The 99197-nt window shown below is 70.6% G+C and carries 80 protein-coding genes (1 of these 80 only partly in view); 41 read left to right on the top strand and 39 right to left on the bottom strand.

The features are described 5' to 3' along the window. Positions 1-240 precede the first annotated feature (240 nt). Together K0H49_RS18275 and K0H49_RS18270 are read right to left on the bottom strand one after the other, a co-directional pair. On the bottom strand, positions 241-1833 hold the full coding sequence (locus K0H49_RS18275) for an esterase-like activity of phytase family protein (RefSeq protein ID WP_219215441.1): 1593 nt from the start codon (positions 1831-1833) through the stop codon (positions 241-243). Positions 1834-1844: 11 nt separating this feature from the next. Then, positions 1845-3866, bottom strand: a complete 2022-nt coding sequence (locus K0H49_RS18270) for a metallophosphoesterase (RefSeq protein ID WP_257624941.1) — start codon at positions 3864-3866, stop codon at positions 1845-1847. Here K0H49_RS18270 and K0H49_RS30680 point away from each other — a divergent pair. Continuing rightward, positions 3865-4161 carry a hypothetical protein gene (locus K0H49_RS30680; protein WP_257624940.1) on the top strand — a complete coding sequence of 99 codons (297 nt, stop codon included), beginning with the start codon at positions 3865-3867 and terminating at the stop codon, positions 4159-4161. The two genes, K0H49_RS18270 and K0H49_RS30680, sit on opposite strands and share 2 nt — an antisense overlap. 68 nt (positions 4162-4229) lie before the next feature. Here K0H49_RS30680 and K0H49_RS18265 read toward each other — a convergent pair whose 3' ends face one another. From K0H49_RS18265 to K0H49_RS18250, 4 genes are all read right to left on the bottom strand, one after another. Further along, the gene (locus K0H49_RS18265) at positions 4230-4553 is read right to left on the bottom strand and encodes a hypothetical protein (protein WP_219215436.1); all 324 of its coding nucleotides are present in this window, start codon (positions 4551-4553) and stop codon (positions 4230-4232) included. Between the two features lie 131 nt (positions 4554-4684). Beyond that, entirely contained in the window at positions 4685-4930 is a 246-nt protein-coding gene (locus K0H49_RS18260; protein WP_219215434.1) for a GlsB/YeaQ/YmgE family stress response membrane protein, read from the bottom strand. 69 nt (positions 4931-4999) lie between these two features. After that, positions 5000-6676 (bottom strand): response regulator, encoded by a 1677-nt coding sequence (locus tag K0H49_RS18255; protein ID WP_219215432.1) that lies wholly within the window; start codon positions 6674-6676, stop codon positions 5000-5002. A 1-nt stretch (position 6677) separates the two neighbouring features. Further along, a complete protein-coding gene (locus K0H49_RS18250) occupies positions 6678-8195 on the bottom strand; it encodes an ATPase domain-containing protein (RefSeq protein ID WP_374122375.1) in 1518 nt (505 codons plus the stop codon). Between the two features lie 125 nt (positions 8196-8320). On the opposite strand from K0H49_RS18250, the gene K0H49_RS18245 reads away from it, so the two are divergent. After that, positions 8321-8959 (top strand): YbhB/YbcL family Raf kinase inhibitor-like protein, encoded by a 639-nt coding sequence (locus K0H49_RS18245; RefSeq protein ID WP_219215428.1) that lies wholly within the window; start codon positions 8321-8323, stop codon positions 8957-8959. Positions 8960-8963: 4 nt separating this feature from the next. Here K0H49_RS18245 and K0H49_RS18240 read toward each other — a convergent pair whose 3' ends face one another. Genes K0H49_RS18240 through K0H49_RS18230 form a run of 3 tightly spaced genes read right to left on the bottom strand, consistent with a single transcriptional unit; the run spans position 8964 to position 11255 of the window. After that, a complete protein-coding gene (locus tag K0H49_RS18240; RefSeq protein WP_219215426.1) occupies positions 8964-9794 on the bottom strand; it encodes a creatininase family protein in 831 nt (276 codons plus the stop codon). Positions 9795-9804: 10 nt separating this feature from the next. After that, complete coding sequence (locus K0H49_RS18235) at positions 9805-10326, bottom strand: SET domain-containing protein (protein ID WP_219215424.1); 522 nt, start codon at positions 10324-10326, stop codon at positions 9805-9807. After that, complete coding sequence (locus K0H49_RS18230; RefSeq protein WP_219215423.1) at positions 10323-11255, bottom strand: LysR family transcriptional regulator; 933 nt, start codon at positions 11253-11255, stop codon at positions 10323-10325. Before K0H49_RS18230 ends, K0H49_RS18235 begins: the two co-directional genes overlap by 4 nt. A gap of 86 nt (positions 11256-11341) precedes the next feature. On the opposite strand from K0H49_RS18230, the gene K0H49_RS18225 reads away from it, so the two are divergent. Continuing rightward, positions 11342-12352 (top strand): zinc-binding alcohol dehydrogenase family protein, encoded by a 1011-nt coding sequence (locus K0H49_RS18225; protein ID WP_219215421.1) that lies wholly within the window; start codon positions 11342-11344, stop codon positions 12350-12352. Here the strand turns inward: K0H49_RS18225 and K0H49_RS18220 are convergent. After that, positions 12349-13686 carry a PQQ-dependent sugar dehydrogenase gene (locus tag K0H49_RS18220; protein ID WP_219215420.1) on the bottom strand — a complete coding sequence of 446 codons (1338 nt, stop codon included), beginning with the start codon at positions 13684-13686 and terminating at the stop codon, positions 12349-12351. The two genes, K0H49_RS18225 and K0H49_RS18220, sit on opposite strands and share 4 nt — an antisense overlap. 213 nt (positions 13687-13899) lie before the next feature. Between K0H49_RS18220 and K0H49_RS18215 the strand changes: the two genes are divergently transcribed. The 5 genes from K0H49_RS18215 (at position 13900) to K0H49_RS18195 (ending at position 21367) form a co-directional block, all read left to right on the top strand. Beyond that, on the top strand, positions 13900-16104 hold the full coding sequence (locus tag K0H49_RS18215) for a protein-disulfide reductase DsbD family protein (RefSeq protein ID WP_219215418.1): 2205 nt from the start codon (positions 13900-13902) through the stop codon (positions 16102-16104). 112 nt (positions 16105-16216) lie between these two features. Continuing rightward, a complete protein-coding gene (locus K0H49_RS18210) occupies positions 16217-16909 on the top strand; it encodes a thioredoxin family protein (RefSeq protein WP_219215415.1) in 693 nt (230 codons plus the stop codon). Positions 16910-16948: 39 nt separating this feature from the next. Continuing rightward, positions 16949-18052: a uroporphyrinogen decarboxylase gene (gene hemE, locus K0H49_RS18205; protein ID WP_219215413.1), complete on the top strand. Its 1104-nt coding sequence runs from the start codon at positions 16949-16951 to the stop codon at positions 18050-18052. A gap of 370 nt (positions 18053-18422) precedes the next feature. Next, the gene (gene priA / locus K0H49_RS18200) at positions 18423-20534 is read left to right on the top strand and encodes a replication restart helicase PriA (protein WP_219215411.1); all 2112 of its coding nucleotides are present in this window, start codon (positions 18423-18425) and stop codon (positions 20532-20534) included. Positions 20535-20704: 170 nt separating this feature from the next. Beyond that, positions 20705-21367 carry a hypothetical protein gene (locus tag K0H49_RS18195; protein ID WP_257624939.1) on the top strand — a complete coding sequence of 221 codons (663 nt, stop codon included), beginning with the start codon at positions 20705-20707 and terminating at the stop codon, positions 21365-21367. 75 nt (positions 21368-21442) lie between these two features. Here the strand turns inward: K0H49_RS18195 and K0H49_RS18190 are convergent, their stop codons facing one another. Next, positions 21443-22411, bottom strand: a complete 969-nt coding sequence (locus tag K0H49_RS18190; protein ID WP_219215409.1) for an AEC family transporter — start codon at positions 22409-22411, stop codon at positions 21443-21445. Between the two features lie 20 nt (positions 22412-22431). Then, the gene (locus K0H49_RS18185) at positions 22432-23733 is read right to left on the bottom strand and encodes a phospholipase D-like domain-containing protein (protein WP_219215407.1); all 1302 of its coding nucleotides are present in this window, start codon (positions 23731-23733) and stop codon (positions 22432-22434) included. Between the two features lie 168 nt (positions 23734-23901). Here K0H49_RS18185 and K0H49_RS18180 point away from each other — a divergent pair, with 168 nt between their 5' ends. From K0H49_RS18180 to K0H49_RS18170, 3 genes are read left to right on the top strand one after another with little or no spacing between them, the layout of a single operon-like run. Then, entirely contained in the window at positions 23902-26004 is a 2103-nt protein-coding gene (locus K0H49_RS18180) for an ATP-dependent helicase (protein WP_219215405.1), read from the top strand. After that, positions 26001-26432 carry a hypothetical protein gene (locus K0H49_RS18175; RefSeq protein ID WP_219215403.1) on the top strand — a complete coding sequence of 144 codons (432 nt, stop codon included), beginning with the start codon at positions 26001-26003 and terminating at the stop codon, positions 26430-26432. Before K0H49_RS18180 ends, K0H49_RS18175 begins: the two co-directional genes overlap by 4 nt. A gap of 44 nt (positions 26433-26476) precedes the next feature. Next, complete coding sequence (locus K0H49_RS18170) at positions 26477-27586, top strand: phospholipase A (RefSeq protein ID WP_257624985.1); 1110 nt, start codon at positions 26477-26479, stop codon at positions 27584-27586. A 66-nt stretch (positions 27587-27652) separates the two neighbouring features. On the opposite strand, the gene K0H49_RS18165 is transcribed toward K0H49_RS18170, so the two are convergent. After that, positions 27653-28570: a protein NO VEIN domain-containing protein gene (locus K0H49_RS18165; RefSeq protein WP_219215399.1), complete on the bottom strand. Its 918-nt coding sequence runs from the start codon at positions 28568-28570 to the stop codon at positions 27653-27655. Between the two features lie 244 nt (positions 28571-28814). Between K0H49_RS18165 and K0H49_RS18160 the strand changes: the two genes are divergently transcribed. The 6 genes from K0H49_RS18160 to K0H49_RS18135 are packed head-to-tail and all read left to right on the top strand — an operon-like array spanning position 28815 to position 35349. Further along, a complete protein-coding gene (locus tag K0H49_RS18160; RefSeq protein WP_219215397.1) occupies positions 28815-29693 on the top strand; it encodes a branched-chain amino acid ABC transporter permease in 879 nt (292 codons plus the stop codon). A gap of 4 nt (positions 29694-29697) precedes the next feature. Further along, positions 29698-30765, top strand: a complete 1068-nt coding sequence (locus tag K0H49_RS18155) for a branched-chain amino acid ABC transporter permease (protein WP_219215395.1) — start codon at positions 29698-29700, stop codon at positions 30763-30765. Beyond that, a complete protein-coding gene (locus K0H49_RS18150; RefSeq protein ID WP_219215393.1) occupies positions 30762-31571 on the top strand; it encodes an ABC transporter ATP-binding protein in 810 nt (269 codons plus the stop codon). The genes K0H49_RS18155 and K0H49_RS18150 overlap by 4 nt, the downstream gene beginning before the upstream one ends. 3 nt (positions 31572-31574) lie before the next feature. After that, on the top strand, positions 31575-32360 hold the full coding sequence (locus tag K0H49_RS18145; RefSeq protein ID WP_219215391.1) for an ABC transporter ATP-binding protein: 786 nt from the start codon (positions 31575-31577) through the stop codon (positions 32358-32360). Between the two features lie 50 nt (positions 32361-32410). Continuing rightward, positions 32411-33601: an ABC transporter substrate-binding protein gene (locus tag K0H49_RS18140; protein ID WP_219215389.1), complete on the top strand. Its 1191-nt coding sequence runs from the start codon at positions 32411-32413 to the stop codon at positions 33599-33601. Between the two features lie 5 nt (positions 33602-33606). After that, the gene (locus K0H49_RS18135) at positions 33607-35349 is read left to right on the top strand and encodes an AMP-dependent synthetase/ligase (RefSeq protein ID WP_257624983.1); all 1743 of its coding nucleotides are present in this window, start codon (positions 33607-33609) and stop codon (positions 35347-35349) included. Between the two features lie 55 nt (positions 35350-35404). Here K0H49_RS18135 and K0H49_RS18130 read toward each other — a convergent pair whose 3' ends face one another. The 4 genes from K0H49_RS18130 to K0H49_RS18115 form a co-directional block, all read right to left on the bottom strand. Beyond that, the gene (locus K0H49_RS18130) at positions 35405-36412 is read right to left on the bottom strand and encodes an NAD(P)H-dependent flavin oxidoreductase (protein WP_219215385.1); all 1008 of its coding nucleotides are present in this window, start codon (positions 36410-36412) and stop codon (positions 35405-35407) included. Between the two features lie 46 nt (positions 36413-36458). Then, a complete protein-coding gene (locus tag K0H49_RS18125; RefSeq protein WP_219215383.1) occupies positions 36459-37643 on the bottom strand; it encodes an acetyl-CoA C-acyltransferase in 1185 nt (394 codons plus the stop codon). A 27-nt stretch (positions 37644-37670) separates the two neighbouring features. After that, positions 37671-38408 carry an SDR family oxidoreductase gene (locus K0H49_RS18120; protein ID WP_219215381.1) on the bottom strand — a complete coding sequence of 246 codons (738 nt, stop codon included), beginning with the start codon at positions 38406-38408 and terminating at the stop codon, positions 37671-37673. 120 nt (positions 38409-38528) lie between these two features. Then, positions 38529-39158 (bottom strand): TetR/AcrR family transcriptional regulator, encoded by a 630-nt coding sequence (locus tag K0H49_RS18115; protein WP_219215379.1) that lies wholly within the window; start codon positions 39156-39158, stop codon positions 38529-38531. A gap of 90 nt (positions 39159-39248) precedes the next feature. On the opposite strand from K0H49_RS18115, the gene K0H49_RS18110 reads away from it, so the two are divergent. From K0H49_RS18110 to K0H49_RS18100, 3 genes are read left to right on the top strand one after another with little or no spacing between them, the layout of a single operon-like run. Continuing rightward, positions 39249-39839 (top strand): 2-hydroxychromene-2-carboxylate isomerase, encoded by a 591-nt coding sequence (locus K0H49_RS18110; protein WP_219215377.1) that lies wholly within the window; start codon positions 39249-39251, stop codon positions 39837-39839. Positions 39840-39879: 40 nt separating this feature from the next. Continuing rightward, positions 39880-41544, top strand: a complete 1665-nt coding sequence (locus K0H49_RS18105) for an AMP-binding protein (protein WP_219215375.1) — start codon at positions 39880-39882, stop codon at positions 41542-41544. 29 nt (positions 41545-41573) lie between these two features. Continuing rightward, a complete protein-coding gene (locus K0H49_RS18100; protein WP_219215373.1) occupies positions 41574-43358 on the top strand; it encodes an acyl-CoA dehydrogenase C-terminal domain-containing protein in 1785 nt (594 codons plus the stop codon). Here K0H49_RS18100 and K0H49_RS18095 read toward each other — a convergent pair. The 5 genes from K0H49_RS18095 to K0H49_RS18075 form a co-directional block, all read right to left on the bottom strand. Further along, positions 43262-44275 carry a hypothetical protein gene (locus tag K0H49_RS18095; protein WP_219215371.1) on the bottom strand — a complete coding sequence of 338 codons (1014 nt, stop codon included), beginning with the start codon at positions 44273-44275 and terminating at the stop codon, positions 43262-43264. The genes K0H49_RS18100 and K0H49_RS18095 overlap by 97 nt on opposite strands. Then, complete coding sequence (locus K0H49_RS18090; RefSeq protein WP_219215369.1) at positions 44268-45083, bottom strand: alpha/beta fold hydrolase; 816 nt, start codon at positions 45081-45083, stop codon at positions 44268-44270. Before K0H49_RS18090 ends, K0H49_RS18095 begins: the two co-directional genes overlap by 8 nt. Continuing rightward, positions 45080-50083, bottom strand: a complete 5004-nt coding sequence (locus K0H49_RS18085; protein WP_219215367.1) for a non-ribosomal peptide synthetase — start codon at positions 50081-50083, stop codon at positions 45080-45082. The genes K0H49_RS18090 and K0H49_RS18085 overlap by 4 nt, the downstream gene beginning before the upstream one ends. Further along, complete coding sequence (locus K0H49_RS18080) at positions 50080-57342, bottom strand: amino acid adenylation domain-containing protein (protein WP_374122374.1); 7263 nt, start codon at positions 57340-57342, stop codon at positions 50080-50082. The genes K0H49_RS18085 and K0H49_RS18080 overlap by 4 nt, the downstream gene beginning before the upstream one ends. A gap of 209 nt (positions 57343-57551) precedes the next feature. Next, the gene (locus tag K0H49_RS18075; protein ID WP_257624938.1) at positions 57552-60869 is read right to left on the bottom strand and encodes an autotransporter family protein; all 3318 of its coding nucleotides are present in this window, start codon (positions 60867-60869) and stop codon (positions 57552-57554) included. Between the two features lie 821 nt (positions 60870-61690). Between K0H49_RS18075 and K0H49_RS18070 the strand changes: the two genes are divergently transcribed. The 3 genes from K0H49_RS18070 to K0H49_RS18060 are packed head-to-tail and all read left to right on the top strand — an operon-like array spanning position 61691 to position 63788. Further along, the gene (locus K0H49_RS18070; protein WP_219215364.1) at positions 61691-62602 is read left to right on the top strand and encodes a universal stress protein; all 912 of its coding nucleotides are present in this window, start codon (positions 61691-61693) and stop codon (positions 62600-62602) included. Continuing rightward, complete coding sequence (locus K0H49_RS18065) at positions 62599-63144, top strand: hypothetical protein (RefSeq protein WP_219215362.1); 546 nt, start codon at positions 62599-62601, stop codon at positions 63142-63144. The genes K0H49_RS18070 and K0H49_RS18065 overlap by 4 nt, the downstream gene beginning before the upstream one ends. Continuing rightward, positions 63141-63788 carry an N-acetyltransferase gene (locus tag K0H49_RS18060; RefSeq protein WP_257624937.1) on the top strand — a complete coding sequence of 216 codons (648 nt, stop codon included), beginning with the start codon at positions 63141-63143 and terminating at the stop codon, positions 63786-63788. Before K0H49_RS18065 ends, K0H49_RS18060 begins: the two co-directional genes overlap by 4 nt. Here the strand turns inward: K0H49_RS18060 and rsmI are convergent. Continuing rightward, entirely contained in the window at positions 63785-64729 is a 945-nt protein-coding gene (gene rsmI / locus K0H49_RS18055) for a 16S rRNA (cytidine(1402)-2'-O)-methyltransferase (protein WP_219215360.1), read from the bottom strand. The genes K0H49_RS18060 and rsmI overlap by 4 nt on opposite strands. Between rsmI and K0H49_RS18050 the strand changes: the two genes are divergently transcribed. The 5 genes from K0H49_RS18050 (at position 64729) to K0H49_RS18030 (ending at position 68106) form a co-directional block, all read left to right on the top strand. Next, a complete protein-coding gene (locus K0H49_RS18050) occupies positions 64729-65145 on the top strand; it encodes a YraN family protein (RefSeq protein WP_219215358.1) in 417 nt (138 codons plus the stop codon). The genes rsmI and K0H49_RS18050 overlap by 1 nt on opposite strands. A gap of 66 nt (positions 65146-65211) precedes the next feature. Then, complete coding sequence (locus K0H49_RS18045; RefSeq protein ID WP_219215357.1) at positions 65212-65811, top strand: SIS domain-containing protein; 600 nt, start codon at positions 65212-65214, stop codon at positions 65809-65811. Then, the gene (locus tag K0H49_RS18040) at positions 65808-66554 is read left to right on the top strand and encodes a BON domain-containing protein (protein WP_219215354.1); all 747 of its coding nucleotides are present in this window, start codon (positions 65808-65810) and stop codon (positions 66552-66554) included. The genes K0H49_RS18045 and K0H49_RS18040 overlap by 4 nt, the downstream gene beginning before the upstream one ends. 107 nt (positions 66555-66661) lie before the next feature. Then, complete coding sequence (locus K0H49_RS18035) at positions 66662-67114, top strand: MarR family winged helix-turn-helix transcriptional regulator (protein ID WP_219215352.1); 453 nt, start codon at positions 66662-66664, stop codon at positions 67112-67114. Continuing rightward, entirely contained in the window at positions 67111-68106 is a 996-nt protein-coding gene (locus tag K0H49_RS18030) for an FUSC family protein (protein WP_219215350.1), read from the top strand. The genes K0H49_RS18035 and K0H49_RS18030 overlap by 4 nt, the downstream gene beginning before the upstream one ends. On the opposite strand, the gene K0H49_RS18025 is transcribed toward K0H49_RS18030, so the two are convergent. From K0H49_RS18025 to K0H49_RS18010, 4 genes are all read right to left on the bottom strand, one after another. Then, complete coding sequence (locus K0H49_RS18025; protein WP_219215348.1) at positions 68096-70165, bottom strand: prolyl oligopeptidase family serine peptidase; 2070 nt, start codon at positions 70163-70165, stop codon at positions 68096-68098. The genes K0H49_RS18030 and K0H49_RS18025 overlap by 11 nt on opposite strands. A 30-nt stretch (positions 70166-70195) precedes the next feature. Further along, positions 70196-71098, bottom strand: a complete 903-nt coding sequence (locus K0H49_RS18020; RefSeq protein WP_219215346.1) for an NAD(P)-dependent oxidoreductase — start codon at positions 71096-71098, stop codon at positions 70196-70198. A 43-nt stretch (positions 71099-71141) separates the two neighbouring features. Further along, complete coding sequence (locus tag K0H49_RS18015; RefSeq protein WP_219215344.1) at positions 71142-71447, bottom strand: NIPSNAP family protein; 306 nt, start codon at positions 71445-71447, stop codon at positions 71142-71144. Positions 71448-71519: 72 nt separating this feature from the next. After that, positions 71520-74150 carry a ligase-associated DNA damage response DEXH box helicase gene (locus K0H49_RS18010; RefSeq protein WP_219215342.1) on the bottom strand — a complete coding sequence of 877 codons (2631 nt, stop codon included), beginning with the start codon at positions 74148-74150 and terminating at the stop codon, positions 71520-71522. 131 nt (positions 74151-74281) lie between these two features. Between K0H49_RS18010 and K0H49_RS18005 the strand changes: the two genes are divergently transcribed. Next, positions 74282-74743: an acyl-CoA thioesterase gene (locus tag K0H49_RS18005; RefSeq protein ID WP_219215340.1), complete on the top strand. Its 462-nt coding sequence runs from the start codon at positions 74282-74284 to the stop codon at positions 74741-74743. A gap of 4 nt (positions 74744-74747) precedes the next feature. On the opposite strand, the gene K0H49_RS18000 is transcribed toward K0H49_RS18005, so the two are convergent. Next, on the bottom strand, positions 74748-75158 hold the full coding sequence (locus K0H49_RS18000) for a nuclear transport factor 2 family protein (RefSeq protein WP_219215338.1): 411 nt from the start codon (positions 75156-75158) through the stop codon (positions 74748-74750). A 101-nt stretch (positions 75159-75259) separates the two neighbouring features. Between K0H49_RS18000 and K0H49_RS17995 the strand changes: the two genes are divergently transcribed. Continuing rightward, on the top strand, positions 75260-75892 hold the full coding sequence (locus K0H49_RS17995; RefSeq protein WP_219215336.1) for a TetR/AcrR family transcriptional regulator: 633 nt from the start codon (positions 75260-75262) through the stop codon (positions 75890-75892). A gap of 12 nt (positions 75893-75904) precedes the next feature. Here the strand turns inward: K0H49_RS17995 and fahA are convergent, their stop codons facing one another. Genes fahA through hmgA form a run of 3 tightly spaced genes read right to left on the bottom strand, consistent with a single transcriptional unit; the run spans position 75905 to position 79554 of the window. After that, a complete protein-coding gene (gene fahA, locus K0H49_RS17990; protein WP_219215334.1) occupies positions 75905-77188 on the bottom strand; it encodes a fumarylacetoacetase in 1284 nt (427 codons plus the stop codon). 8 nt (positions 77189-77196) lie between these two features. Continuing rightward, entirely contained in the window at positions 77197-78180 is a 984-nt protein-coding gene (locus tag K0H49_RS17985; RefSeq protein WP_219215331.1) for a Bug family tripartite tricarboxylate transporter substrate binding protein, read from the bottom strand. A gap of 36 nt (positions 78181-78216) precedes the next feature. Continuing rightward, complete coding sequence (hmgA, locus tag K0H49_RS17980; protein ID WP_219215328.1) at positions 78217-79554, bottom strand: homogentisate 1,2-dioxygenase; 1338 nt, start codon at positions 79552-79554, stop codon at positions 78217-78219. A 135-nt stretch (positions 79555-79689) separates the two neighbouring features. On the opposite strand from hmgA, the gene K0H49_RS17975 reads away from it, so the two are divergent. The 7 genes from K0H49_RS17975 (at position 79690) to K0H49_RS17945 (ending at position 86143) form a co-directional block, all read left to right on the top strand. Beyond that, positions 79690-80523 (top strand): IclR family transcriptional regulator, encoded by an 834-nt coding sequence (locus tag K0H49_RS17975; RefSeq protein WP_219215325.1) that lies wholly within the window; start codon positions 79690-79692, stop codon positions 80521-80523. Between the two features lie 35 nt (positions 80524-80558). Further along, positions 80559-81692 (top strand): GGDEF domain-containing protein, encoded by a 1134-nt coding sequence (locus K0H49_RS17970; RefSeq protein WP_219215321.1) that lies wholly within the window; start codon positions 80559-80561, stop codon positions 81690-81692. A 41-nt stretch (positions 81693-81733) separates the two neighbouring features. Beyond that, positions 81734-82150 carry a hypothetical protein gene (locus K0H49_RS17965; protein WP_219215318.1) on the top strand — a complete coding sequence of 139 codons (417 nt, stop codon included), beginning with the start codon at positions 81734-81736 and terminating at the stop codon, positions 82148-82150. A gap of 39 nt (positions 82151-82189) precedes the next feature. Next, entirely contained in the window at positions 82190-82675 is a 486-nt protein-coding gene (locus K0H49_RS17960) for a DUF6152 family protein (RefSeq protein ID WP_374122376.1), read from the top strand. Positions 82676-82893: 218 nt separating this feature from the next. Then, positions 82894-84006, top strand: coding sequence for a type I restriction endonuclease (locus tag K0H49_RS17955; RefSeq protein WP_219215314.1), 1113 nt, complete (start codon positions 82894-82896; stop codon positions 84004-84006). A gap of 58 nt (positions 84007-84064) precedes the next feature. Then, positions 84065-84283, top strand: a complete 219-nt coding sequence (locus tag K0H49_RS17950; protein ID WP_219215311.1) for a SlyX family protein — start codon at positions 84065-84067, stop codon at positions 84281-84283. Between the two features lie 321 nt (positions 84284-84604). Continuing rightward, positions 84605-86143, top strand: coding sequence for an EAL domain-containing protein (locus K0H49_RS17945; RefSeq protein WP_219215308.1), 1539 nt, complete (start codon positions 84605-84607; stop codon positions 86141-86143). Positions 86144-86156: 13 nt separating this feature from the next. Here the strand turns inward: K0H49_RS17945 and K0H49_RS17940 are convergent, their stop codons facing one another. The 3 genes from K0H49_RS17940 to pyrF all read right to left on the bottom strand — a co-directional run bounded on the left by K0H49_RS17940 (position 86157) and on the right by pyrF (position 88618). After that, positions 86157-86543 (bottom strand): winged helix-turn-helix domain-containing protein, encoded by a 387-nt coding sequence (locus tag K0H49_RS17940; RefSeq protein ID WP_219215304.1) that lies wholly within the window; start codon positions 86541-86543, stop codon positions 86157-86159. A 92-nt stretch (positions 86544-86635) separates the two neighbouring features. Next, positions 86636-87547 (bottom strand): molybdopterin-binding oxidoreductase, encoded by a 912-nt coding sequence (locus tag K0H49_RS17935; protein ID WP_219215301.1) that lies wholly within the window; start codon positions 87545-87547, stop codon positions 86636-86638. Between the two features lie 246 nt (positions 87548-87793). Beyond that, on the bottom strand, positions 87794-88618 hold the full coding sequence (gene pyrF / locus K0H49_RS17930; protein ID WP_219215298.1) for an orotidine-5'-phosphate decarboxylase: 825 nt from the start codon (positions 88616-88618) through the stop codon (positions 87794-87796). 215 nt (positions 88619-88833) lie between these two features. Here pyrF and K0H49_RS17925 point away from each other — a divergent pair, with 215 nt between their 5' ends. After that, on the top strand, positions 88834-90810 hold the full coding sequence (locus K0H49_RS17925; RefSeq protein ID WP_219215295.1) for an autotransporter-associated beta strand repeat-containing protein: 1977 nt from the start codon (positions 88834-88836) through the stop codon (positions 90808-90810). Positions 90811-90815: 5 nt separating this feature from the next. Continuing rightward, a complete protein-coding gene (locus tag K0H49_RS17920) occupies positions 90816-92105 on the top strand; it encodes an autotransporter outer membrane beta-barrel domain-containing protein (protein ID WP_219215293.1) in 1290 nt (429 codons plus the stop codon). Between the two features lie 66 nt (positions 92106-92171). On the opposite strand, the gene K0H49_RS17915 is transcribed toward K0H49_RS17920, so the two are convergent. The 3 genes from K0H49_RS17915 to tsaB are packed head-to-tail and all read right to left on the bottom strand — an operon-like array spanning position 92172 to position 94178. Beyond that, positions 92172-92948: a uracil-DNA glycosylase gene (locus tag K0H49_RS17915; RefSeq protein ID WP_219215290.1), complete on the bottom strand. Its 777-nt coding sequence runs from the start codon at positions 92946-92948 to the stop codon at positions 92172-92174. Between the two features lie 31 nt (positions 92949-92979). Next, complete coding sequence (gene rimI, locus K0H49_RS17910) at positions 92980-93480, bottom strand: ribosomal protein S18-alanine N-acetyltransferase (RefSeq protein ID WP_219215287.1); 501 nt, start codon at positions 93478-93480, stop codon at positions 92980-92982. Further along, positions 93477-94178 carry a tRNA (adenosine(37)-N6)-threonylcarbamoyltransferase complex dimerization subunit type 1 TsaB gene (tsaB, locus tag K0H49_RS17905; protein ID WP_219215285.1) on the bottom strand — a complete coding sequence of 234 codons (702 nt, stop codon included), beginning with the start codon at positions 94176-94178 and terminating at the stop codon, positions 93477-93479. Before tsaB ends, rimI begins: the two co-directional genes overlap by 4 nt. A 136-nt stretch (positions 94179-94314) precedes the next feature. On the opposite strand from tsaB, the gene dacB reads away from it, so the two are divergent. Both dacB and K0H49_RS17895 read left to right on the top strand, forming a co-directional pair. Then, positions 94315-95748, top strand: coding sequence for a D-alanyl-D-alanine carboxypeptidase/D-alanyl-D-alanine endopeptidase (gene dacB / locus K0H49_RS17900; RefSeq protein WP_219215281.1), 1434 nt, complete (start codon positions 94315-94317; stop codon positions 95746-95748). 103 nt (positions 95749-95851) lie between these two features. Continuing rightward, positions 95852-97453, top strand: coding sequence for an alpha/beta hydrolase family protein (locus K0H49_RS17895; RefSeq protein ID WP_219215280.1), 1602 nt, complete (start codon positions 95852-95854; stop codon positions 97451-97453). Between the two features lie 3 nt (positions 97454-97456). Here K0H49_RS17895 and K0H49_RS17890 read toward each other — a convergent pair whose 3' ends face one another. Both K0H49_RS17890 and K0H49_RS17885 read right to left on the bottom strand, forming a co-directional pair. Further along, complete coding sequence (locus K0H49_RS17890; protein WP_219215277.1) at positions 97457-98458, bottom strand: L-threonylcarbamoyladenylate synthase; 1002 nt, start codon at positions 98456-98458, stop codon at positions 97457-97459. Positions 98459-98463: 5 nt separating this feature from the next. Continuing rightward, on the bottom strand, positions 98464-99197 hold the 3' portion of the coding sequence (locus K0H49_RS17885; RefSeq protein WP_219215275.1) for a 5-(carboxyamino)imidazole ribonucleotide synthase. Its footprint extends 454 nt past the window's final position; only the last 734 of its 1188 coding nucleotides appear in the window; its start codon lies off the right edge, out of view; it ends in the stop codon at positions 98464-98466.

The raw sequence follows: 99197 nt of genomic DNA, 5'->3' as shown, positions 1-99197 counted from the left end.
TTCATCCGGTTCGGGGTTTTGAGTGGATTGGGCGTTTGGCGATTTCCAGTCTCTCAAAACTTCTCCGGGTGAACACCCGAAACAACCTATTGGGCCTTCACACCTAGAACATGCGAATGAACCTGCTGCGCATCCCGATCCCGCATCTGCGGTGCTCACCGCACGGGCGTGCGGCTCCGCTCCTCGATACAGGCTCGGGGCGCTCGCGACGGTTCCTTCACATGTTCTGAGCCCCGGCCTTCAGCCGATGGTCAGGGGCTTGGGCAGGCGCACCCGGATGAACTCGTTGGCGTCGGGCTCGGTCGTGATGCGCGACGGCGAGCCGCCGGGGTAGTTGTTGTCGTTGCAGAACAGCAGCGTCTGCGCATCGACGAGGGTCACGACTTCCACGCATTCCATCGGGAAGGTGAACACGCCGTCGATGGTGTCGGCGCCGCCGATGCCCTTCGGGTCCTTGAGCGCCATCAGGTCGACGATCTCTTCCTTGACCAGGAAGCCATCGGTGTCGACCACCGCGATGTCGACCTTGTAGACGCGCTTGAAGCGCGCCGCGTTGCGCCAGGTGCCCGAGGCGGCGAACTTGCCGGTGCGCACGTCGCCCGCGCCGCTGTCCTTCTCCATCACCAGGAACTCGTGGTCGTTGATGGCGACCATGTCGTTGACGCTGCAGGTCTCGGTCTCGAGGTTGCCGTCGCCGTTGATCTTCTGGATCGTGCTCACGCGGTACGAGAAGACCTGCGGATCGAAGTTCTGGGTGCGCAGGTCGAACACGTTGATCACGCGGCGCTGCGGGTTGTCGCCGTAGACCTCCTTCTCGAACATCGCATAGAGCTTGGTCCGGCTCTTGTTGATCGCCATGCTCTCCAGGCCGCCCGAGCCGCCCAGGTTGGCCACGCCGGTGTTGCCCTGGATGTAGGGGTTGTTCGAGGTCTGCACCAGCGGGTTGCTGCCCAGCTTGCGCAAGTTGGGAATCTGCACTTCACGTGCGATCACACGGCCCTGCTTGTCGAACTTCACCAGGAAGGGGCCGAACTCGTCGCCGATCCAGAAGTTGCCGTCGGCGTCGAATTGCAACGACTCGGGGTCGAGGTCGTAGCCGGTCAGCAGGCGGCTGGCCGTGATGCGCGGGTCCACCGGCAGCGTCTGGTTGGCGGGCGAGACCGACGAACCCGGATAGGTCGCGAAGTCGGCCACGATCGGGTAGCCGAGCCGGCGCTGCGGATCGCTCATGCGCACATAGCTGTCGGGCGTGAATGCGTCCAGCGCGGCGCCGGTCTGGAAGTGGGCCGGCAGCACCTTGCCCTGGGTCCAGTCGAAGCGCACCGCGTAGATGTGCAGCAGCGCATCGGGCGACGCGGCCTTGCCGCCGAAGCCGTTGTCCTGCATCACGTAGAACACGCCGGGCACCGGGCCGGGCACCAGGGCCGAGAAGCCCTGCATCGGCTGCTTGTCGGCGAAGGGCAGCGTGAAGCCGTAGACGCTCTTCGCGCGGTCCAGGTCGCCGCCCGAGATGTACTGGCCGGAGGTCGGGCCGGCCACGAAGCTGTTGGCCGGCAGCACGGCGCGGCCGGTCAGCGTGGGCGCGGTGACTTCGGGTTCGGGCACCGGTGCCGGCGGTGGCGGGGGCGCCGGTGCGGGCGCGGGGGGCGCCGGTGGCGCGGGCGCAGCGGCGTCGCTGCCGCCGCCACCGCAGGCGGCCAGCAGGGCGCCGCTCGCGCCCACCAGCGAGAAGGTGGTCATGCCGCTGAGCAGGCTGCGGCGGCGCAGGCCGCCCTTTTCTTCGAAAGAAGTCACGGCGCTGGCGTCGTTGTGGTGGAGATCGTTGTTCATCATCAAAGGCACTCTCAGAACGGCTGGGGCGCCGTGGTCATGTCGGTCAGCGTGTTGTTCTTCAGGTCGATCACGAAATGCTGGGTCGGCGCACCGCGGGCCAGCTTCAGCAGGATCGCCATCAGCGGCTTGAAGCGCGCCTGGAACAGGGCACCGACCTCGTTGTCGTTGCGCACCTGGTCGCCGTTGAACTTGAGCGTGGCGTTGGTGCCTTCCAGCGCTTCGGCGATCACCTTGTATTGCTTGGCGCGTTCGACCGGGATGTCGGTGAACGCGAGGTCGCCGGCATTGGCCAGGCGCACGAAGTCGCCGGCCAGGTCGAGGGCCTTCCACTGGTTGAAGTCTTCCAGTCGCAGGCCGGCCGCATTGGCCAGTGCACGCGCCTTGGTCTCGGCCGCGGCGTAGTCCTTGGCGTACTGCGCGCTGGCCGAACCGTCGCCGCCCGCGTCCGACAGGCAGGAGAAGAAGGCATTGCTGAACAGGCCGTGGTTGCCGGTGTTGGCCAGCTGCTTGAGCGTGACCTGGGTCTTGAGTTGCGACAGCACCAGCAGGTCGGCGCCGTACAGCGGGCTCTTCACCAGTTCGCGCATCTCGCAGCGCCAGTCGTCCTTCAACAGGCGCAGGCGCACCAGTTCCGACATGTAGCGCGTGCTGAAGTCGCCGTAGGTCTTGGCGTCGAGGATCGACTTGCTCCACAGCTCGCCGTTGCTCGGGATCTTGCCCGGGAAGTCGGTGAAGTAGCTGTGCTCGTCCTGGTAGTGCTCGAACAGCTCGTCGAAGCGCGGCACGTTGTCCATGCGCACGGTCTGCACGTCGATGTGCTCGGAGTCCTTGAGCGTCAGGATCTTGTAGGCCGGCACATACGCGGCCATCGAGGGCGCCTGGATGTTGACCAGGCCGTGACCGTCGTCGTACTTGCGGATCGCCGTGTCGTTGAAGTGCATGTGGCCGCCCACGTGCACCTGCAGGCCGGTGTCGGCCAGCGCCTTGGTCGTGTCCTCGGCGGGACGACGCACCATCTGCATCTTGCCCGCACCCAGCAGCGCGACGATGTCGTCGGACGCGCCGTTGAAGAACTCGCTCATCGGGAAGTGGCTGAAGGCGATGACCTGCTTGCCCTGCGCCTTGCCGCGCGCGACCACGTCCTTGAGCCAGGCGATCACGTGCGGCTTGTGCGTGAGCATCTTGTTGTAGCCCGCGTCGCCCGAACCGTTGAAGTCGTTGGCACCGTCGCCGGTCGGCACGTAGACGTTGGCATCGATGCCCACCAGCCAGACGCCGTCGACCGGCTCGACCAGGTAGCTCGTGTCGGGCACGGCGTGGCACTGCGTGTAGCCGTCCTTCTTGTAGGTGCCGCCCGCGCCTTGCGCGCAGATCTCGTATTCGCGCTTGTTCCACACGGCCTGGGCCTTGGCCTGGTCGAGCGTGTAGTTGGCGTACTTGTAGGTGCTGTAGGGCGTCTCGAAGTACTTGTAGTTGGCCTTGGGCATGAAGCCGTGCTGGTCGAGCGCTTCGACGATGCCCTTGTAGCCCAGCTCCTTCACTTCCTCGGTGCAGTAGATCCCGCTGGCGCTGCGCGTCCAGTCGCCGCTGTAGTTGTTGCAGTCCTTCGCACCGCGGCTGTAGATGGCCTGCGGAGCACCGGCGCGGCCGCTGTCGGCGAAGCCCATGTAGTCGTCCTTGCCGCCGGCGCGCTCGAACGGACGGTTCGGGTCATGGTTGCCTGGCGCGGCGAAGAACTGGAGACCGTACTTGGCCGCGTACTCGTCGAGCACCTTCTTGAGGCCGCGCATGTGGACCGGCTGGCCGTCGTCCGAAAAGTCGCCGGGCAGTGCGATCAGCTTGACGCCGCGCGCCACCGCATCGTCGAGCGCCGCGATGAAGGCGAAGTAGTTCTCGTTGAACAGCCGGGTCGAGGTCATCTGCGCCTGCATCAGGCGGATGGTCGCGTTGCGGCCGGACTTCTTGTTCGGGATCCCCTTAAAGGAACCGTCCTGGAAGTTCGCGTAGACATCGTGGAAATGGATGTCGGGCATGAACGCAATCTGCACGCCGGTGCCGGGAACCGGTGGCTGGGGCGGCGGCGTGACTTCCGGCGGGGTGGGCGTGGTGGGCCGCGGCGCCACGGCGACGGGTGTGTTGCTGTTGCTGCTGCCGCCGCAAGCGGCAAGCAGGGACAGCACGGCGGCAGCGACGAGCAGGGACGCTGCGCGCGATGGATTCGGTGGTGTGAAGGTCATGAAAAAAATGGAGACGCCAAGGGAACCATCCGGCGGCCTTTGCAACAAAGGGCAACCGAAACAGGACCGCGATGGTGTCGATCGCGCGTGACGTCCTCATGGCACTTTCATGACGCGCGCGCATGAATGACGCCGCGTGCCCCACGGCCGCCCGGGTTTCTAGGCCTGCCAGACCCCGTAACCCAGCGCCCGCAGGCGAATGCCGAGCTCGACCTCGAGCGCCTGCGCTTCGGCGTAGCGCATCGGGTTGTAGCGTTCGTAGAGCGCGGGCAGCAGGTGCAGGCCGTGGTCCTGCACATAGCGATTGGCCTGGATGCCGGCCTTGTGCTTGTCGAAGCGCAGGTCCGGATCGAGCCCGGTCATGCCCACATAGACAAAGGGTTTGCCCAGCACGTAACCGGGATTCGCGCGCCGGAAGCGCGCGACGTTCCACACCCGGTCATCGAGCGCGACGACATAGACGTGATAGTGCGGGCGCTTCATGGTTCAGATACGCGAGAGCTGCAGCCCACACCGACCGCACGATTCCCTTTCCAGGGATACCGCGGAACCGGCTTCGCCGGGCCGCTGGTATCGCCCCCCTTGGGGGGAGGCGCCGAAGGCGCTTCGGGGGGTTACCTTCTTTTGAGCATGCCCCAGACGAACAGCAGCACGATCGCACCCACCACCGAGGCGATGAAACCCGCGCCCTGGCCGGCCGTGTACCAGCCCATGGCCTGGCCCAGGTAGGTGGCCGCCAGCGAACCGGCGATGCCGATCAGCGTGGTGACGATGAAGCCGGCGGAATCGTCACCCGGCTTGAGCGCGCGCGCCACAAGCCCTGCCACGAAGCCGATCAGAATGGTCCAGACGATGCTCATGGAGTGGTCCTTGAAGTGAAGACGAACGGAGAGACCGGCGTTCGCGAACAGAGAGGCGCCAACGCGAACTCATGATAGCGGTGCCAGCACCGGCAGGGCCTTCGACACCGCGCTCGCGAGCGTCGCGATGTCGAAGGGCTTGATCAGCACCGACTGGGTGCCCAGCACGCGGCCGACCTGCGCCATGTCGGCGTAGCCGGTCACCAGGATCACCGGGATGTCGCCCACCATCTCGCGCGCCTTGGCGATGACCTCGGCGCCATTGAGCCCCGGCATCGCGTAGTCGACCACCAGCAGGTCGTGCGGTGCCGAAGCCAGCGCGGCCAGGCCGCTGCCGCCCTCGGCCGCCTCGCTCACCACGTAGCCCAGCATCGACAGGCTCTCGACCAGCACGCGCCGGACCTCGGCGTCGTCCTCGACCACCAGCACCTTCTGGCGCCGCGTCGCACCCTGCTGGGGCGACGGACCGGCCACCGCTGGCACATCGGCGCCTTCGCGCGAGGCCGGGAAACTCATCTCGACCACCGTGCCCCGGCCTTCCTCGCTGCGCAGCACCGCGAGGCCGCCGGACTGGCGCGCGAAGCCGTAGACCTGGCTCAGCCCGAGGCCGGTGCCGCTGCCGACCGGCTTGGTCGTGAAGAAGGGATCGAACACCTTGGTCAGCAGGTGCGGCGCGATGCCCACGCCGGTGTCGCGCACCGCCACCGTCACGTACGAACCGATGGGCAACTCATCGCCCGTGCCCTCGGCGAGCTGCGTGCTGATCGACAGCGTGCCGCCCGCGGGCATGGCGTCGCGCGCGTTCACCGCCAGGTTGAGCACGGCCATCTCGAGCTGGTTGGCGTCGAGCATGGCCCAGGCCGGCTGTTCGCACACGGCCATCTCCACCTGGATCGCCGGCCCGACCGACACCACCACCAGTTCACGCATGCCCTCGAGCAGCGCGTTGACGTCGGTGAGCCGTGGCAGCAGCGACTGGTTGCGCGCGAAGGACAGCAGTTGCCCGGTCAGCTTGGCGCCGCGCCCGACCGCGCCCTTGGCGCGCGCCGCGATGCCCAGCACCTTCTCGTCCTTGGCCACGCGCGCCACCAGGTCGAGGTTCATGTTGACCACGTGCAGCAGGTTGTTGAAGTCGTGCGCGATGCCGCCCGTCAGCCGGCCGATGGCCTCCATCTTCTGGACCTGGATCAGCGCCGCCTGGGCCCGCTCGCGCTCGGCAATCTCCGCCATCAGGCGGTCGTTGGCACCGGCCAGCTCGCGCGTGCGTGCCGCGATGCGGGCTTCGAGTTCGGCGTTGAGGCGCTCGACCTCGGCGCGCGTGTCCTCGAGCTGACGCAGGTGCAGCCGGGTCGCGTACTGGCGCCGGCGCGCCCGCACGGCCGCGTCGGCGGCGCGCGCCAGCGTCTCGGTGTGGACCGGCCGCTCGAGCACGAAGGCATTGCCCAAGGTCTGCAGCAGTGCCAGCGCCTGGCGCGAACGGCCACCGGCGTCGCGCGAGGCCAGCACGATGAAGGGGAAGTCGGACCAGCTCGGCTGGCCCATCAGCCAGGCACGCAGCGGCGCCTCGGGCAGCTGCACCAGCGATTCCTCGGTGAGGATGGCTGCCGCCGCGCCCACGTCGAGGTCGGCCACCATCGCCTCGGCCGAATCGCAGACCACCGCCACCAGGTTGATGTCCTGCAGCACCCTTTGCACCACCGCCGCGTCGCGGCCACGCGGCGCGTGGATCAGCACCCGTCGTTCCATGTCAAGACCTGGCAACCAGCGGCAGATCCCCCAGCAGGGGGATCGCACCACGGTAGGCCGGCACACCGCCCAGCACGCCCTCGAAGTCGGTCAGCGCCGGGCCGACCTCGACGCCGCCTTCGCCCAGGCGGAACTCGCGGATGCTGAGTTCGTGCCGGTTGGTCCGGCTCTTGACCACCGACACCGCCTTGAGCAACTGGCCGCGGGCCTCGAAGAAACGGAACAGCACGATCGCGTCCGACAGGTAGCTCAGGTCCAGGTCGCTGCGCACGTCGCCGATGATGCCGTGCTGGCCCAGCACCAGCATCGTGACGATGCCCTGCTGGTTGAGGAAGCTCAGCAGTTCGTGCATCTGCAGCAGCAGGAACTTGGCGCCCGGCATGGCCTGCAGGTAGGCGTTGAGGCTGTCGATGACGATCACGCCGGCGCCGCGCACCTGCACGGCCGTGCGCACCATGTTCGAGAACTGGCCCGGCGACATGTCGGCCGGGTCGAGCGGCTGCAGCTCGAGCTGGCCGCTCTCGATGAAGGATTCGAGCGGCAGGCCCAGCGCGGCGCAGCGGCGCATCAGCGTGCCCTTACCCTCGTCGAACAGGTAGTACGACGCCTTCTCGCCGCGCCGCAGCGCCGCGACCACGGCCGACATCGCGGTGGTGGTCTTGCCCACGCCCGAAGGCCCCATGAACAGCGTGTTGCTGCCACGCGCCAGGCCGTTGCCCAGCAGCGCATCGAGCGCGGGTGTGCCGGTCGAGGCATTGGCCACCTCGAAGTCGGCCGAGTGCTCCGACGCGATCAGCCGCGGGTAGACCTGCAGGCCGCCGGTGTCGAGGTTCACGTCGTGCTCGCCGCCACGGTAGCGCACGCCGCGCATCTTCACGATGCGCAGATGGCGCCGCACCGGGCCGTAGTCGCCGGTGGCCTGGTCGAGTGCCAGCACGCCGTGCGCGATGCTGTGCAGCTGCAGGTCGCCGCCCTGCGAGCTCATGTCGTCGAGCAGCAGCACGGTGCAGGCGCGCGAGGCGAAGAAATGCTTGAGCGCCAGGATCTGCCGGCGGTAGCGCAGCGGGTCCTGCGCCAGCAGCCGCATCTCCGACAGGCTGTCGAAGATCAGCCGCGTGGGCGACAGCCGCTCGACTGCGGCCATCACGTCGCGCGTGGTCTCGCCCAGTTCGACTTCCGAGGGGTACAGGATCGACTGCTCGGCCGAGGGGCTCAGCCCCTCTTCGTTGACCAGCTCGAACAGCTCGATGCCTTCGAGCGACCAGCCGTGCGAGTCGGCCACGGTGTGCAGCTCCGAGGCGGTCTCCGACAGCGTGACGTAAAGCCCGCGCTCGCCGTTGCGCCGGCCCTCGAGCAGGAACTGCAGGCCCAGCGTGGTCTTGCCGGCGCCGGGCGTGCCCTCGACCAGGTAGAGGTGGCCGCGCGGCAGGCCGCCCCCGAGCACGTTGTCGAGGCCGGCGATGCCGGTGGAAGCACGGTTCTGGGGGACAGACGCGGAAGAAGCGGAAGTGGTGGGCACGTGAGCTTGCGAGAGGTGGAAAGGCGCAGGGCGCGGGGTTGGATGCATTCTGCCGACAGCATCCCTTCTTGGCTGTCCTGCTGCGTCCTACACGGACGACCGGCCGGGCGCGATATACCGCACGAATGCTCGAAAAACTCCCCGATGTGATCGGCCATGCGCTGCACGGCGTGCGCGCCGGGCTGGACGCGATCGTGTTCAACACCCTGGGTCTGCGCGAGGGCATGTCGACGATCGCGTTGACCAGCCTGGCCTTCGCCGACCATGCGCCGCTGCCCGCGCGCTACACGGCCGATGCGCCGGAGGGCGAAGGCCTGTCGCCGCCGCTGCAATGGACCGGCGTGCCGGCCGGCGCGGCCTGCACCGTGCTGCTGGTGGAAGACGCCGACTCGCCCACGCCGCAGCCGTTGGTGCATGCCATCGTGGTGGGGCTGCCGGCCGGCGACGGCGCGCTGGCCGAGGCCGCGCTGCCGAGTGCCGACCATCCCGGCACCGGCCTGCACGTGGGCCGCAACTCCTACCTGCAGGCCGCCTGGCTGCCGCCCGATCCGCCGCCGGGGCACGGCGTGCACCGCTATGCCTTCCAGCTCTATGCGCTCGCTGCGCTGCCCGAATTCTCGGAGACGCCGGGACGCGACGAACTGATCGATGCGCTGCGTGCGCATGCGATCGCGAGCGGCTTGCTGATCGGCACCTGCGAACGGCCCGACGGTTCGATCCGCATCGGGCAGGACGCGCCGGCCGGCCCGGCCATCGCCGGCTGAAGGTTCAGGGCGCGGGCGTGCCGATCGTCGAGAGCGGCAGCCGCGAGACCTCGGCCAACAGCTGCGCCAGCGCGCGCGCGGCCGCATCGACCACCGCCTGGCCGCGCGGCGCGGTGGCCGCGGCCGCATTGCCCGCAGCGCCCTGCGCGTTGTAGTCCTCCATGGCCCAGCCCAGCTTGGCGCTGCGGCCGTTGCCCAGGATCGGATAGCCGTCGGCGCGCTGGCGCGAGCTCGAGTCGAAGTCCTGTGCCGCGCCCATCGCGACCTGCTCGGGCGCCAGCGCCAGCATCATCGAGGTCTCGATCTCGCCCGCATGCACGCCGAAGCGATGCTCGTCGGCGCTGAACTGCGCGCCGGCCTCGCCCAGCGGCAGGTTGAACCAGCTCACGCTGTAGACGATCAGGCCGTGGGCGGCGCGCAGCTCGCGCGCGGCGATGTCCATCGCGCCCACGTGGCCGCCGTGCGCGTTGAACAGCACCAGCTTGCGCACGCCCGCGCGCGCCACGCCGGCGCCGATCTCGCGCCACAGGCGGATCAGCGTCTCGGAAGACAAGGTCAGCGTGCCCGGGAAGTTCGCATGCTCGGGGCTCAGGCCGATGTGCTGCGTGGGCAGGAACAGCGCGGGCAGCGTGGCCGGCAGCAGCGGCAGCGCGGCGGCCACGATGCCGTCGGCCAGCACCGAGTCCACGCCCAGCGGCAGGTGCGGGCCATGCTGCTCGGTCGCGCCCAGGGGCAGCACCGCGACCGTGGCGGCCGGGTCGAGCGTGGCGAAGTCGCGCGTCGTGAGTTGCGACCAGAAGCGGCGCGGTGCGGCGGAGGGAGCGGGAGCGGTCATGCGCGCGATCTTAGGCGGCGCGCGGTTCCAGCGAGAAGCCGAAGGTGTCGAGGCTCTCTTCTTCGGTGGCCGTCGCCGCGAGCATGGTGCCGCGGCAGTGGGCGGCGCCGCAGTGGCAGCGGTAGTCGCTGGCGGGCGAGCCCTCCTCGGCGGTGAGGCCGTAGTCGATGAACAGCTCGTCGCCGGCCTCGACGGCCACCAGCGTCTGGAACTGCAGCACCAGTTCGCCGGCCTCGTCGTATAGCTCGACGGCCTCGCAGTTCGGGTCGCACGAATGGTTGAGGTGGCGGGTCGCGTTGCCGCCCTTGGCGCCGTCGATGGTCTCGTCGTTGGACAGCCGGAACAGGTAGGTCAGCTGGTCGTTCCAGGCCTTGGTGGCGATCTGCGCCAGCGTGTAGCGCCGGCCTTCGTAGAGACCGAGCACCGCCTGGGCCGGCAGGGCGCGCGTCGCGAAGGCGCCGAGGCCATGGACGCCGCTGTCGGAAACGCGGATGAACGGCGTGGACGAGGTGAGGGGTTTGCGCGTTTTCATGAGGGGCTCTTGTGGCCCTGATTTTCACGCACGCCGAGCGCATCGAAGCGGGCCGCGAGAAAGTCCACCAGCGCGCGCACCCGCGCCGGCACGAAGCGGCCGCTGGGCATCAGCGCATGCAGCGGGTAGGGCTCGGTGTCCCAGTCGGGCAGCAGCCGCACCAGGGTGCCGGCCGCCGCGTCCTGCATCACGTCGAGTTCGGACTTGAAGGTGACGCCCCGGCCGGCCAGCGCCCACTGGCGCGAGAGCGAGGCATCGTCGACCACGCGGTCGCCGTCGACCCGCACTTGCGTCCACTGGCCCTGCCTGGCGAAACGCCAGAGGCGATGGTGCCGGCCGTTGCGGTGGAAGGTCAGGCAGTTGTGCTGGAGCAGGTCCTGCGGCACCTGTGGCGCAGGATGGCGGCGCAGGTAGTCGGGCGAGGCCCAGAGCAGCGGCCGGCTCATGGCGAGCAGGCGCGCCACCAGCCGCGAGTCGGCCAGCGGGCCGTAGCGCAGCGCGACGTCGACCTCGTCGCGCATCACGTCGAGCGGCCGGTCGCCCACCGACAAATTGAGCTGCACGCCGGGATGCGCATCGAGGAATTCGTCGAACCAGGGCAGCAGCGTGCTGCGCGTGAGATCCGAGGGCGCGGCCACGCGCAGCAGGCCGACCAGTGCGCCGCCCTCGGCGGCCACCAGCGATTCCCCCTCGGCCAGCAGGTCGAGCGCACGGCCCGCGTAGTCGAGCAGGGTCTGGCCCTGGGGCGTGAGGCGCAGCGCCCGGGTCGAGCGCTCGAACAGGCGCGCGCCCAGCTGCGATTCGAGCCGCTTGAGCGTGGCGCTGGCCGCGGCCGGCGTGATGCCCAGCGCGCGCGCCGCACCGCTCAGGCTGCCGGCCTGGGCGGTCTGGACCAGCACCCGCAGGTCGGAGAGATTTTCAATTTTCATTTGAAACTCATAGTTTCCGAAGCCAGCTTATCAAACGAATCGATGGCTTCTACAGTGCAGGCATCTTCCCTGAAAGGTCTCCCGTCATGAAAGCCATCGGCTACTACCAGCCCCTCCCCATCGACGATGCCGCCGCGCTGCAGGACATCGAGCTGCCCGCCCCCGTCGCCGGTCCGCGCGACCTGCTGGTGCGCGTGAACGCGATCTCGGTCAACCCGGTCGACACGAAGGTGCGCAAGAACATGGCGCCCGAAGCCGGCCAGGCCCGGGTGCTGGGCTGGGACGCGGCCGGCGTGGTCGAGGCCGTGGGCGCCAGCGTGTCGGACTTCCGGGTCGGCGACCGCGTCTACTACGCCGGCTCGATCACCCGGCCCGGTGCCAACTCGGAACTGCACGTGGTCGACGAGCGCATCGCGGCCAAGTCGCCGCGCAGCCTCGACGACGCGCAGGCCGCGGCGCTGCCGCTGACCGCCATCACCGCCTGGGAACTGCTGTTCGACCGGCTCGGCGTGCCGCAGGGCGGCGGCGCGGGCCAGACGCTGCTGATCGTGGGCGGCGCGGGCGGCGTGGGCTCGATCCTGATCCAGCTCGCGCGCCAGCTCACGCAGCTGCGCGTGATCGCGACGGCCTCACGCGCCGAGACGCGCGCCTGGTGCCTGAGCCTGGGCGCGCACGCGGTGATCGACCATGCGAAGCCGCTGGCCGCCGAGCTCAAGGCGGCCGGCATCGGCGAGGTCGACCTGGTGGCCAGCCTCACGCAGACCGCACAGCACTACGCGCAGATCATCGAGAGCTTGAAGCCGCAGGGCAAGATCGGCGTGATCGACGACATGCCAGTGCTCGATGCGATGCCGCTCAAGACCAAGTCGCTGTCGCTGCACTGGGAAATGATGTTCGCCCGCGCGCGCTTCGAGACGCCCGACATGGCCGAGCAGGGCAGGATCCTGGCCGAGATCGCGACGCTGGTCGACGCCGGGCGCATCCGCACCACGGCCAACGCGAGCTTCGGCACCATCAACGCGGCCAATCTGCGCCGCGCCCATGCGCTCATCGAGAGCGGCACGGCGCAGGGCAAGGTGGTGCTGCAGGGCTTCTAGCGCGACTTCGCGACGCGCCAGACCACGTTGCCCACGTCGTCGGCCACCAGCAGCGCACCGCCCTTGTCGAGCGCCACGCCGACCGGGCGGCCCTGCGCCTTGCCCTCGGCCGACAGGAAGCCGGTCAGGAAGTCCACCGGCTGCCCGGTGGGCTTGCCGCCGATGAAGGGCACGAAGACCACCTTGTAGCCCGACGGCGGGTTGCGGTTCCACGAGCCGTGCTCGCCGATGAACACGCCGGTCGCGAACTCGGCCGGCATGCCGCGCGCATGGGAGAAGGTCAGGCCCAGCGGCGCCACGTGGGTGCCCAGCGCGTAGTCGGGCGCGATGGCCTTGGCCACGCGATCGGGCTGCTGCGGCTGCACGCGGATGTCGACGTTGCCGCCGTAGTAGCTCCAGGGCCAGCCGTAGAAGGCGCCGTCCTTGACCGAGGTCAGGTAGTCGGGCACCAGGTCGCTGCCGATCTCGTCGCGCTCGTTGACCACGGTGAACAGCACGTTCGTGTCCGGCTCCCAGGCCAGGCCGTTGGGGTTGCGCAGGCCGCTGGCGAACAGGCGCTTCTCGCCGCTCTTCGTGTCGACCTCCCACACCGCCGCTCGGCCCTCCTCGGCTTCCAGCCCGTTCTCGCCGATGTTGCTGTTGGAGCCGACGGTCACGTAGAGCTTGCTGCCGTCGGGGCTGGCGATCACGTTCTTGGTCCAGTGGTGGTTGATGCCGGCCGGCAGGTCGGTCACCTTGACGGGCGCGCCGGTCGCAGCGGTCTGGCCTTCGGTGTAGGGCACCTTCACCAGCGCGTTGGCGTTGGCGATGAACAGCTCGTTGCCGACCAGCGCCATGCCGTAGGGCGACTGCAGCCCCTGGATGAACACGCTGCGCGTCTCGGCCACGCCGTCGCCATCGGTGTCGCGCAGCAGCGTGATGCGGTTGGCGCTGGGCACCTCGGCGCCGGCGCGCTTCATCACCTTGCCCTGCACGAAGTCCTTGATCATGCCGATCGGCCCCTTCTTGGCCTCGGGCGCGCCCGGCTCCTTGGGCGGCTTGTTGCTCTCGGCCACCAGCACGTCGCCGTTGGGCAGCGTGTAGACCCAGCGCGGATGGTCGAGCTGGCGCGCCAGCGCGGTCACGGTGAAGCCGGCCGGCGCGGTCGGCCCGGCGGCGTCGGTCCAGCCGACCGCCTCGGCGATCTTGAGCGTGGGAATGAAGGTCTTGTTGGGCGCCGGCAGCTGGGGCGTCGGGCCGACGCCGGCCTCGAAGGGCAGGCGGGCGGTTTCGCCGCAGGCCACCATCAGCGCCGCGGCGAGGGGGATCATGCAGAGGCGGGTGCTTCGGTTCATTGGAGGGCTCCTGGTTGGACGAGGCCGCAACACGGGCCCGAGACGGGCGCGAGCATGACCGCAGCCGCCATTCCCGCCTGTCGGCTGTGGGCGCTTTCTGGCGTGGGCCGGCCTGAAAACGGTCCCACCGCTACCATCGGCCCATGACGCCACGCTGCCGCTGAACCGGCCTTGCCAGGAACCATCTCCCCGACTTCCGCTCCGACTGCCGGCATGCTCCGATCTCTTCTCTCGTCCCTGTCCCGACTCCCCCTGGCCGCGCTCGCGCTGGCCGCCGCGCTTCCTGTCGCCGCGCAGCTCACGCCTCGCGTCTCGTCGGTGGTCACCACGCCCCATGTGCGGGCCGAACTGGTGGCCCTTGCGCCCGACGGCGTCGACCCGGGCGCCACGGTCTGGCTGGGCCTGCAGATCGCGCACCAGCCTGAGTGGCACACCTATTGGAAGAACGCGGGCGACTCGGGGCTGCCGACCGAACTCCAGTGGACGCTGCCGGCCGGCCTGACGGCGGGCGACGTCGCCTGGCCGGTGCCCAAGAAGATCCCGATCGGCAACCTGGCCAATTACGGCTACGAGCACACGGTGCTGCTGCCGGTGCCGGTCACGGTCGCGCCCGGCTTCACGGCCGCGGCGGGCCTGACCGGCGCCGCCGGTGTCGATGTCAAGCTCAAGGCCTCGTGGCTGGTCTGCCGCAAGGAGTGCATCCCCGAGGAAGGCGAGTTCGCCTTGCGGCTGCCGGCCCAGGGCTCCACCGCGCTGCACAAGGCGGACTTCGACGCCGCCTTCGCGGCCCAGCCGGCGCCGCTGGCGCCAGCGGGTGCGATCGAGGTCGCCGGCCAGACGATCAAGGTCCGCCTCGACGGCCTGCCGCCCGCGGCGCGCGGCAAGACGCTGGAGTTCTTCCCCGAGACCGGCGAGGTGATCCACACCGCCGCGGTGGCCGGCCGCGACTGGACCCAGGCCTGGCAGGGCGACAGCTGGACCGCGACGCTGCCGCTGGCCGAGCAGCGCAGCGCCAGCCCGACGGTGATGCCGGTGGTGGTCGCGCTGGCCGAGGCCGACCGCGTGGCCGGCGCACCGGTCGCCTGGCGTGCCGAGGCGCCGGTCACGGGCACCTGGGCGGCGGTCGCGCCGCCTGCACAGGTGTCGCCCGCGCTGCAGGCCGCGCTGGCGGCCAATGCCGCGGCACCCGTGCCGTCGCCCGTGCAAACCTCGAACACCGGCTTCTTCGCCGCCCTGCTCGGCGCATTGCTGGGCGGCCTGCTGCTCAACCTGATGCCCTGCGTGTTCCCGGTGCTGGCGATCAAGGTGCTGGCCTTCGCCAACCAGGCGGGCGACCGCCGCGGCCACCGCACTGCGGGCCTGGCCTACACGGCCGGCGTGATGCTCACCTTCCTGGCGCTGGGCGCCGCCATGCTCGCGTTGCGCGCGGCGGGCGAGCAACTGGGCTGGGGCTTCCAGCTGCAGTCGCCGGCCGTGATCGCGGCGCTGGCGGCGCTGTTCACGCTGATCGGGCTCAACCTCGCGGGCGTGTTCGAGTTCGGCCTGCTGGCCCCGCGCTCGCTGTGCGCGGCCCAGGTCAAGCATCCGATCGCCAACGATTTCCTCTCCGGCATCCTGGCGGTGGTGATCGCCTCGCCCTGCACCGCCCCCTTCATGGGCGCCTCGCTGGGCATCGCGATCGCGCTGCCCGCGCCGCAGGCGCTGATGCTGTTCGCGGCGCTGGGCCTGGGCCTGGCGCTGCCCTACCTGCTGGCCGGTTTCGTGCCCGCGGTCGCGCGCCTGCTGCCGCGGCCCGGCGCCTGGATGGACACGCTGCGCCGCGTGATGGCCTTCCCGATGTTCGCCACCGTGGCCTGGCTGGTCTGGGTGCTGGGACAGCAGAGCGGCATCGACGGCGCGGGCGCGCTGCTCGGGCTGCTGGTGTGCCTGGCGGCCGTGGTGTGGTCGCTCACGCTGCGCGGCCGCACGCGCTGGGTGGTGGGCGGCGTGCTGCTGGCCTGCAGCGCCGCGATGGCGGTGGCGATCGGCGGCAACGTCGTGCGCCCGATCGAGCCGGCCACGGTGGCCGCGGCCGCCGGCGCGCGCTGGCAGCCCTGGTCGGCCGCCCGCGTGGCCGAGCTGCATGCGGCCGGCCGGCCGGTGTTCATCGACTTCACGGCCGCCTGGTGCGTGACCTGCCAGTACAACAAGAAGACCACGCTCAACGATGCCGCGCTGCTGGCCGAGTTCGACCGCCGCCAGGTGGCGATGCTGCGCGCCGACTGGACCCGCCAGGACCCGGCCATCACGGCCGCGCTCAACGCGCTGGGCCGCAGCGGCGTGCCGGTCTATGTGCTGCAGGCACCGGGCAAGCCGCCGGTGGTGCTGACCGAGATCCTGAGCAAGGACGACGTCCGGGCGGCACTGACCCGGCTCTGAAGCCGCGATCCCCGGGCAGTTCCTGAGGGGACTACGGCTTGTCACAGCGAGGTGAGAAAAGCGTTCTAAGCTGTGGCCGTTGTTTGAATTTTTGACTGGAGACACGCCGACCATGCCTTCCTTGACATCGTCCGCATCGCGATCCGCCCACGCCGCCCGCCAGGCCGGTGCCGCGCTGAGCCGCGCATCCCGCCGCGCCGTGATGGCCGCCGCCGTCGCCCTGGGCAGCACGCTGCTGATCGGCGCCCCGGCCCATGCCGCGCCCGCCGTGGGCCAGCCCGCCCCCGATTTCGTCGCCGTCGACACCCGCGGCGCGCAGCACAAGCTCTCGGATTTCGCTGGCAAGTACGTGGTGCTCGAATGGACCAACCCCGGCTGCCCCTTCGTGCGCAAGCACTACGGCAGCGGCAACATGCCGGCCACGCAGAAGGCCGCCACCGCCCGGGGCGTGGTCTGGCTGGCCATCAATTCCACCGAACGCGCCGCCAGCGACTACCTGCAGCCGGCCGCATTGGACAGCTGGATGAAGACCCAGTCGGCCGCGCCCACCGCCGTGCTGATGGACGAGGACGGCAGCATCGGCCAGGCCTACGGCGCGCGCACCACGCCTCACCTGTTCATCATCGACCCCAAGGGCACGCTGGTGTACGCAGGCGGCATCGACAGCATCCCGTCGGCCCGGCCCGACGACATCAAGACCGCCACCAACTACGTGAACCAGGCGCTGCGTGAGGCCTTCGGCGGCCAGCCGATCTCGGCCGCGGTGACCAAGCCTTACGGCTGTTCGATCAAGTACAAGACCTGAGTCAAAAGTCCGGGGACGCACTTCCTCGACAATCGGGGGATGGCCTTCGCTCCCCTGACCAACGACACCTTCCTGCGCGCCTGCTGGCGCCAGGCCACCGACCACACCCCCGTCTGGCTGATGCGCCAGGCCGGCCGCTACCTGCCGGAGTACGTCGCGACGCGCGCCCGCGCCGGCAGCTTCATGGGGCTGGCCACCAACGTCGACTACGCGACCGAGGTCACGCTGCAGCCGCTGGAGCGCTTCCCGCTCGACGCCTCGATCCTGTTCTCCGACATCCTGACCGTGCCCGACGCGATGGGCCTGGGCCTGTCCTTCGAGGCCGGTGAAGGCCCGCGCTTCGCCCGCCCGGTGCGCGACGAGGCGGCCGTCGCGGCGCTCGAGGTGCCCGACATGGAGAAGCTGCGCTACGTGTTCGACGCCGTCGCCTCGATCCGCCGTGCCCTCAACGGCCGGGTGCCGCTGATCGGCTTCTCGGGCAGCCCCTGGACGCTGGCCTGCTACATGGTCGAGGGCGCGGGCTCGAGCGACTACCGACTGGTCAAGTCGATGCTCTACAGCCGCCCCGACCTGATGCACCGGCTGCTGAGCGTGAATGCCGACGCGGTCGCCGCCTACCTCAACGCCCAGATCGACGCCGGCGCGCAGGCCGTGATGCTGTTCGACAGCTGGGGCGGCGTGCTGGCCGACGGCGCGTTCCAGGAGTTCAGCCTGGCCTACACGGCCCGTGTGCTGTCGCAGCTGAAGCGCGACGGCGCCGACGGCAAGCCGGTGCCGCGCCTGGTCTTCACCAAGGGCGGCGGCCTGTGGCTCGAAGCCATGCGCGCGCTCGACTGCGAGGTGCTGGGCGTCGACTGGACGGTGAACCTGGCCAAGGCGCGGGCCCTGGTCGGCGAGGGCCCTCAGGCCAAGGCGCTGCAGGGCAACATCGACCCGAACGTGCTGTTCGCGCCGCCGGCGCGCATCGAGGCCGAGGTGGCCAAGGTGCTGCAGAGCTTCGGCCGACCGCACACCGACCCGGGCAGCAGCGGCCCGACGCACATCTTCAACCTGGGCCATGGCATCAGCCAGTTCACGCCGCCCGACCATGTGGCGGCGCTGGTGCAGGCGGTGCACGCGCAGTCCCGCGCGCTGCGCCACTGACGCGCGGCGGCAGCTACATCCGGTTGCATCCAAAGCGGCGCTTCGCGTTTGTCAAGCCCAAAGTGCGCCGCCGTTTGACTTATGCACAAAACGCGTGTTGCGGTGCGGAAAATTATCCGATGCCAAGGATGCCGCGCTCACAAAGCGATAGCACCGCTAAGTCATTGATTCATATAGGTTTGGCGCGCTGCGTTTTTTCCGGGCATTTCGGCGAGAGCCTTGATTTTCAAGGGCTGCAGGCGCGTCGGGCCTGGATATCAACAAAGTTATCCACAGAAATGCTGGACGAATTGCAAACTGCAAGCAAATCAACGACTTAAGTCACCTTGCTCAACGCCCCATTAACTTTCAGCCACTTCGGAGCCCTCCCATGAATTGGCGAGTCGAGGTTGCCGTCCACACGCCAGCCCATGCTGCATTGGGCGATTTGCTGAGCTATGTCGCCCCGGCGGCGCTGCCGGCGGGCACCCTGGTGCGCGTGCCGCTGGGGCGCCGCGAGGTGCTGGGCGTGGCCTGGCAGAGCCAGCCGATGGGCGAGGCGGAGGCAGCCCTGGAACTCAAGCCCGTGGGCGCGGCGCTCGACGCGCTGGCGCCGCTGAACGAGGCCTGGCGCGACCTGGTCGCGTTCGCGGCGCGCTACTACCAGCGCTCGCTGGGCGAGATCGCGCTGTCGGCCCTGCCGCCGCAGCTGCGCGACCTGAGCAGCGTGCAGCTCACGCGCCGGCTCAAGCGCCAGGGCAGTCCCGTGGCGGACCCGCCCGAAGCCGACGCCGCGGCCGGCGCGCTGCCGGTCAGCGCCGAGCAGGCCGACGCGCTGCAGCGCATCGCCAGCGAGCCGGGTCCCTTCCTGCTGTTCGGCAGCACCGGCAGCGGCAAGACCGAGGTCTACCTGCAGGCCGTGGCCACGCTGCTGGCCCGCGCGCCCGAGGCCCAGGCGCTGGTGATGGTGCCCGAGATCAACCTCACGCCGCAGCTGGAGGCGCGCTTTCGCGAACGCTTCGAGGCCCGCTTCGGCGCGGGCGCGGTGGTCTCGCTGCACAGCGGCATGACGAATCCGCAGCGCCTGGCCAGCTGGCTGGCGGCGCATGCGGGCACGGCGCGCATCGTGCTCGGCACGCGCATGGCGGTGTTCGCCTCGATGCCGGGGCTGGCGCTGATCGTGGTCGACGAGGAGCACGACCCCAGCTACAAGCAACAGGAAGGCGCGCGCTACTCGGCGCGCGACCTGGCCGTATGGCGCGGCCGGCGCGAGGACGCCAAGGTGATCCTCGGCTCGGCCACGCCTTCGCTCGAGAGCTGGCACCAGAGCCGCCCGGCCGAAGCCGGCGACCCGGGCGGGCGCTACCTGCGGCTGGCGATGCCCTCGCGCATCGGCGCCGGCGCATTGCCCGCGGTGCGGCTGGTCGACATGCGGCTGCAGCCCTCGAAGACGGTGCTCTCGGGCGTGCTGCTCGACGCCATCGGCCAGCGCATCGCGCGCGGCGAGCAGAGCATGGTGTTCCTCAACCGCCGCGGCTACGCGCCGGTGCTGGCCTGCGGCGACTGCGACTGGAAGAGCGAGTGCCCGCACTGCAGCGCCTACCGCGTGTTCCACAAGATCGACCGCACGCTGCGCTGCCACCACTGCGGCTTCACCGAACGCGTGCCGCGTGCCTGCCCGGCCTGCGGCAACCCCGACATCGCGCCGGTCGGGCGCGGCACCGAGCAGCTGGAAGAACACCTGGGCACGCTGTTCGCCGCGGTGACCCGGCCCGACGGCAGCCCGGTGCGCATCGCGCGCATCGATGCCGACAGCACCAAGAAACAGGGTGCGCTGGCCGCGCAGCTGGCGGCCGTGCACGCGGGCGAGGTCGACGTGCTGGTCGGCACCCAGATGATCGCCAAGGGCCACGACTTCCGCCGCATCACGCTGGTGGCGGCCGTGAACCCCGACGGCGCGCTGTTCTCCAGCGACTTCCGCGCACCCGAGCGCCTGTTCAGCCTGCTGATGCAGTCGGCCGGCCGGGCCGGGCGCGATGCCGCCTACCTGGCGGCGCAGGGCAGCACCGCCGAGATGTGGCTGCAGACCCACCACACCGACCATGCGCTGTTCGCCGCGCTGCGCCGCCACGACTACCCGGCCTTCGCCGCCAGCGAGCTGGCACAACGCAGCGCGGCCCAGATGCCGCCCTTCGCCTTCCAGGCGCTGCTGCGCGCCGACGCGCGCACCCAGGCCGCCGCCCAGGCCTTCCTGCAGGCCGCCAGCGCCGCGGCCGAGACGCTGGAAGGCGGCGAGCACGTGGTGCGCTACCCGGCCGTGCCCCTGACGATCCAGCGCGTGGCCAACGTGGAGCGCGCGCAGATGCTGCTGGAAAGCCATTCGCGCGCCGCGCTGCAGCGCCTGCTGGCCCAGTGGCAGCCGGTGCTGAACGCGCTGCGCCGCACGCCCGAGGGCAAGAGCGTGATCCGCTGGCTGATCGACGTCGATCCGCACCAGATCTAGGTTTCCGTTGACGCCATGGCCGGGAGGCACCGGAAACAGCGTTCACAGGCTTCAAGTTTTTCTGCGCCGGCACGCCTCATCGGCAATACTTTGCAAAAGCAGTTGACGCCAGGGGCGCACTGAGCAAGCTGTAGCCATGGGCCCTGCGGGGCCTGCACCGGAGTGACGCCATGACGCTGAAGACCCTGTTTCGCCTGGGCGGGCTGTTGTGCCTGCTGGCGGCCACCGCGGTCGTCTCGGCCGCCGATCTCAAGCCCGAGGGCAACCGCCTGCTGGTCATCGGCCTGCTCGACAGCGACACGCTGCCGGCCTTCAACGAGCACCTGGCCTCGGGCAAGGTGCGGACGGTGGTGTTCGAGGACTCCTTCGGCGGCACCGCCGAGGCCGCCGCCAGCTATGCCGCAGCCATCCGCAGCAGCGGCGTGCAGACCGAAGTGCGCGGCCAATGCCAGGCCGCCTGCGCCTATGCCTTCCTGGCCGCCAAGTCGCACCGCTTCGGCTCCGGACTGCAGATCAACGGGCTGCTGATCCCCGTGGCCGTGCGGCCCTCGCCCGAAGAGCTGGCGACCCGCTGGCGCGGCGACGACGCGCACCGCGCACTGTCCGACTTCATCGCCCCACCAGCGGCCCCCTCGGCCCCCGCCCTGGTCGAAACCAGCACCTCGCGCGAGACCTGGCGTGCCGACCACGGCGTGCTGTTCATCTCCACGCCCACGCTGTTCGGCCGCGTGTACAACACCTTCTATTGCGACGGCACGCAGGGCCGCGACCTGTCCAAGTGCGAGCTGCTGTCGGGCGCCGATCCCTATCAGCTGGGGGTTCTGACGAACTGACCTTCGAAGCGCCTGCGGCCCGCAAAGCCGGTTCCGCGGTGTCTCTGGAAGGGCGTGCGCCTTCCGACGTGGTGCTCAGTTCAACTGGCCCACGGCCAGCGGGAAGGTGAAGAAGGCCGCCACCGTGGTCCAGAGGATGATCCGCGCGATGCGCCCGTTGTCGGCGCCGAAGCGTTCGGCCAGCATCGACACGTTGCTCGCGCTCGGCAGCGCGGCCACCAGCACGATCGCCACCAGCGCCGGCTGGCTCAGCGGCAGGCCCAGTGCGATCGCGGCACGCGCCGCCGCCCAGACCAGCAGCGGATGCAGCAGCAGCTTGACCACCACCACGGGCAGCACATCGCCGACGCGCGCCAGCCCGTGGTCGGGCATGCGGCGGGCCGCCAAGGCCGAACGCGCGAGCACCGCGCCGATGGTGAAGAGCGCGGCCGGCGAGGCGGCGTCGGCCAGCATCGTGACCGTGCGGTCGATCGGCCCGAACAGCTGGAATTGCAGGGCCGAGGCCAGCGCTCCCAGCAGGATCGACCAGGGCAGCGGGTTCATGAACATGCCGCGCAGCGCCTGGCGCACGGCCTTGGCCGCGCCGTGCTCGTCGGCGCCGTCGAGCCGCGACAGCGCGATGCACAGTGAGGAGGTGACCACCATGTCGAAGGCGATCGTGATGATCACCGGCCCCGCGACGCCCGGGCCCAGCAGGGCCGCCAGCAACGGCACGCCCATGAAGCCGGTGTTGGGAAAGGCGGCCACCAGCGCGCCGAAGGAGGCGTCGTTCCAGCCGATGCGCGCGCTGCGGGTGCGCCACACCGTCGCCGCCACGACCGCCAATGCACACAGCCCCCAGACCAGCGCCACGCTGCCGTCGAGCAGCTGCGCGATCGGCGTGCCGGCACCGAAGCGGTAGAGCATGCAAGGCAGCGCGAAATACAGCACGAAGATGTTGAGGCCCGGAATCGCTTCGAGCGGCAACACCCGCAGGCGCGCGGCCGCATAGCCGGCGGCGATCAGTGCGAAGAAGGGAAAGGTGACGAGGAAGATCTGCAGCACGGCGGCGATTGTCGCTGCCGTCAGAGCTGCGCCGACAGCAGGCTCGCCAGGTGCTCCATCGCCTTCTCGCGCAACGGGCGCGCCTGCCACTGCGCCAGCGTGACGGCACGGCTTTGCCGCAGGTCGTCCTCGAAGGTCGCGACCTGCGCCTTGGCGAAGGCCTCGTCGTAGATGTTGAGGTTGGCCTCGTCGTTGAGGCGGAAGGAGCGGTTGTCGAAGTTGGTCGAGCCGACCGAGACCAGGAAGTCGTCGACCACCAGCACCTTGCAATGGAACATGGTCGGCTGGTATTCGTGCATCTGCACGCCCGCTTCCAGCAGCGGGCCCCACGCCGCGCGCGACGCGCCGCGCACGGTCTGCGCATCGATGATCGGCCCGGGCGTGATGATGCGCACCCGCACGCCACGCCGCACCGCGGCCACCAGCGCGTCGCGCGTGAGCTCGTCCGGCACGAAGTAGGCACTGGAAAGATCGATGGTGTGCTCTGCGGCGGTGATCGCCAGCAGGTACATCAGGTGCATGCTCTCGCTGCCGCCCGAGGGCGAGCTGCTGAACATCTGCGCGCCGCCGCCCGCGCCCGGCGCGCGCGCATCGTGCGCCTGCAGCGCCGGGAAATAGCGCTCGCCGTGCAGCACCTGGCCCGAGACCTTGACCCAGTTGTCCATGAAGACCGCCTGCATCTGCGCCACCACCGGCCCCTCGACCCTGAAATGCGAGTCGCGCCAGTGTTCGGGGTCCTGCGCATGGCCGGTCCATTCGGGCGCGATGCCCACGCCGCCGGTGAAGCCCACCGCGCCGTCGACCACCAGCAGCTTGCGGTGGGTGCGGTTGTTCATGCGCGCGATGTCGTACCAGCTCGGCTTGTGGAACTTGCGGATCTCCACGCCCGCCTTCTCCATCTCCTGCAGGAAGCTGTCGTCGATCTTGGCGCTGCCGACCCAGTCGAGCAGCACATGCACGCGCACGCCGGCCCGCGCACGCTCGGCCAGCGCGTCGGCGAAGGCCCGGCCGATGTCGCCCGACCAGTAGATGTAGGTCTCGAAGGTGATGCTCTGCTGCGCGCCCCGGATGGCGGCCAGCATCGGCGGAAAGATCTGGTCGCCGTTGTGCAGCGCCTCGAAGCGGTTGCCCTGCACGATGGCCGGCCCCAGCAGCACACCCATCGCGCGGCGGAACTGCGGGTCATGCAGGCCGTATTCGCGTTCGACGTGCTGGTCGATCTTCTTCTCGCCGGGGATGAAGTTCAGCACCAGCACCGTGGCCAGCACGGTCAGCAGCGCGGTCCAGAGCACGATGGTGAGCGGATGTCTTGTTTTTTTCATGGTGTTGCACGCAAGGAGGCAGCGGTCTTAACACGCGGCGGCCGCCCGGCGCGTGCGACGAATCCCCATCCGCATGCACGCCGGCAGCCGTTGCGTCAAGGCCGGGCTTTTCGGCGCGCCAGTATCATTGCGCGCTTTGCGCCTGCCCTCGTCGCCGCTCACGCCCGCATGTCTTCCGGTCTCAATCTCGCCCAGCAGGAAGCCGTCAACTACCTGCACGGCCCCTGCCTCGTGCTGGCCGGTGCAGGCTCCGGCAAGACGCGCGTCATCACGCACAAGATCGGCCGCCTGATCCAGGCCGGCATGGCGCCCAAGCGCATCGCCGCCATCACCTTCACCAACAAGGCCGCCGCCGAGATGCGCGAGCGCGCCAAGGGGCTGATCGGGCGCGACGCCAAGCATGTGGTGGTCTGCACCTTCCACGCGCTGGGCGTGCGCATGATGCGCGAGGACGGCGCGGTGCTGGGCCTGAAGCCGGCCTTCAGCATCCTCGACAGCGACGACGTCACCAAGATCCTCAAGGACGCAGGCGGCAGCAGCGACACCGCCACCGCGCGCATCTGGCAGTGGACCATCAGCAAGTGGAAGAACATGGGCCTCAACGCGGCCCAGGCCGAGGCCATTGCCACCGACGACAACGAGCGCATCACGGCGCAGATCATGGCGCGCTACGAGGAGCGGCTCACGGCCTACCAGAGCGTGGACTTCGACGACCTGATCGGCATGCCGCTCAAGCTGCTGCGCGAGCACGATGCGGTGCGCGAGAAGTGGCAGAACACGCTCGGCCATGTGCTGGTCGACGAGTACCAGGACACCAACGCCACGCAGTACGAGGTGCTCAAGGCGCTGGTCGGCACCGAGGGCCACTTCACCGCCGTGGGCGACGACGACCAGTCGATCTACGGCTGGCGCGGCGCCACGCTGGACAACCTGCGCAAGCTGCCGATCGACTATCCGAAGCTCAAGGTCATCAAGCTCGAGCAGAACTACCGCTCCACCAGCGCGATCCTGCGCGCGGCCAACAACGTGATCGGCCCCAACCCCAAGCTGTTCCCCAAGACGCTGTTCAGCGAACTGGGCGAAGGCGAGCCGGTGCGCGTGGTCGATGCCGACAACGAGGCCCACGAGGCCGAGCGCGCGGTGGCCCGCATCGTGAGCCTGCGCGCCGGCACCGCCGTGACGCAGGGCGACCAGCACAAGGAGTTTCGCGACTTCGCGATCCTCTACCGCGCCAACCACATGGCGCGGGTCTTCGAGCAGGCGCTGCGCAAGGCGCAGATCCCCTACAAGGTCTCGGGCGGCCAGAGTTTCTTCGACCGCGCCGAAATCAAGGACCTCTGCGGCTGGTTCCGGCTCTGGACCAACAACGACGACGACCCGGCCTTCCTGCGCGCCGTGACCACGCCCAAGCGCGGCATCGGCCACACCACGCTGGCCGCGCTGGGCACCTTCGCGAGCCAGTACAAGCTGAGCCTGTTCGGCGCGCTGTTCAGCTCCTCGCTGCCCAGCGTGATCCCCAAGCGCACGCTCGAGGGCCTGCTCGAATTCGGCCGCTACATCAACGACCTCGAATACAAGGCGCGCCACACCGTGGGCGCCGAGGCCGCGCGCGCCTTCATGGCCGAGTGGCTCAAGGAGATCGGCTACGAGCAGCACCTCTACGACGGCGAGGACAGCGAATCGGCCGCGGCCACGCGCTGGACCAACGTGCTCGAGTTCTGCGACTGGATGGCCGCGCGCTGCGGCGGCGAGATCGACGACACCTCGGGCGCCACGGTCGAGAGCGAGCGCAAGAACCTGCTCGAGGTGGCGCAGACCATCTCGCTGCTGTCGACCATCAGCGAGCGCGAGAAGGACCAGAACGTGGTGACGCTGTCGACGCTGCATGCCTCCAAGGGCCTCGAATGGCCGCATGTGCTGCTGATCGGCGTGAACGAGGGCACGCTGCCCTTCAAGCTCGACGACGACGACGGCCGCCAGCAGAAGGTCAGCGACGACACGCTGCAGCGGCTGCAGGAAGAACGACGGCTGATGTACGTGGGCATCACGCGCGCCCAGCGCACGCTGGCCGTGAGCTGGACCAAGCGGCGCAAGAAGGGCCGCGAGATGATCGCCACCCAGCCCAGCCGCTTCATCGCCGAAATGGGCCTGGACAAGACCACCATCAAGGAAGACCCGCGCGAGAAGCTCAAGGCGCTGCGCGCCGAGTTCGCGCGCAAGGTGCAGGACAACGCCGCCGCGGCCGCAGCCGCCGCGGCGGCCGACCGATGAAACGCCGGATCGCATCGCTGTGGCTGCTGGCCGCGCTCGGCGGCCTGCTGTGCGCGCCGGCGCACGCCGCCGAGGCCTGCCCGGCCAGTGCCAGCGAACTGCCGCCCGAGGCGCTCTACGGCCGCTGGGAGGCACGTTTCGGCGATCTCGCGGCGCCGGCTGACGTGCGATTGGCCGAACACCCCGAGTACGCGGGCAGCGTGCGTGGCACCATCACGCGCGGTCCCCAGACAGCCCAGCTGTCGGGCGACATCAGCGACGAAGGCTTTCTGGTCTTCGACGAATCCCTGGACGGCCGCGCCATCAGCGCAGTCTGGTCGGGCGAAATGCAGGCCGGCTCATGCGGCAAGGAGTTCAAAGGAACATGGCGAAATTCAAGCGACGACAGCGAGCAGCCCTTCGTGCTGCGCAAGATCGGTCCCCCGTGACATGGCGCCGCGCGGCCTTTGCCGCGGTATGCCTCGGCACGGGAATGGGCGCGGCCCAGGCCCAGCCGGCCGACAAGCCGGCCAGCTCGCTGGCCAGCGATCAACTGACCTGGCAGCAGTGCCAGCGCCTGGCCGGCAACAAGGACGCGCGGCTCGCCTGCTTCGACCGCTGGGCCCAGCAGCAGACGCTGCCCGCCGCCGCCGTGCCCAGCGCGCCGCCGGTGCTCGCGAGCACGCAGCCCGCGCCGCCGGTCGATGCCAGCATCCCCGCGACCCGCGTGGTGGCCGTGGCCACCGAACAGGGCTGCCGCGACCGCCAGTACTCGACGCTCTCGCGCTTCTGGGAACTGGAGGAAGGCAGCGACTGCGGCACCTTCGGTTTCCGCGGCTACCGTCCGCTCAACGTGTCGATCTCGGCCGCCACGCACAAGCCCGACGTGCCCACCTCGCCCGCTCCCGACCACACCGGCGAACCCGTGGACTACCAGGCCAACGAGATGCGCCTGGGCCTGTCGATGCGCACCAAGCTGGCGCAGGGCCTGCTGACCTCCAACGATCCGCAGAAGAAGGATTCGCTGTGGTTCGCGTACTCCCAGCAGTCGACCTGGCAGCTGTTCAACGGTGCGATCTCGCGGCCCTTCCGCACCACCGACCACGAGCCGGAGATGATGTACGTCTACCCGGCCGACTTCCGGCTGCCCTTCGGCTGGCGCTGGCGCTACCTGGGCGCGGGCATCGTGCACCAGTCCAACGGCCAGAGCCTGCCGCTGTCGCGCAGCTGGAACCGCACCTACCTGATGGGCGGCATGGAGCTTGACGACCGCTTCCAGGTCTCGGCGCGCATCTGGAAACGCTGGAAGGAAAACGTCGACAGCGACGACAACCCGGACATCGCCGACTACATCGGCCGCGCCGAGGTCACCGGCCGCTGGAACTACGACCGCGACAACACCTTCGGCATGACCGTGCGCAACAACCTGCGCGACAGCGGCCGCGGCTCGGTCCGGCTCGAATGGTTCAAGGCGATCGGCAATCCGCTCACCAGCAACCTGCGCTTCCACACGCAGCTGTTCTACGGCTACGGCGACACGCTGGTCGACTACAACCGCAAGCGCACGGTGCTGAGCATCGGTGTGAGCCTCGTGGACTTCTGATCGGGCCTGCCCGTGAAAAAGCCGCTGCCCCCGCAAGGGAGCAGCGGCTTTTGCATGAGGCCGGCCTCAGCTCAGCAGAGGCTCGAGTCCCGGTGCGCTGTCGATCTCGGTGGGCTTGAAGATCTTGTGCTGGGCGGCGGGGCCGCCGATGTCCATCACCACCGCCAGCCGCCACGGGTCGCCGCGCTTGGCCGCGGCGCGCTCGACGCTGTCGAGCTGGAAGCTTGTCACGCCGCGGGCCGTGCCCTTGACCGCGAGCTTGAGCAGCGTATTGCCCTTCTTGTCGGACACCTCGATCGCGTAGCCCAGCCCCTGGCTCGACACGTCCTCGGCCTTGTAGCCGTAGCTCGAGAAATGCTTGGTCAGGTAGGCCATCGCGGCCGCCTGGACCTCGTCCCTGGACATCGGGCCGGAGGTGACGACCGGTGCCGGCGGCGGCAGGCTGCCGCGCGTGCGCGCGGCCTTCATGTCCTCTTCGCTCGGCAGCCAGCCGCGGGGGCCGCGCACCAGCACCGCGACCTTGAGGTCGGCATCCCAGTTCGCGACATGCCATTCCTCTTCGTCCGGCACGCGCATCGAGACCTTGGCCGCCTTGTCGGTTTCCAGGTCGGCGATGGCCACGCGGTTGGTCTGCAGCACGGCGCGGAAGGACTGGCCCGCGTCGAGCGAGCGCTTGAGCAGCTTGAAGCGGTCCTTGGCGCGCTGCACCTGCAGCGCCGTGCGCTCGCCGCCGCCGCCCAGGCGCTGCTGCGCGTCGAGCGATTCGAGGAAGAACCAGCGCCCACCGGCACCGACGCTCACGAACTCGGCCCAGATGGTGGCGATCACGTTGTCGCCCGTCGCCAGCCAGGCGGATTCGGAGGCTTGCTGGCGCGCGTCGAACACGCCCATCTTGGCGATGATCTCGACCGGTGTGCGCTTGTCGCCCAGCAGGCGTTTTTCATTGATGACCGCGAGTACCGCGGCGTCGACTTCTTTGTCCATTCGGGGAGATTTCAGGCAAGTTGTTATGAGCTCCCTGAGTATGCCGTGCCCGGGCCGCAACGTCCGAAAGGGTCTCGCGGCCCCGGCCGAAACCGCCGCTGCGCCAAGGCAGTCACACCGACATCCGTCTAGGGCATACCCCTAGCGAATACGCGGCGCGCGCCGTTGACCGCGCGCTTCGGCCGAATCTATAGTCTGTCGATCGTTTGGTTAACCAACGTTTTTCAAATAAGGTGCACACGCTTTGGACACTTCGCAGTTGCTTCAACTGGGCCTGCAGGGCGCGTCGACCGGCGCCATCTACAGCCTCGTCGCGCTCGGCCTGGTGCTGGGCTACAAGGCCACCGAGGTGCTGAACTTCGCGCACGGCGACATCCTGATGCTGTCGGCCTTCCTCGGCTGGTGGCTGATCGAGGGCGTGGGCCTGCCCTTCTGGGCCGTGCTGCCGCTGGTGGTGCTGGTCATCGCGCTGTTCTCCTACCTGCTCGAGGCCCGCGTCATGCGCGTGATCGTCGGCCAGCCGCAGTTCGCCGGCGTGATGCTGACCATCGGCATCGGCTTCATGATCCGCGGCGGCGTGAGCATGGTGTTCGGCCCCGACTCGCGCACCTACGACACCCCCTGGACCGGCCAGATCACGCGCTTCGGCGGTGCGGTGGTGGCCGACCTCAACCTGGTGATCGTCGCGGCCGCGCTGGCCGTGACCGCGCTGCTGTACGTCTTCATGGCGCGCACCTCGCTCGGCGTGGCGATCCAGGCCGCCTCGCAGAACCAGCTCGCGGCCTACCTCAGCGGCGTGCGCGTGAAGCGGCTCAACTCGCTGGTGTGGGCTATCTCGGGCGCCATCGCGGCGCTGTGCGGGCTGTTGCTCGCACCGATCTCGCTGGTCGACCTGAGCCTCTGGTTCGTGATGCTCAAGGCCTTCTCGGCGCTGGTGCTGGGCGGCTTCGGCAGCGTGCCCGGCGCCATCGTCGGCGGCCTGCTGATCGGGCTGATCGAACAGTTCTCGGGCGTCTACCTGCCCGACGGCTTCAAGGACGTCATGCCCTACCTGGTGCTGATCGCGGTGCTGGTGTTCTTCCCCAAGGGCCTGCTGGGCGAAGCCCACGGCCGGAGGGTCTGACGCCATGCGCTACGAAACCGACTACCGCCAGGGCCGCCGCCTGCTGCCGACGCGGCCGGGCCGCCTGGCCTACCTGGCGCTCGCCGCGGTGCTGGTCGCGGCACCGCTGCTGCTGCCGACCTTCTACGTGGGCGAGGCCGCCTTCGTCTTCATCCTCTGCATCGCCAGCCTGGGCCTGATGACGCTCACCGGCTTCACCGGCCAGGTGTCGCTGGGCCAATCGGCCTTCATCGGCCTGGGTGCCTACGTGCACGCGCTGCTGCTCACGGCCGGCGTGCCGCTGCCGCTGTCGCTGCTGGGCGCCGCCTTCGTGGCGGCGCTGGCCGGGCTGGCGATCGGGCTGCCGGCCATCCGCGTGTCGGGGCTGCACCTGTCGGTGGTGACGCTGGCCTTCGCCATCGTGACCGAGCACGTGATCGGCCGCTGGAAGGGCGTGACCGGCGGCCACAGCGGCCTGGCGGTGCCCGAGCCGCTGCTGTTGGGCTTCAGCCTGGGCGGGCCGCGCGCCTTCTACTTCCTCTGCCTGGCGCTGCTGGTGGCGGTGCTGCTGGGGCTGCTCAACCTGATGCGCTCGTCCATCGGCCGCTCCTTCGTGGGCGTGCGCGACTCCGAGGCCGCGGCCCAGGGCCTGGGCATCCACGTGGCGCGCACCAAGGTCACGGCCTTCGTGCTGTCGGCCGGCATCAGCGGCATCGCGGGCGCGCTGATGGCGCACCAGATCCAGTTCATCACGCCCGAGAGCTTCGGCCTGGCGCTGTCGCTGCAGCTGGTGCTGATGGTGTTCATCGGCGGCATGGGCAGCCTGCGCGGCGCGATCCTCGGCGCGCTGCTGATCGGCCTGCTGCCTTCGGCGATCTCGCTGCTCAAGGGCGCCCTGCCTTCGCGCATCGCCGACCAGTTCGGGCTGGAGCTGTTCATCTACGGCGCGGTGCTGACCTTCTTCGTGCTGCTCGAGCCCACGGGCCTCAACGGCCGCTGGATGCGCATCCGCGCGCTGGCCCGCGACTTCCCCTTCCTGCGCACCGCCAGCGCCAAGCGCGCCAAGGCCTACATGCGATCGGAGCGCGCATGAAAGCGCTGAGCATTCCCGAATCGGTCGCGATCCGCGATGCCGCGTCCGAGCCGCTGCTCGAGGTCGACGGCCTGAGCCTGTCCTTCGGCGGCGTGAAGGCGGTGCGCGACGTGCACTTCTCCGTGCAGCGCGGCGAGGTGTTCGCGATCATCGGCCCCAACGGCGCGGGCAAGACCTCGGTCTTCAACCTGGTCACGCGCGTGTTCGACGCCAGCAGCGGCCGCATTCGCGTGGCCGGCCAGGACATCACGCGCGTGGCGCGCCACGACATCGTGCGGCGCGGCGTGGCGCGCACCTTCCAGAACATCGAGCTGTTCGAGGGCGCGACCGTGCTCGAGAACCTGCTGCTGGGCCGGCACCGCGCGCCGCACGGCAACGTGTTCTCGCAGATGCTCAACCTGCCGTCGGTGCAGCGCGCCGAACTCCTGAGCCGAGAACGCGTCGAGCAGGTGATCGACTTCCTCGCGCTCACGCCCTACCGCATGAGCCCGGTGGCGGGCCTGCCCTACGGCATCCGCAAGATCGTCGAGCTCGGCCGGGCGCTCGCGGCCGAGCCTTCGCTGCTGCTGCTCGACGAGCCGGCCTCCGGCCTCAACCCGGAGGAAACGCGCGAGCTCGCCTACTGGATCGAGGACATCCAGAACGAACTGGGCATCACGGTGGTGATGGTCGAGCACGACATGTCGCTGGTCTCGGCCGTGGCCGACCGCGTGCTCGTGATGGAGCAGGGCCAGGTGCTGATGACGGGCACGCCGGCCGAAGTGCAGTCCGATCCGCGCGTGATCGCCGCCTACCTGGGGACCTGAACCGTGGACACGCTGCTTTCCGTGCGCAACATCGAGACCTGGTACGGCCCGGTCAACGCCATCCGGGGCGTGAGCCTTGAGGTCCAGGCCGGCCGCATCGTGGCGGTGCTGGGCGCCAACGGCGCGGGCAAGACCACGCTGCTCAACACCATCGCGGGCGTGATAGACCCGGCGCGCGGCAGCGTGCACTTCGACGGCCGGCGCATCGACGGCCTCGATGCCGATGCGGTCTGCCGCGCCGGCGTGGTGCTGGTGCCCGAAGGCCGCCAGCTCTTTCCCTTCCTCACGGTGGAGGAGAACCTGCGCATGGGCGCGTTCGCGCGGCGCCCGCGCGAAGGCATCGCGCGCGACCTCGAGCGCGTCTACGACTGGTTCCCGCGGCTGCGCGAACGCCGCCGGCAGCGCGCCGGACTGCTCTCGGGCGGCGAGCAGCAGATGGTGGCCATCGGCCGCGCCTTCATGGCCCAGCCCCGGCTGCTGCTGCTCGACGAGCCCTCGCTGGGCCTGTCGCCGCTGTTCACCAAGGAGATCTTCGGCATCGTCCGGCGCATCAGCGCCGAGACCCACACCGCCGTGCTGGTGGTGGAACAGAACGCCGCGATCGCGCTGGCCTCGGCCGACGACGGCTACATCGTCGAGCTGGGCCGCGTGGTCGCGGCCGGCAGTTGCGCCGAGCTGAGCGCGCGCGACGACGTCCAGCGCTTCTACCTCGGCCATGCGGTCGCGCACGTGGCGCACGGCACCGCGGGCGGCGTGCGCCCGCCGCGGCGCAGTCTGAGCTGGCATTGACGTACCTGCACGCGACGCACGACTTTCAACGACATCCACTGGAGACACCCATGACCCTTCGACGCAGAACCCTCCTGAGCTCGGGCCTGGCCGGGCTCGCACCGGCCTTCCTGGCGCTGCCCGCGCGCGCCGGCGGCATCTCCGACAAGGAGATCGTGATCGGCACGCACCTGGACCTCTCGGGGCCGGTGTCGGTGGCGGCACCGCCGATCCGCAACGGCCTGCAGATGCGCGTCGACGAGCTCAACGAGGCCGGCGGCCTGCACGGCCGCAAGATCCGCTTCGTGATCGAGGACAACGCGAGCCAGGCCTCGCAGGCGGTGCGCGCGGTGGACAAGCTGATCCGGCGCGACGAGATCTTCGCGATGCTGTGCCCCTTCGGCTCGGGCCCGACCGTGGCCACGGCCAAGAAGCTGGTCGATGCGGGCATCGTCTGCTTCGCGCCCTATGCCGCCTCGGCGCTGGTGCGCCAGGCCGCGGGCAACTCGCCGCTGCTGTTCACCAACAACATCCACTACGACACCAGCACCGCCGCCGGCATCCGCTGGGCGGTGGAGAACCTGGGCAGCAAGAAGGTCGGCTTCATCTACCAGGAAGGCCCCTTCGGCGACCTCGTGGGCAAGGGCGTGAAGAGCGCGCTGCAGGCCCGCAAGCTCACGCTGGTGGCCGAGGCCAGCTACAAGGTCGGCGACATCGACTTCTCCTCGCAGGTCGCGCGCATGAAGGCCGCGGGCGCCGACCTGATCGTGGCCGCCACCACCACGCGCGAGACGATCGCGGTGGCAGCCGAGGTGAAGAAGCTGGGCTGGACCGACGTCAACGTGCTGACCTCCAGCCCCGGCCGCGCCGAACTCACGGCCACGCTGGGCAAGGCCTCGGTCGAAGGGCTCTACGGCATCGGCACCTGGCGCATCACGCCGGCGGACCAGGTCTCGGCGGCCGAGAAGACCTGGGCCGACAGCTACCGCAAGCGCTTCAAGCTCGAGCCGCAGGACATCTCGCTGGCCTTCTACGACTATGCCTCGTGGTTCTTCCAGGGCGTGGAGGCGGCCGGCCGCACGCTGACCACCGACAGCCTGGTAAAGGCACTGCAGGCCTCGAAGTACCGCGGCCTGTCTTCCTACGACGCACAGCACTACAGCAACGGCCACGTCGACCCCGAGTGGATCCAGGTCGAACAGGTGGTCAAGGGTCAGTGGATCGGCCGCTCGGGCGTGCTCGATCCGGCGAAGAGCGCGTGAACGCCATGGCCGAGGACGCGCTGCCGCCCGGCGGCGTCGCCACGCTGCCGCAATGGTGGCGCCAGCGCTGCACGCAATGGGCCGCGCAGCCCGCGCTGCGCCACAAGCGGCTGGGCATCTGGACCACGATGGACTGGGGCCGCTACTTCGACGAGGCGCGCGCGCTCGGCCTGGCGCTCGACGCCGCCGGCCTGCAGCCGGGCGAGGTGGTGTCGATCCTTTCGCACAACCGTCCCGAGTGGCTCTGCATGGACCTGGCCGCGCAGGCCATGGGTTTCGTGAGCCACGGCCTCTACCCCTCGAGCTCAGACGAAGAGGTCGCGCATGCGCTGCACGAAGCTGGCACGCGCGTGCTGCTGGTGGAGAACGCCGAGCAGCTGATGAAGGCCCTGCAGGCGCGCGAACGCTGCCCCGCGCTGCGCCGGATCTGCGTGATCGACGACCGCGGCCTGCGCGGGCTGGCCGACCCGGCCGTGGGCACCTATGCCGCGCTGGTGCAGCAGGGTCGGCAGCACCCGGACACCGCCCTGTTCGAGGCCCGCATCGCGGCCGGCACCGGCGCGCAGGTCGCGGCGCTGATCGGCACCGCGGGCACCAGCGCGCCCGCGCGGCTCGCGGCCGTGACGCAGCAGGCGTTGCTGCACCAGGTGCAGGCCTTGCAGGCCGGCCTGGGCGCGCAGGCCGGCGACCACTCGCTGTCCTTCGCGCCGCTGGCCCAGGCCGACGAGCGGCTGCTGGCCACCGGCATCCCGCTGGTGGCGGGCGGCCTGGTGCACTTCGCCGAAAGCCCGGGCACGGTGTTCAACGACCTGCGCGAAGCCGCACCGCACTGGGTCTCGGGGCCGCCGCGCTTCTGGGAGCGGCTGCATGCGCGCACCGACATCCTCGCGGGCGACACCCGGCCCGCCTTCCAGCGGCTCTACCGCCGCAGCGTGGCGGCCCGGCGCCCCGGCTGGATCGGCCGCACCGCGCTGAGGCGCGTGCGCGCCTCGCTGGGCCTGGCGCGCGCGCGGCTCGCGCTGGTGAGCGCCGCCTCGCTGTCCGAGCCGCTGCTGCAGTGGTACACCGCGCTGGGCCTGCCGCTGGCCGAGGTCTACGGGCTCGCGGAAGCCTGCGGCATGGTCTGGCTGCAGGCCGAGGGCGTGCCCCCGGCGCCACGCACCGAGGTGCGGCTGGCCGCCGACGGCGAGATCCTGCTCCGGGGGCCGGCCGTGCTGGCGGGCTACTGGTCGGCCGGCGCGCTGCAGGCCGGCACGGCGCCGGCGGACGGCTGGCTCGCCACGGGCGACCTCGGCGCCATGCATGGCGGCGGCAGTCTTCGCATCGTCGGCCGGCGCAGCGAGCGCATCGAGGCCGCGCCTGGCGACACGCTGGTGGCCGACGAACTCGAGCGCCTGCTGCGCGCCAACGCCTATGTGTCGGATGCGATGCTGGTGCGCGCCCGGCGCGCGCATTGCACCTGCGTGCTGGCACTGGAGCCCGAGCGGGTGTTCAAGTACGCGCAGGACCACCACGTGCCCTACACCGACTATGCGCAGCTGGTCGCGCAGCCGGAAATCCAGCAGTTGATCGCGCAGCAGCTCGAAGCGCTCAACGCGGGCCTGCCCGCGGGCCGGCGCATTCATCGCTTCGCGATCCTGCCCCGGCTGCTGGGCGGGCACGACGAGGAACTCACGCCGCAGCTGCGCCTGCGCCGGCGCGTGATCGAGTCGAAATACGCGGGGATGATCGACGGGCTGTACGCCTAGGCTTGGAGAAAAAGGCGATCCGCCGGCCCGTGCGGCGGATCGCGCTGCTCGATGCTCAGGCCATCTCGGCCGTGCGCTGCGCCAGGCTCAGCGTCAGCATGCGCTGCAGCCGCTGGCGGATCAGCACTTCGGCATCCGCCATGATGCGGTCGATCAGTTCCTTCACGGTCGGGATGTCGTGGATCAGGCCCACCACCATGCCGCAGCTCCAGGCGCCGGCGTCCATCTCGCCGTCGACCATCACCCGCGGATAGACGCCCGCGACCTGGTCGTAGACGTCCTCGATCCTGATCGCGTCGCCCTTCTCGCGCTCGATCGCCATCAGGCGGTCGACGCCGGCGTTCTTCAGCACGCGCTCGGTGTTGCGCAGCGAGCGCATGACCAGGCGGGTGTCGAGTTCGGACGCCGCCACGATCGCGTCCTTGACGTTCTGGTGCACCGGCGCCTCCTGGGTCGCGACGAAACGCGTGCCCATGTTGATGCCTTCGGCGCCCATCGCGAGCGCGGCCACCAGGCTGCGCGCGTCGGCCATGCCGCCCGAGGCCACGAAGGGGATCTTCAGTTCGTCGGCCGCGCGCGGCAGCAGGATCATGTTGGGCATGTCGTCCTCGCCCGGATGGCCGCCGCATTCGAAGCCGTCGACGCTGACCGCGTCGCAGCCGATCTGCTCGGCCTTAAGCGAATGCCGAACCGAGGTGCACTTGTGGATCACCTTGATGCCCGCGGCCTTGAGCGCGGGCATGTAGGCCTCGGGGCTGCGACCGGCCGTCTCGACGATGCGCACGCCGCCCTCGGCGATCGCAGCGATGTACTCGGCATAGGGCGGCGCCGAGAAGGTCGGCAGGAAGGTCAGGTTCACGCCGAAGGGCTTGTCGGTCATCTCGCGGCAGCGCGCGATCTCCTTGGCCAGCAGCTCGGGCGTGCGCTGCGTGAGGCCGGTGATCAGCCCCAGGCCGCCGGCGTTCGACACCGCGGCGGCCAGTTCGGCGAAGCCGACGTAGTGCATACCGCCCTGGATGATGGGGTGCTGGATGCCGAAGAGTTCGGTGATGCGTGTCTTCATGGAAAGTCCTCGTTGTCGGGTGTTGTCAAAGAAAGCAGGTGCCGCCTCAGGCGACTTCGAACAGCGCCGCGGCGCCCATGCCGCCGCCGATGCACATGGTGACGACGACGTAGCGCACGCCGCGCCGGCGGCCCTCGATCAGCGCGTGGCCGACCAGCCGCGCGCCCGTCATGCCGTAGGGGTGGCCGATGGAGATGCCGCCGCCGTTCACGTTGAGGCGCTCGGGGTCGATGTCGAGCTGCCGCTGGCAGTAGAGGGCCTGGCTGGCGAAGGCCTCGTTGAGTTCCCACAGGCCGATGTCCTCGACCTTGAGGCCGTGCTGCTTCAGCAGCTTGGGCACGGCCAGCACCGGGCCGATGCCCATCTCCTCGGGCGCGCAGCCGGCCACCGACATGCCGCGGTAGAGGCCCAGCGGCGCGAGGCCGCGGCGCTCGGCGAGCTTCGCATCCATCAGCACGCTGGCCGAGGCGCCGTCGGACAGCTGGCTCGCGTTGCCGGCCGTCACCACGCCGTCGGGCAGCACGGCCTTGAGGCCCGCCAGGCTGGCTTCGGTGGTCTCGGGCCGGTTGCCCTCGTCCTTCGCCAGCGTCACCTCGACATGGCTGACGGTGCCGCTCAGCTTGTCGGTCACGGCCATGCGCGTGGTGATCGGCACGATCTCGGCATCGAAGCGGCCCTCGCGCTGTGCCTGCGCGGTGCGGCGCTGCGACCGGGCCGCGAACGCGTCCTGGTCCTCGCGCGAGATGCCGTAGCGGCTGGCCACGAGTTCCGCGGTCTGCAGCATCGGCATGTAGGCATGCGGCACGCGTGCGATCAGCGCCGGGTCGGTGGTCTCCGCCACCCAGCGCGTGTAGTCGTTCTGCACCGCGGAGATGTTCTCCTGGCCGCCGGCCACCACGATGTCCATGCCGTCGCCGGTGATCTGCTTGGCCGCGGTCGCGATGGCCATCAGGCCCGAGGCGCACTGGCGGTCGATGGTCTGGCCGGCCACCGAGACCGGCAGGCCACCCGCCAGCGAGGCCAGGCGCGCGAGGTTCATGCCGGCGGTGCCGGCGGTCAGCACGGCGCCAATCACGACGTCGTCGACCTGGTCGCCGGCGATGCCCGCGCGCTCCACGGCATGCGCGATCACATGGCCGGTGAGCGTGGGCGATGGGATGTGGTTGAGTGCGCCCTTGAACGCGCGGCCGATGCCGGTGCGCGCGGTGGAGACGATGACGGCTTCTCTCATGGGTAGGTCTTTCTCGTGGGGCAGGACTTACCAGCGTTCCATGTAGGGACGCAGGTCGAGCTCGAAGGTCCAGGCGTCGCGCGGCTGAGTGTGCAGGTACCAGTAGTTCTCGGCGATGTGCTTGGGGTTCAGGATGCCGTCCTGCGCCTTCAGCGCATAGCGCTCGGGGAAGGAGGTGCGGATGAACTCGGTGTCGATCGCGCCGTCGACCACGACATGCGCGACGTGGATGTTCATCGGGCCCAGCTCGCGCGCCATGCTCTGCGCCAGCGCGCGCAGCGCATGCTTGGCGCCGGCGAAGGCCGCGAAGTTCGCGGAGCCGCGCAGGCCGGCGGTGGCGCCGGTGAACAGGATCGTGCCGCGGCCGCGCTTGACCATGCGCTTGGCCACCTCGCGCGCATTGAGGAAGCCGCTCAGGCAGGCCATCTCCCAGATCTTGAAGTACTTGCGCGCGGTCTCCTCGAGGATGCTGCAGGGCACGTTGGCGCCGATGTTGAACACCAGCACCTCGATCGGGCCGTGCTCGGCCTCGACCTGCTCGATCAGCGCGATGACCTCTTCCTCCTTGCGCGCATCGCTGCCGTAGCCGAAGGCCTGGCCGCCCTGGGCCCGGATGCCCTCGAGCAGCGGCTCGAGCTTGTCGGCCGAGCGCCGCGTGAGGCAGGCGATGTAGCCCTCCTGCGCGAAGCGTTCGGCGATCGCGCCGCCTGTGGAATCACCTGCACCGATGACCAGTGCCACCTTTTTCTCTTCGCTCGACTGCATACGCATCCTTTTAAAAAACGACCGTTTGACAATAGGACGTTAAACAAAAGGCGACACCGCGTCAATGGCGGTTTTGCGGATCGAAGGAAGAGGGCGCGCGCGCGGCGCGCCGGGCAGAAGCTAGTCCCGCGCGCGCTTGGCGGCCGCCTTGGGCGCAGCCTTGGGCGCAGCCTTGGACGCCGGCATCGGGCCGTCCAGCGCATGGGTCTTGTCGAGGAAGCGCCGGCTCGAGGCCAGGATCTCCTTGCGCGTGGACTCGCTCTCCACCGCACGGGCCAGCACCAGCGCGCCGACGCACTGCGCGATCAGCGCCCAGGCCGCATCGGGATCGCCGATGCGCGCGCTCCAGCTCTTCTGCGTCTGCTTGAGGCCGCGCTCGACCGCTTCGCGCACCTCGGGTGCGGCGCGCGCGATCTCGGGGCCCAGCGTCGGCAGCACGCAACCCTCTTCGGGGTTGAGCGCGTGGTAGGTGCTGAGGTAGCTGCGGATGCGCTTGGCGACATGGTCGCCGGGCGACTCCTCGTCGCCCGCGAGCATCTCGGTGCTGTTCTTGACCTCTTCGTCGATCACCGCGGTGAACAGCGCGCGCTTCGAGGGGAAGTGCGCATAGAAGGCACCGCCGGTCAGGCCGATCGCGCCCATCAGTGCATCGACGCCGGTCGAGTCGAAGCCACCGCGTTTGGCGATGGCTCGGCTGCTGTTGACCAGCTTCTCGCGGACTTCTTCCTTGTGGGTAGAGGGGTAACGCATGCGTCGACTCCGGTGTTTCCCTTGTTGACAAGGAAAAAACAATAACATAACTTGCGTTTGACAAACGATCGTTCAACTAAGGAGTGTTTCGTGACAAAGAAAGCCGAGTTCTTCTTCGACGTGGGGAGCCCCGCGTCCTACCTGGCCTGGACGCAGTTGCCCCGGCTGTGCGCCGAAGCCGACGCCGAGCTGGTCTACCGGCCGATGCTGCTGGGCGGGGTCTACCAGGCCACCGGCAACGCCTCGCCGGCCACCATCCCGGCCAAGGGCCGCTACACCAGCATCGACTACGCACGCTTCGCGCGGCGCTACGGCGTACCGATCGAGACCAACCCGCACTTCCCCATCATCACGCTCTACCTGATGCGCCTGGTCACGGGCACGCAGCTGCGGCATCCCGAGCGTTTCCAGCCGCTGCTGCAGTCGGTCTTCAAGGCGCTCTGGATCGACGCGCTCAACCTCAACGAGCCTGCGCTCACCGCCCAGGCCGTCGCCGAAGCGGGCTTCACCACCGAAGAGGCGACCGCGCTGGCCAACGACCCGGAGGTCAAGGCGCTGCTGCGCACCACCACCGAGGAGGCCGTGGCACGCGGCGTGTTCGGCGCGCCGACCACCTTCGTCGGCAGCGAGATGTTCTTCGGCCAGGACCGGCTGGACTTCATCCGCGAAGCCCTGGTCTAGCAAGCCACCCGATCGATCAGAAAGACAAGGAGACAAAACCATGGAACACCGCCTCTGGCACGCCTCGTACCCGACCGGCATGGCCACCGACATCGCGCTGCCCGCCGACGAGACCCTGGTCACATTGCTCGCACGCGCGGTGCGCACGCACGGCGACGCGACCGCCGCCACCTGCCTCGGCGAATCGCTGAGCTTCGCGCAGCTCGGCGTGTTGTCGGACGGCCTGGCCGGCCACCTGCAAAGCCTGGACCTGGCCAAGGGCGACCGCGTCGCGCTCATGATGCCCAACTGCCTGGCCTACCTGGTGACGCTGGCCGGTGTGCTCAAGGCTGGCATGGTGGCGGTCACGGTCAATCCGCAGTACACCGCGCGGGAAGTCGAGCACCAGCTGCGCGACGCGGGCGCACGCTGCGTCGTGGTGTCGGAAAACCTGGCCGATGCACTGCAGGCCGGCATGACCGACTGCGACGTGCAGCACATCCTGCTCGCGCCACTGGCCGACCTGCGGGCCTCGACCGATGCCACGGGTGTCGTGGCCGGCAACGAGGCCCTGGCCAGCGGGCCGTTCGGCGTGAGCCGGCTGAGCCTGGCGCACGCCATCGCCTGGGGCGCGAAGGCCGGCCTGGCGCCGGTCACGGTGCGGCCGACCAACCCGGCCTTCCTGCAGTACACCGGCGGCACCACGGGCGTCTCGAAGGGTGCGGTGCTCACCCATGCGAGCTTCGGCGCCAGCCTGGCCCAGATCCGGCTGTGGATCGAGCAGGCCGGCCCGATGCAGGGCAAGTCGATGGTGACGCCGCTGCCGCTCTACCACGTCTATCCGCTGGCCATGGCCTTCTTCGCGCTCGACGCGGGGGCCGAGAACCGGCTGGTGCAGAACCCGCGCGACGTGCCGAAGTTCATCGAGGAGCTGCAGCGCGCGCCCTTCGAGATCCTGATCGGCGTCAACACGCTGTTCAACGCGCTGGTCGCGAGCCCCGAGCTGTCGGCCGTGGACTTCTCGCGCACGCGGCTGGTGGCGGGCGCGGGGGCCTCGATCCAGAGTGCGGTCGCGCAGCGCTGGGTGGCCGCGGGCGCGCCGGCCATCACCGAGGCCTACGGCCTGACCGAGACCTCGCCCAGCGTGACCTTCAACCCGCCTGGCCGCAACGGCACCATCGGCCGGGCCGTGCCCTCGACCGATGTGCTGATCGTCGACGACAGCGACCGGCCGGTGGCCATCGGCGAGCGCGGCGAGCTGCTGATCAAGGGCCCGCAGGTGTTCGCGGGCTACTGGAACCGCCCCGACGAGACCCGGCGCGCCTTCACCGCCGACGGCTGGTTCCGCACCGGCGACGTCGTGACCATGGACGCCGAGGGCTACATGTACGTGGTCGACCGCAAGAAGGACATGATCCTGGTCTCGGGCTTCAACGTCTATCCCAACGAGATCGAGGGCGTGGTGGCGATGATGGCCGAGGTGGTCGAATGCGCCTGCATCGGCGTGCCCGACGAACGCTCGGGCGAGGTGCCGCACCTGTTCGTGGTGAGCCGGCAGCCCGAGCTCAGCGCCGACGCCATCCGGGCCCACTGCCGCGGCAACCTGGCCGCCTACAAGGTGCCCAAGCACGTGAGCTTCGTGCCCGCGCTGCCCAAGTCCACGGTCGGCAAGATCCTGCGCAAGGAACTGCGCCAGCCCGCCGCCACGGCCGCCGCCGCGGCCTGAATCCGCACACCCCACCGAGACCCCACGCCATGAGCCTTCGCTACCACGCGCCGCTGCGCGACATCCGCTTCGTCCTGAACGAACTGCTGGACCTGCCCCATGTCCTCGGCGGCGCCGACGGCAGCGGCTTCGACCCCGAGGTCATGGACCAGATCCTCGACGCCGCCGGCACCTTCGCCGAAGAGGTGGTTGCGCCGCTCAACGGCAGCGGCGACCGCGAGGGCTGCCGCATGCCGAGCGCGGGCGTGGTGCGCACGCCGGCCGGCTTCAGGAAAGCCTACGACCAGTTCGTCGCGGCCGGCTGGCCCGCGCTGGCCTGCCAGCCCGCGCATGGCGGCCAGGGCATGCCCACGGTGCTGAACAACGCGCTGTTCGAGATCCTGTGCGGGGCCAACATGGGCTGGGCCGCCTACCCGGGCATGTCGCATGCGGCCTACACCTGCCTCGCGGCCAACGGCTCGGCCGAACAGATGGCGACCTACCTGCCGCACATCGCGTCCGGCGCCTGGGCCGGCACGATGTGCCTGACCGAGCCGCACAGCGGCACCGACCTGGGCCTGCTGCGCACGCGTGCGGTGCCACGCCTCGACGGCAGCTACGAGCTCACCGGCACCAAGATCTTCATCTCGGGCGGCGAGCAGGACCTGACCGCCAACATCGTGCACCTGGTGCTCGCGCGCCTGCCCGACGCGCCGCCCGGCGTGAAGGGCATCTCGCTGTTCATCGTCCCGAAGTTCATCGTCGAGGCCGACGGCGGCCTCGGCGTGCGCAACGGTGTGCAGTGCGGCGCGATCGAGCACAAGATGGGCATCCACGGCAACGCCACCTGCACCATGAACTTCGACGGCGCCCAAGGCTGGCTGCTGGGCGAGGCGAACAAGGGCCTGGCCTCGATGTTCGTGATGATGAACCACGCACGCATCATCGTCGGCGTCAATGCGATCGGCCTGATGGACGCGGCCTACCAGAAGGCGCTGGCCTACGCGAAGGACCGCACGCAAGGGCGCGCCCCCTCGGCGCAGCGCCGCGACGCGCCGGCCGACCCGATCATCGAACACGCGGACGTGCGACGCATGCTGCTCACGCAGAAGGCGTACGTCGAAGGCACGCGCGCCTATGCGCTGTGGGCCTCGCACCTGATCGACCTGCAGCACCGCGGCGACACGCCGGCGGTGCGGCAGGAGGCGGCCGAGATGCTTGCGGTCGCGACGCCGATCGTGAAGGCCTTCAGCAGCGACCTGGCGGTGGAGTGCACGAGCATGGCGATGCAGGTCTTCGGCGGCCACGGCTACATCTGCGACAACGGCGTCGAGCAGCACCTGCGCGACGCCCGCATCATCCCGCTGTACGAAGGTTCGAACGGCGTGCAGGCGATGGACCTGCTGGGCCGCAAGGTGCTCGCGGACGGCACCGCGAAGTTCGCGCACTACCTGCAGGCGATCACCGATTTCGCCGATGCCAAGGCCGACGTCGAGGGCATGCATGTTTTCTGCGCGCCGCTGCGCGAGGCGGCGACGCTGGCCTTGCGCACGGCGCGCCATCTCTCGCTGCGGGCCGAGACGAACCCCGACGAGGCGGGCGCCGCCGCCGCGCCCTTCCTGCGGCTGGTCGGCCATGTCTCGCTGGCCTGGATGTGGGCGCGGATGGCCGACATCGGCCTGTCGCACGGCGCCGGCGCCGAGCCGATCCATGCGTCGAAGGTCGCCACCGCGCGCTTCTACTTCGAGCGGCTGCTGCCCGAGGCGCAATCGCTCGCGACGGCCATCGCCGCCGGGCCAGGCGCGGTCATGGCGCCCGAACTCGCCTGGTTCTGAGGCATCGCAGCCACGCCACGCGCCCAGCTTTCGATGGCGTCCAGCAGGTGGGCCTGCATGGCCAGCGTGGTCGCGGTGTGGTCGATGTCGGGCCAGAAACGGTACTGCACCTGCCCGAACAGCCGCGAACCGCGCAACTGGCTCAGCATGCTGTGGTCGCGGTCGAAGCCGTTGTAGGTGTTCGAGTACATCAGCGACAGCGCCACGCCGCGATCGACCAGCGACAGCAGCGCCCGCTCGTAGTCGGCCGCCGACATGCGCTTTCCCTCGCCTCCACCCAGGAAGTCACCGGCGTCCGGCGCCGCGGCACGCTGCGGCAGCAGCGCGCGCAGGCGGCCCAGGGTGCGCGCGCGCGCCGTGGCATCGCCGTCGCCGAGCCAGCCGACGAGGTCGTGCCACCAGGGGTAGCTGGCGCGCACCGCCACATTGCGCGGAAAGGCCGCCATGCGACGCAGCTTGCGCTCCAGCCGCACGGTGCGGGTCATGTAGATCTCGCCGTCGAAGGACAGCAGGCCGACCACGCGCGGGTCGGCCAGTGCCAGCGCCAGGCCGTTCTCGGCGCCCGAGCAGATGCCGAACACCAGGAAGCGCCGCAGGCCGTGGCGCTGCGACAGGTAGTCCATGGCGGCCTTCATGTCTTCCAGCGCCTGCGCGCGGTAGCCGTTGCGCCCCTGAGCCGCCACGCTGTCGCCGATGCCCGAGAGATCGAAGCGCAGGGCCGGCATGCCGGCGCCCGCCAGACGGCGCGCGGCCTTCACGTTGATCCGGTGCGGCCCGATGCGGTGGTTCACGCCGGTGTTGAGCACCAGGCAGCCGATGTCGCCCATCTGCCCGGTCGACCCCTGCGGCCGGGTGAGCAGGCCGAACAGGTGATCGTCGGAGCCGAAAAGCACCGGGGCTTCAGAGAAGTCACTCATGGATTTCCGCCATCACACGTTGCAGGGCCTCGGCCGGCACCATCTCGTTGCCGGGCGAAGGGTTGCTGGTCCAGATCAGGGGGTGCGCGAGCGGCACGTGGCGCACCGCGCCGCGCCCGGCCTGCGCCACCACCCATTGGCGGATGCGCGCGTCATCGGGCTTCCCGATTGTGACCACTTCGACGCCCGGGTCCAGGGTCGACGCCAGCGCCTGGGGCGTGAGAGCCCCGACCTGCGCACGCAGCACCGACGACATCGCGAAGCCGAAGGCTTCGTCGCTGAAGGCCGTCGGATCCTCGCGCAGGCGGCGGCGCCAGCCGGGGTCGGGCAGCGAATGACTGACCTCGAGTTCGGCCACGTGCTTCTCGCGCAGACCCTGCAGGTACACGGGTCCGTCGAGCACCGGTTCCCAGAGCACCAGCCGGGCGATGCGCGGATCGGCCATTGCCGCGGCCTGCAGCGCCAGCGTGGCCCCGATGCGCGCACCGAACCACACGATGCGGGTCGCGCCCGCGCGGGATGCGAGTTCGCGGTGCGCCGCCAGGATGTCCCGGCGCCAGCCATCGAGTTCGCCGTCTTCGTCGTCGCCCGGCGAATCGCCGGTGCCGTAGGGATCGAAGCGCAACACCGACAGGCCTGCACGCGCCAGGCGCAGCGCCAGCAGGCGGTAGAAGCGATGGCTGCGCAGCGCCTCGTGGCCCATGGGTGGGCACAGCAGCACCGCCGTGCCGGACACGCGCGTGCTGTCCGCCGCGTGGAAAAGGCCGAACAGTCGCCGCGCGGGCGGGCCGAACAGCAGGGGCGTCATGTTTTTCGCCCCCAACCGGAGAACACGCGCCCCAGCAGCCCCGTTCGCGGTGCCTCGGCGGATGCCGGAGCCTCGAGTCCGGCCCGGGTGGTCTCGAAACCATCGGCCGTCGCGGCGACCTCGGTGGCCGCCAGTTGCGCAAGGCTCTCGAAGATGTAGCGGCGCGGTTCGATGCCCATGCCGAGGCTTTGCGCCGACAACTGCACGACACGCATGGCCTGCAACGAATCACCGCCCAGGTCGAAGAAGTTGTCGCCGGCGCGGATGTCGGCGACGTCCATGCTCAGCACCTGCGCCCAGATGCGCGCCAAGGACACCTGCTCGGCCGACAGCGGCGACGATGCGCCTTCCGCATCCGCACCCACATCCGCCGAGCGTTCGGCGGCCGGGGCGTCTGCGGAAGAAGACAGATGGCGCAGGATGCGCGCACTGGCGGAGTCCACCGGCGCCAGCAGTTCGGCCAGTGGAATGTCCGGCCGATCGGCGATGCTCCGCAAGATCTCGACAAAGCGGTCGCGGAAGGCGGCCCCGGTCTCGGGCCGGTAGATGTCGGCGTTGTAGGCGATCGGGCCCTCGAGGCCTTGCGGCTTCTCCAGCAGCCACAGGCCCAGGTCGTCGGTCGCGCCGCGCTGCAGCAGATGCACCTGCCGGTGTGCAAGGCCGCCGAAATCGTGCGGACGTTCGCGCGCATCCTGGAACGAGAACAGCCCCTGGTACAGACCTGCGCCCTGAGCCAGGCGCACGAACTCGGGCTCCGTCGCCATGCGCTCGAAAGGCACCTGCTGGTAGCGCATGACCGCCACCAGCTCCTGCTTCACGTAGCGCGCGAAGCTGCCGAAGTCCTGGCCGGCCTCGACCTGGAAATTCAGGGGCAGCACGTTGTTGAAGAAGCCCATCACCGATTCCAGCTCGGGCGCCTCGCGTCCGCGCACCGGCGTCGCGATCACGACCGCGGGGCTGTCGATCGCGCTGCTCATCATCAGCACGTAGGCGCCCAACGCCAGCATGCTGAGCGTGACGTCGTGCTGGCGCGCCACCTCGCGCAGGCGCTGGGTGGTCGCCGGATCGATGTGAATCCAGTTCACGCCGCCGTTGCCGGACATGCCGGCCCGGCGCGGCATGTCGGTGTGCGCCGCACGCGCCGCGGGCATGCGCGCGAAGCGCTGCTTCCAGAAGTCGAGCTGCCGCCCGAAGTCGGGCTGCTTCATCCAGTCGGCGTACCACTGTGCGTAGTCACCCATCGTGACCGACGGCTCGGGCAGCGTGTGCGGCAGGCCGCGCACCAGTGCGCCGTAGAGCGCCGACAGCTCGGCCTGGTAGATGTCGAAAGACCAGCCATCCCAGATCAGGTGATGCGGCACGAACAGGAAGCCGTGGTCCTCCGGCCCCATGCGGTAGAGCGCCATGTGGAACAGCGGCGCGCGGTGGATGTCCAGCGGCTGGTCGGCCAGCTGCTGCATGCGCAGCGCGAGCTCGGATTCGCGCTCGGCCTCGGGCAGTGCGCTCAGGTCGATCAGCGGCACCGCGAAGTCGACCTGCGCCGCGATGGTCTGGACCGGCGCGCCGGTCTCGTCACGGCCCATGGCCGTGCGCAATGCGCCGTGGCGCTGCACCATCTCGCGCAGCGCCGCGCGGAACTTGTCGACGTCCAGCGGCCCGAGGAAGCGATGGCCCGAGGGCGCGTTGTAAACCGCCCGGCCAGGGTGCAGTTCCTCGAGAAAGAGAATGCGCTCCTGCATCGGCGTGAGCGGCGCGCTGCGGCGGTCGCGCAGCGCGACGATCGGCGCCTGCGCCTCGGACTGGCCCTCGCCGCGCAGGCGGCGCACGGCCTGCGCGATGCGCTCGACTGTGGGCGCCTCGAAAAGCATCGACATCGGCAGCTTGAGCTGCAGGTCGCGACCGAGCCGGGCCGTGAAGCGCGCGGCCAGCAGCGAGTGGCCGCCCAGCGCGAAGAAGTCGTCGTGGATGCCCAGGCCGGGCAGGCTCAGCGTCTGCTCCAGGGTCGTGAGGACCTGCCGCTCGAGCGCGTCGCGCGGTGGCACGGCGGCAGCGCTGCGCGCGGCGACCGCGCTCTGCGGCGCCGGCAGCGCCTGGCGATTGACCTTGCCGTTGGGCAGCAGCGGCAGCGCCCCGAGTGCCACGAAATGCTGCGGCAGCATGTACTCGGGCAGAAAGGCCGCCAGGTGCTGGCGCAGCGCCCCGGCCTCGGGCATGGCGCCGCGCGGCACCACATAGGCCACGATGCGCACGTCGCCGGGCGTGTCTTCGCGCGTGATCACCAGCGCGCGGTCGACGCCCTCGTGGCGTGCGAGGTTCGATTCGATCTCGCCGAGCTCGATGCGGTAGCCGCGCACCTTGACCTGGTCGTCGGCGCGGCCCAGGCACTCGAGCACGCCGTCGGCGCGCCAGCGGCCCAGGTCGCCGGTGCGATACCAGCGCGCGGCGCCTGCCGGGGCGCCGGGCACTGGCACGAAGCGCTGATCGGTCAGGTCGGGCCGGTTCAGGTAGCCCAGCGTCACACCGGCGCCGCCGATGTAGAGCTCGCCGGTCACACCGACGGGCAACGGACGCAGCGCGCCGTCGAGCACATGGAACTGGGTGTTGGCGACCGGCCGGCCGATCGGGATCACGCCGTCGGCCTGCAGCACACGGTGGAAGCTCGACCATACGGTGGTCTCGGTCGGACCGTAGCCGTTCCAGAGCGCCCCCACGATCGGCAGCAACTGCCGCGCCAGGTCGCCCGGCAGCGGCTCGCCGGTGCAGATGGCCAGCAGGTCGCGCCGGCCCGGCCAGCCCGCGTCGAGCAGGATGCGCCAGGTCGAGGGCGTGGCGTCGACGAAGTCGACTTCCTCGGTCTCGATCAGCGCGCGCAGGCGGTCGCCCTGCATGGCCTGGGTCTTGTCGGCGACCACGATGCAGGCGCCCACGGTCAGCGGCAGGATCACCTCGGACACCGCGATGTCGAAGGACAGCGTGGTCACGGCCAGCACGCGGCGCTGCGCGTCGATGCCGGGCAGGCTGCGCAGGCTGGTCAGCAGGTTCACCACGCTGCGATGCGGCACACGCACGCCCTTGGGACGGCCGGTGGAGCCCGAGGTGTAGATCACGTAGGCCACACCCTCGGACGTGCCCGCGTGGGCCGGTGCCGTGTCGCTCGGCGCGGCCTGGTCGGCACGCACGCGCGCCAGCGCCTGCAGCGGTGCGGCACCGTCGGTGTCCGCGTCGGTGACCGCCGCGCGCAGTTGCGCATCGCCGATCATGAATTCGAGCCGCTCGCGCGGGAAAGCCGGGTCCAGCGGCACATAGCCCGCGCCCGATTTCAGGATGCCCAGCAGCGCGACCAGCATGTGTGCATTGCGGCCGCAGCACAGGCCGACCAGGTCACCTGCGCCGATGCCCTGCGCCTGCAGCGCGGCGGCCAGGCCGTTGGCGCGCCGGTCGAGTTCACGGTAGCTCAGCGATGCGCCGCCAGCACGCACGGCGATGGCATCGGGCGTGGCCTGGGCCTGGCGCGCGATCAGCGCATCGATGCGCACCTTCGCATCGAAGGGCGCCTCTGTGGCATTGAAGGACTGCAGCAGCGCTGCATCCTGTGCGCTGCAGGCCATCACTTCGTCCACGTTCGCGCCCGCGGTGTGCGTCAACCGCTCGAGCGCCTCGGTGTACAGCGCCAGCCAGCGTTGCACGCTGCGCTCGTCGAACAGCCCGGTGTTGTACTGCAGCTCGAGCATCAGGCCGTCGGCCACCGGCACCGCGTTGAGGAACAGCTCGAAGTTCTCGAAGTGGCGCGGGTTGCCGGTCAGCGTGCTGTGCAGGCCGGGGAAAGTGCCGCCCGGCGAAGCCGAAGCGCGGTCGAGGTTGAACATCACGCTCACCAGCGACGGCCGGCTCGGGTCGCGCGCGACCGGCAGCTTCTTGAGCAGCGTGCCGTAGGTCAGCGTCTGGTGCTCGAAGGCGTCGAGCAGCGTGCTGCCCACCGTCTTGAGCAGCGCCTCGACCGGTTGCGAGCCATCGACGGCGACGCGCACCGGCAGCAGGTTGACGCAGTGGCCCACCAGCCGCGTCATGCCGCTGGCGGCCTGACCGGCCACCGGCACGCCAATGACGAGGTCGTCCTGTTGCGACAGCCGATGCACGAGCGCCGCGAACAGGCTGAACAGCGTGGCGAACAGGCTCACGCCGGCGCGTGCGCCCTGCTGCCGCGCGGCCTCGACCCGCGCCGCCGGCAGCAGCACGTCGAGGCGACGCGAGGTGAAGCGCCGGCGCGCCGGGCGGGCCCGGTCCAGCGGCAGTTCGAGCGTGGGCAGCGTGGCGTCGGGGTAGCGGCCCAGCCAGTAGGCGAGCTGCGCGCGCACGGCGGGTGCCTCGGCTTCGTCGCGCGCCCAGGTCGCGTAGTCCTCGTAGCGCGGAGCGGGCTCGAGCGCCGGGCCCTGGCCGGTCTGCTCGGCATAGAGCTGGCCCAGTTCGTCGGCGATCACGCCCCACGACCAGCCGTCGCACACCGCATGGTGCGCGGTGAGCATCAACACATGGCCTGTCGGCGTGTGGCGGTACAGGTTGGCACGCAGCAGCGGCCCGCGCTCGAGGTCGAAGGGTGTCTCGACCGCTGCGGCATGGGCATCGGCCATTGCCTGGTCACGGGCTTCGGCGCCCAGGCCGCTCAGGTCGTGCAGCGGCAGGTCGAACGCGCCGGCCTCGACCACGATCAACTCAGTGCCGTCGAGCGAGAAGCTCGCGCGCAAGGCGTCGTGGCGCGCCACCAGCGCCACCAACGCGGCCTGGAGCGCCACGGTGTCCAGCGGGCCGTCGAGCCTCAGGTCGACCGATTCGTTGTAGGCCAGCGAGGCGTCGCTGCCCAATTGGTCGGCCAGCCAGACTTCGCGCTGCGCCTCGGTGCTGGGGATCACGCCGCTGATCGCGCCGAACGCGAAGGGGTCGAAGTCCTGACCCAGACCGTCGTTCAGATCGGGGGTATCGGGGGTGTGGCGCGACGGGGTCATGCGTCGATCCTACGGAACTTCCCGGGCTGTGCGGCGTCGGGCACGAACCACGCGGGCTGTCCGTCCTTGTCGCGTCCCAGGCGGGCATTGGGCACGGGCGGCTTGGCGGCGTCGAAGCTGCGGGCTGCGGGCGCGCGGCCCGGCAGGAACTCGGTCTCCTGCATCTCGGCGATCGACTCCTTGAAGGCCGACTTGAGCAGCGCGATGTCCGCCGGCGTGTGGGCCGTGGTCATGAAGCAGGGGAAGTTGTCGAGGATGTGCACGCCGCGGCTGCGCATCATCGCGAACAGCAGGTCCTGCAGCGGATGGTCCTCCAGCCAGCTCACGCGCCAGAGCGAACCGAAGTAGCGGATCTCCAGCGGCGCGCCCACCTCGCGGCAGAAGGCCGTGAGCTCGTCGGCCATGGCCGCGGTGTGCAGGTTGAGCTGGGTCTGCAGCGCGCCGCCCGCTGCGTGCATGTGGTCGAGCGAGGCCTTGGCCGCGGCCAGCGTGAGCGGATGCCGCACGAAGGTGCCCGCGAAGTAGGTCACGCCGACGGTCGGGATCGAATCGTCGCCGTAGTTCCATGCGCCGCCGTCGAGCGCGTCCATGTACTCGCGCCGGCCCGCGATCGCACCGATGGGCATGCCGCCGCCGATCACCTTGCCGTAGGTCGCGAGGTCGCCGCGCACGCCGAACAGCGCCTGCGCACCGCCCGGGTGGGTGCGGAAGCCGGTGATGACCTCGTCGAAGATCATGCAGGTGCCGCTCTTCTCGGTGATGGCGCGCACTTCGCGCAGGAATTCCTTCGGCTGGAAGTCGGGCCGGCGGCTCTGCACCGGCTCGACCAGCACCGCCGCCAGTTCGTCGGCGTGTTCGCGAATGAAATCCAGCGATTCGGGCGTGCCGTAGTCGAGCACGCGCACGTCGCCGAACATGCCGCTCATCACGCCCGGCGTGGCCGGGATGCCGCGCGCACCGCGGCCGGCACGCACCAGCACCTCGTCGAAGGTGCCGTGGTAGGAGCCGCTGAACAGCACGACGGTGCTGCGGCCGGTGTGGGTGCGCGCGATGCGCAGGGCCGCCATCACGGCTTCGGAGCCGGTGTTGCACAGCGCCGCGCGGTCGAAGCCGGTGAGCTCGCAGATGCGCTGCGTGACCTCGGCCGCCAGCGGATGCTGCGGGCCGATCTCGTAGCCGATGTCGAGCTGGCGCCGGATCGCGTCGTTGAGGAAGTCCGGCTGCCAGCCGAACATGTTCATGCCGAAGCCGTTGAGCGTGTCGACGTACTCGTTGCCGTCGATGTCCCAGACGCGCGAGCCCTTGGAGCGGTCGACCACGATCTGATAGGTGATCTCCTTGGTCGCGGGGCGGAAGCCGTTGACCACGCGCGGGTCGGCCATGTGGCCGCGGTTCTTGGCGGTGAAGTCCTTGCTGGCGCGCGTGCGTTCGACATAGCGGCGCACGAAGGCATCGAGCCGGGCCTGCTGGCGGCCGGTGATCTCGCGGTTGGGCGTGGTGTGGATGCGCGCGATCGCGCCGAAGGCCTTCTTGACGTCGTAGGGCACGCCGCCGCCGACCAGCGGGGTATCGGCCGCCGTGGCGACGGGCGCTGCAACGGGTGCAACGGGCACGGCCACCGGTGCCGCCTGCACCGCGGGCGCGGCCGAGGCACCGGCCAGAAGCGCGAGCTGCTGCTGCATCAGCTGCATCTGCTGCGCGATGAGCTGCTGGACCATGGACGCATCGGCGCCCACGGCCATGGGCGCGAAGGCCGGCACGGCCACCGCTGGCCCGACGGGCGCCACGGCCGCCGGTGCCGCAAGCGCCACCGGCGCAGCGACCGCCGCAGCGGGTTCGGGCGGCAGCGTCTCGTCGAGGTGCGCCGCCAGCAGGTCGAAGCTGCGGCAGCCCTCCATCAGCTGGCGGAAGCTGATGTTGACCTTGAAGTGCTTCTTGACCTGCAACGCGGCCTGCGTGAGCACCAGCGAGTCGAGGCCCTGGTCGATGAAGGTGGTCGCGCCGTCGGCATCGGCCATGGGCGTGCCGGAGATGTCTTCGAAGAGTTCGCGCAGCTTGGCGTGAAGGGCGGGGCGGCGGGCGGTGGCGGTGGTGGGCATGGGCGACTCCAAAGTCGGGACGATGGAAGGGAAAGAAGAAACGACGACGGCGGTGGCGACAACGGGCGCGACGGCAGCCGCCGCAGACGCGCTGTCGACCCAGTGGCGCTTGCGTTCGAAGGGATAGGTCGGCAGCCGCACGCGGGACTTGCGGCTGCGCGTGTCGAGCTGCTGCAGGTCGGGCGTGAGCCCGATCGTCCAGAGCCGGCCCAGCGCCAGCCGATGTGCGACCAGCTCGTCGGCCGGTGAAGCGCCGAGCAGCGCACAGGCCGCAGGCGCGGGGCGCTCGCGCGTGGCGTGCTGGCGCACCAGGGTGCAGAGGGTGTTGCGCGGGCCGAGCTCGATGAACAGCGGCTGCGCATAGCGGGCCAGCACCTCGTGCACCGCAGGCGAGAAGCGCACGGTCTCGCGCAGGTGGCGCGCCCAGTAGGCGGGATCGGTGGCCTCGTCGGCGCTGAGCACGCGGCCGGTCAACGTCGAGACGATGGTGCGCTGCGGCGCGTGGAGCGTCACGCCGCGCACCAGCGCCTCGAAGGGCGCCAGCGCCGGCGCCATCATGGCCGAGTGGAAGGCATGCGAGGTCTCGAGCAGGCGCGCGGCCACGCCCTCGGCCTCGAGCCGGGCCTGCAGCGCCGCGATGGCCTCGAAGGGACCGGCGATCACGCTGGCCGTGGGGCCGTTCTCGGCCGCCAGCGACAGCGCCTCGCCGAGGTAAGGCTGCACCTGGGCCGCCGACAGTCGCACCGACAGCATCCGGCCCGCGGGCAGCGCCTGCATCAGCGCGCCACGCTGCGCCACCAGCCGCGCCGCGTCGGCCAGCGACATCACGTTGGCCAGCACCGCGGCCGCGAACTCGCCCACGCTGTGGCCGATCATGGCGGCGGGACGCAGGCCGAAGGCCAGCAGGCGCGCACCCAGCGCGTACTCGAGCGCGAAGGTCGCGGGCTGGGTGGCCGAGGTCGGCCGCAGCGCGTCGGCGTCGTCCGAGAACATGCGCTCGCGCAGGTCGAAAGGCAGCACGCCGTCGAAGGCCGCGAAGCAGGCGTCGAGCGCGGCGCGAAAGGCTTCGTCGTGCACATAGAGCGTGCGGCCCATGCCCGCGTACTGCGCGCCCTGGCCGGGGAACAGCCAGACCTGCTCATGGGCGCGCGCGGCGACCGCCCCGGCGACCTTGTATGGCGTGTCGGCGGCGCGCAGCAGTTCGACGGCCTCGGCCGTGCCGTCGGCCACCAGCGCCATCCGTTGTGCGAAGGCCTTGCGGCCGACGCGCAAGGTGTGGGCCACGTCGCCGAGGTTGAGCGCGGGGTCGGCGGCGAGATGGTCGGCCAGCTGCGCCGCCATGCGGGCCAGCGCGGCCGGCGTGCGGGCCGAGAGCGTGAGCAGCTGCGGGCCGGCCACGGGCTCCGAGGGCACGGCGAGCGGCGCCTCCTCGAGGATCACGTGCGCGTTGGTGCCGCCCACGCCGAAGGAAGACACGCCCGCGCGGCGCGGCGCACCGGCCTCGCGCGGCCAGGCCGAACGCTCGGCATTCACGCGGAAGGGCGTGCCCTCGAAATCGATCGCCGGGTTGGCCGCGCTGAAATGCAGCGAGGCCGGCAGCTGCTGTGCGTGCAGCGCCAGCGCGGTCTTGATCACGCCGGCCGCGCCGGCGGCCATCAGCGTGTGGCCGATGTTGCTCTTGACCGAGCCGATGGCGCAGAAGCCGCTGTCGGCCGTGTGGCGCGCATAGGCGCGGGCCAGGGCCGCGACCTCGACCGGATCGCCCATCGGCGTGGCGGTGCCGTGCGCCTCGACATAGGAGATGCTGCGCGCGTCGACGCCGGCCGAGGCCAGCGCCATCGACACCACGGCCGCTTGGCCGTCCACGCTGGGCGCGGTGAAGCTGGCCTTGACCGCGCCGTCGTTGTTCACGCCCACGCCGCGCAGCAGCGCATAGATGGTGTCGCCGTCGGCCTGGGCATCGGACAGGCGCTTGAGCATCACCACCGCCGCGCCGTCGCTGAACACCGTGCCCTGCGCGTTGGCGTCGAAGCTGCGCGTGCGACCGTCGGGCGAGAGCATCGCGCCCTCTTGATGGAGGTAGCCGCTGTTCGGCGGGCAGGTGATCGCGATGCCGCCGGCCAGCGCCATGTCGCACTGGCCCGAGCGCAGCGCATGGAAGGCCTGCGCCATCGCGACCAGCGAGGTCGAGCAGGCGGTGTTGAGGCTGATCGCCGGCCCGGTGAGGTTGAGCCGGTTGGCCACGCGCGTGGCGAGGTAGTCTTTCTCGTTGCCCAGCATCACCGCGAACTCGCCGACCGTGTCGATCAGGTCGGGGCGCGGCATCACGTGGCGCTGGAAGTAGGTCGCGTTGTGCATGCCGGCGTAGACGCCGACCGGGCGCTGCTGCTGGTCGGGCGCATAGCCGGCGCGCTCCATGCATTCCCAGCAGATCTCGAGGAACAGCCGCTGCTGCGGGTCCATCAGCGTCGCTTCCTTGGGGTTGATGCCGAAGAAGGCAGCGTCGAACTGGTCGACGTCGTCGAGCACGCCGCGGGCGCGCACATAGCTGGGGTCGGCGCGCAGCGCGGCGCTCACGCCGGCGTCGAGCGTGGCGTCGTCGAAGAAGCGGATGGTGTCGCGGCCTTCGAGCAGGTGGGCCCAGAACTGCTCGACATCGGCAGCGCCGGGGAAGCGGCCGGCCATGCCGACCAGCGCGATGGGCTCCTGCTGCGCATCGCCGGTCGTCGCACGCAGGCGTTCGGGCTCCGGCGTGACCACGCCGTCGAGTTCGCGGGCGATGGCCTGCGGCGTGGGGTTCTGGAAGAACAGGTTGGTCGACAGGCGCCGCGCGCTGCCGGCCTGCAGTTCGGCCAGCACCTTGAGCACGCGCAGCGAATCGCCGCCCAGGTCGAAGAAGTTGTCGACGCGGCCCGCCAGGTCGATGCCCAGCGCACGCGCAAACGCGGCGCAGACGCGACGCTCGGTGTCGGTGCGGCCTTCTTCATAGGGCTCGGCCATCTCGGGCCGCTGCGCCAGCGGCTCGGGCAGGCCGCGGCGGTCGATCTTGCCGTTGGGCGAACGCGGCAGCGCCTCGAGCGTCACGAACAGCGCGGGCACCATGTAGGCCGGCAGCGTGGCCTGGAGGTGCTTGCGCAGGTCCTCGGCGCCGGGCGCGCTGCCGGGCTGGGCCGTGAGGTAGGCCACCAGGCGGGCGTCGCCACCGCCGTCGTGGCGCGCGAGCACCGCGGCCTCGCGCACCGCGGGGTGCGTGAGCAGCGCGCTCTCGATCTCGCCCAGCTCGACGCGGAAGCCGCGCACCTTGACCTGGTGGTCGTTGCGGCCCAGACAGTCGATCTCGCCGTCGGCGCGCCAGCGGCCGATGTCGCCGGTCTTGTAGAGCCGCGCGTCGGGATCGGCGCTGAACGGGTCGGCCACGAAGCGCTCGGCCGTGAGTTCGGGCCGGTGCAGGTAGCCTCGCGCCACGCCGACGCCGCCGATGTGGATCTCGCCCGGCACGCCGAGCGGCGCCGTGCGGCCATGGCGGTCGAGCACGTGGATGCGGTTGTTGGCGATGGGCCGGCCGATGGAGGGCAGGGCCGCCCACTGCGCCGGGTCGGCCGCCAGCTGCAGCGCCGTGACCACGTGGCTCTCGGTCGGGCCGTACTGGTTGTGCAGCCGGCAGCCGGCGTGGCGGGCGAAGAAGGCACGCACCGCGGGGCTGGCGTGCAGTTGCTCGCCGGCGGTCATCACGTCCTGCAGGTCGGGCAGTGCCTCGTCGGCCGCGACCGCGTACTCGGCGAGGTTCTGCAGCGCGATGAAGGGCAGGAACAGCCGCTGCACGCGCTGCGCGCGCAGCACCGCGACCAGCGCTTGCGGGTCGCGCCGCACGCTCTCGTCGATCAGCACCAGCGTGCCGCCGGCGCTCAGCGTGGCGAAGATTTCCTGGAACGCGACGTCGAAGCCCAGCGCCGCGAACTGCAGCGTGCGCTGCGGCGTCGGTACCACCGGGTGGTCGAGCTGCCAGTGCAGCAGGTTGACCAGGCCGCGGTGCGGCATGGCCACGCCCTTGGGCGTGCCGGTCGAGCCCGAGGTGTAGATCACGTAGGCCAGGTGATGCGGCTGTACGTCGTTGGCAGGCGCCGTATCGCCCTCGTCCTGCGGGGGCAGTGCATCGAGCAGCAGCACCGGGCTCGCATCGACCGGCAGCGCGGCGCGCAGCGAGGTCTGCGAAAGAATGACCTGGGGCCTGGCACCGGCCAGGATCACCGCGGTGCGGTCGGCCGGATGGCTCGGGTCCAGCGGCACGTAGGCGCCGCCGGCCTTGAGCACGGCCAGCAGCCCGACCACCATGGCCAGGCTGCGCTCGACATAGAGCGCCACCGGCACGTCGGGGCCGACGCCCAGCGCCCGCAGCCGGTGCGCAAGGCGGTCGGCCTCGCGCTCGAGTTCGGCATAGCGCAGCACGTCGTTGCCCAAGCGCACGGCTTCGGCCTCGGGCGTGCGGCGGGCCTGGGCCTCGACCAGGTCGTGCACGCGCAGCGCCGAGGGCCACTCGGCCTGGGTGGCGTTGAAGCCTTGCAGCAGTTGCTGTTCGACCGCGCCGATCATCGGCAGGGCGGCCACAGCGTGGTCAGCGTGTGCTGGCAGGGCGGCCAGCACGGCCTGCACATAGCCGGCCCAGCGTTCGGCCGTGGCGCGGTCGCACAGTGCGCCGTCGAAGTGCAGCACGCCGTCGAGCATGCCGTCGGCGCGCAGGGTGCAGGCCACGCACAGGTCCAGCCCGGGCAGCGGCGCCAAGGCGCCGAAGCGCAGGCCGGCGCGGGCGTGCGGTGCACCGATCGCGCTGGAAGGGGGGAGAGAGGATGCCCGTTCGGCGTCGATGCGCACGAGCAGTTCGTGCGCGCTCGGCTCGCCTTGCAGGTCGATCAGAAGCAGGCGCGCGTCGTCCGGTGCGCTCGTGTCGAGGGCTGCGGCCAGCAGGAAGGCCTCCTGCGTGCTCAGCCGCCCCAGCACCACGGCCCAGGCCGCAAGACACAGGGTCTGCAGCGAGGTGCCGCGCGCGAGTGCGTAGGCCTGCAGATCGAGCGCCGTTTCCGCATCGAGCGACCACTGCACGAAGCCCGTGCCCTCGTCGCTCGAAGGCGTGGCGGCGCGCGGCAATTCAAGGACGCCCGACACCGCCGTCATCCGTGCGGAGCGCTCGCCTGCCGACCCGTGCGCTGGCGGGGGTGCGAGCGCGTGAGTCGAAGCGAGAGGCTTGGCGGAAGCTGTGGAGTCGGGCAGTGAGGTCATGGCTATGAAAGTGGCTGTCGCATGTTGGGGGCGACGAACAAGCCAACGCCGTTGTTCATGGGTTGTTGCCGAGGGTTCATGAGATCGGTCACCGGTTACCAGCGAGCCTTGAGGCCCACCGAGCCTTGTACGCCACTCTTCACGCGTGCGTCACCACCGATCGAGAAAAGCCGACCGATTTCGCCGTAGATGCTCCAGGTGGTGTTCAGTGCCAGCGTCGCGCCGCCGGCCACTTCGCCCCAGCTGCCGCCGGTGCGCGTCGCGATGTCGGTGGTGGCCGCGGGGCCGATGAAGCGTGCGATGTCGGTGCCGCTCGAGGCACGGTAGAGGTTGATCCGGCCGTAAGGCTGCAGCGCGCCGAGCGAGGTGCTCGTCTCGCCCTTGATGCGCACGCCCGCACGGGCGATCCAGCCGTTGTCCGCATCCTGCTGGACGCGGGCGCCCGAGATCACGACGTCGTCGAGGTCCACGCGCTGGTGGATCAGCTGCAGCTGCGGCTCGATCGTCCAGCCCTGGCCCAGCGCGAAGGACTGGCCGACCTCGATCGAGGCCAGCAGGCTGTCGCCCTTGCCCGTGACCGAGGGGTTGCCCTGCGGACGCAGGGTGTAGCGGTGGTCGCCGCCCTGCAGCACGGCGTCGGCATAGAAGCCGCGGCCGTTGGTCCAGGTCGCATAGAGGCCGAGGTAGCGCGCACGCAGGTCGTTGCTGCCCACGCCGCCCCAGACACCGTTGGCGAAACCGCTGGTGCGCACGTCGCCGTCGAGCTGGCCGACGTAGACGCCGGCATGCCAGTTGGCATCGGCGAACAGGTCGGTGCCGACCTGGAAGCCGTCGACGCGGCCCTTGCTGTCGGGGGACACGGTGCCCTGCTGGCGCACGTCGATGCTGCTGGAGATCAGGCGGCCCCAGGCGTTGCGCGGGCCGTTGGCGGCCGGTGCGCCCGCCACCGGCTCGTCGCCGATGCGCTGGTGCAGGTTGCCCAGCATGGCCAGGTCGGCCTGGCGCAGTTGCTGCGGCAGCGCGGCGAACAGCGGGACTTCGCTGCGGTAGGTCGGGGTGGTGACCGGAGGGGTGACCGGGGCGCCGGGCGTGACGGGCGCGCCCGGCGTGACCGCATCGGTCTCCGAGCGCAGGTACCAGCTCTGGTCGGCGCCGTGCAGCGTGTAGGCATAGGCGCCCGCATCGACGTGGCCGTTGGCCAGTGCGAAGGCATCGGCGGTCGAGGTGGCGCCGTTGCGCGCGGCGACGACCTCGATGCCGTTGCCCGTGGTCTGCGCGCCCAGGCCGCCCAGGTTGGTGATCTGCACCGTGGTGTGGCCGCTGGCGCTGCCGCCATTGAGCAGCAGACGGTCGGTCGCGCTGCCGCTGTCGCCCAGGGCGGTGCCCAGGCGCAGCACGCCGCCGTTGCCGACGTAGTTGCCGTTCACCGTCAGGGTGGTGCCCGGGGTGGCGCTCAGCAGCGAGACGGTGCCCGCGTTGTTGAGCGAGGCCACGGTCTGGTTGAAGCCGCCCACGTCGAGCGTGGCGCCCGAGGCCACCGTGTGGGCCGAGGCCGCGCTCAGCGTGTTGGCCGCGCCCGCACGCAGCGTGCCCTGGCCGACCGTGGTGGTGCCGCCGTAGGTGTTGGCCGCGGTCAGCACCAGCGTGCCGGTGCCGACCTTGGTCAGCGAGCCGCTGCCGCCGACCGCGCCGGCCAGCGTGCCGGTGAAGGCGCCGGTGTCGACCGTCGGCTGGCCCGTGCCCAGCGTGACCGCGTTCGCGACCTGCAGGCCATCGGCCGCCAGGCGCAGCGTGCCGTCGTTGATCGTCAGGGTGCCGGCTGCGGCACCCAGGTTGGCGTTGCCGGTCAGCGCCAGCACACCGGCGTCGACGGTCCAGGGCGTGACGCCGGCCTGGGCGCCGGCCAGCGTCCAGACGCTGGTGCCGCTCTTGTGGAAGGCGTCGAAGCCCTGGAAGGCCTGGCCGGCGCCGATGGTGCTCACGTCGAAGTTCGACGTCGTCGCATCGCCACCCAGCGCCAGCGTGTTGTTGCTGCCGCCCGATGCCACGACGGCGTTGCCGTCGAGGACGCCGCCGGCACGCAGTTCGAGCCGGTTGCCGGAGCCCTGGAACTCGAGCGCATTGGCGCGCACCGTTCGAGTGCTGTCGAGGCCGCCCGAGATGCTGCCCGCGTTGATCACCGTGTTGCCACCCGCGACCGAGCCCTGGATGCCGACACCACCTGCGGCGCCCGTGCCGGCCGCGGCGAGGCCGGCGTCGCCGCCGCGCACCGTGCCGTCGTTGGTGACCGTGGCACCGGCGTCCAGCAGCACCACGCCGCTGCCGCCCTTGCCTGCCACCGAAGTGGTTTCGACGCCGCCCACGGCACCGCCGGCGCCGCCGAGGATCTGGCCCGTTGCCGTGTTGGTCACGGTCGCGGCACCGCTCGCGGTGATGCCGTTGCCGCCATCGCCGGCCAAGGTGGCCACGCCGCCGGCTCCGCCCAGCGCCGTGCCCGCGTTGGTGATCTGGCCGCCGTTGCTGCGCACTGCGTCGCCGCCGTTGCCGCCGCTGCCTTGGCCCTCGCCCAGCGCCGGGTCGCCGTCGGTGGTACCGCCGGTGCCGCCCGCGCCGCCCGTCAACTGCCCATTGAGGCCGTTGCTCAGTTGGCCGCCCTGGTAGAGGAAGACGCTGGTGCCGCCTTCGGCCCCGTTGTAGCCGTTGCCACCGGCACCGCCAACGATACGGCCGTCGGCATTCAATATGCTGCCGCCACTGACCAGTGCCAGGCCGGCTCCGCCGCCACCCGCGCCGTCAAACTGGGTCGAACCGCCTGCGCCTCCCGTGACAGTGTGGCCACCGACATTGACCGTCGCGCCCGGCGCAGTCAGGACGAGCCCGCCGCCGCCGCCGCCACCACCACCCGAATAGCCGCTCAGCCAATCCGGGTCGGCGCCGGCCGTGCCGGTGACGTCGCCGGTCAGCGCCACCGACGCTGCAGCATTCTCGGTACCCACGCCGCCGACGCCGCCCGTGCTGCCATTCCCCGCAAAGTAGGCACCACCACCACCGCCGCCGCCGCCTGCACTCAGGCCGACGCCACCAGCGCCGCCGGCCGCTCCGCTGGCAACATTGTTGTTGCCGCCCGTGCCACCGGCTTGCGCGGCCGCGTCGATCTGAGCGCCGGCACCGCCAGTGCCGCCCAGGCCGTCGTCCCCCCGGCCGGAATAACCACCGGCACCACCGCCGCCACCGCCGGCCAGCCCACCTGCACCGCCTTGGCCCTCCGTGAGGTCGGCCTGGCTGCCGTTGCCGCCGCCAGAAAGAATCGTGGTCTGCGCCTGCGCGCCGGTCGCAGGCCAGACCGAGACCGCCATCACTGCCGCCAGGGCCACGGCGTGGATCGTGAAGCGGGTGGTGGAGGTCCGGGCCAAGGAGGGGCCAGCGGGCAAGGAGGTCCGAAATGCGGGGGCCGAATGGCTCAGAGTGGGGCTAATCTTGTGTTTCATAATCATTTCACGCACTGAATTGGTGCAACATGAGTGAAATGTTAAGACAATATTACTAGCTTAAGTACAAAGGCTTACACATGTCCGGGCCTGTTTTGCGGAATTGTCCCTAAATCGTCAACTACGTAAACAGATGTTGGGGCGTCTAGGCCTTCAGGCATAGGCCACATCCCGGGGTCCCGTGCGGCCCTGCCAATCTGGCAGAGGGCGTGTGGCCTCTGTTGTGGCGGCCGCAAGGCCGGCCTAGACTCGGGCCCATGCACGGTCAGGCCCCCCTTCACACCTTGTCTCGCAGCCACGTCGGCTGCGGCGGGTCGATGGCGGCCGGCGGACCGGCCCTCTTCAGCTTCGCCGGGCCGACGGCAGGGTCACACCAGACCCTCGGACATTCCTGAGCCCGGCGGTCAGCCTCCCCCCTTTCAAGCGCAACCATCGACCGCCGGGCACCTGTCCCGCGCCGTAGCGCGCCCGCACGTCCGCGGGGGCCGCACTCGACTGGAGTGGCGATGCACACACCCATCCCCCGGGAGCCCACGCTCCCGATTGGCGACCGTCCTCGGTCCGGCCGCGCACGGCCATGTCCTGCGCCGGCCCCGGGCGTCCATCGCCCCGCTCGCGTGATCCGCCCGGCCCTGGGCTGATCCGCCACCACGCCTGCGCGCCGCCCAGGCGCTGCCTGCCCCACCGAAGGACTGCCGCTCGCCGGCAGGGCCTCGGTGCTGTCCATCCCCGCGGAGAACACAACGATGCACATTCAATCGATCCTGGCCCTGACCGACCTGTCGACGCAGGGCCGCCGCGCGGTCATGCGCGCGGGACTCATCGCCGCCGAACACCGCGCGCTGCTGAAGATCCTGTACGCCGCGCCGGCCCTGGGCGGCCGCGGCGAGAGCGATGCCGCGGCCCGCACCTCGGCGCTGGCGCGGGACATCGCCGCGCGCTTCGGCATCCTGGTCAAGTGCCTGGCCCACGCGCCGGGCGGCGCCCCGCTGGCGGAGGTGGCCGAGGCCGCGTGTCGGGCCGACCTGCTGGTGGTCGATGCGGGCTCGGCGCGCTGCGGCGCCGGCGTGTTCGGCACCTCGCCGATCGCACGCCTGCTGCGCGTGGCCGCCTGCCCGGTGCTCGTGACGCAGCGCGAGGCACTGCACCGCTATCGCCGCCTGCTGGTGGCGGTCGACTTCACACCGGCCTCCAAGCGCATGGTGGCGCTGGCCTGGGCACTGGACAGCACGGCGCAGGTCGAGCTGTTCCATGCGCTCTCCAGGGCGCCGGAAGGCCGGCTGCGGCTGGCCGACGCCTCCGACCAGGCGCTCAAGGCCTGCCGCCACCAGCGCCTGGGCGAAGCGCGCGAGCGCATGTTCTGGCTCAGCGACTCGGCGGCCGGGCGCGACCGCCGGGTGGTCTCGGCGATCGGCCAGGGCGACCCGGCACGCCAGGCCGCAGTGCAGCAGCAGGCCAGCGGTGCCGAGCTGCTGGTCGTCGGCAGGCAGCGCCGCTCCCGCTTCGTGGACTTCCTGCTGGGCAGCGTGGCGCAACGCGTGCTGCGCATGGCCACGGCCGATGTGCTGGTCGTGCCGCACGACGGGTGCGCGGCGCCGGACGCCGTCGCCGGCCCACGGGGGGGCGGCAGCGTGCGCGCCACGGGGAGCGCGGCATGAGCCCCCTCGAAGCGCTGGACCACTATCCCCTGCGGCAGGCGCTGCTGCCCGGGGCTGCCGGGCTGCCGGTGTTCGCCACCCGCGGCCCGGTCGACTGGCTGTCGCGCCCCGAGCGCTACCTGGTGGTCTGCGAAGGCCGGGGTGGACGCATCTACGCCGCCGGCGAGCTGGCGCTCGACGAGGCGCAGCAGGTGTTGCGCGATGCCTATGGCCGCAAGGTGGTGCTGCGGCCGCCCGAAGTCCATACCTTCGACGACCCGGCCGGCGGCGGCCGGTGCGAGCCGGTGATGTTCCTGCGGCTCAAGAGCCCCCGGGCCCACGGTGCCGGGCTGCTCAAGGAGCTCGCGCGGCGTCGCGTGCGCATCCTCGAGCACGACGTCCGACGCGACGAACTGGTGGTGCGCGCCGAGATCCGGCTGGCCGATGCGCTGGGCCTGAACGCCGCGGCCGAGCGCCTCACGAATGGCGCGGCGGCCCTCTGGACCTGGCTGTCGCGCTACGACGCGGCCTGGCTGCCGCCACCGCCGGAGGCCTCGCGATGAATCTCGCGCTGTCCACGTCCTTCTTTCCATTCCACCCGACCGGGCGGCCCTGGCGGATGCAGCGCCCGGCCGAACTCCGCATCGACGTCGACCCCCGCGCCGCGGCCGCGGACGACGCCGCGCTGGACGCGCTCCACCAGCGCCTCCATGCGCCCGGCGACCGGCTGCACGGCCTGCCGGCCTTCCCGCTGCACGACCCCGGACTGCGCCTGCACGTGCGCGAGGCCGACGGCGAGTTCTACGCCTATGTCGAGGACCTGCGTCGGGGCTGCCTCGCGGGCTCGACCGTCTTCAACCGGCTGGTCGAGGTCGGCCGCCGGGCCGACCGGCACCTGCGCGCGCCGCACTCGCGCTACCGGCCCGCCTACCAGCGGCGCGGCATCGCCGGGGCCGTCTACCGCTGGGCGCTGGACGCGGGGATCTGCCTGATGACGGGCGCGCGCCAGTCGCCCGGCGCGCATGCGCTGTGGCACAGCCTGGCGCGCGCGCACGAAAGCGGCTTCGCCGAGGTGCGGCGCAAGCAGTTGCGCTACCTGGGCAGCGACATCGCCGCGCAGGACCTCGAAAGGCTGGAGACCCGGATGTTCCTGCTGGGCCGCGGCTGGACGCTGGAGAGCTTCCGGCAGGCCACGCAGATGGACTAGTCGGCGCTCTCGGCTTCGCCGCGGATGCGCAGCGCCGTGTCGTAGAGCGCATTGCGCGGCGCGCCGCTGATCTCGGCCGCCAGCTTGACCGCGGTCTTGAGCGGCAGTTCGGCCAGCAGCAGGCGCAGCACGCGCTCGGCCTCGGCGCCGTCGTCGGCCGCCACCGCCACCGGGTGCAGCACCAGCGCGAACTCGCCGCGCGTGCGGTCGCGCCCGGCCGCGAACCAGTCGGCCAGCGCACCGGCAGCCACCGTCGCGATCTCCTCGAACTGCTTGGTGAGCTCGCGCCCGACCGTGATGCGGCGCTCGCCCAGCACGGCCAGCGCGCGGGCCAGGGCCTCGATGCGGTGCGGTGCCTCGAGCAGCACCACGCTGCGCGACTCGCGCGCCAGCTCGGCCACGGCCGCGTCGCGCTCGCCGGCCTTGCTCGGCAGGAAGCCCGCGAACACGAAGGCGCTGCGTTCGTCGCCGCCGTCGGCCACCAGTCCGGCGGCCTGCACCAGCGTGACCACGCTGCTGGCGCCCGGCAGCGGCAGCACGCGGTGGCCGGCCGCGCGCACCGCGGCCGCGAGGCGCGCGCCGGGGTCGCTCACGCCCGGCGTGCCGGCGTCGCTCACATAGGCGATGCGCTCACCCTGCGACAGCCGTGCGACCACCGTCTGCGCGGCCTCGGCCTCGTTGTGCTGGTGCACCGCGAGCAGCCGCGCACCGGGCCGGTCGATGCCGTAGGCACGCAGCATGCCCTGGGTGTGGCGCGTGTCCTCGCAGGCGATCACGTCGACCAGGTCCAGCACGTGCAGCGCGCGCAGCGTGACGTCGGCCAGGTTGCCGATCGGCGTGGCGACCACGTAGAGCGTGCCCTGCGGATAATGCTGGGCACCCGCGGCATCGCGCGCGGCCGACAGGGCGGCGCCGAAAGAGGCGGGAGCGAGAGCATTCAATGGGATTTCTCCAGAACTACAAGAAGACGACAGGGAGCGGCGGATCGGCCACCACCAAGCAGCGCGGCGACGCGGCGGAAGAAGCCGCGCTCGCGCACCTGCAGGCGGCCGGCCTGCGGCTGGTGATGCGCAATTATCGAACCCCCGGCCGCGGCGGCGGCGAGATAGACCTGATCGTGCGCGATCCGCGCGACGGCACACTGGTCTTCGTCGAGGTCCGGCAACGCGCCAGCGGCACGCACGGCGGCGCGGGCGGCAGCATCACCGGCGTCAAGCAGCGGCGCATCGTGTTCGCTGCGCGACACTACCTGCTGGCGCTGCGCACGGCCCCGCCGCCCTGTCGCTTCGACGTGGTGCTGGTCGAGCCGCAAGGCATCGAGTGGTTGCAGGCCGCGTTCGACGCGGGAACTGCCTGAGTCCTGCATCGCTCCACACCTCAACCACACCTTTTGTTTCACCCCCCACGGCTATCATCACCGCCCATGCTCGAGCAACGCATACAGCAGCACTTCATCGACAGCGCCGACCTCAAGTACCAATCGGGCCCGGTGCTCAGCAAACCCATTTCGCAAGCGATGCAGGCCGTGCTGGCCTGCGTGACCAGCGGCGGCAAGATCCTCGCGTGCGGCGCCGGCGTGTCCGGCCTGCTGGCCGCGCAGTTCGCCTCGCAGTTCGTCGGCCGCTTCGAGCGCGAACGGCCCGAACTGGCCGCCATCGCACTGACCGGCGATGCCACCGACCCCACGGCCGACACGGCCGAGGCCGCCGACCCCGACCGCTTCGCGCGCCAGGTGCGCGCGCTCGGCCAGGGCGGCGACGTGCTGCTGGCGCTGAGCGTGAGCGGCAAGTCCGCGGCCGTGCTGGCCGCGGTCGAGGCTGCGCATTCGCGCGACATGACGGTGGTGGCCCTGCTGGGCGCCAACGGCGGTTCGGTCGGCCGCGCGCTGCGCGAGACCGATGTCCAGGTTTCCGTGCCGCACGAACGTGCGTTGCGCATCCATGAAGTCCACCTGCTCGCGCTGCACTGCCTGTGCGACGGCGTGGACGCCCAGTTACTCGGAGAACAGGAAGCTTTCACATGAAGACCTCATCGATCCCCCGCCTCGTGCTGACCCTCACCGCCGGCGCCGCGCTGGCTGCCGCACTCTCGGCCTGCGTGCCGCTGGTGGTCGGCGGGGCCGCCGTGGGCGCCGGACTGGTCGCGACCGACCGGCGCACTTCGGGCGCCCAGCTCGACGACCAGGGCATCGAGCTGCGTGCCGCCTCGCGCATCCGCGAGATCGCCAACGACCAGATGTACGTCAGCGTGACCAGCTTCAACCGCCAGATGCTGCTGACAGGCACCGTGGGCAACGCCGACGACCGCCGCCGGGCCGAAGCCGCGGTGCAGGGCGTGGACAACGTGCGCAACGTGGTCAACGAGATCCAGGTTGGCCCGTCGCGCTCGTTCCAGCAGCGCTCCAACGACACCTTCATCACCGGCAAGGTCAAGGCCTCGCTGCTGGACGCCAAGGACCTGTTCGCCAACTCCTTCAAGATCGTGACCGACAGCGGCGTGGTCTACCTGATGGGCCTGGCCACGCGGCGCGAGATCGACCGCGCCACCGACATCACGCGCGGCGTGTCCGGCGTGCAGAAGGTGGTGCGGGTGGTCGAGGTGATCACCGAAGCCGAACTCGCCAACCAGGCGACCTCGGGCGGCACGCAGCAGAACACGGCGCCGGCGGCTTCGACGAACAGCGGCTCGCGCGTCCCGCTGCCGCCGATGGAGCCGCTCAAGACCGCCCCGGCCACGGGCGGCGCGACCGTCTCCCCGGTCCGCTGAAAACCCGGACGCCGTTCCAGGCACACCGCAGGATCGGCTTTGCCGGGCTGCGGGTGTAGCCCTCCAGGGGGCGAGTCATTTATTAAGATGCGTCTTACAATTCAGACGTGTCTTCCCCCTCTCCCGATCCGGCGCACTGCGCCGCGCGTCTTCGCAGTGCGGTGTCGCAACTGGCCCGGCAACTGCGCGGCGCCACGCCCGACGGCCCGAGCGTCGCCCAGCTCAGCGTGCTGGGCCAACTCCACCGGCAGGGGCCCAGCACGCCCACGGCGCTGGCAGCGCTCGAACGCGTCAGGCTGCAGTCGCTGACCCGCCTGCTCGCGACGCTCGAAGCCGAAGGCTGGATCGACCGCAGCGCGCACCCGAGCGACGGGCGCCAGTCCCTGCTGTCTCTCACCCCCGAGGGCCGGCGCCGCCTCCAGGCGCTCATGCGCGCACGCGAAGCCGCACTGGCCGCCGCCATCGCCACGCTCGATGCCGATCGGCAAGCCTTGTTGATGCAGGCCTGCGGGCTGATCGACGACCTCGCCGCGTCGCTCGACGGCACTCCGCAGCCATGAGCGGCGCCCCGGCCCTGCAGCGCCTGGCGGGCTTCTGGCGCCAGGGCCGCTGGCGGCCGGGCGCCCAGTTGGGCACCGCGGTGGCGCTCGCCTGGGCTGTGTCCGCCGCCCTGCGCCTGCCCGAGAGTTTCTGGTCGGTGATGAGCGTGCTGATCGTCATGCGCCCGAGCGCCGGCTCCACGCTCGATGCCGGCTGGGAGCGTGTGCGCGGCACCGCGGCCGGCGCGCTGTGCGGCCTGGCGGGCATCACCCTGCAGCACCATGGCGTGGCGGCGCTCCCGAGCACGCTGGCCATCGTGCTGCTGCTGTCGGTGGCCGGCGCAGGTCTGCCCGGCCTGCGCAGCGCCCCCATCGCGGCACTGATCGTGCTGTCGGCCGAATCCCTGCCCGGCCATTCCGCGCTGCAGGTGGCGCTGCTGCGCATGCTGCAGATCGGGATCGGCGTGGGCGTGGCGCTGGCGGTTTCGACCGTCCTGTCCGAGTACCACGCGGGCGCGCGTTGCGACGCCGGCTGCGCCGCGCTGCTGCGCGGCGTCGCGCAACGCATGGCCAGGGTGCCGCGGCCCGCGCCCGCCGAAGCGGAGCGCGCCGACGCGGCCACGCGCGCGGCGCTGGGGCGGCTGGCCTTGCTGGCCGGCAGCGCCGACCTCGAAGCCCGCTGGTGGCGCCGGGGCGCGGCCGATGGCCGCTCGCGCGCCTACCGCGACAAGGCCCGGCTGACAGCGCGCATCGTCCAGGATGCCGTCGTGCTGGACCGGGTGCTGCGGCTGGCGCCGGCCATGCACGGCGATCCCGCATGGCATGACACCGCACAGGCCGCCAGTGCGGCGGTGGCGGGCCTGGCCGATGCGATGGCCGGCCAGGGCCGGGCCGACCTGTCGGCGCTCGTGCAGCGGACCGCCACGCCCGCGCACGCCTTGCTGGCGGCGCCGCTGCAACTGCTGCTCGACGACCTGCGCGGCCTGCAGCGCGGCCTCGGGATCAGTCCTTAGTGCCGGTGCGGCCCAGGTGCCGCCACAGGAAGGCATAGCCCAGCGCGTCCATGAAGGCCGCGTCCTTGTTGTCCGTGGCCGCACTGTGGCCGCCGTCGAGGTTCTCGTAGAAGAAGCTCGCATCGTGGCCCAGCGCCAGCAACTTCGCCTGCATCTTGCGGGCATGCGCCGGCCCCACGCGGTCGTCGCGGGTGGAGGTGGTGAACAGTGCGGGCGGATACGGCTGACCTGCCCGCGCGTTCTCGTAGGGCGAGAAGGTCTTGATGAAGTCCCATTCCTCGGGCTCCTCCGGATCGCCGTATTCCGCGATCCACGAGGCGCCCGCCGAGAGCTGCGTGTAGCGCCGCATGTCGAGCAGCGCCACCTCGCTCACCACCGCGCCATAGAGTTGCGGGTACAGCGTGAGCATGTTGCCCACCAGCAGGCCGCCGTTGCTGCCGCCCATGGCGCCCAGGTGCGCGGGCGAGGTGATGCCGCGCGCGATCAGGTCTTCGGACACGGCCGCGAAGTCCTCGCAGCTGCGCAGCCGGTTCTCCTGCAACGCCGCCTGGTGCCAGCGCGGGCCGTACTCCGAGCCGCCGCGCACGTTGGCGACGACATACACGCCACCCCGGTCGAGCCAGGCGCGGCCGATGCTGCCGCTGTAGCTGGGCTGCAGCGAGATCTCGAAGCCACCGTAGGCGTACTGCAGCGTGGGGTTTTTGCCGTCGGCCTGCAGCGCCTTCGACGCGATCTCGAAGTAGGGCACGCGTGTGCCGTCCTTCGAGGTCGCGAAGTGCTGGCCCACGCGGTAGCGCGCGGCATCGAAGAAGGCCGGGCTGTGCTTGAGCGCCTGCGGCTCGCCCTGGCCGATGGTGCCGATGCACAGCGTGGTCGGCTGCAAAAAACCGCTCACGGTCAGGAAGTAGTCGTCGTTCTCGTCTTCGTCGATGCCGGCCGCATCGATGGTCGACAGGGGCGGCGCCCCGCCCAGGCTCTGGCGCTGCCACGCGCCCCGGCCCTCGGCCGGCGGCGTGAGCACTTCGAGCCGGTTCACCACGTCGTGCATCACGTTGACGATCAGGTGATGGCGGGTCCACGAGTGGCTGTCGAGCGCGCTGTGCGCGTCGGGCGCGAACAGCACGGTGAGTTCGCGCCGGCCCGCCATCCAGTCGTCGAAGCGCGCGGCCAGCAGCGAACCCGCGGCGTGGGTGGCGCCGCCCACGGTCCAGTCGCTGCGAGGCTCGATCAGCATCCACTCGCGCGTGATGTCGGCCAGCGCGTCGTCGGGCACCTCGATCCTGGCCAGCGTGCCGTCGGCATGGCGCAGCCAGGTCTGGCTGTCGTAGAAGTCGATCTGGCGCGAGACGAAGTCGCGCTCGAAGCCAGGCGTGTTGTCGCGCCAGGCGGCCACGGACATGTCGTCCTCCCGGCCCTCGTACACGGTCAGGGCGCTGGCCAGCGGCGTGCCGCGGCGCCACAGCTTCACGATGCGCGGGTAGCTGGACTCGGTCATCGAACCGGGGCCGAAATCGGTGGCCACGTAGAGGTGGTCGATGTCCTGCCAGGCGACCTGGTTCTTGGCCTCGGGCAGCGCGAAGCCGCCGTCGACGAACTGCAGCGTATCCAGGTCGAACTCGCGCACCACGTCGGCATCGGCACCGCCGCGCGACAGCGAGACCAGGCAGCGCCGGTGTTCCGGGTCGAGGCTGTCGGCGCCATGCCAGACCCAGTTCTCGCCCTCGGCCGCGGCCAGCGCGTCGATGTCGAGCACGGTCTCCCAGGCGGGCTGCGGCCGGCGGTACTCCGCCAGCGTGGTGCGGCGCCACACGCCCTTGGGATGGGCCTTGTCCTGCCAGTAGTTGTAGAAGAAGCGCGCACCGATCTTCTCGACCATCGGGATGCGGTCCTCGGCGTCGAGCACCTCGAGGATGCCCTGCTGAAGCGATTGGAAAGCGGGCGACTGGGCGTACTGCTGAACGGTGCGCGCGTTCTGGGTGCGCACCCAGGCGAGCGGCGCATCGCCGTCGATGTCTTCGAGCCAGAGGTGGTCGTCGTGCGGGGCGGAGCTGGAGGTCATGCCCCAGTGTACGGAGCCCCGCCGCCCGACTCAGCGCAGCCGCGTGATCAGGCTCGAGGTGTCCCAGCGCGCGCCGCCGGCCTGCTGCACGTCGGCATAGAACTGGTCGACCAGCGCGGTCACCGGCACGCGCGCGCCGTTGCGCTTGGCCTCGTCGAGCACCAGGCCCAGGTCCTTGCGCATCCAGTCGACCGCGAAGCCGTAGTCGAACTTGCCCGCGATCATGGTCTTGCCGCGGTTCTCCATCTGCCAGCTCTGGGCCGCGCCCTTGCTGATCACGCCCAGCACGGCTTCCATGTCGAGGCCGGCGCGCTGGCCAAAGGCGATGGCTTCGGACAGGCCCTGCACCAGGCCCGCGATGCAGATCTGGTTGACCATCTTCGCGAGCTGGCCCGCGCCGCTCTCGCCGAGCAGCGTGACGGCGCGCGCAAAGGCGGTCGCCACCGGCTGCACCTGCGCGAAGGTGGCGGCGTCGCCGCCGCACATCACGGTCAGTGCGCCGTTCTGCGCACCGGCCTGGCCGCCGGACACCGGCGCGTCGATGAACTGCAGGCCGCGCGCGAGCGCCAGCTTGGCCAGTTCGCGTGCCACGTCGGCCGAGGCCGTGGTGTGATCGACGAAGACCGCGCCCTGGGCCATGCCGGCGAAGGCGCCGTCGTCGCCCAGCACCACCGAGCGCAGGTCGTCGTCGTTGCCCACGCAGCAGAAGACGATCTCGGCGCCGGCCGCGGCCTCGCGCGGGGTGGCGGCGCTCCGGCCGCCGAACTCGGTGGCCCAGGCGGCCGACTTGGCCGGCGAACGGTTGTAGACCGTCACGCTGTGGCCCGCTTTCGCGAGGTGGCCGGCCATGGGGAAGCCCATCACGCCCAGGCCGAGGAAGGCCACCTTGCGCGAGGGAACGGAATCGTAGGTCTTGGGGTTGAGGCTGCTCATGGCGTCAGCTTAAACGAGCCGCGCCCGGAACGCCTCGCCACGCTCAGTCGAAGACCGGCCGGAAGAAGCTGCGCTCGTAGCTCAGGACGCAGCGCGTCTCCGCGGCATAGCGGAAGGCGGCCTGGCATTCGGCGTCCTCGAAGGACTGGATGCGGTAGGCCTCGTAGGCCGCCAGCGAGGGGAAGGAGAAGGAGGCCAGCGCGATGTTGTTGGCGCCTTCGGAGGGCAGCAGGTAGCCGTGGTGGATGCCGCCGAACTTGCGCACCAGCGGGATCCAGAGCCGGCCGTAGTGCTCGAATTCCTTGAGCTGGGCCGGGTCGATGACATAGCGGAGGTGGCAGGTGATCATGGGGCGGTGCGTCCTGTGCAGTGGGAGGCCGTCGGCGGCGCCGAAGGCCCGGCGATTTTGCCGGCAAGCGGCTCACAACGGCGGCAGCGGCCGCGACACCTTGCGCGCGCGCCGCGGCCGCTTGTCCGAGGCCGAGGCACTGCGCTCTTCGCCGTAGACCAGGGCGCGCTCCACCGATTCGACACCGCCCACCGGCACCGCGCCGCCGGCGGCTTTTTCCAGCTGGGCCACCATGCGCGCGATGCGGTCGGCCACGCTCTCGTTGCTGAGCTTCTCGCGGAAGCGCTCGACCATCAGCGGGAATGCGAAGGGCGTGGGACGCGCGAGCGGCTGCACCACCAGGCGCTGCGCCGCCATGCGCTCGAGGCTGGCGCGCAGCCGGCCGATCTCGAGCTCCTGCGCCAGCAGTTCCTGCTCGGCCTGCAGCAGCAGCTTGTTGGCCGGGTCGTACTTGCGGAACACCTCCCAGAACAGCGAGGAAGAGGCCTGCAGCTGCCGGTTGCTGCGCTTCTCGCCCGGGTAGCCCTGGAAGATCAGCCCCGACACCCGGGCGATCTCGCGAAAGCGGCGCTGCGCGAGTTCGCTGGCGTTGAGGCTGGCCAGCACCTCGTGCAGCAGCGCGGCCTCGGCGTCGTGGTGCGCGATCGCATCCTGCGCCTGCGCGTCGTGGCCCGCGCGCAGCACCTCGGGCAGCAGCGCGGGCCAGTCGAGTTCGGTGGCGCACAGCAGCTCGAAGCCGTAGTCGTTGACCGCGATCGAGAAGGTGCGCGGCGTGTGCTGCGCCACCCGCCAGGCCAGCAGGTTGGCCAGCCCCAGGTGCACCTGCCGGCCGGCGAAGGGATAGAGGAACAGGTGCCAGCCCTCGCGCGTCTTGAGCACCTCGGCCAGCAGCGTCTGCGGCGTGGGCAGCGCCGACCACTGCTGCTGGATCTCGAGCAGCGGCCGCACGCACTGCAGCTCGGGCGTGTCGTAGCGGCCCGCGCCCGCCAGCGCGAGCTGCTGCACCACCGCATCGGCCAGCGTGGTCGACAGCGGCATGCGGCCGCCGTTCCAGCGCGGCACCGCGGGCCGCTTGCCGCTCGCGCGCCGCACCCAGGCCGTCATCTCGCGGATGCGCACCAGCTCGAGCATGCGGCCGCCGAACAGGAAGCAGTCGCCGGGCTTCATGCGCGCCGCGAAGCTCTCCTCCACGCTGCCCAGCTTGGCGCCGCCGATGTACTGCACCGTCATGCTGGCGTCGCTCACGATGGTGCCGATGTTCATGCGATGGCGGCGCGCCAGCCGCGCATCGGGCACGCGCCAAGTGCCGTCGGCATCGGGCACGGCGCGCTGGTAGTCGGGGTAGGCCGCGAGCGAGGGGCCGCCCTGGCGCACGAAGGCCAGGCACCAGTCCCAGCTCTCGCGCGGCAGCTGGGCGTAGGCGGCGGTGCTGCGCACTTCCGCGTAGAGATCCTCGGGCACGAAGCCGCCGCCCAGCGCCACCGTGACCAGGTGCTGCACCAGCACGTCGAGCGGCTGCGCAGGCGTGCGGCGCGCCTCGATGTGGCCGGCCGCGATCGCCTCGCGCGCGGCGGCGCCCTCGACCATCTCGATGCTGTGCGTGGGCACCAGCGTGATGCGCGACGGCCGGCCCGGCGCATGGCCCGAACGTCCGGCGCGCTGCAGCAGCCGCGCCACGCCCTTGGGCGAGCCGATCTGCAGCACGCGCTCGACCGGCAGGAAGTCCACGCCCAGGTCCAGGCTGGAGGTGCAGACCACCGCGCGCAGTTCGCCGCTCTTGAGCCCGGCCTCGACCCACTCGCGCACCGCGCGGTCGAGCGAGCCGTGGTGCAGCGCGATCACGCCGGCCCATTCGGGCTTCGCCTCGAGGATCGCGTGGTACCAGATCTCGGCCTGCGAGCGCGTGTTGGTGAAGACCAGCGTGGTGCTGCTGCGCGCGATCTCGTCGACCACCTGCGGCAGCATCGTGAGGCCCAGGTGTCCGCCCCACGGGAAGCGCTCGGCGCGGCCGGGCAGCAGCGAATCGATGACCAATTGCTTGGGCACCTGGCCCTGCACCAGCGTGCCCCGGTCGTGCCCGAGCAGCGTGTGCATGGCTTCGCCGAGATTGCCCAAGGTCGCCGACATGCCCCATACGCACAGGGCCGGGTTCCAGCGCCGCAGCCGCGCCAGCGCCAGCTGCACCTGCACGCCGCGCTTGTTGCCCAGCAGCTCGTGCCACTCGTCGACCACCACCATGCGCACCGCGCCCAGCACCTCGGCCGCATCGGCGCGCGACAGCAGCACCGACAGGCTCTCGGGCGTGGTCACGAGCACGGTGGGCAGGCGCTGGTTCTGCGCGCTGCGCTCGGCCGCGGCGGTGTCGCCGCTGCGCGCGCCGGCCGACCAGTCGGGCGCCAGCGCCTCGAGCGGCTGCTGCAGCGCGCGCAGGGTGTCGGCGGCCAGCGCGCGCATGGGCGTGATCCACAACACGGTGAGCGGCGGCGCGAGCGGTCGGCGGCTGCTCTGCTTCGCGGCCGCCTTCTGCTTCTGCGCGAAGGCCGCGAGCGCCGCCAGCCAGACGGCATAGGTCTTGCCTGCGCCCGTGGTGGCGTGCAGCAGGCCGGATTCCCCGGCCGCCACGGCCTTCCACACCGCGCGCTGAAAGGCGAAGGGCTTCCAGCCGCGGGCGGCGAACCAGGCGGCGAGGGCGGCGGCGTTCATCGCTGCGAGCTTTGCCGCTGCTCGGCAGCGGCGCCATAGGACGAGAGCGCATCGTGCGCGACGGCGCGCGGCCCGACATAATCCGCTCCCCGGCGCCCCCAACCCACGACCCACGCTTCGGCGAACAGAACATGTCCTCCATCACCCTGCGCTTCCTGGCCGAACCCAGCACCGTCAACTTCGGCGGCAAGGTCCACGGCGGCACCGTCATGAAATGGATCGACGAGGCCGGCTACGCCTGCGCCACCAGTTGGTCCAAGCGCTACTGCGTCACGGTGTTCATCGGCAGCATCCGCTTCCACCGGCCGATCATGATCGGCGACCTGGTCGAGGTCGAGGCGCGGCTGGCCTACACCGGCAAGACCAGCATGAACATCTCGGTGGAAGTGCGCAGCGGCGACATGAAGGGCGGCGGCATGCAGACCACCACCGAATGCCTGATCGTCTTCGTCTCGGTCGACTCGCACGGCCAGCCGATGCCGGTGAGCGCCTTCACGCCCTCCACGCCGGGCGAGATGGCGCTGGCCGAGCGGGCCAAGAACCACCTGGACGCGAGCCGGGCCGCCTCGGGCGGCACCGGCGTCAAGGTCTGAGGTTTCAGTCCGCGCGCATCGCCTGCGCCACCGCAAAGGAATCCTCGAGCATGTGGAAGCGCGCGATCAGGCCCCCGGCCACGGTCACGTCGAAAGCGAAGGCCGTTTCGATCAGCTTGCCGGTGGACTTGACGCGCGAGGCCAGGCGCCCCAGCGCCACCGCACGAGGGCCGTCGGCCAGGATGTCGGTGAGCTCGAAGTGCTCCGACACCAGCCGGTCACGGATGGCTTGATAGAAGGACGCCACGCCGGCCCGCCCGGTCTTGCGGCCGATCCAGGGCACCTGCGCCATATCGCCGGCGATGAACCAGTCCACCTCCTCGCTGAACAGCAAGGCGATGTCCTCGGGGCGGGCGCCCTGTCCGACCTTGGCGAAGAGTTGCTGCACCAGCGTGCGCGTAGCGGTATCCGACATGATGGATTGAATTCTGTAGTTGATATTCAACAATGCTAGGTCGGGCTCGATGACCGCGTCAACGATTTTGTAAGATCGACTACATAACCAAAGGATCTGTCTTGAACGCACCCCGAGGACGACCACGCAGCTTCGACCGAGCGGCCGCGCTCGATCGCGCGCTGGAAGTGTTCTGGGCCAAGGGCTACGACGCCACGCAGGTGGCCGACCTGACAGCCGCGCTGGGCATCCGGCCGCCCAGCTTCTATGCGGCCTTCGAGTCCAAGGAGGCGCTATTCCGCGAAGCGGTGAACCGCTACCTGGGCACGGTCGGCGACCAGACCATTCGCGTGCTGGAAGAGAGCCCGCACTTACGCGATGCGGTGGCGGGCATGTTCGAGGCCAGCATCGAGGTGGCCCTGGCGGCGCCGGCCGGTGGATGCCTGCTGATCCTCGGCATCGTGCACCGCACGCCCGGCAACGCCGCGCTGTGCGATTGGCTGGCCTCGATCCGCGCCAGCAACGTCCAGAGCATCCGCCTGCGCCTGCAGGCGGCCGTCGCGGCCGGCGAGTGGCCCGACGCCGCGACCGTCGAGCCGGCCGTCAGCTTCCTGGCGTCGATGCTGCAGGGGCTGTCGCTGCGCGCGCGCGACGGCGCGACCCGACAGCAACTGTCGGACGCAGTCGCCATGACGATGACGCTGTTCGATGCGATGGCGGCCCGGCCGCGGGCACGGACGGGGGCGCGGAAATAGGCTGGCCGGCGCTCAGCGTGCCGCGCCGGCCGGCAGCACCGTGCCGCTGACCTCGCCCAGCCCGATGCGCACCGCGCCCGCGCGCTCGCAATAGCCGCGCAACGTGAGCGTGTCGCCGTCCTCGAGGAAGGTGCGGCGCTCGCCGTTGGACAAGGTGAGCGGCTGCTTGCCGCCGAAGGTCAGCTCCAGCAGCGAGCCGGCCTCTTCCAGCGTCGGGCCCGACAGCGTGCCCGAGCCCAGCAGGTCGCCCGGCTGCAGGTTGCAGCCGTTGACCGTGTGGTGCGTGACCAGCTGCGCCGCGGTCCAGTAGGCCGCCTGCGTGGTGTTGCCGCGCGTGAGGCGCGTGGCGGGCTCGCCGGCCGCGCGCATCTTCGCGGTGTGCAGCCAGACCTCGAGCGTGACGTCGAGCGCGCCGCCGTCGCGGTTGGCTTGCGAGTCCAGGTAGGCCATTGGCTGCGGGTCGCCAGCGGGCCGCTCGAACTTCGCGCGGAAGGGCGCGAGCGCTTCCATCGTGACGATCCAGGGCGACAGCGTGGAGGCGAAGTTCTTCGCCAGGAAGGGGCCCAGCGGCTGGTACTCCCAGGCCTGCAGGTCGCGCGCCGACCAGTCGTTGAGCAAGGTCACGCCGAACAGGTGCTGCTCGGCCTCGCCGATGGCGATCGGCTCGCCGAGTTCGTTGCCCCGGCCGATCAGGAAGCCGAGCTCGAGCTCGTAGTCGAGCCGCTTCGACGGGCCGAAGCTGGGCTCGGCCGCATCGGGCGCCTTGGTCTGGCCCTGCGGCCGCTTGAACTGCTGGCCGCTGACCGCGATCGACGAGGCCCGGCCGTGGTAGCCGATGGGTACCCACTTGTAGTTGGGCATCAGCGGCTGGTCGGGGCGGAACAGCTTGCCGACCGTGGTGGCGTGGTGGATGCCGGTGTAGAAGTCGGTGTAGTCGCCGATGCGGCAGGGCAGCGCCATCTCGACGGCCGCCTGCGGATACAGCGCGATCTCCCAGTCGCCCTGCTTGGGGCTGCCTTCCTGCAGGCCTTCGGACAGCGCCGCGCGCAAGGCCACGCGCTCGGCCGGCGTGGCAGCCATCAGCCGGTTCATGTCGGCGTGGTCGACCACCTTGGCGGCCTTCAGGTCGAGCACCTGGTCGCCGATGGCCACGCCGATGCGGAAGGCCTCGTCGGTGCCGGCCGGCCGGAAGCGGCCGAAGGGCAGGTTCTGGATCGGGAAGTCGGTGCCCGCGGCGTGGGCGGATTCGACCCAGCTGCGCAGCTGGGGGTCGTGGGTGGCGTTGAGTGCGGTCATGGGTTCTTTCAATCTGCGGACATGCCGGCCTTCTTGGCCACATCGCCCAGGCGTTGGTATTCGGATTGGGTCAGTTGGTTCAATGCCTCGGCGGTCGAGCTGCGCGGCGTGAAGCCGGCCTGCGTGAGCTTGTCCTTGACCTCGGTCAGGGCCAGCGCCTCGACGAAGGCCTGGTTGAGCACCTTGACGATCGGCGCCGGCAGGTGGGCCGGGCCGTAGACGCCGAACCACGGGTCCAGCGCATAGCCCTTGAGCCCGGTCTCGGCGATGGTCGGCACGTTGGGCAGCGCGGGCGAACGCGCCGGGCCGGCCACGGCGAGCGCGCGCAGCTTGCCGGCCTGGATGTGCGGCAGCGAGGCCGGCAGGTTGTCGAACATCACGCCGATGGTGTTGCCCAGCATGTCGTTGATGGCCGGGCCGCTGCCCTTGTAGGCGACGTGCGTGAGCTCGGTGCCGGTCATCTGCGCGAACATCACGCCGGCCAGGTTCATCGAGGTGCCGGCGCCCGCGGTGGCGTAGGGCAGGCCGGGGTTCTTCTTCGCGGCGGCGATCAGCTCGGCGACGCTCTGGATGGGCGAGGCCGCCGGGACTTCGAGCACGATGGTCGAGGTGCCCAGCAGGCTGATGGCGCTGAAGTCCTTGCGCGGGTCGAAGGCCATCGACTTGTAGATGTGCGGGTTGAGCGCATTGGTCGAGATCGCGCCGAAGCCGATCGTGTAGCCGTCGGCCGGCGCCTTGGCCACCGCGTCCATGCCGATGTTGCCGCCGGCCCCTGCGCGGTTGTCGATGATCACCGGCTGGCCCAGCTTTTCCGAGACCTTCTGGCCCACGGTGCGTGCCACCAGGTCGGTGGTTCCGCCGGCCGTGTAGGGCACGACGAAGCGGATCGGCTTGACGGGATAGTCGGCCGCCTGCGCGGCGAAAGGCAGGCCGATCCAGGCGGTGGCGATGAGGGCGGCAAAGGTGGCGCGGCGGGAGGGGGTGAAGGTCATGTGTCTCTTTTCTGGAAGCGGGGATCGCGCACGGGTTCAGGGCTTGTGGAACAGATCGCCCAGGCCGGCCCAGCAGTCGGCGTAGGCATCGTCCAGCGCCGGGCTCTGCATGGCGAAGGGCGTGGGGATGAAACGGTAGCGGCTCTCGAACATGAAGGCCAGCGTGTGGTCGAGCTTGTGCGGCTTCAGGTCGGCGTGGCTGGCCTTGTCGAAGGCTTCCTCGTCGGGGCCGTGCGGCACCATCGGGTTGTGCAGGCTCGCGCCGCCGGGCTTGAAGCCGCCGGGCTTGGCGTCGTACTGACCGTAGACCAGGCCCATGAACTCGCTCATCAGGTTGCGGTGGTACCACGGCGGACGGAAGGTGTCCTCCATGACCAGCCAGCGCGGCGGGAAGATCACGAAGTCGCAGTTGGCGGTGCCGGGCGTGTCGCTGGGCGAGGTCAGCACGGTGAAGATCGACGGGTCCGGGTGGTCGAAGCTGATCGAGCCGATGGTCATGAAGTGGGCGGTGTCGTACTTCACCGGCGCCAGGTTCCCGTGCCAGGCCACCACGTTGAAGGGCGACTGCTTCATCGGCGCGCGCCAGAAGCGGCCGCCGAACTTCTTGACCACCTCGTAGGCGCCGCCGGGCGCGTCGCCGTCTTCGTAGGCCGCCACGGGCGCCTGGAAGTCACGCGCGTTGGCCAGGCCGTTGGAGCCGATCGGGCCCAGCTCGGGCAAGCGGAACTGCGCGCCGTAGTTCTCGCAGACGTAGCCGCGCGAAGGGCCGGCGCCAGCCTCCGAATCGGGCAGCGCGACCTTGAAGGCCACGCCGCGCGGCAGCACCGCGATCTCGCCCGGCTTGACTTCCAGCACGCCCATCTCGGTGGTGATCCGCAGCCGACCCTGCTGCGGCACCAGCAGCATTTCGCCGTCGGCATTGATGAAGGCGCGGCGGCCCATCGATTGGCCGGCCAGATAGACATGTGCGGCCACGCCGACCTGCGTCTCGGCGTCGCCGTTGGCGGCCAGCGTGTGCATGCCGTCGACGAAGTCGGCCTCGGCCGCGCCGGCCTCGAAGGGGATCGGATGCCAGCGCAGGGGTTCGGGCGGCAGCGCCATGTCGCGGTTGGCACCGGTGGCCCAGTGCGCTTGCGCGTAGGCCTGGTAGCGGCCCGACACCACCGAGGGCTGGCGACGGTAGAGCCAGCTGCGGCGGTTGGTGTGGCGCGGCGCGGTGAAGGCGGTGCCCGAGACCAGCTCGGGGTACAGGTCGAAGGGCGCGCGCTGCGGGCTGTTGCGGCCCTGCGGCAGCGCGCCGGCCACGGCCTCGCTCGCGTACTCGTTGCCGAAGCCGTGCTGGTAGCGCAGTGCGCCGGTGTCGTCGGTGCTCATGGTCGAAGTCTCCATCATGAAGTTCGTCTAATCCAAATTCGTTCGCATGGAGCGAATTCGCAAAGTGTAATCCGGGCCACAGTTCATGTCTAATGCGCTCTCCCATCCCGAACCACCGCGGAGAGACACCCACCGATGGCCAGCAGCAGCAAGGACAACCCGGCCCAGCGCGGCATCCAGAGCATCGAGGTCGGCGGCCAGCTGCTGCGCGCGCTGGTGCACCAGGGCCGCCCGCTGGCGCTGAAAGATCTGGCGCGCGAGGCCGACATGACGCCCGCCAAGGCCCATCCCTACATGGTCAGTTTCGGCCGGCTGGGCCTGATCGAGCAGGACGGCACCAGCGGCCACTATCGGCTCGGACCGCTCGCGCTGCAATTGGGGTTGATCGGCCTGCAGCAGGCCGAGCCGGTGCATATCGCCGCGCCGCTGATGGCGCCGCTGGCGCAGCAGATCGGCCAGACCGTGGGCCTGGCCGTCTGGGGCGCGCGCGGCGCGACCATGGTGCACATCGCCGAGGCGCCCTCGCCGGTGCACGTGAGCCTGCGGCACGGCACCGTGTTCTCGCTGACGCGCACCGCCTCGGGCCGGCTCTTCGCCGCCTACCTGCCGGCGGCCCAGGTCAAGGCCATGCTGGAAGACGAGCGGCGGCGCGAGAAGCAGCGCAAGCCCGAAGACGGCGTTCCGGCCGGCATGCCGCCCGTGCAGCCTCTGCCCAGCTGGAGCGCGTTCGAAGCCGAGCGCGAGGCCGTGCGTGCCCAGGGCGCGAGCCGCTCGGAGAACGAGGTGATTCCGGGCGTGAGCGCCATGGCGGCGCCGGTGTTCGACCACACCGGGGCGATCGTGCTGGCGGTCACCGCCATCGGCCCCACGGGCATCTTCGACACGCACTGGGACGGCGGGCTGGCGCAGGCGCTGCGGGCCTGCGCGCGCGGCGTGTCCGAGCGGCTCGGCGCGCCGGCCCGGACCTGATTCCGCATCGCGCGCGCCGCCCACAGGCCCAGGACATGACCAGCCCCGCCGAGCTGCCGCCGTCCTACCTGCTGCAACGCCTGCGGGACGCCGCGGCGCGCTCGCGCAGCGGCCTGTTCCTGTACCCGCTGTTCTGGCTCGTGCTGACGCAGGCCGGCGGCTACTCGGCAAACCACATGGCGATGGTGCTGCTGCATGCCGCCGGCCTGGTGCTGGGCGCGGCCGGCCGGCTCTACCTGGAATTCGACCTGGAGCGCGCGGCGGCGTACAACTTCGGCAGCGCGCAGCGCGGCTTCCGCTGGGCGGCCTGGGGCTACCAGGGCTACTGGGGCCTGCTGTGCGCCTGCATCTTCGGCACCGCCGAAGCCGACAACGTGCGCTGGCTCATGCTCATGGCCACGATCGGCCTCGCCGCCGGTGCCTGCGCGATCATGGCGGTCGATGCGACGCTGGCCCGCTGGTACCCGCCGCTGCTGCTCGGCCCGACCGCGCTGCTGATGGCCTGGCAGGGCGGCCACTCGAACTGGGCGCTGGCCGCGGTCTTCGTCGTGTTCTTCTTCTATGCGCAACGCATCATCCGGCTGGTCGCGGGCGACTACGAGGGACGGCAACGCGCCAACCTGCTGCTGGAGGAGCGGGCGAAGGAAATCGCGGCCGCCCATGACCACATGCGCCGGCTGGCCTCCCATGACGACCTCACGGGCCTGGTGAACCGCCGCCACACGACGCAACTGCTGCAGCACCGGGCCGACCTGCACCGGCGCACCGAGGCCGCGTCGTTCTCGATCGTGCTGATCGACCTGGACCACTTCAAGCGCATCAACGACCAGTGGGGCCATGGCGTCGGCGACGAGGTGCTGCACGGCTTCGCCCAGGTCGCCCGCGGCGTGCTGCGCGAGACCGACACCCTTGCGCGCTGGGGCGGCGAGGAATTCCTTGTGCTGCTGCCCGACGCGCCCGACGGCCTGCCCGAAGCCGGCATCGAACGCCTGCGCGGTCATCTGGCGGATCTGCAGATCTCGCCCACCGTGCCCGCGCTGCGGCTCGGCTTCTCGGCCGGCATCAGCCGCCACTGCGCGGGCGACACCGTCGAGCAGACCCTCGACCGGGCCGACCGCGCGCTCTACCAGGCCAAGGCCGAGGGGCGCGGGCGCTCGAAGCGGGGCTGAGCGGCGGCGCGGTGCGGGCGCCGACGCCGCAGAATCACGCGATGTTGAGCGAACTCCGATCCAGCGTCTGGGCCTATCCGGCCCTGGAAGTCGTGCACATCGTCGGCATCGCCCTGCTGCTGGGCAACCTGGTGGCGCTGGAAATCCGCGTCTGGGGCGGTGCCGCGGCCCTGCCGGTGCGGGCGCTGGCGCGCCTTTCGCTCGGCATCGCGCTGGCGGGCTTCGGGCTGGCCGCCGCCAGCGGCCTGCTCATGTTCGCCACCCAGGCGTCCGAGCTGCTCGCCAACCGGAGCTTCGTCTGGAAGATGGGCCTGCTCACGCTGGCGGGCTGCAACGCGGCCTGGTTCCACGGCCGCGGATCGCTGCAGAAACTCGACCTGACGGCGCGGGTTCAGATGCTGGTGTCCACTGCGGTCTGGCTCGGCGTCGTCGTCTGCGGACGCTGGATCGCCTACTGATTCGATGCTTCATCCCTTTCCAGGAGTGCCGCCATGCCGATGTCCCGCCGCCGATTCGCCCTCGTGGCCGCCGCCACGCCCTTTGCCGTCCCACTGACCACAGGCTCCGCCTGGGCGCACCACGGCTGGAGCAGCTTCGACCAGGAGAAACCGATCTACCTCGCAGGCAAGGTGGTCCAGAGCAAGTGGCAGAACCCGCATGCCGAACTGCTGATCGAAGTGCGCCCCGACTTGGCCCTGCCGCCCGACCTGAAGCAGCGCCCGCTGCCGGCCCAGAGCGCCGGCGTCGACGGGCCCGGGCTGCTGGCCCGGGCCACCCTGCCCCGACGCAAGGACCGCCGATGGGAACTGGAGCTCGCGCCCCTGACCCGCATGGCGGCCTGGCAGGTGGCGGAGATCAAGGCCGGCGAGACGGTGTCGGCCGTCGGCTTCACCACCAAGGACGAGGCCGGCGAGGCCGTGATGCGCGTGGAATACCTGTTCTTGGGCGGCAAGGCCTACGGACTGCGTTCGAGTCCGGTGTAAGGACCCACCCGAAACGCATGGCGGCGAAATGCCATATGTCTCGGTGCGCGGTTACCCGCATCGATGGCGAAGATGCGCACTGAAAAACCCAACGTTGTTCAAGCGGCCGAATTGGTTTGCCTTCACCACACTTGTAAGCAAATCTTGCGAAATCTCGCACTCCTATTCAGAATGGACGCAATTGCACGCCGGAATAATTTCCATTCGAAGGAGAACAAGTGGATTTCATCGATCAAGTCAGAGCACTCGCCTCACGTGTTGCGGCCGCCATGGACCTTCTTCAAACGGAGGAGGCAACCAAAAATGCAATGGTTATGCCATTCATTCAACTCCTTGGTTACAACGTTTTTGATCCACTGGAGGTAACACCGGAGTTGATCGCAGATGTTGGCACCAAAAAGGGCGAAAAAGTCGACTATGCCATCCTGAAAGATGGCAAGCCGATCATGCTTTTCGAGTGCAAGAAAAGCGGCGGCGATTTGCACATCAATCACGCCAGTCAGCTGTTTCGGTACTTCCATGTGACCGAAGCCCGTTTTGGCGTCCTCACCAACGGCCTCACATATCGCTTCTTCACGGACCTCGAAAAGCCGAACAAGATGGACGAGAAGCCGTTCTTCGAGTTCAACATGCTCGATTTTCGAGAGCAGGATGTTGAGGAGTTGAAGAAATTCGCGAAGGCTGCATTCGATCTCGAGAACATTCTGACGACCGCCAATCACCTGAAATACACGCGAGCGATCCAGAACACACTGACAGATTGGATGAACAGCCCTCCTGAGGAGTTCGTCCGCCTTGTTTCGGCAGAGTTTCTGGCAGGGAAGCAGTTCAGAAATGCGGTGAAAGATCAATTCACTTTGATCACCAAGCGCGCGTTTCAACAGCTCGTCGGGGACAAGATCAACGAGCGCCTGAAAGGCGCGATGACACCTGAGCCCCTTCTGGGGCCCGAGCTTCCCGCCGTTGTGGAGGAACGTCCTGTCGCAGGTGAAGCCTTCGTACCATCGGCAGTCGAACTCGAGGCCTTCCAAATCATTCGCGCGATTCTTCGTCCCGTAGTGAAACCAGGCCGGGTGTTCATTCGTGACGCTGCGAGCTACTGCGCCGTACTTTTCGACGACAACAACCGCAAGCCTATCTGTCGCCTTCGCTTTAACAACGAAAACAAGCTCGTGGTCGGCCTGTTCGGTGAGAGCAAGGAGGAGGAACGCATCGCCATCTCTGGTGTGGACGATCTCTTCGATTTCGCAGACCGGCTCAGCGCGTGCGTCGCCGGGTACCTCAAGACGCCCACGGCAGCCAAGGCAGACGAGCCAGCCCCGGCAACCTAGACGCGAAAGAAGTGAGGGGAAGGCCTGGATGGTGCTCGCCATCCTGTCCAATACGCCCATGGCACATCCCCGCACCCCCGACCACCGACTCGACGAACTCGAAATCAAGGCCAGCTTCACCGACGACCTGCTGGACCAGTTGAACCTCACGATCTACCGCCAGCAGCAGCAGATCGACGCGCTGGCGCAGCAGCTGGTGCAGCTGCGCCAACAGATGCCGGAAGCTGGCTCGGGCGGTGCCCGCGACCCGGGCGACGAATTGCCGCCACACTATTGACGGGCATCGGTTCAAAAAGGAATTCTTTACGCCTCATCGACGCGGCCGTCTCGCGTCAATTTCAATGCCCCCTGCGCCATCCGTCACATTTCTTGACATGATCGGGAATGATGGCGCTGTGGCGTCGATCGGCGGCGATGATGATGCAAGGAGGAGAGCCCTGCACTGCGGTTGCGGCACCGCGCCCGGCGCGGCCGATCGAAGCCCGCGCACCGCAAAGACATACCTACAAGCTCACTGCTGCACCATGCGCCCTGCATCCTCCCGTCCGGCCGACACCCGCGTCCTGCCCGACATCGCCCTTTCTCACGGGCGCGCTTCATGATGCGGCAGCCGCTGACACGGACCGTGCTGTCGATGGCATGTGGCGCGGCGATAGCCATCGCGCTAGCACTGGCCGTGGGCGAATGGACCGTGCGGCGCCAGCAATATGCGGATGCGGCCGAGATGGCCGAGGCCTACATCGCGCGCTCCGATCAGGTCACCACCGAGGCGGTGGCCGCGCTGGTCGAGATCGACAGCGCCAAGAACAGCGCCTGCTCGCCGCCCGAGGTGGCGCGGCTGCGGCGCATCGTGCTGGCGTCGCGCTACCTCAAGAGTGCCTCGCGGCTGCGCAACGGCGAGATCTATTGCAGCTCCACGGTAGGCGCGATCGACCCACCGGAACCGGCCCCGCCGGTCGACGTGGTCAACCAGCAAGGTCAGCGCATGAGCTTCCATGCGCCGCAGGCCGGCGTGCCCGGTGCACGCTCCCTGCTGATGCAGCAGCGCGGTGCGGCGGTCGGCATCAACGGGCAGGCCTATCTCGAGACGGCGGACCCGCGGCTGGACTACGCCGTGGTCAACGGCCGCCTGCCACCGTTGCGGGCCCTGAGCTCGGCCGGCCCGCGCCTGCCGCTGGAAGGCGTGACGCTGCAGCCCGGCGAGCCGCTCGAGCTGAACGGCCGGCGCTACGAGGTGCGGTGTTCCAGCACCCACTCCTCCTGCATCGTGGCGGCGCTGCGCCAACCCTCGACGATCCTGCATTCGCCGGTGATGCTCGAGTTCGCCGTCTTCGGCCTGCTGATCGGCTTGAGCGGCGGCTTTGCCGCCAGCATCGCGATCGGGCGCTCGAAGTCGCTCGGCAAGCAGCTGCGACTCGCGATGCGCTCGGGCGAGTTGAAGATCGTCTACCAGCCGATCGTGCGACTGTCCGACCGCCGCCAGGTCGGTGCCGAGGCGCTGCTGCGCTGGACCGACGCGACCGGCAAGCCGGTCAGCCCCGACGCCTTCATCAGCGCCGCCGAGCACGAGGGCTTCATCGGCCAGGTGACGCGCTTCGTGATCCACCGCGTGCTGGACGAACTGGGCGAGGACCTGCGCCGGCGCCCCGACTTCCAGGTGACGATCAACGTCGCGGCCAGCGACATCCTCGACAGCGCCTTCCTGCCCTTCCTGAGCGCGCGCCTGCAGGAAGCCGGCTTGCCGTCGGCCAGCATCGGGCTCGAACTCACCGAGCGCACCACGGCCAACAGCCGCGAACTGGGCAAGTCCATCGCGCGGCTGCGCGAGGCCGGCCACAAGGTCTACATCGACGACTTCGGCACCGACTACTCGAGCCTGTCCTACCTCTCGCGCCTGCGCGTCGATGCGATCAAGATCAACCGCACCTTCATGCAGGCGCTGCACGACCAGAGCGACAAGGACACCATCGCGCCGCAGATCGTGGCCATGGCCGAGGTGCTGGGCCTGAGCATCGTGATCGAGGGCATCGAGGAAGAGCAGCAGGCCGCGTACTTCCTGGCGCTGGCGCCCCAGGCGATGGCGCAGGGCTGGCTGTTCAGCAAGCCGGTCGAATCCACCCGGCTGTTTTCCGCCTGACGCCGAAGGCGCCTCAGCCCTTGTCGGGGCCGAACAGCGCGGTGAGCGAGCGGATCTCCGCCGCGCAGGCCGCCGCCGCCCGGGCCTCGATGGCCCGGTAGTGCTCGATGACCTGCAGGCCGACGGGCGTCAGCATGCTGCCGCCGCCGTTGCCGCCGCCCTTGCCGGACTCCACCGCCGGCGTCTTCAAGGCGGTGTTGAGCTCGTTGATCAGCACCCAGGCGCGGCGATAGGACATGTCGATGCGCTTGGCGGCCGCGGTCAGCGAGCCGGTCTCCAGGATCGCCTCGAGCAGCTGCACCTTGCCGGGACCGATCGCGATCGCATCGCCCACCGTGATGCGCATGCGAAAGCGGAACTCGGGCCGGGCGAGCGGTGCGGCGGAAGGCAAAGTGGACATGGGCGCGGGGCAGGAGTTCGTCGGCGTTCGGCCGAGCTTACTGCGCCCGCCGCGGCCGTCGCCTCCCGGATGCCCGCGCAGCGCACTTCGCCTCAGGGCGCTGGCGCGGCAAACACCTCGATGGCCACCAGGTTCGAGACCGAACGGCTGGCCTTCGCGTCGCCCGGCACCACCAGCCGCGCGACGCCCTTGGCGCCCAGCGGCGCACCGTTGAGTTCGTAGGCCACCAGCGCCGGCTTGTTGCCGAAGCCCGGATCGATCTCGCCCAGCGACACGGTCGCGCGGTAGCCGTCGCTGCCGGTGGCCACCGCGTACATCGCGAGCGACGCATTCTTCGAGCCCGGCGGCACGCTCAGGCCGAGGGTTCCGTTCAGCAGCGTCCAGAGGCTCACGCCGACGTAGGTGTCGGCGCCCACGACCTGCGTCGTGGGCGCCAGCTTCTGCAAGCCCGCCAAGTCGAACTGCACCGGCGCACCGGCGACCGCGCCGGACACCGTGAAGCCGTTCGAGATGCCGCCGCTGCTGCCCACCGCCGTCGCCGCCGACGCGGCCACGTCCAGGCGCACCAGGTTCGACACGTAGCGCCCGCCCTTGACGTCGCCCGGGGCGGTGACGCGGAACGGACCGTCGGCCGCACTCAACGGCACCGCGGTGCCCGTGCCGGTGTCGGCGTACGCGACCGTGCTGCCCTTGCGGCCGAAATCGGGGTTCAGTTCGCCCAGCGCGAAGACCACCTTGTAGCCGTCGGCGCCGGTGGCGAGCACGTAGCGGCTCAGCAGATCGTTCTTGCGGCTGGCGTCGGCCTGCAGGCCGGCGTCGTTGAGCAGCGACCACAGATCGGCGCCGATGTAGCTGCGCGTCTGGGCGCCGCTGCCGCTGCTGTAGCTCACCGTCTGCGCGACGGCGGGGCGCGCCGACAGCGCGGCCACGTCGAGCATGGCCGGGCGGTCGACCGCGCCGCCGAGCTGGAAGGTCGCCGCGGGGACCGGCTCCGGAACCGGCACGGGGTCAGGGGTCGGCGTCGTCGTGGGAGGGGGCGCCGTCTGCTCGGGTGCGGCCGGAAACCCTCCGCTGCCCCCACCGCCGCAACCCGCCAACAACAGCACCGTCGCCGCAGCGACGCCGGAAATCAGGGAAGGGGCCCAGCGCATGTCATCGGTCTCCTGTAAGCGTTGTATTCATTCTGACATAACGCTTCGGGAGAAACGGCAGGCGGCGCAACGGGTGCGCGCCGGCGCCGGAAACGGTGCTCAGCCCTTGGCGGCCTCGAGCCCGTCGCGGGTGCGCATCGCCTCGCGCCGGGCCGCGTCGGCGAAGTCGTCGCCGTCCGAGGCATAGCAGATCGCGCGCGAGGAGTTGACGATGATCGGCGCGTCGGCGCGCCAGCCGGCACGCACCGTCGCGACCGCATCGCCGCCCTGGGCACCCACGCCCGGGATCAGCAGCGGCACGGTGGGCGCGAGTTCGCGCACGCGCTCGATCTCGGCCGGGTAGGTGGCGCCCACCACCAGGCCGAGCTGGCCGTTGAGGTTCCAAGGGCCCTGCGCCAGCCGCGCGACGTGTTCGTACAGCAGCGGCTCGCCCTCGACGCTGGCCAGGCGCTGGCCCTGCAGGTCGGCACCGCCGGGGTTGCTGGTGCGGCACAGCAGGAAGGCGCCCTTGCCTTCGTACTTGAGATAGGGCGCGACCGAATCGAAACCCATGAAGGGCGACAGCGTGACCGCGTCGGCGCCATAGCGCTCGAAGGCCTCGATGGCGTACTGCTCGGCAGTCGAGCCGATGTCGCCGCGCTTGGCGTCCAGGATGATCGGCACCTGCGGCGCGACGCGGCGGATGTGCTCCATCAGCCGTTCCAGCTGCCCCTCGGCGCGGTGCGCGGCGAAGTAGGCGATCTGCGGCTTGAAGGCGATCGCCAGGTCGGCGGTCGCATCGACGATGCGCGCGCAGAAATCGTAGATCTTGTTGGCGTCGCCTTTGAGACGGGCCGGGAAGCGGGTCGGTTCGGGATCGAGCCCCACGCACAGGAGAGAGCGGTTCTGCAGTTCCGCAGCGCGCAGTTGTTCGATGAAAGTCATGGCGGGAATTTTAGGTGCCGGCGGCAGGCACCTCCATCCGACACGCACGCACGCCGCCTTCGAGCCGGTCACGCCGGGCGGTCCGCGCTTCCCGTGGCGGATTTTCACCATCAGTTGGCAGAAAGGACGCCCTCTTTCGGGGCCGGCCCTCTGGCGTCCAAACGTATCAATACGTCACAACTATTTCTTTTTGTGAAAACGGAAGTTGCTGACCCATGAACCGCATCCACCGCACCGTCCTCAACCGCGCGCTCAACGTCTGCCAGGCCGTGTCCGAAGTCGCTTCGGGCGGACGCGGCGGCGCTGACGCCAGCGCGTCGGCCACGGCCCTCGGCAGCCATTCCGGCGTCAGGCTGTCCGCGCTGGCGGGTGCGTGTGTGCTGGCGCTGGCGGCGATGGGCGCGGGCCATGCCCGGGCGGCCGGCCCGGTGGACGTGCTGGCCGGAACCGACCAGGTCTTCACCGGCAGCGACAGCGCCGACGGCCTGGTGATCAACGTGGCGCCGCGGCCCGTGCCCGAGGCCGGCATCAACAGCGGCCTCCTCCAGTTCAAAGACAACAGTTCGGCCGGCAACGCCACGGTGAACAACCAGGGCTCGGTCGAATTGCGCGACAACGCGACCGCAGGCAGCGCACTGATCACGAACATCGGCGTCAGCGGCAGCACGATGTTCTGGGAGAGCACCACGGCCGGCACGGCGCAGATCGTGAACCAGGCCAAGGGCGCCACCGCATTCATCGACAACAGCTCGGCAGGCAGCGCCAGGCTCACCAACGAAGCCGACGGCACGCTCGAGTTCTGGGATAACGCCTCGGGCAGCGGCGCCACCGTGATCAACAAGGCCGGCGGCACCGTCGATATCCGCTTGGCGACGACCGGCACGGCCATCGGCTCGCTGCAAGGCGACGGCCGCGTGCTGTTGGGCGCCAGAAAGCTGACCTTCGGCGGCCTGGACACCGTCTTCAGCAGCACCACCATCGGCGGCCTGATCTCGGGCGCCGGCGGCTCGCTGGTGAAGACCGGCGCCGGCACCACGACGCTGACCCACGTCAACAGCTACACCGGCGGCACCACGGTCAACGGCGGCGTGCTCGCGGTCGGCGTGACGGGCGCGCTGGGCAGCGGCCCCGTGCTGGTCGATGCCAACGGCTTCCTGCGCTTCGACAGCAACACCCGCGCCGACAACCTGGTGATCAACGTGGCGGCGCGGCCCGTGCCGGAGGCCGGCATCAACCAGGGCACTCTGCAGTTCGTCGGCAACAGCTCGGTCGGCAACGCCACGGTGAACAACCAGGGGTCGTTCGAACTGCGCGACGATGCAAGCGCAGGCAGCGCGCGCATCACGAACAGCGGCCGCGGCAGCAGCACCGTGTTCTGGGAAAACACCACCGCGGGCACAGCCCAGATCCTCAACACGGCGGGCGGTGCCACCGCGTTCATCGACAACAGCTCGGCCGGCAACGCCACACTGACCAACAAGGCCGGCGGCAAGCTCGAGTTCTGGGACAACGGCTCGGGCAGCGGTGCCACAGTGATCAACCAGGCCGGCGGCATCGTCGACATCCATCTGGCGACCACCGGCACGGCCATCGGCTCGCTGGAGGGCGACGGCAATGTGCTGCTGGGCCGCAAGAAGCTGACCCTCGGTGGCCTGAACACCAACACGACCATCGGTGGCGTGATCTCGGATACCGCCAAAAGCGGCTCGCTGGTCAAAACCGGCACCGGCACGCTCACGTTAACGGGCACCAACACCTATGCGGGCGGCACCACCATCAGCGGCGGCACGCTGGTGGGCCACGTGAACAGCTTCGGCACCGGCGCGATCGTCGACAACGCGGCGCTGGTGATCGACCAGGCGAGCGACGGCACGCTGGCCAACGCGCTGTCGGGCAGCGGCAACCTGCGCAAGACGGGCGCCGGCGTGGTGCGCTACACCGGCGACGGCTCGGCCTTCACCGGCAGCACGCAGATCCTCGGCGGCACGCTGCTGATCGACAGCGTGCTCGGCGGCAGCACCAGCATCGGCAGCGGCGCCACGCTCCAGGGCATCGGCACGCTGGGCAGCACGACGCTGCTGGCCGACTCGACGGTGGCCCCTGCCGGCAGCGGCATCGGCACGCTCCAGATCAACGGCGACCTGCGCTTCGACGCCACTGCCAAGTACCAGGTGCAGGCCGCAGCGACCTGATCCGCGTGAGCGGCACCGCCACGCTGGGCGGCGCCTCGGTGATCGTGCTGGCAGCCGACGGCAGCTGGAACCCCGTGACGCGCTACACCCTCCTCAGCGCCGGGTCGCGCGTGGGCACCTTCGGCGGCGTGTCGTCGAACTTCGCCTTCCTGACCCCCGTGCTGAGCTACACCGCGCAGGACGTGCTGCTGGGCCTGACGCGCAACGACCTGCGCTTCGGCGACGTCGGCGTCACGGCCAACCAGCGCGCCAGCGGCGGCGCGATCGACAGCGTGCGCACCGGCGCGCTCTACAACGCCGTGGTGCAACTGGACGCGCCGACCGCGCGCAGCGCCTTCGACCAGCTCTCGGGCGAGCTGCACGCCTCGGTCAAGTCGGCCGCCATCGAGGACAGCCGCTTCGTGCGCGAGGCCGGCCTCGACCGCGCGCGCCAGTCGCTGGGCGGCGTGCCCGCGGCGGACGACCTGGCGGGCCGCGGCGGCCTCTGGGTGCGCGCGCTGCGCTCGCTGGGCAGCAACGACGGCAACGGCAATGCGGGCAGCATCGACCGCAACACCACCGGTCTGCTGGTCGGCGCCGACACCGCGCTGGGCAGCGACGCCCGCGTGGGCGTGATCGGCGGCTACACCCGCGGGCGCACCGCGCTGGCCGCACGCGCCTCCTCGGCCGACAGCGACACCTACCACCTGGGGGCCTACGGCGCCAAGCAGTGGGGCGCGCTGGGCCTGCGCGCCGGCGCCAGCTACAGCCTCAGCCAGGTCGAGACGCAGCGCCAGGTCGGCTTCACCGGCTTCTCCGACCGGCTCAAGGGCGACTACGACGCGAAGGCGCTGCAGATCTTCGGCGAACTGGGCTGGGCCCTGCCGGCCGGCGGCGGCCTGCTGGAACCCTTCGCGGGCCTGGCGCATGTGCGGCTGAAGACCGACGGCTTCACCGAATCCGGCGGCGCGGCCGCGCTCGGCGTGGCCGGCGACACCACCAGCACCAGCTTCAGCACGCTGGGCCTGCGCGCCAGCAGCGCGGTCGCCCTGGGCGGCCTGCAGGCGACGCTGCGCGGCATGGTCGGCTGGCGCCATGCCTTCGGCGACACCGCGCCGACATCGGCGGCCCGCTTTGCCGGCTCCTCGGCCTTCAGCGTGGCCGGTGCACCGATCGGCAAGGACGTGGCCGTGCTGGAAGGCGGCCTGGACTTCAGCCTGCAGCGCAACCTGACGCTGGGCGTGTCGTACAGCGGCCAGGTCGGCAGCGGCGTGGAAGACCACGGCGTGCGGGCCAACCTGCTGTGGAAGTTCTGACGCCGCGCTGAACGCCCGGCCTCGATCCGCCAGGCGACACGGCGCAGGCCGTGTCGCCTTGGTCGTTCAGGCCTGCGCCACCTGCGCCGCCGCCAGGCAGAGGTCCGCCCAGGCACGGGCCTTGTCGGCCGGGTTGCGCAGCAGGTAGGCCGGGTGGTAGGTGGCCACCACGGGCAGGCCGCCCCAGGCCGCCATCGGCACGGCGCGGCCGCGCAGCCTGCCCAGCGGGTCGGTGCTCTGCAGCAGGCTCTGCGCGGCCAGCGGGCCCATGGCCAGCACCACGCGCGGCGCAAGCGCCTGTGCGTGGGCGGCGAAGCTGTCGTCCAGGGGGCTCGGGCTGTCGGCGCGCCCGGCCGCGACGCCGCGGTGCGTGCGCATCAGGTGCACCGGCCGCTCGCCGCCCTGCAACTGCAGTGCGCGCAGCATGTTGTCGAGCAGACGGCCGGCGTCGCCCGCGAAGGGATCGCCGTGGCGGCCGTCGGCCTCGGGGGGCATGTCGGCCACGATGAGCCAGCCACCGCCCGGTGCCGCCACGCCGCCATGCAGCAGCCGCGGCGCCTCGACCAGCACGGCGGCGCCGTGGGTGCGCGCGACCGGCGCCGTGGGCGCTGCGACGGGTGCGGCGACCGGGGCACGGACCGGCGCCGGCGCCTGGACCGGCGCGCTGGGTGCCGGGGCTTCGCGCAAGACGCGGGCCGGCACCACCGGCGCCTCGACCACGGCGGCGGGCGCGGAGGCCGCTTCCGGCGCGGCCTGCACGGTGCTCGGCCACCAGACCTTGATGCCCATCTCGTCGAGCATGGCGCGCTGGCGCGCATCGAGGTTCATCGTGGATTCGTTCATTGGATCGCTTCTGCGCTGCGCGCGGCGGTGCTCATGGCGTGAGCGCGCCCCAGGCGCTGGTCGGTTCGTTCAGCCGCAGGCTCATCACCACCGCGTCCTCGCGGCCGCCGAAGGCGGGGTAGTAGCCCTTGCGCACGCCGACGCGGCGAAAGCCGTGGTGTTCGTAGATGTGCAGCGCGCGCGCGTTGCTCACGCGCACCTCGAGCCACAGCCATTGCGCGTTCTGGCCGCGCGACCAGCCGGCCAGCGCCTCGAGCATCAGCAGGGCCCAGCCCTGGCGCTGGAATTCGGGTGCGACCGTGATGTTGAGCAGGTGCACCTCGTCGACGCCCTTCATGGCCACGAAGTAGCCGATCACGGTGTCGCCGCCCATCAGCAGCTGGCAGCGGTAGCCCGCGGCCATCGAGTCGATGAAGTTGGCGTGCGTCCAGGGGTGCGTGTACGCCTGCTTCTCGATCGCGCAGACCGCCGGCAGCCGCTCGACGCTCATGGCGTCGAAGCGGGCTTCGAGGGGCTGCAGGACGGCGCTCATGGCGTAGGCGTGGCTTGCTGCGCGGCCTTGAGGGCCGCGCGTTCTTCGGTGGTCTGTGCCACTTTATCGCGAACGTAGAGCGGTGCGGCGTCGGCCGGCGCCACCGCGCGCCCGGCGGCCAGCAGCGCGGGCGCGAGCCGCAGCAGGGCCTCGGCGGTGGGCAGCACCGCATGGCGCGTGACGGCGGGCAGGCGCTCGCCGTAGGCCGCGAAGGCATTGCCGGCCAGCACCCAGCCCTCGGGCACGGTCACCGCCTCGGGGGCCAGCAGTTCGGCTTCGACCGGGGCGTCGGGGGGGGCGTCGAAGTCGTAGCGCGCGGCATAGACCTGGTCCATGCGCGCATCGAGCAGCGCCACCACGCGCACGGCGCCGAAACGGTGGCGGGCCTCCTCGGCCACGGCCTGCAGCGTGTCGACCGGCAGCAGCGGCACGCCGGCGCCGAAGCCCAGGCCCTGCGCCACGGCGCAGGCGGTGCGCAGGCCGGTGAAGGAACCGGGCCCGCGGCCGAAGGCGATCGCGTCGAGGTCGGCCAGCGCCAGGCCGGCCTCGGCCAGCAACTGGCGGATCAGCGGGATCAGCGTGGCCGAAGCCTGCGCGCCGCCCGGGCCGCTGTGGGCGAACACGCGCGCGCCATGGCGCACGGCCACGCTCAGCATGTCGGTGCTGGTGTCGAAGGCGAGCAGCTTGTCGTCAGCCATGGGCCGCGTCCGGCGTGCAGCCGGGCTGGAAAGAGGAAAGGCGGGAGGCGGCGGACATGCCCCGATTATCCGGGCGCCGCGCGGCGGCCTGCCGGCCTGGGGGCAAGCGCCGGCGACAGGCCGGGATAATGCGCCGATGCCCCGTTCCGCCCTGCACCGCGCCCGCGCCACCCTCCGTCTTGCCACCCTCGCCGCGCTGCCGCTGCTGCCCCTGGCGGCCGCCGCCCAGGCGCTGCCGCCCGAGGTCGAGGCCGCGCTGGCGCGTGCCAAGGTCCCGCGCGAGGCCGTGACGCTGCTGGTGGCCGACGCCGACGGCGTGCGGCCGCCGCGCCTGGCCTGGCGCACGCAGGTGCCGGTGAACCCGGCCTCGATCATGAAGCTGGTCACCACCTACGCCGGGCTCGACCTGCTGGGGCCGGCCTACACCTGGAACACGCCGGTCTACATCGACGGCCCGGTCCGCAACGGCGTGCTCGAGGGCAACCTCTACATCCGCGGCCAGGGCGATCCCAAGCTGGTGATCGAGCGGCTGTGGCTGCTGATGCGGCGGGTGCAGGGCCTGGGCATCCAGAGCATCGCCGGCGACATCGTGCTCGACCGCAGCGCCTTCGACACGCCCGAAGCCGACCCCGCAGCCTTCGACGGCGAGGGCCTGCGCCCCTACAACGCGGCACCCGACGCGCTGCTGGTCAACTTCAAGTCGGTGGTCATGAGCTTCCAGCCCAACCGCGCGAACTCGACCGCGCAGGTGAGCTTCGACCCGCCGCTGCTGGGCGTGGCGATGCAGTCCACGCTGCCGCTGTCGGCCGGCGAATGCGGCGACTGGCGCACGACGATCGGCGCCGAGGTGGCCGACCCGGCACGCATGGGCTTCACCGGCAGCTACCCGGCGGCCTGTGGCGAGAAAAGCTGGGCCGTGGCCTATGCCGACCCGGGCCGCTACGCGGCGCGCGCGATCGGCGGCCTCTGGACCGAGATGGGCCATCCCCTCAAGGGCCAGGTGCGCGACGGACGCGTGCCGGCCGATCTCAAGCCGGCCTTCGAGGTCAACTCGCCACCGCTGGCCGAGGTGATCCGCGACATCAACAAGTACAGCAACAACGTGATGGCACAGCAGCTGTTCCTCACGCTGGGCCTGCAGCAGAAGAAGCGCGGCTCGCTCGAGGCCTCGCGCAGCGCCATCCGCCAATGGTGGAACGACCGCATCGGCACCGGCGAAGGCCAGCCGGTGTTCGACAACGGCTCGGGGCTGTCGCGCGACGAGCGCATCAGCGCCGCGGCGCTGGCCAAGATGCTGCAGGTGGCCTGGCGCTCGCCGGTGATGCCCGAGCTGATGTCCTCGCTGCCGGCCTCGGGCGTCGACGGCACGCTGCGCAAGCGGGCACTGCGTTCGGGCGGCGCGGCCCACCTCAAGACCGGCACGCTGCGCGACGCCGCCGGCGTGGCCGGCTACGTGCACGGCGCCAGCGGACGGCGCTACGTGCTGGTGGCGATCGCCAACCACGGCAACGCGGCCGCGGCACGGCCCGCCTTCGACGCGCTGGTGGACTGGGCGACCCAGGACAACTGATCGGCGCCGCGCCACCGGCGCAGGCAAACCCCATTGCATCGGGCGCGGAGCGCTGAACAGAATCGGACGGTCGTTCGATTCCATTCAACGCAGGAGACACACCGTGCAAAAACAACATCTCTCCACCCCGCTGCGCCACGCAGCGGCCCTCGCAGGCCTCACGCTGCTGCTCGCGGCCTGCGGCGGCAGCGACGGGGACAGCAGCGTCGTCGTGACGCCGCCTGCACCCCCGCCCGCGCCGGCGCCCGCACCGCCGCCCGTCGCCGACACGGGTCGGGGCTCGGTGGTCGCCCCGCCGGAACAGGCAGCCAAGCTCTCGGCCGCCGACTTCACGGCCAGCCTGCAGGGCAGTGCCCAGGGCGGCGCGGTGCTGCAGGTGGCGGGTACGCCCAAGTGCGGCGTCGACACCCGCTACCTTGAGTACCGCACCATCGGCGCGAAGAACGAGGCCACCAACGCCACCGCCGCCGTGATGGTGCCCACCGGCACCGACGCGGCCTGCAGCGGCAAGCGTCCGGTGCTGCTCTATGCGCACGGCACCACGGCGGACCGCAGCTACAACCTCGCCAAGTGGACCGACACCACCCAGGCCGCCGCCGGCGAAGGCCTGCTGATCGCCGCCACCTTCGCGGCCCAGGGCTTCATCGTGGTGGCGCCCAACTACGCGGGCTACGACAAGTCGACGCTGCCCTACCACCCCTACCTCGACGGCGACCAGCAGGGCAAGGACATGGTGGATGCGCTCACCGCGGCCCGCAAGACCTTCACGGCCATTGGTGCCAGCGATGCCGGCACGCTGTTCGTCAGCGGCTACTCGCAGGGCGGCTACGTGGCCATGGCGGCGCATCGCGAGCTGCAGGCCACGGGCCAGGCGGTGACGGCCTCGGCCCCGCTGTCGGCGCCCTCGGCCATCAGCCTGCTGACCGACTACACCTTCCAGGGCTGGCCTGCGCTGGGCAGCACGCTGTTCGTGCCGCTGCTGACGACCAGCTGGCAGCAGCAGTTCGGTAACGTCTACACCACCCCCGCCGACGTCTACGAGGCCCCGTACGCCACCGGCATCGAGACCCTGCTGCCGAGCCTGACGCCCGACACGCTGTTCAGCTCGAACAAGCTGCCGCAGCTGGCGCTGTTCCCGGCCGGCGCCGTGCCGGGGCCGGTCGACCCCTCGCTGTCGATCTTCTACGGCGCCAACAACCTGGTGCGCCAGAGCTACCTGACGCTGGCCGCCGGCGACATCCAGGCCAACCCCTGCCCCGGCAATGCGCTGCCGTCCACGCCGGCATCGCTGGGCACGGCGACGCCGCTGGGCTGCACGCCGTCCACGGGCTTCCGCAAGGCGGCGGTGGCGAACGACCTGCGCAACTGGACGCCGACCAAGCCGGTGCTGATGTGCGGCGGCGCCAAGGACCCGACGGTGAACTTCGTGAGCACCCAAGCGACGATTGGCTATTTCCTCGCCAAGGGCGTGCCGGCCGCCGCGCTGACGACGGTGGACCTGGAAGAATCGGCCGCGGTCGATGCCTACGCGCCCGCGCGCGCCGGCTTCGCGCAGGCCAAGGCCTCGCTGGCGGCGAACACGGTGGGCACGCCGAGCGACAAGGCCCAGGCGGTCACGCTGGCCTACCACGGCGCGCTGGTGCCGCCCTTCTGCCTGGCCACGGCCCGCGGCTTCTTCCAGGGCGTGCTGGCTGCGGGCAGTTGAGCGTCAGGCCGCCGCGGCGCGCTGCAGCCGGTCCTTCACGCCTTCCCACTCGGGCGTGTCGGGCGGGGTCTCGACCCAGATCAGCTTGACGCCTTCGGTGTCGAACTCGCGCAGCACCGCGAACAGCTGCTGCGCCGCTGCGGCCGCGTCGTCGGGCATGCGCCGCTGCAGCACGCGCTGCGAGCGGTGCTTGAGCGGTGTGCGCGCCCAGACGGCGATGTGTGCGGCCTGGGCGCCGAGCACGTCGAGCGCGGCCTGCAGGGCGCGCGCGTCCATCAGCCGCAGCTTGGCCTCGGGCGCGTAGTGCGCGGCCAGCGTGCCCGAGGCGCGCGGGTCGGGCGCGGCCAGGTCGTGCTTGTCGCGCAGGGCTTCGCCGCAGGCGGCCTCGATCTGGTCGCGGGTGATCGCGCCGGGCCGCAGCAGCACCGGGGCGCCGCGGCTGCAGTCGACGATGGTCGATTCGATGCCCACGGCGCAGGGGCCGCCGTCGACCACCATCAGCGTCTCGCCGAATTCGGCGTGCACATGCTGCGCGGTGGTCGGGCTCACGCGGCCGAAACGGTTGGCGCTGGGGCCGGACAGGCCGAGCACGCCCTGCGCGGCGCAGGCCTCGAGCAGCGCCTGCGCCACCGGGTGCGCGGGGCAGCGCAGGCCGATGGTGTCCTGCCCGCCCGCGGAAGCCGTGGCGACGCCGGGCTGGCGCGTGACGATCAGGGTCAGCGGGCCGGGCCAGAAGGCCAGCACCAGCTTCTCGGCAAAGGCCGGCAGCGGCTGCGCGAAGTACGACAGCGCCTCGGTGCCCTTGGGGCCGGCCGGCACGTGGACGATCAGCGGATGGTCCGCCGGGCGGCCCTTGGCGCGGAAGATGCCGGTCACGGCCGCGTCGCTGCCGGCGTCGGCGCCCAGGCCGTAGACGGTCTCGGTCGGGAAGGCCACCAGGCCGCCCGCGCGCAATTGCACCGCCGCGGCGGCGATGGCATCGGGGGAGCGGCCGTCGACGATCATGGCGCTTACTCCGACAGCGGGATGGGCAGGCCCAGCACCGCGGCGGCGAAGTCGGCGGTGGCGCGCACCGTGGCGATGTCGGCACCGGTGATGTTCAGGTGGCCCATCTTGCGCCCGCGGCGCGCCGAGGCCTTGCCGTAGAGGTGCAGGTGGGTGCCGGGCAGCGCCAGCACGTCGGCCCAGGGCGGCTCGGTCGGCGTGGCGTCGTCGCCGTCCTCGAACCAGAGGTCGCCCAGCAGGTTGAGCATCAGCGCCGGGCTGTGCTGGCGCGGCGCGGTCAGCGGCAGGCCGGCCAGGGTGCGCACCTGCAGCTCGAACTGCGACACGTCGCTCGCGTCCATCGACCAGTGGCCGCTGTTGTGCGGGCGCGGCGCCATCTCGTTGACCACCATCGCGCCGTCGGCCAGCACGAAGTACTCGACGCACAGCACGCCCACGTACGCCAGGCCCTCGGCGATCGAGCGGGTCGAGGCCACCGCGCGCGCGGCCAGCGCGGCCGGCATGTTGTCGGGGTGCACCTCGGTCACGGCCAGGATGCCGTCGCGGTGCAGGTTGCGCTGGGGCGGCAGGTGGACCATCTGGCCGTCGTGGCCGCGGGCCACGATCACCGAGCACTCGAAGTCCAGCGGCAGCAGCTTCTCGAGCACGCAGGGCACGCCGCCGGTGGCTTCCCAGGCGGCGGCCAGCTGTTCGCGCGTGGCGACGCGCTGCTGGCCCTTGCCGTCGTAGCCCAGGCGGG

Origin of the sequence: Variovorax boronicumulans, assembly GCF_019352895.1 — a bacterium.
Classification (GTDB): domain Bacteria; phylum Pseudomonadota; class Gammaproteobacteria; order Burkholderiales; family Burkholderiaceae_C; genus Variovorax; species Variovorax boronicumulans_A.
The sequence above is the reverse complement of the archived record's forward strand: the minus strand, read 5'-3'. Positions and strand labels throughout refer to the sequence as shown.

Bases quoted from the DNA above. Each gene is read 5' to 3' on its own strand.
- K0H49_RS30680 (WP_257624940.1), top strand. From the start codon at position 3,865: ATGAACGCAATCTGCACGCCGGTGCCGGGAACCGGTGGCTGGGGCGGC.
- K0H49_RS18275 (WP_219215441.1), bottom strand. From the start codon at position 1,833: ATGATGAACAACGATCTCCACCACAACGACGCCAGCGCCGTGACTTCT.
- K0H49_RS18230 (WP_219215423.1), bottom strand. From the start codon at position 11,255: ATGAAAATTGAAAATCTCTCCGACCTGCGGGTGCTGGTCCAGACCGCC.
- K0H49_RS18095 (WP_219215371.1), bottom strand. From the start codon at position 44,275: ATGAGTGACTTCTCTGAAGCCCCGGTGCTTTTCGGCTCCGACGATCAC.
- K0H49_RS18130 (WP_219215385.1), bottom strand. From the start codon at position 36,412: ATGAAGACACGCATCACCGAACTCTTCGGCATCCAGCACCCCATCATC.
- K0H49_RS18270 (WP_257624941.1), bottom strand. From the start codon at position 3,866: ATGCCCGACATCCATTTCCACGATGTCTACGCGAACTTCCAGGACGGT.
- K0H49_RS18220 (WP_219215420.1), bottom strand. From the start codon at position 13,686: ATGAACCGAAGCACCCGCCTCTGCATGATCCCCCTCGCCGCGGCGCTG.
- K0H49_RS18245 (WP_219215428.1), top strand. From the start codon at position 8,321: ATGCTCGAAAAACTCCCCGATGTGATCGGCCATGCGCTGCACGGCGTG.
- K0H49_RS17960 (WP_374122376.1), top strand. From the start codon at position 82,190: ATGTCCCGCCGCCGATTCGCCCTCGTGGCCGCCGCCACGCCCTTTGCC.
- rimI (WP_219215287.1), bottom strand. From the start codon at position 93,480: ATGAGCGCCGTCCTGCAGCCCCTCGAAGCCCGCTTCGACGCCATGAGC.
- K0H49_RS17965 (WP_219215318.1), top strand. From the start codon at position 81,734: ATGTTGAGCGAACTCCGATCCAGCGTCTGGGCCTATCCGGCCCTGGAA.
- K0H49_RS18115 (WP_219215379.1), bottom strand. From the start codon at position 39,158: ATGCGTTACCCCTCTACCCACAAGGAAGAAGTCCGCGAGAAGCTGGTC.
- K0H49_RS18225 (WP_219215421.1), top strand. From the start codon at position 11,342: ATGAAAGCCATCGGCTACTACCAGCCCCTCCCCATCGACGATGCCGCC.
- K0H49_RS18000 (WP_219215338.1), bottom strand. From the start codon at position 75,158: ATGTCGGATACCGCTACGCGCACGCTGGTGCAGCAACTCTTCGCCAAG.
- K0H49_RS18150 (WP_219215393.1), top strand. From the start codon at position 30,762: ATGAAAGCGCTGAGCATTCCCGAATCGGTCGCGATCCGCGATGCCGCG.
- K0H49_RS18045 (WP_219215357.1), top strand. From the start codon at position 65,212: ATGCTCGAGCAACGCATACAGCAGCACTTCATCGACAGCGCCGACCTC.
- K0H49_RS18030 (WP_219215350.1), top strand. From the start codon at position 67,111: ATGAGCGGCGCCCCGGCCCTGCAGCGCCTGGCGGGCTTCTGGCGCCAG.
- K0H49_RS18085 (WP_219215367.1), bottom strand. From the start codon at position 50,083: ATGACCCCGTCGCGCCACACCCCCGATACCCCCGATCTGAACGACGGT.
- K0H49_RS18260 (WP_219215434.1), bottom strand. From the start codon at position 4,930: ATGAGCATCGTCTGGACCATTCTGATCGGCTTCGTGGCAGGGCTTGTG.
- fahA (WP_219215334.1), bottom strand. From the start codon at position 77,188: ATGACCGCACTCAACGCCACCCACGACCCCCAGCTGCGCAGCTGGGTC.
- K0H49_RS18050 (WP_219215358.1), top strand. From the start codon at position 64,729: ATGGGATTTCTCCAGAACTACAAGAAGACGACAGGGAGCGGCGGATCG.
- pyrF (WP_219215298.1), bottom strand. From the start codon at position 88,618: ATGACTTTCATCGAACAACTGCGCGCTGCGGAACTGCAGAACCGCTCT.
- K0H49_RS18120 (WP_219215381.1), bottom strand. From the start codon at position 38,408: ATGCAGTCGAGCGAAGAGAAAAAGGTGGCACTGGTCATCGGTGCAGGT.
- K0H49_RS18125 (WP_219215383.1), bottom strand. From the start codon at position 37,643: ATGAGAGAAGCCGTCATCGTCTCCACCGCGCGCACCGGCATCGGCCGC.
- K0H49_RS18010 (WP_219215342.1), bottom strand. From the start codon at position 74,150: ATGAACGCCGCCGCCCTCGCCGCCTGGTTCGCCGCCCGCGGCTGGAAG.
- K0H49_RS18170 (WP_257624985.1), top strand. From the start codon at position 26,477: ATGGGCGCGGCCCAGGCCCAGCCGGCCGACAAGCCGGCCAGCTCGCTG.
- K0H49_RS17925 (WP_219215295.1), top strand. From the start codon at position 88,834: ATGAACCGCATCCACCGCACCGTCCTCAACCGCGCGCTCAACGTCTGC.
- K0H49_RS17940 (WP_219215304.1), bottom strand. From the start codon at position 86,543: ATGTCCACTTTGCCTTCCGCCGCACCGCTCGCCCGGCCCGAGTTCCGC.
- K0H49_RS18105 (WP_219215375.1), top strand. From the start codon at position 39,880: ATGGAACACCGCCTCTGGCACGCCTCGTACCCGACCGGCATGGCCACC.
- K0H49_RS18215 (WP_219215418.1), top strand. From the start codon at position 13,900: ATGCTCCGATCTCTTCTCTCGTCCCTGTCCCGACTCCCCCTGGCCGCG.
- K0H49_RS17890 (WP_219215277.1), bottom strand. From the start codon at position 98,458: ATGATCGTCGACGGCCGCTCCCCCGATGCCATCGCCGCCGCGGCGGTG.
- K0H49_RS18185 (WP_219215407.1), bottom strand. From the start codon at position 23,733: ATGAAAAAAACAAGACATCCGCTCACCATCGTGCTCTGGACCGCGCTG.
- K0H49_RS18065 (WP_219215362.1), top strand. From the start codon at position 62,599: ATGAGCCCCCTCGAAGCGCTGGACCACTATCCCCTGCGGCAGGCGCTG.
- K0H49_RS17915 (WP_219215290.1), bottom strand. From the start codon at position 92,948: ATGAACGAATCCACGATGAACCTCGATGCGCGCCAGCGCGCCATGCTC.
- K0H49_RS18210 (WP_219215415.1), top strand. From the start codon at position 16,217: ATGCCTTCCTTGACATCGTCCGCATCGCGATCCGCCCACGCCGCCCGC.
- K0H49_RS17950 (WP_219215311.1), top strand. From the start codon at position 84,065: ATGGCACATCCCCGCACCCCCGACCACCGACTCGACGAACTCGAAATC.
- K0H49_RS18135 (WP_257624983.1), top strand. From the start codon at position 33,607: ATGGCCGAGGACGCGCTGCCGCCCGGCGGCGTCGCCACGCTGCCGCAA.
- K0H49_RS17945 (WP_219215308.1), top strand. From the start codon at position 84,605: ATGATGCGGCAGCCGCTGACACGGACCGTGCTGTCGATGGCATGTGGC.
- K0H49_RS18070 (WP_219215364.1), top strand. From the start codon at position 61,691: ATGCACATTCAATCGATCCTGGCCCTGACCGACCTGTCGACGCAGGGC.
- K0H49_RS18235 (WP_219215424.1), bottom strand. From the start codon at position 10,326: ATGAAAACGCGCAAACCCCTCACCTCGTCCACGCCGTTCATCCGCGTT.
- K0H49_RS18020 (WP_219215346.1), bottom strand. From the start codon at position 71,098: ATGAGCAGCCTCAACCCCAAGACCTACGATTCCGTTCCCTCGCGCAAG.
- dacB (WP_219215281.1), top strand. From the start codon at position 94,315: ATGCCCCGTTCCGCCCTGCACCGCGCCCGCGCCACCCTCCGTCTTGCC.
- K0H49_RS18255 (WP_219215432.1), bottom strand. From the start codon at position 6,676: ATGGAACGACGGGTGCTGATCCACGCGCCGCGTGGCCGCGACGCGGCG.
- priA (WP_219215411.1), top strand. From the start codon at position 18,423: ATGAATTGGCGAGTCGAGGTTGCCGTCCACACGCCAGCCCATGCTGCA.
- K0H49_RS18090 (WP_219215369.1), bottom strand. From the start codon at position 45,083: ATGACGCCCCTGCTGTTCGGCCCGCCCGCGCGGCGACTGTTCGGCCTT.
- K0H49_RS18100 (WP_219215373.1), top strand. From the start codon at position 41,574: ATGAGCCTTCGCTACCACGCGCCGCTGCGCGACATCCGCTTCGTCCTG.
- K0H49_RS18005 (WP_219215340.1), top strand. From the start codon at position 74,282: ATGTCCTCCATCACCCTGCGCTTCCTGGCCGAACCCAGCACCGTCAAC.
- K0H49_RS18180 (WP_219215405.1), top strand. From the start codon at position 23,902: ATGTCTTCCGGTCTCAATCTCGCCCAGCAGGAAGCCGTCAACTACCTG.
- K0H49_RS18195 (WP_257624939.1), top strand. From the start codon at position 20,705: ATGACGCTGAAGACCCTGTTTCGCCTGGGCGGGCTGTTGTGCCTGCTG.
- K0H49_RS18140 (WP_219215389.1), top strand. From the start codon at position 32,411: ATGACCCTTCGACGCAGAACCCTCCTGAGCTCGGGCCTGGCCGGGCTC.
- K0H49_RS17975 (WP_219215325.1), top strand. From the start codon at position 79,690: ATGGCCAGCAGCAGCAAGGACAACCCGGCCCAGCGCGGCATCCAGAGC.
- K0H49_RS18015 (WP_219215344.1), bottom strand. From the start codon at position 71,447: ATGATCACCTGCCACCTCCGCTATGTCATCGACCCGGCCCAGCTCAAG.
- K0H49_RS18240 (WP_219215426.1), bottom strand. From the start codon at position 9,794: ATGACCGCTCCCGCTCCCTCCGCCGCACCGCGCCGCTTCTGGTCGCAA.
- tsaB (WP_219215285.1), bottom strand. From the start codon at position 94,178: ATGGCTGACGACAAGCTGCTCGCCTTCGACACCAGCACCGACATGCTG.
- K0H49_RS18165 (WP_219215399.1), bottom strand. From the start codon at position 28,570: ATGGACAAAGAAGTCGACGCCGCGGTACTCGCGGTCATCAATGAAAAA.
- K0H49_RS18175 (WP_219215403.1), top strand. From the start codon at position 26,001: ATGAAACGCCGGATCGCATCGCTGTGGCTGCTGGCCGCGCTCGGCGGC.
- K0H49_RS17985 (WP_219215331.1), bottom strand. From the start codon at position 78,180: ATGACCTTCACCCCCTCCCGCCGCGCCACCTTTGCCGCCCTCATCGCC.
- K0H49_RS18040 (WP_219215354.1), top strand. From the start codon at position 65,808: ATGAAGACCTCATCGATCCCCCGCCTCGTGCTGACCCTCACCGCCGGC.
- hemE (WP_219215413.1), top strand. From the start codon at position 16,949: ATGGCCTTCGCTCCCCTGACCAACGACACCTTCCTGCGCGCCTGCTGG.
- K0H49_RS18060 (WP_257624937.1), top strand. From the start codon at position 63,141: ATGAATCTCGCGCTGTCCACGTCCTTCTTTCCATTCCACCCGACCGGG.
- hmgA (WP_219215328.1), bottom strand. From the start codon at position 79,554: ATGAGCACCGACGACACCGGCGCACTGCGCTACCAGCACGGCTTCGGC.
- K0H49_RS18155 (WP_219215395.1), top strand. From the start codon at position 29,698: ATGCGCTACGAAACCGACTACCGCCAGGGCCGCCGCCTGCTGCCGACG.
- K0H49_RS17970 (WP_219215321.1), top strand. From the start codon at position 80,559: ATGACCAGCCCCGCCGAGCTGCCGCCGTCCTACCTGCTGCAACGCCTG.
- K0H49_RS18025 (WP_219215348.1), bottom strand. From the start codon at position 70,165: ATGACCTCCAGCTCCGCCCCGCACGACGACCACCTCTGGCTCGAAGAC.
- K0H49_RS18265 (WP_219215436.1), bottom strand. From the start codon at position 4,553: ATGAAGCGCCCGCACTATCACGTCTATGTCGTCGCGCTCGATGACCGG.